99 protein-coding genes and 1 tRNA gene (2 of these 100 cut by a window edge) are annotated in these 115343 nt (G+C 58.9%); 54 read left to right on the plus strand and 46 right to left on the minus strand.

Annotated elements, in window-relative coordinates; genetic code table 11:
• Positions 1–36 carry the start of a DUF2336 domain-containing protein gene (locus AAE029_RS16250; protein ID WP_371073906.1) on the minus strand. The gene continues 1017 nt to the left of window position 1, outside the view, so only the first 36 of its 1053 coding nucleotides appear in the window; it begins with the start codon at positions 34–36; its stop codon lies beyond the left edge, outside the window.
• 296 nt (positions 37–332) lie between these two features.
• Positions 333–569 carry a hypothetical protein gene (locus AAE029_RS16255; protein ID WP_371073907.1) on the minus strand — a complete coding sequence of 79 codons (237 nt, stop codon included), beginning with the start codon at positions 567–569 and terminating at the stop codon, positions 333–335.
• 551 nt (positions 570–1120) lie between these two features.
• On the opposite strand from AAE029_RS16255, the gene AAE029_RS16260 reads away from it, so the two are divergent.
• Positions 1121–1294 (plus strand): hypothetical protein, encoded by a 174-nt coding sequence (locus AAE029_RS16260; RefSeq protein WP_371073908.1) that lies wholly within the window; start codon positions 1121–1123, stop codon positions 1292–1294.
• Between the two features lie 77 nt (positions 1295–1371).
• On the opposite strand, the gene AAE029_RS16265 is transcribed toward AAE029_RS16260, so the two are convergent.
• The 4 genes from AAE029_RS16265 to AAE029_RS16280 form a co-directional block, all read right to left on the minus strand.
• A complete protein-coding gene (locus AAE029_RS16265) occupies positions 1372–1920 on the minus strand; it encodes a DUF1254 domain-containing protein (protein ID WP_371073909.1) in 549 nt (182 codons plus the stop codon).
• Positions 1913–2500 (minus strand): DUF1214 domain-containing protein, encoded by a 588-nt coding sequence (locus AAE029_RS16270; protein ID WP_371073910.1) that lies wholly within the window; start codon positions 2498–2500, stop codon positions 1913–1915. Before AAE029_RS16270 ends, AAE029_RS16265 begins: the two co-directional genes overlap by 8 nt.
• 208 nt (positions 2501–2708) lie before the next feature.
• Positions 2709–3731 carry an acyl-CoA dehydrogenase gene (locus AAE029_RS16275; protein ID WP_371073911.1) on the minus strand — a complete coding sequence of 341 codons (1023 nt, stop codon included), beginning with the start codon at positions 3729–3731 and terminating at the stop codon, positions 2709–2711.
• Positions 3732–4241: 510 nt separating this feature from the next.
• A complete protein-coding gene (locus tag AAE029_RS16280; protein WP_371073912.1) occupies positions 4242–6386 on the minus strand; it encodes a transglycosylase domain-containing protein in 2145 nt (714 codons plus the stop codon).
• A 187-nt stretch (positions 6387–6573) separates the two neighbouring features.
• Between AAE029_RS16280 and AAE029_RS16285 the strand changes: the two genes are divergently transcribed.
• On the plus strand, positions 6574–7041 hold the full coding sequence (locus AAE029_RS16285; protein WP_371073913.1) for a YcgN family cysteine cluster protein: 468 nt from the start codon (positions 6574–6576) through the stop codon (positions 7039–7041).
• Here AAE029_RS16285 and AAE029_RS16290 read toward each other — a convergent pair.
• Both AAE029_RS16290 and AAE029_RS16295 read right to left on the minus strand, forming a co-directional pair.
• Positions 6993–7355, minus strand: coding sequence for an MmcQ/YjbR family DNA-binding protein (locus AAE029_RS16290; protein WP_371073914.1), 363 nt, complete (start codon positions 7353–7355; stop codon positions 6993–6995). The genes AAE029_RS16285 and AAE029_RS16290 overlap by 49 nt on opposite strands.
• 74 nt (positions 7356–7429) lie before the next feature.
• Entirely contained in the window at positions 7430–7891 is a 462-nt protein-coding gene (locus AAE029_RS16295; protein WP_371074155.1) for a cytochrome c, read from the minus strand.
• A gap of 745 nt (positions 7892–8636) precedes the next feature.
• Here AAE029_RS16295 and AAE029_RS16300 point away from each other — a divergent pair.
• Positions 8637–9293 (plus strand): hypothetical protein, encoded by a 657-nt coding sequence (locus AAE029_RS16300; protein ID WP_371073915.1) that lies wholly within the window; start codon positions 8637–8639, stop codon positions 9291–9293.
• Between the two features lie 62 nt (positions 9294–9355).
• Complete coding sequence (locus AAE029_RS16305) at positions 9356–9661, plus strand: Dabb family protein (RefSeq protein ID WP_371074156.1); 306 nt, start codon at positions 9356–9358, stop codon at positions 9659–9661.
• A gap of 111 nt (positions 9662–9772) precedes the next feature.
• Here the strand turns inward: AAE029_RS16305 and AAE029_RS16310 are convergent, their stop codons facing one another.
• A complete protein-coding gene (locus AAE029_RS16310; RefSeq protein WP_371074157.1) occupies positions 9773–10993 on the minus strand; it encodes an MFS transporter in 1221 nt (406 codons plus the stop codon).
• 358 nt (positions 10994–11351) lie between these two features.
• Here AAE029_RS16310 and AAE029_RS16315 point away from each other — a divergent pair, with 358 nt between their 5' ends.
• The 13 genes from AAE029_RS16315 to AAE029_RS16375 all read left to right on the plus strand — a co-directional run bounded on the left by AAE029_RS16315 (position 11352) and on the right by AAE029_RS16375 (position 26378).
• Complete coding sequence (locus AAE029_RS16315) at positions 11352–11597, plus strand: hypothetical protein (RefSeq protein WP_371073916.1); 246 nt, start codon at positions 11352–11354, stop codon at positions 11595–11597.
• A 55-nt stretch (positions 11598–11652) separates the two neighbouring features.
• Positions 11653–12324, plus strand: a complete 672-nt coding sequence (locus AAE029_RS16320; RefSeq protein ID WP_371073917.1) for a response regulator transcription factor — start codon at positions 11653–11655, stop codon at positions 12322–12324.
• The gene (locus tag AAE029_RS16325; protein ID WP_371073918.1) at positions 12314–13714 is read left to right on the plus strand and encodes an ATP-binding protein; all 1401 of its coding nucleotides are present in this window, start codon (positions 12314–12316) and stop codon (positions 13712–13714) included. The genes AAE029_RS16320 and AAE029_RS16325 overlap by 11 nt, the downstream gene beginning before the upstream one ends.
• A gap of 107 nt (positions 13715–13821) precedes the next feature.
• Positions 13822–14250, plus strand: coding sequence for a hypothetical protein (locus AAE029_RS16330; protein ID WP_371073919.1), 429 nt, complete (start codon positions 13822–13824; stop codon positions 14248–14250).
• Between the two features lie 154 nt (positions 14251–14404).
• The gene (ccmI, locus tag AAE029_RS16335) at positions 14405–15544 is read left to right on the plus strand and encodes a c-type cytochrome biogenesis protein CcmI (protein ID WP_371073920.1); all 1140 of its coding nucleotides are present in this window, start codon (positions 14405–14407) and stop codon (positions 15542–15544) included.
• Entirely contained in the window at positions 15541–15990 is a 450-nt protein-coding gene (ccmE, locus tag AAE029_RS16340; RefSeq protein WP_371073921.1) for a cytochrome c maturation protein CcmE, read from the plus strand. The genes ccmI and ccmE overlap by 4 nt, the downstream gene beginning before the upstream one ends.
• Complete coding sequence (locus tag AAE029_RS16345; protein WP_371073922.1) at positions 15987–17975, plus strand: heme lyase CcmF/NrfE family subunit; 1989 nt, start codon at positions 15987–15989, stop codon at positions 17973–17975. The genes ccmE and AAE029_RS16345 overlap by 4 nt, the downstream gene beginning before the upstream one ends.
• A complete protein-coding gene (locus tag AAE029_RS16350; RefSeq protein WP_371073923.1) occupies positions 17972–18427 on the plus strand; it encodes a cytochrome c-type biogenesis protein CcmH in 456 nt (151 codons plus the stop codon). Before AAE029_RS16345 ends, AAE029_RS16350 begins: the two co-directional genes overlap by 4 nt.
• A gap of 149 nt (positions 18428–18576) precedes the next feature.
• Positions 18577–20133 (plus strand): Do family serine endopeptidase, encoded by a 1557-nt coding sequence (locus AAE029_RS16355; protein WP_371073924.1) that lies wholly within the window; start codon positions 18577–18579, stop codon positions 20131–20133.
• A 191-nt stretch (positions 20134–20324) separates the two neighbouring features.
• A complete protein-coding gene (locus tag AAE029_RS16360; protein ID WP_371073925.1) occupies positions 20325–21083 on the plus strand; it encodes a response regulator transcription factor in 759 nt (252 codons plus the stop codon).
• Entirely contained in the window at positions 21080–22483 is a 1404-nt protein-coding gene (locus AAE029_RS16365; RefSeq protein ID WP_371073926.1) for a sensor histidine kinase, read from the plus strand. Before AAE029_RS16360 ends, AAE029_RS16365 begins: the two co-directional genes overlap by 4 nt.
• A gap of 255 nt (positions 22484–22738) precedes the next feature.
• Complete coding sequence (locus AAE029_RS16370) at positions 22739–25708, plus strand: bifunctional [glutamine synthetase] adenylyltransferase/[glutamine synthetase]-adenylyl-L-tyrosine phosphorylase (protein WP_371073927.1); 2970 nt, start codon at positions 22739–22741, stop codon at positions 25706–25708.
• A 178-nt stretch (positions 25709–25886) separates the two neighbouring features.
• Positions 25887–26378, plus strand: coding sequence for a DUF4142 domain-containing protein (locus tag AAE029_RS16375; protein WP_371073928.1), 492 nt, complete (start codon positions 25887–25889; stop codon positions 26376–26378).
• 30 nt (positions 26379–26408) lie between these two features.
• Here the strand turns inward: AAE029_RS16375 and AAE029_RS16380 are convergent, their stop codons facing one another.
• Positions 26409–27530 (minus strand): site-2 protease family protein, encoded by a 1122-nt coding sequence (locus tag AAE029_RS16380; RefSeq protein ID WP_371073929.1) that lies wholly within the window; start codon positions 27528–27530, stop codon positions 26409–26411.
• Positions 27531–27990: 460 nt separating this feature from the next.
• Between AAE029_RS16380 and AAE029_RS16385 the strand changes: the two genes are divergently transcribed.
• Positions 27991–29055, plus strand: a complete 1065-nt coding sequence (locus AAE029_RS16385; RefSeq protein WP_371073930.1) for a glycosyltransferase family 2 protein — start codon at positions 27991–27993, stop codon at positions 29053–29055.
• Between the two features lie 36 nt (positions 29056–29091).
• Here the strand turns inward: AAE029_RS16385 and AAE029_RS16390 are convergent, their stop codons facing one another.
• Both AAE029_RS16390 and pepN read right to left on the minus strand, forming a co-directional pair.
• Positions 29092–31407 carry a PAS domain-containing sensor histidine kinase gene (locus tag AAE029_RS16390; RefSeq protein ID WP_371074158.1) on the minus strand — a complete coding sequence of 772 codons (2316 nt, stop codon included), beginning with the start codon at positions 31405–31407 and terminating at the stop codon, positions 29092–29094.
• A 205-nt stretch (positions 31408–31612) separates the two neighbouring features.
• A complete protein-coding gene (gene pepN / locus AAE029_RS16395) occupies positions 31613–34261 on the minus strand; it encodes an aminopeptidase N (RefSeq protein ID WP_371073931.1) in 2649 nt (882 codons plus the stop codon).
• Between the two features lie 309 nt (positions 34262–34570).
• On the opposite strand from pepN, the gene AAE029_RS16400 reads away from it, so the two are divergent.
• Positions 34571–35500, plus strand: coding sequence for a DMT family transporter (locus AAE029_RS16400; RefSeq protein ID WP_371073932.1), 930 nt, complete (start codon positions 34571–34573; stop codon positions 35498–35500).
• A gap of 125 nt (positions 35501–35625) precedes the next feature.
• On the opposite strand, the gene AAE029_RS16405 is transcribed toward AAE029_RS16400, so the two are convergent.
• Positions 35626–36861: an MFS transporter gene (locus tag AAE029_RS16405; protein WP_371073933.1), complete on the minus strand. Its 1236-nt coding sequence runs from the start codon at positions 36859–36861 to the stop codon at positions 35626–35628.
• A gap of 332 nt (positions 36862–37193) precedes the next feature.
• Between AAE029_RS16405 and AAE029_RS16410 the strand changes: the two genes are divergently transcribed.
• Complete coding sequence (locus AAE029_RS16410; protein ID WP_371073934.1) at positions 37194–38051, plus strand: hypothetical protein; 858 nt, start codon at positions 37194–37196, stop codon at positions 38049–38051.
• A 115-nt stretch (positions 38052–38166) separates the two neighbouring features.
• Here the strand turns inward: AAE029_RS16410 and AAE029_RS16415 are convergent, their stop codons facing one another.
• From AAE029_RS16415 to AAE029_RS16440, 6 genes are all read right to left on the minus strand, one after another.
• Complete coding sequence (locus tag AAE029_RS16415; protein WP_371074159.1) at positions 38167–38358, minus strand: hypothetical protein; 192 nt, start codon at positions 38356–38358, stop codon at positions 38167–38169.
• Positions 38359–38500: 142 nt separating this feature from the next.
• Entirely contained in the window at positions 38501–39376 is an 876-nt protein-coding gene (locus AAE029_RS16420) for a uracil-DNA glycosylase family protein (protein WP_371073935.1), read from the minus strand.
• 68 nt (positions 39377–39444) lie between these two features.
• On the minus strand, positions 39445–40734 hold the full coding sequence (locus tag AAE029_RS16425; RefSeq protein ID WP_371073936.1) for an Hsp70 family protein: 1290 nt from the start codon (positions 40732–40734) through the stop codon (positions 39445–39447).
• A 311-nt stretch (positions 40735–41045) separates the two neighbouring features.
• Complete coding sequence (locus AAE029_RS16430) at positions 41046–44162, minus strand: efflux RND transporter permease subunit (RefSeq protein WP_371073937.1); 3117 nt, start codon at positions 44160–44162, stop codon at positions 41046–41048.
• Positions 44159–45451, minus strand: a complete 1293-nt coding sequence (locus tag AAE029_RS16435; protein WP_371073938.1) for an efflux RND transporter periplasmic adaptor subunit — start codon at positions 45449–45451, stop codon at positions 44159–44161. Before AAE029_RS16435 ends, AAE029_RS16430 begins: the two co-directional genes overlap by 4 nt.
• Positions 45452–45623: 172 nt before the next feature.
• Positions 45624–46412 carry an SDR family oxidoreductase gene (locus AAE029_RS16440; protein WP_371073939.1) on the minus strand — a complete coding sequence of 263 codons (789 nt, stop codon included), beginning with the start codon at positions 46410–46412 and terminating at the stop codon, positions 45624–45626.
• 200 nt (positions 46413–46612) lie between these two features.
• Here AAE029_RS16440 and AAE029_RS16445 point away from each other — a divergent pair, with 200 nt between their 5' ends.
• Entirely contained in the window at positions 46613–48277 is a 1665-nt protein-coding gene (locus AAE029_RS16445; RefSeq protein ID WP_371073940.1) for an electron transfer flavoprotein-ubiquinone oxidoreductase, read from the plus strand.
• Between the two features lie 115 nt (positions 48278–48392).
• Here AAE029_RS16445 and AAE029_RS16450 read toward each other — a convergent pair whose 3' ends face one another.
• The gene (locus AAE029_RS16450; RefSeq protein ID WP_371073941.1) at positions 48393–49295 is read right to left on the minus strand and encodes a DMT family transporter; all 903 of its coding nucleotides are present in this window, start codon (positions 49293–49295) and stop codon (positions 48393–48395) included.
• A 99-nt stretch (positions 49296–49394) separates the two neighbouring features.
• Between AAE029_RS16450 and AAE029_RS16455 the strand changes: the two genes are divergently transcribed.
• Positions 49395–49916: an Lrp/AsnC family transcriptional regulator gene (locus AAE029_RS16455; protein ID WP_371073942.1), complete on the plus strand. Its 522-nt coding sequence runs from the start codon at positions 49395–49397 to the stop codon at positions 49914–49916.
• A 37-nt stretch (positions 49917–49953) separates the two neighbouring features.
• Here the strand turns inward: AAE029_RS16455 and mgtE are convergent, their stop codons facing one another.
• Both mgtE and AAE029_RS16465 read right to left on the minus strand, forming a co-directional pair.
• Positions 49954–51330, minus strand: a complete 1377-nt coding sequence (mgtE, locus tag AAE029_RS16460) for a magnesium transporter (RefSeq protein ID WP_371073943.1) — start codon at positions 51328–51330, stop codon at positions 49954–49956.
• A gap of 306 nt (positions 51331–51636) precedes the next feature.
• Positions 51637–52650, minus strand: coding sequence for a zinc-binding alcohol dehydrogenase family protein (locus AAE029_RS16465; RefSeq protein WP_371073944.1), 1014 nt, complete (start codon positions 52648–52650; stop codon positions 51637–51639).
• 102 nt (positions 52651–52752) lie between these two features.
• On the opposite strand from AAE029_RS16465, the gene AAE029_RS16470 reads away from it, so the two are divergent.
• Positions 52753–53154, plus strand: a complete 402-nt coding sequence (locus AAE029_RS16470; RefSeq protein WP_371073945.1) for a winged helix-turn-helix transcriptional regulator — start codon at positions 52753–52755, stop codon at positions 53152–53154.
• Here AAE029_RS16470 and AAE029_RS16475 read toward each other — a convergent pair.
• Entirely contained in the window at positions 53122–54279 is a 1158-nt protein-coding gene (locus AAE029_RS16475) for an MFS transporter (protein WP_371074160.1), read from the minus strand. The genes AAE029_RS16470 and AAE029_RS16475 overlap by 33 nt on opposite strands.
• A gap of 387 nt (positions 54280–54666) precedes the next feature.
• Between AAE029_RS16475 and AAE029_RS16480 the strand changes: the two genes are divergently transcribed.
• The gene (locus AAE029_RS16480; RefSeq protein ID WP_371073946.1) at positions 54667–55638 is read left to right on the plus strand and encodes a diacylglycerol kinase family protein; all 972 of its coding nucleotides are present in this window, start codon (positions 54667–54669) and stop codon (positions 55636–55638) included.
• Between the two features lie 22 nt (positions 55639–55660).
• Here AAE029_RS16480 and AAE029_RS16485 read toward each other — a convergent pair whose 3' ends face one another.
• Positions 55661–57022, minus strand: a complete 1362-nt coding sequence (locus AAE029_RS16485) for a glutamine synthetase family protein (protein WP_371073947.1) — start codon at positions 57020–57022, stop codon at positions 55661–55663.
• 82 nt (positions 57023–57104) lie between these two features.
• On the opposite strand from AAE029_RS16485, the gene AAE029_RS16490 reads away from it, so the two are divergent.
• From AAE029_RS16490 to AAE029_RS16520, 7 genes are all read left to right on the plus strand, one after another.
• Complete coding sequence (locus tag AAE029_RS16490; RefSeq protein WP_371073948.1) at positions 57105–58478, plus strand: aspartate aminotransferase family protein; 1374 nt, start codon at positions 57105–57107, stop codon at positions 58476–58478.
• Positions 58479–58820: 342 nt separating this feature from the next.
• Positions 58821–60248, plus strand: a complete 1428-nt coding sequence (locus AAE029_RS16495) for a basic amino acid/polyamine antiporter (RefSeq protein WP_371073949.1) — start codon at positions 58821–58823, stop codon at positions 60246–60248.
• A gap of 249 nt (positions 60249–60497) precedes the next feature.
• Complete coding sequence (locus AAE029_RS16500; protein WP_371073950.1) at positions 60498–61931, plus strand: basic amino acid/polyamine antiporter; 1434 nt, start codon at positions 60498–60500, stop codon at positions 61929–61931.
• Between the two features lie 14 nt (positions 61932–61945).
• A complete protein-coding gene (locus AAE029_RS16505) occupies positions 61946–63202 on the plus strand; it encodes an arginine deiminase (RefSeq protein WP_371073951.1) in 1257 nt (418 codons plus the stop codon).
• Between the two features lie 15 nt (positions 63203–63217).
• On the plus strand, positions 63218–63448 hold the full coding sequence (locus tag AAE029_RS16510; RefSeq protein WP_371073952.1) for a DUF308 domain-containing protein: 231 nt from the start codon (positions 63218–63220) through the stop codon (positions 63446–63448).
• 72 nt (positions 63449–63520) lie between these two features.
• Positions 63521–64978: an amidohydrolase family protein gene (locus AAE029_RS16515; RefSeq protein WP_371073953.1), complete on the plus strand. Its 1458-nt coding sequence runs from the start codon at positions 63521–63523 to the stop codon at positions 64976–64978.
• 89 nt (positions 64979–65067) lie between these two features.
• On the plus strand, positions 65068–66120 hold the full coding sequence (locus AAE029_RS16520; RefSeq protein WP_371073954.1) for an AI-2E family transporter: 1053 nt from the start codon (positions 65068–65070) through the stop codon (positions 66118–66120).
• Positions 66121–66217: 97 nt separating this feature from the next.
• On the opposite strand, the gene AAE029_RS16525 is transcribed toward AAE029_RS16520, so the two are convergent.
• Together AAE029_RS16525 and AAE029_RS16530 are read right to left on the minus strand one after the other, a co-directional pair.
• A complete protein-coding gene (locus AAE029_RS16525) occupies positions 66218–67963 on the minus strand; it encodes a metallophosphoesterase (protein ID WP_371073955.1) in 1746 nt (581 codons plus the stop codon).
• A gap of 178 nt (positions 67964–68141) precedes the next feature.
• Complete coding sequence (locus AAE029_RS16530) at positions 68142–68678, minus strand: DUF1269 domain-containing protein (protein WP_371073956.1); 537 nt, start codon at positions 68676–68678, stop codon at positions 68142–68144.
• Positions 68679–69554: 876 nt separating this feature from the next.
• On the opposite strand from AAE029_RS16530, the gene AAE029_RS16535 reads away from it, so the two are divergent.
• From AAE029_RS16535 to AAE029_RS16560, 6 genes are all read left to right on the plus strand, one after another.
• The gene (locus AAE029_RS16535; protein WP_371073957.1) at positions 69555–70484 is read left to right on the plus strand and encodes a helix-turn-helix domain-containing protein; all 930 of its coding nucleotides are present in this window, start codon (positions 69555–69557) and stop codon (positions 70482–70484) included.
• A gap of 147 nt (positions 70485–70631) precedes the next feature.
• A complete protein-coding gene (locus AAE029_RS16540) occupies positions 70632–72263 on the plus strand; it encodes an MFS transporter (RefSeq protein ID WP_371073958.1) in 1632 nt (543 codons plus the stop codon).
• Positions 72264–72283: 20 nt separating this feature from the next.
• Positions 72284–73501, plus strand: a complete 1218-nt coding sequence (locus AAE029_RS16545) for an HlyD family secretion protein (protein WP_371073959.1) — start codon at positions 72284–72286, stop codon at positions 73499–73501.
• A gap of 114 nt (positions 73502–73615) precedes the next feature.
• The gene (locus AAE029_RS16550; RefSeq protein ID WP_371073960.1) at positions 73616–74095 is read left to right on the plus strand and encodes a YqhA family protein; all 480 of its coding nucleotides are present in this window, start codon (positions 73616–73618) and stop codon (positions 74093–74095) included.
• 424 nt (positions 74096–74519) lie between these two features.
• Positions 74520–75713, plus strand: a complete 1194-nt coding sequence (locus tag AAE029_RS16555) for an efflux RND transporter periplasmic adaptor subunit (RefSeq protein ID WP_371073961.1) — start codon at positions 74520–74522, stop codon at positions 75711–75713.
• Positions 75710–78862: an efflux RND transporter permease subunit gene (locus AAE029_RS16560; RefSeq protein ID WP_371073962.1), complete on the plus strand. Its 3153-nt coding sequence runs from the start codon at positions 75710–75712 to the stop codon at positions 78860–78862. The genes AAE029_RS16555 and AAE029_RS16560 overlap by 4 nt, the downstream gene beginning before the upstream one ends.
• A gap of 26 nt (positions 78863–78888) precedes the next feature.
• Here the strand turns inward: AAE029_RS16560 and AAE029_RS16565 are convergent, their stop codons facing one another.
• Both AAE029_RS16565 and AAE029_RS16570 read right to left on the minus strand, forming a co-directional pair.
• Positions 78889–80352, minus strand: coding sequence for an ArnT family glycosyltransferase (locus AAE029_RS16565; protein ID WP_371073963.1), 1464 nt, complete (start codon positions 80350–80352; stop codon positions 78889–78891).
• Between the two features lie 34 nt (positions 80353–80386).
• A complete protein-coding gene (locus AAE029_RS16570) occupies positions 80387–81397 on the minus strand; it encodes a glycosyltransferase family 2 protein (protein ID WP_371073964.1) in 1011 nt (336 codons plus the stop codon).
• Between the two features lie 87 nt (positions 81398–81484).
• On the opposite strand from AAE029_RS16570, the gene AAE029_RS16575 reads away from it, so the two are divergent.
• Positions 81485–82444, plus strand: a complete 960-nt coding sequence (locus AAE029_RS16575; RefSeq protein WP_371073965.1) for a lysylphosphatidylglycerol synthase domain-containing protein — start codon at positions 81485–81487, stop codon at positions 82442–82444.
• Positions 82445–82458: 14 nt separating this feature from the next.
• On the opposite strand, the gene AAE029_RS16580 is transcribed toward AAE029_RS16575, so the two are convergent.
• Entirely contained in the window at positions 82459–83961 is a 1503-nt protein-coding gene (locus tag AAE029_RS16580; RefSeq protein ID WP_371073966.1) for an AMP nucleosidase, read from the minus strand.
• A 165-nt stretch (positions 83962–84126) separates the two neighbouring features.
• Here AAE029_RS16580 and AAE029_RS16585 point away from each other — a divergent pair, with 165 nt between their 5' ends.
• Complete coding sequence (locus AAE029_RS16585) at positions 84127–84639, plus strand: DUF2937 family protein (RefSeq protein ID WP_371073967.1); 513 nt, start codon at positions 84127–84129, stop codon at positions 84637–84639.
• 10 nt (positions 84640–84649) lie between these two features.
• Here AAE029_RS16585 and AAE029_RS16590 read toward each other — a convergent pair whose 3' ends face one another.
• Both AAE029_RS16590 and AAE029_RS16595 read right to left on the minus strand, forming a co-directional pair.
• Entirely contained in the window at positions 84650–84844 is a 195-nt protein-coding gene (locus tag AAE029_RS16590; RefSeq protein WP_371073968.1) for a hypothetical protein, read from the minus strand.
• A 193-nt stretch (positions 84845–85037) separates the two neighbouring features.
• A complete protein-coding gene (locus tag AAE029_RS16595; protein ID WP_371073969.1) occupies positions 85038–85376 on the minus strand; it encodes a DUF2147 domain-containing protein in 339 nt (112 codons plus the stop codon).
• A 442-nt stretch (positions 85377–85818) separates the two neighbouring features.
• On the opposite strand from AAE029_RS16595, the gene AAE029_RS16600 reads away from it, so the two are divergent.
• Positions 85819–86085 carry a sel1 repeat family protein gene (locus tag AAE029_RS16600; protein WP_371073970.1) on the plus strand — a complete coding sequence of 89 codons (267 nt, stop codon included), beginning with the start codon at positions 85819–85821 and terminating at the stop codon, positions 86083–86085.
• 194 nt (positions 86086–86279) lie between these two features.
• Here the strand turns inward: AAE029_RS16600 and AAE029_RS16605 are convergent, their stop codons facing one another.
• Both AAE029_RS16605 and AAE029_RS16610 read right to left on the minus strand, forming a co-directional pair.
• Complete coding sequence (locus AAE029_RS16605) at positions 86280–87392, minus strand: pyridoxal phosphate-dependent aminotransferase (protein ID WP_371073971.1); 1113 nt, start codon at positions 87390–87392, stop codon at positions 86280–86282.
• A gap of 98 nt (positions 87393–87490) precedes the next feature.
• Positions 87491–87883, minus strand: a complete 393-nt coding sequence (locus AAE029_RS16610) for a PilZ domain-containing protein (RefSeq protein WP_371073972.1) — start codon at positions 87881–87883, stop codon at positions 87491–87493.
• Between the two features lie 311 nt (positions 87884–88194).
• Between AAE029_RS16610 and AAE029_RS16615 the strand changes: the two genes are divergently transcribed.
• Positions 88195–88641 carry a host attachment protein gene (locus tag AAE029_RS16615; protein ID WP_371073973.1) on the plus strand — a complete coding sequence of 149 codons (447 nt, stop codon included), beginning with the start codon at positions 88195–88197 and terminating at the stop codon, positions 88639–88641.
• A gap of 119 nt (positions 88642–88760) precedes the next feature.
• Here the strand turns inward: AAE029_RS16615 and AAE029_RS16620 are convergent, their stop codons facing one another.
• Positions 88761–89636, minus strand: coding sequence for a LysR family transcriptional regulator (locus AAE029_RS16620; RefSeq protein ID WP_371073974.1), 876 nt, complete (start codon positions 89634–89636; stop codon positions 88761–88763).
• Between the two features lie 89 nt (positions 89637–89725).
• On the opposite strand from AAE029_RS16620, the gene AAE029_RS16625 reads away from it, so the two are divergent.
• Positions 89726–89959: a hypothetical protein gene (locus tag AAE029_RS16625; protein WP_371073975.1), complete on the plus strand. Its 234-nt coding sequence runs from the start codon at positions 89726–89728 to the stop codon at positions 89957–89959.
• On the opposite strand, the gene AAE029_RS16630 is transcribed toward AAE029_RS16625, so the two are convergent.
• The 9 genes from AAE029_RS16630 to AAE029_RS16670 form a co-directional block, all read right to left on the minus strand.
• Positions 89930–90268: a hypothetical protein gene (locus tag AAE029_RS16630; RefSeq protein ID WP_371074161.1), complete on the minus strand. Its 339-nt coding sequence runs from the start codon at positions 90266–90268 to the stop codon at positions 89930–89932. The genes AAE029_RS16625 and AAE029_RS16630 overlap by 30 nt on opposite strands.
• Positions 90269–90445: 177 nt before the next feature.
• Positions 90446–91669 (minus strand): acyl-CoA dehydrogenase, encoded by a 1224-nt coding sequence (locus AAE029_RS16635; protein ID WP_371073976.1) that lies wholly within the window; start codon positions 91667–91669, stop codon positions 90446–90448.
• A gap of 168 nt (positions 91670–91837) precedes the next feature.
• Positions 91838–92128, minus strand: coding sequence for a MoaD/ThiS family protein (locus tag AAE029_RS16640; RefSeq protein ID WP_371073977.1), 291 nt, complete (start codon positions 92126–92128; stop codon positions 91838–91840).
• A gap of 10 nt (positions 92129–92138) precedes the next feature.
• Complete coding sequence (locus tag AAE029_RS16645) at positions 92139–93221, minus strand: WD40/YVTN/BNR-like repeat-containing protein (protein WP_371073978.1); 1083 nt, start codon at positions 93219–93221, stop codon at positions 92139–92141.
• Between the two features lie 197 nt (positions 93222–93418).
• Positions 93419–94216, minus strand: a complete 798-nt coding sequence (gene iolB, locus AAE029_RS16650; RefSeq protein ID WP_371073979.1) for a 5-deoxy-glucuronate isomerase — start codon at positions 94214–94216, stop codon at positions 93419–93421.
• 155 nt (positions 94217–94371) lie between these two features.
• Complete coding sequence (gene iolE / locus AAE029_RS16655; RefSeq protein WP_371073980.1) at positions 94372–95271, minus strand: myo-inosose-2 dehydratase; 900 nt, start codon at positions 95269–95271, stop codon at positions 94372–94374.
• Positions 95272–95291: 20 nt separating this feature from the next.
• Positions 95292–97136 carry a 3D-(3,5/4)-trihydroxycyclohexane-1,2-dione acylhydrolase (decyclizing) gene (iolD, locus tag AAE029_RS16660; RefSeq protein WP_371073981.1) on the minus strand — a complete coding sequence of 615 codons (1845 nt, stop codon included), beginning with the start codon at positions 97134–97136 and terminating at the stop codon, positions 95292–95294.
• Positions 97137–97152: 16 nt separating this feature from the next.
• Positions 97153–99090 (minus strand): 5-dehydro-2-deoxygluconokinase, encoded by a 1938-nt coding sequence (gene iolC, locus AAE029_RS16665; protein ID WP_371073982.1) that lies wholly within the window; start codon positions 99088–99090, stop codon positions 97153–97155.
• A gap of 167 nt (positions 99091–99257) precedes the next feature.
• Entirely contained in the window at positions 99258–100133 is an 876-nt protein-coding gene (locus AAE029_RS16670) for a MurR/RpiR family transcriptional regulator (protein ID WP_371073983.1), read from the minus strand.
• 215 nt (positions 100134–100348) lie between these two features.
• On the opposite strand from AAE029_RS16670, the gene AAE029_RS16675 reads away from it, so the two are divergent.
• The 4 genes from AAE029_RS16675 to AAE029_RS16690 all read left to right on the plus strand — a co-directional run bounded on the left by AAE029_RS16675 (position 100349) and on the right by AAE029_RS16690 (position 104690).
• Positions 100349–101467 (plus strand): Gfo/Idh/MocA family protein, encoded by a 1119-nt coding sequence (locus AAE029_RS16675; protein ID WP_371073984.1) that lies wholly within the window; start codon positions 100349–100351, stop codon positions 101465–101467.
• A 107-nt stretch (positions 101468–101574) separates the two neighbouring features.
• Positions 101575–102792 carry an NAD(P)/FAD-dependent oxidoreductase gene (locus AAE029_RS16680; RefSeq protein WP_371073985.1) on the plus strand — a complete coding sequence of 406 codons (1218 nt, stop codon included), beginning with the start codon at positions 101575–101577 and terminating at the stop codon, positions 102790–102792.
• Positions 102793–102977: 185 nt separating this feature from the next.
• A tRNA-Ser gene (locus AAE029_RS16685) sits at positions 102978–103068 on the plus strand.
• 563 nt (positions 103069–103631) lie between these two features.
• Positions 103632–104690, plus strand: a complete 1059-nt coding sequence (locus AAE029_RS16690) for a porin (RefSeq protein ID WP_371073986.1) — start codon at positions 103632–103634, stop codon at positions 104688–104690.
• 99 nt (positions 104691–104789) lie between these two features.
• Here AAE029_RS16690 and AAE029_RS16695 read toward each other — a convergent pair whose 3' ends face one another.
• Together AAE029_RS16695 and AAE029_RS16700 are read right to left on the minus strand one after the other, a co-directional pair.
• Complete coding sequence (locus AAE029_RS16695; protein WP_371073987.1) at positions 104790–105683, minus strand: alpha/beta fold hydrolase; 894 nt, start codon at positions 105681–105683, stop codon at positions 104790–104792.
• Between the two features lie 73 nt (positions 105684–105756).
• Positions 105757–107829: a lytic transglycosylase domain-containing protein gene (locus tag AAE029_RS16700; protein ID WP_371073988.1), complete on the minus strand. Its 2073-nt coding sequence runs from the start codon at positions 107827–107829 to the stop codon at positions 105757–105759.
• 216 nt (positions 107830–108045) lie between these two features.
• Here AAE029_RS16700 and dapA point away from each other — a divergent pair, with 216 nt between their 5' ends.
• Together dapA and smpB are read left to right on the plus strand one after the other, a co-directional pair.
• The gene (dapA, locus tag AAE029_RS16705; protein ID WP_371073989.1) at positions 108046–108930 is read left to right on the plus strand and encodes a 4-hydroxy-tetrahydrodipicolinate synthase; all 885 of its coding nucleotides are present in this window, start codon (positions 108046–108048) and stop codon (positions 108928–108930) included.
• A gap of 146 nt (positions 108931–109076) precedes the next feature.
• The gene (gene smpB, locus AAE029_RS16710) at positions 109077–109556 is read left to right on the plus strand and encodes an SsrA-binding protein SmpB (RefSeq protein WP_371073990.1); all 480 of its coding nucleotides are present in this window, start codon (positions 109077–109079) and stop codon (positions 109554–109556) included.
• A gap of 21 nt (positions 109557–109577) precedes the next feature.
• Here the strand turns inward: smpB and AAE029_RS16715 are convergent, their stop codons facing one another.
• Complete coding sequence (locus AAE029_RS16715; RefSeq protein WP_371073991.1) at positions 109578–110159, minus strand: NYN domain-containing protein; 582 nt, start codon at positions 110157–110159, stop codon at positions 109578–109580.
• A gap of 299 nt (positions 110160–110458) precedes the next feature.
• On the opposite strand from AAE029_RS16715, the gene rpoZ reads away from it, so the two are divergent.
• The 6 genes from rpoZ to lepB form a co-directional block, all read left to right on the plus strand.
• Positions 110459–110863 carry a DNA-directed RNA polymerase subunit omega gene (gene rpoZ / locus AAE029_RS16720; RefSeq protein ID WP_371073992.1) on the plus strand — a complete coding sequence of 135 codons (405 nt, stop codon included), beginning with the start codon at positions 110459–110461 and terminating at the stop codon, positions 110861–110863.
• Between the two features lie 98 nt (positions 110864–110961).
• Positions 110962–113190, plus strand: a complete 2229-nt coding sequence (locus AAE029_RS16725; RefSeq protein ID WP_371073993.1) for a bifunctional (p)ppGpp synthetase/guanosine-3',5'-bis(diphosphate) 3'-pyrophosphohydrolase — start codon at positions 110962–110964, stop codon at positions 113188–113190.
• A 320-nt stretch (positions 113191–113510) separates the two neighbouring features.
• Complete coding sequence (locus tag AAE029_RS16730) at positions 113511–113660, plus strand: DUF3563 domain-containing protein (protein ID WP_371073994.1); 150 nt, start codon at positions 113511–113513, stop codon at positions 113658–113660.
• A gap of 131 nt (positions 113661–113791) precedes the next feature.
• The gene (locus tag AAE029_RS16735) at positions 113792–114361 is read left to right on the plus strand and encodes a DUF2062 domain-containing protein (RefSeq protein ID WP_371073995.1); all 570 of its coding nucleotides are present in this window, start codon (positions 113792–113794) and stop codon (positions 114359–114361) included.
• A 52-nt stretch (positions 114362–114413) separates the two neighbouring features.
• Positions 114414–114818, plus strand: a complete 405-nt coding sequence (gene acpS / locus AAE029_RS16740) for a holo-ACP synthase (protein WP_371073996.1) — start codon at positions 114414–114416, stop codon at positions 114816–114818.
• A 113-nt stretch (positions 114819–114931) separates the two neighbouring features.
• A protein-coding gene (gene lepB / locus AAE029_RS16745) for a signal peptidase I (protein WP_371073997.1) crosses the window boundary here: on the plus strand, positions 114932–115343 show its 5' portion. The gene runs 335 nt beyond the window's last position; 412 of the gene's 747 nt are visible here — the first part of the coding sequence; it begins with the start codon at positions 114932–114934; its stop codon lies beyond the right edge, outside the window.

The raw sequence follows: 115343 nt of genomic DNA on the forward strand, positions 1-115343 counted from the left end.
CACGGGTCCTTCAAGGTCTCGAAACCGGTCGCTCACGTAAACACCCATAAGACGCAAAACAAAGACGGGAACCGGACCGGGATGATGCGCTGGCAGCGATGCATGTGACGGCAGATTGTTCGGCCCTTTCAAATCACAAGGAAAGACCGTCCAATTCGCGCCAATACAGACGCAATGGTCCAATCTGGCTTAAGTAAACGCTAACTCGGCAGGGTTAATGAATAGCTAAAATTCTATTAAAATCCAAATAAAAACTGCGCGTAATACGTGCGCCAGTATTCGGACCACGGGCGAGGCTCATCACCGAATTTGGCCGTTACGCGCGATATCGCCTAAGCGAGCTTCGTGCGGCTGCGGGGAATTTGCAATCCCTTGTGTTTACGCAAAGCTGCAAGCAGCTTCTCGCTCGTATCATGCCCCGATTGATAGAGATCCAGCGCCATCGAGGCCGCGATTTGGGCTTCCGTGCTTTTGATGCTTACTCGCTTTTCAGCACACCACCGATCGAGTGCGCCGCGCAGGATGTCGATGTCTTCCGGATAAAACGGGGAGCTATACCTGAGTGACATCACTTGCCCTCCGACACGCCAAAAGCAATTAATCTCTTGAGCGGGTCATTGCCGTGTCCTTAAAGGATCAGAAAAACATACGCCCATTCGATAAGACCGCAATTAATATTTCCGTGACGCATTTTTGCAACGGTCGCTTACGACAAGGGAGCGAGCGAGCCAGAAATCAGTCAAGAAGGTGATTTTTATTCTCATTTCGGACGCAAGAGCGCTGAAAAATAATAGGCAAGCCCTGAAACTAAATCCGCTCCTGCCGCGTTGAATCGGCGTCACGCGGAATGCGTACAAGAACAGCATCAGCATTAGTAAACTGTTAACTACGGTATGTCTCAATCCCGGCATGAACGGCCGATCTTGGACGGTTCGACCGCCACAAGGTTCATATGGATCAGAGGATCCATGTTATGGCGTTTGGTCAATGTGAATTCCGTGAGAAAGGCGCGAATGCCTCCGGCCCGCAGGTTCGGTCTTGGAGGAGGCGCCGGTCCGCAGAGCGGACAGGGTGAGATTGATCACAGTTCATCCGTCTCGAGCATCCTATGGAGACGAGAATGGAAAACATCATAGAATTAGCGGAAAAGCGCTCAAAGGTGCCGCGCAAGCTGCCGAGTGAGCCCACCGAGGCAAAAATTCTTCTTTTCACAGGTGTTCGCTATGAGCGCCTGGATCGCTTTCCCAGTGCGACTACCACCAAGAACCCAGCCCGCGCCGACAACAAGAAATAACCGCTAATGCATGTCGCGCAAAAGTATGGAGCGGTTTTGCGGCAACGACATGCATAAAAGCAAGTGTTTAAGCGCTCTCAGCGCCCATCATATTCATCGCAGCCGGCTTCCGCGAGGAAGCGGCGCGTCGCATCGTTGAAACTTGCCTGTGGCGCCAACGTGCGCAACACGGCGTAACCTTCGGATCTCTGCATTTCCACGAGAATCGTCTGTTCCAGGGCTTCGGGAAGCGCCTTCCGAAGAGCCGTAAGCTGTATCGGCGTTGCCACCAGAACATCGAGCATGCCACCCACTGACGTGCGATCGTTCATGCTGAAGACTTCATTGGATGCGCTGTCATAGATTGCAAGCGACCAGAAAGGCACATTTCCCTTTGCCGTGAAGCGCATCGGTGCCTCTTCGAGATCGAAGATACAGACAGCAGTCTTCACATAGGGATCGCCGTTCGCAAGACCCGCGGCATCCGGCTTATCCCCCAGAATATAGAACCTGTTCAAGTCTCCTTCGGCCTCGACGCGCGTATTGGCATCGCCGGCGGTGAAATGCGGCAACGAAAGTATGATGATGAGATGTAGCAGTGCCGCCCCGAATATGCCAGTCAGGATCGCGAAGATGATCCTAAACATCGCCGCATCCGATCTTTTCGAGCTTTGGCATGGAGAGATCGATCAAGCCGGAACTTCCGGCAGTCGGGGTGTCGAAGAGCGTCAGGACGAGACGGAATTGTCCTGATGCCGGCAGTGCCAGCCAGTTTCCCGGTTGCGCCTTTGCGGAGAGCACGATCGAAAAGCTGCTGTCGGGATTGCGAAGCACGATCCAGGAATTGAGCGCGGTGGGGCGCCCCTCCGTGGGTGCTATAGGTTCGCCTCTGGCATTCGCGATGTAAAGCGTCCAAAGACGGGCCGGCGGGGTCTGGCCGACAAGGCGGTAGTTGCAGGTCGCCGAAAGCCGCTCGCCGCGATCGTCGACCGCTGCGGAAAAGGCGAGACCTTCGGCGGTGCCATAGAGCAGCTTGCCGGCGCGGGCGCGATGCGACTTGGCGTAGGGGTCTGCCTCAGCTGTCTGGAGTGTTGGAAAGGCTTCCCATGCCCCGAGCCGGATGGCGCCGAAACCTGCCGTCGCATCCAACGCATAGAGCGTGAACAGGATCCCGCCGCCGAAGGCGATGATGAGCGACAGGGCGACGAGAAGGGGAACCCGGAACAATTGGTCTACCTTGCGATAAATCAGACCAAAGGGTTAACACTGATTCTAGCAAGGGGGAAAGGGCGGGGAACCGATGCCCACAGACGCTTAGCTCTGCAGGAAGGCACAGTAATGCGGTCTCGTGGGAGGGCAAACCTGTGTGTTCACCCACCTCTTGATGTTTAGCCGTAACGTCAAAAAGCGCATGGATGCCATGCGCTTTTTTCGATCAATCGTTGCCGTGTGGCTGAAGTAACGGGGCGTTCGGCGTTTTACCGCACAGGATGCGGCCGAAAACCTCTAGGGTCGTGTTTGGGCATATGCCGCCATGCAGGCCAGCAACCCGAACATCGCGCCAGTACTGATTCATCGGATTGGCCGACTGGGCAAAGCCTCCGCCCGACGCTCCGGCGAGCATGTCCACGACCTCCCAGATCAAGCGGCTGGCAAATCCGGCATCCCGCCAGATGCGGGCACGTTGTTCCATCGGCATTGATGTCCCGCTCGCCGTACTCGCTTCGAGATCGTCGAGGCAACGCCTGAGCATCAGTTCGGCGGCATCGATTTTGGCGGATGCCTCTGCGACCTGAAGGTGGGTTACCGCTGCCTCGTCCTGCTTTTCGTAAAAGGTGAATGAGATACTCCGCTGCGACGCCTTGTCGATGAAAAGTTCAAGCGCGCCCTTTGCCATCCCCAGCGCGGGAAATACCAGCTTCGCCGCAAGGAACGGAAGTATCGGGAGCTGATACAAAGGTTCGTTGCGCAGATGATCGGCCGCGAAATTTTCCTGTTGGGTTTTGCTGTGGAACGCAAGGCGTTCATTCGGGACAAACACGTTCTTCACGGCGACACTGGTGCTGCCACTGCCGCGCAGACCGATGGTATCCCAGTCATTGAGCAGTGAGACCTGCGATATGGGTATCAGGGCAGAAGCACGATCGATGATCTGACTGGCTTCATCGATGATCGGAATGCCCAGGATGTCCCACTGCGCATGATAGACGCCGCTGTTGAAGTTCCATATGCCCTCTTCGATCATGACGCCGCCGTTAATGCGCTTTGTCTTTGCCCTGCGGGGCATAAATACAGTAGCCACGCGGGTGTTTTCACCGGGGGCGAATATTTCGTCTGTCACGTGCTTCGGATAGCAGGCCGCCGCCATCCACGTACCGCCGTGGAGTATGGCAAGCGTCCAGGCGACCGAGCCGTCTCCTTGTCCTATTTCTACAACGGCATCCATCAGCGTTCGCAACGAACTCTGCTGGCCGCCATACATTCTGGGCACGGCCATATCAAACAGGCGCGCGTTCTGCAGATCAGCGATCGTGGCACCGGGGAGTTTCCCCAATGCATCCGTTTCCGAGCCGCGGGAGCGCAGCGTGGGAACGAGGGAGGCTGCAGCTGCTACCAGATCCTGGCCGACGATGGTGGAAGCCTGTGTCGCCTTGCTTGCCGTAACGTTCATGAACTCCTCCTGTGGTCAAAAGCAGAGCATTGAACAATCTTGGGAAGGTTGTTCGCCGTCTAGGAGCAGCTAACAGCAATCAGCCGTCACGGTTGTTTCAGCTTCGTGCGGTTTGCTTACGATCGTAACGAATGAGTCAGTCAGCCCCGGCGAAGAGGCTGCGAACCGGAGGAGAACATTCGACGTATCGCGGGCGCGCTCAAAAACGCGCATGGTTCGAAGGCAAGTAAGATCGGCAGGCTGACGTCTCTCCAAAGGCGCTGGAGGAATTCTGCGCAGATTGAAGCGATAGAGGATTTAACGGACGCTCGCTACCTTCTGCGTATCGAGAGGCGTGGCATCCTTCAGCGCCTCGCCGATGCCGCGCAGGATCTTCGTCGACTCGACCGAAAGCGACCGCGGCCGGACGAGTTCCGGCAGTCCTGTCTCCTCCGGTTTCTTCTCTGCGACCGCCTGACCGACCGGTTTTTCCGGCGGGAAGGGATGCTCGATGCCCGGAATGGCCCTGAGCACGATGCCTTGATGAGCATAATCCATGACCCGTTTGAAGGTCATGGCGGGCAGGGTGCCGCCTGTCATTTCATTGGTGGAGGTGTAGTCGTCATTGCCGAACCAGACTGCACAGGTGTAGTTGCCGGTGAAGCCGACAAACCAGGCGTCGCGATAGGCTTGCGTCGTGCCGGTCTTGCCGCCTGTGACAATGCCGTTGTCAAGTGCCGCCCGGCGCGCGGTGCCGACGACCGGGATCTGGGTCAGCATCTGGTTCATGTAGCTGTCCGCCTTTTCGCTGAGCACGCGTTTGGCGGGAGGTTCGTCGCGATCGAAGTCGTAGAGGACGTCGCCGCCATAATCGAGGATCTGGCTGATGCCGTGGCGGCGGGACTGGAAGCCGCCGGTCGGAAAGACCGCAAAGGCCGTTGCCTGATCGAGTACGGTCACTTCCGACGTACCAATCGGAATGGTGACATCGTCGCGGATCGGCGTTTCGATACCCATGGCCTTGGCCATATCCCGGATCGGCTGGATACCGAGCTTTTCCTTTGCAAGCCGCACCGGTATCGTATTGATCGACTGGGCGATCGCAGTCGCCAGCGTGACGCGACCGGCATAGCGGTTCGCATAATTGTGCGGGCTCCAGTTGCCCCAATAGATCGGAGCATCGACAATGGTCGTCTGCGGCGTCATCCCGCTCTCCATTGCGACGGAATAGGTATAGACTTTGAAGGAGGAACCCGGCTGCCGCAGTGCCTTTGTGGCACGGTTGAACTGGCTTTCGCCGTAGTCGCGGCCACCGACCATGGCACGGACGGCGCCGCCGTTCTCGATGATTACCATCGCGCCCTGTTGCGCGTGGTAGCGCTCGCCATATTCGCGCAGCGACGATTCGACGGATTCCTCGGCCGCCTTCTGCAGTCCGGTATCTACGGTCGTGCGCACGATTAGCGAATGCTGCGGGAAACGGGCAGCGACGCGCTGGACCTCATCGAAAGCCCAGTCGAGGAAGTAGTCCGGCGCTTCGGCCTCATTACGGTCAATGACGCTTGCCGGGTTGCGCCGGGCGGCAAGCACCTGGCCTTCGGTCATCAGGCCGCTCTGGACAAGATTGGTCAGCACTTCATTCGCGCGAGCGCGTGCTGCCGGCAGGTTCACATGCGGGGCATATTTCGCAGGCGCCTTGAAGAGGCCCGCAAGCATCGCCGCTTCGGCGAGATTGACATCGGTAATGCTCTTGCCGAAATAGAATTGTGCCGCCGCAGCAGCACCGAAGGTGCCACCGCCCATATAGGTGCGATCTAGATAGAGCCGGAGGATTTCTTTTTTGGAAAGGTTCGCCTCCAGCCAGAAGGCCAGGAAGGCCTCGTTGATCTTTCGCTCTATGGATCGTTCGTTTGAAAGGAAGAGGTTCTTTGCGAGCTGCTGCGTGAGCGTCGAACCGCCCTGAACGACGCCGCCGGCCTGGGCATTGACGGTCAGAGCCCGGAAAAGGCCGATGAAATCGATGCCGAAATGATCAAAAAAACGACGGTCCTCGGTTGCCAGCACCGCCTTGACAAAATAATCGGGCAACTGATCGATCGGTACGGAGTTTTCATGGATAATGCCGCGATGGCCGATGACATTGCCGTAGCGATCGAGGAAGGTAACGGCGAAATCGCCCCGGTTATGCCAGTCCTCCTTGGTTTCCTCGAAGGCGGGGAGGGCAAGTGTGAGCATCAACACGGAGCCGGCGGCCCCAAGTGTCAGGCCCTCGCCGGCGAGCTCGCAGACGATACGCTTCCAGCCGCGCACGCGAAAGCGGCGGAAGAATATGGTGATATCTTCCCAGAGTTCGGCGGTACGGAAGCCGGCGTTCCAGAGGGTGGAATCGATCCAGGAATCGATGCGGAGCAGGAGGTGGCGTTTCCTGCCGGGCGGTTTTTCTGGGGTCACCGGGTCCTGCACGTTCGATCTTCCCGCCTGATGATGCTTGACGCGGCGACTGCCGGAAGCCAGAGCACCACTTGACCGCGCCGTCATCATACCTTGATGACCGGTCATACTGAATAATTGGTTGATTTGCGAAAGAAGAACAAGAGCAATGCATCACGACACGACGATTTCGCAAGTCCCGTGCAAGGATAACAACAGGATGGACGAAACGCCTTTCTGGAAGCGCAAGACGCTGGCCGAGATGGATGCCGAGGAGTGGGAAAGCCTCTGCGATGGCTGCGGTCTCTGTTGTCTCAACAAGATCGAGGAATGGGACACCGGAGACGTCTATTTCACCTCGATACGTTGCAAGCTGCTTGATAGCGATAGCTGCCGCTGTTCGAATTACCACAACCGCCGTGATTTCGTGCCCGATTGTGTGCAACTCACGCCCGAAAACGTGCCGGAGATCGAATGGTTGCCTCCGACCTGTGCTTACCGGCTGGTGGGCGAAGGGCGTGACCTCTATTGGTGGCATCCGCTGGTTTCCGGCGATGCTGAGACTGTGCACGCTGCCGGCATTTCTGCGCGCGGCCGCACTGTCAGCGAGAACGATGTCGATTTGGACGATTTCGAGGACTATGTCGTGGATTGGCCGTTGACCGTGGGCGAGACGCACGAGCCGTGACGCAAATGTTTTGGCGCGGCATTGCGCCATGCGAGTTTGACGAAGTCGACGACGACCTCGTTTGCCGCATCAGGATATAAAAGCCGCGTCCACCCGCGAAGCCCCCAACCGCCCGGCACCGGGCTGAGATGGTCGGGAACGGTCGCTGTCGCCATCTGCTGCTGATCCGGCGTCAGCTTCAGGACGCAGAAGTCCTTCTTGGGTAATGTCAGGAAAATCTTGCCGCGTACGCGAAAATCCCGTGTCCCGAAATGCGCGCTTTCGCTGGTTTCGGGAAGACTGAGCGCAAGTGCGACCAGATCGTCTTCGGTCATAGCCCGACAAGATACCACATGCGCCAGCATGGCAAAGCCTCACATGCTGGCAGGCTGCGGGGACGGCAGACCGTTCAGGGAGCGACCACCGTCAATACTGGAAAATTCGGCTTTTCCTTCGGACCCAGCGGGCCGGGAACCTTGTGACTGACGGGTGGCAGCGACTTGAGATAGGCGGCGATGGCTTTTGCGTCGGCATCCGTCAGATGTGCAAAATCCTTCCAGGGCATGACTTCAGACAGCATCCGGCCATCGGGCCGCGTTCCCTTCGTGATCGCGGTCGCGATTTCGTCGATCGACCATTTCCCGAGGCCGGTTTGATCGTCCGGCGTCAGGTTCGGGCCGACAAAAGTGCCCGGTGGTATGCGGAAACCAACATCCGAGCCGCCGAGATATCGGGATGTATCGGCCTTTCCGAGGAAGTAACCAGGCGTATGACAGTCGCTGCAGCCGCCGATTTGTACGAGATACTTTCCGCGTGCGACCGTGTCATCCGCGGCATACGAGGTCCCCGGCTGAAGCATGGGACAGAGCATAGACAGAAGCACAGTATATCCAAAAATGGATCGCATGAATTTTCCCCCCGCGACAACAGTGGTGAGAAAGTAGCAGGTAAAGCAGGATGCCGACAATTACCGAAGGGGAGTAGGAAGAGTTACTACCAAAAATGAACCGGCGCCGGCTTTGAACATGCTCATGGGCCGGATCGTGGCCCACGAGTTTACAAGAGGCAATTGCTCCTCCTTATCGGAAGGAGCATTCATGCGAACTCGGTCACGACAGTTGCATCGCGCCGTTGAGACTGGCTTCAAAGGCTGTGGTTTCGCGCTGACAGCGCCTTTGGAAGGAAGTAACGGCGGGGCTGAACACGCCCGATTACTGTCTCTGGGGCTGAGGCTGGGGCTGCGGAGGGGTTGGACGCGGCGCCTGAAGCGGTGCGGGCGCCACTTGGCGCCATTCGTTTTCCATACGATCCAAAACGTGCTGGGGGATAGTCGGGGTCTGCATACGATCCTCTCTCACTCAAACGCCAGAGCGGGATGCCGAAAAGTATGCGCGGTTTTCGGGCGACATCCCGCTCCAGCTTTTTGATTTAGAGGCGGATTCAGATTTCAGGTCGATGACCTGAAATCATCCGGCTCTATGGCGACGAAAATTTGAAGCAGGCGGAACGTTTCATATCGTAAAGGAATTGTAAATCAGGCGGTTAAACTATTTAAACGATTTAGTTAATTTTAAACGATTAGTATCCAAAGAAAAATCTCATGGGCTTGAGGTGAAATGGTGGTGCGCGTCGATCGGCAATTCCTTTTCGATACCGTTGGCGAAACTCTCTTCCAAGGCAGCCTAACGGGAGAGCAGGTGGAAGGGATTGCCGCGCTGCTCCATGCTTGGGAGAGATGGCCATGGCGCGACGATGATCGTTGGTTGGCCTACATGCTGGCGACTGTATTTCACGAGACGGCCCATACGATGCAGCCGGTGCGCGAGACGCTTGCGACAGAGGATGACAAGGCGATCGAGATCCTTGAGAGCGCCTTTGCAAATGGCAGGCTCTCCTGGGTGAGAACGCCCTATTGGCGCAAGGACGAGGAGGGCAAGAGCTGGCTGGGGCGTGGCCTCGTGCAACTCACGCACAAACGCAACTACAAGGCAATGAGCGCGGTGACGGGTATCGATCTGGTGGCCGATCCTGATCGGGCTATGGAGATGGATACCGCCGTGACGATACTGATGGAGGGAATGCGACTGGGAAGTTTCACCGGCTACAAGCTCGCCGATTTCTTCGGCGACGACAGGCAGGATTGGGTAAATGCGCGCCGCATTGTCAATGGCACGGACCGTGCGGAGCAGATCGCAGGCTACGGCCTGACGCTTCATTCGGCGATCAGATATGCTGAAAACGCCCGTCCGGGCGGGCCTCGGCGGGTGGGTTGAAGGGGATTACCATGCGTGCTATCGCGGCCCGGTCCGGCAGCACGAACCGAGAGGGGACACGGGTGATCCGTCACATCGTTTTCTTCAGCGCACCGAGAGACCATCTCCAGGCCGTAAGGGCGGGGCTTTCGATCTTGACTGAGATTCCGCATGCGCGCTTGTTGGAGATCGGCACGAACGTCAAGACAGACCAGCTTGGCACAGACGTGGATCTTGTGGTCTATGGGGAATTCGATGACGAGGCCGCGCTTGCCGCCTATAAGGCTCACCCGAACTACGAACGTTCCATTGCTCTTGTACGGCCGCTGCGGGAAATGCGGATCGCGGCGGATTACGACACGGAGACAGCCGCGAGGCAGGCGATTTAATCGCGTGTTTTTGCATTTCTACACATGCCATCGCTATGTGGGAAGGCCACCCGGAATTTTCAGCTAACCCTTTTGGACGGCAAACGGCTTCGCACTTTTCCTGGAATTGCTTTAGATTGCGAACTGCTGTTCGGACGACCGCGCCCGCCGCACCAGCACGCTCAGCATGACGATGAACGCCAACGAGAGCGTGGTGAGTGTGGCGCAGGTGATGACGACGGCCCCGCTGCCCGCGCGATCGAGGATCGCTGTGAAGATGACGGGGGCGATCGCATTGGCGATGTTCTGGGGCGTGGAGAGGCGGGCCGACTGTAAACCATATTCACGGGCGGAAAACAGGGCGAGTGGCATCAGCGCGCGTGCAACAGTCATGACGCCGGAGCCGAAACCATAGAGCAGGATGAAGCCGACAAGCAGCGTCGTGGTTGATCCCACCGCGATCAGAAGTAGGAAACTGGTGAGCATGAGGCCGATACCCATTATGGCGCTCAGGATCGGATTGCCGCGCTTGCCAAGGAGCATATCGAGGAAGCGTGCCGAAACGCCGATGACGCCCCGGGCCGAGCCGAGCTGTAGTGCGAGTGCCGGTGAGGCACCCGCCTGACGAAAGACTTCGAGCAGCGATGGCGAGAGGCCAAAGGTGACGAAGCTCGAAATTGCGGTGGCCGCCGCAATCAGCAGAAAGGCGAGACGACGCGCTTCTGGCGAGAGCGCCACCGGCGGGGTGTCCGCGGCTGGCCCCGTGGTGTGGCTCGCGACCGGTTTAGGCAAGGCAAAGAGGTGTAGCGGCAACCAGATGAAGAGCTGCAATGCGGCACCGATGATGAATGTCATGCGCCAACCGAAAGCTCCGTTGAGAGCGCTGAGGATGGGCCAGAAGATCGTGGCCGACAGACCGGTGAAAAGCATTAGGATCGTGATCGTGCGCTTGCCGTTGAGTCCCTCGCGCTCGATCATGGCGGTATAGGCCGGCGCTGAAAGGCCAAGCGCGCCGCCGACGCCCATCGCGATCCACGCCAGGACATAGAGAACGACACCACCGGCTGCGGCAAGTAACAACAGGCCGATTGCGAAAATGACTGAGGCGGCGGCAAGTACTCGTGCGGCACCATAGTGAGCGAGCCAGCGGCCGGTCACGGGACCTGCGAAGGCGCTGACGAGCATCATGATGGTCAGGGCGGAGAAGATAACTTCGTTCGGCAGACCGAGATCGGGCGCGATGACACGTCCCATCACTCCAAGCATGTCGAAGGTCGTTCCCCAGCCAATGAGTTGGGTTACGGCAAGAACTGTGACCGTCTGCGCCGAGCGCAAGGAAAAGGACTTTGGCATCGGCGCTGAAATAGGGTCGGAAACGAGAGGAAGGCGGGCGATGGACATCGTACCTTCAACCATTCGGCGAAAGCAATAGGGCAACAGCGAGCGGAATTTTCCGGCGCACACTCAGGGCAAGAGCAAGAAGCGCGACGCAAGACCGAGCGGCGGAGAAAGCCAACTGCGATGAGGACCGGGAAAGCCGAAATCCCGCCGTTTTTGATCCCTGTATTCCGGTCGCGGCGTTCGATATCCGACAGGCGACAACAGCCTCGTCGCACGCTCGGCGGGAATAAAATTACAGCCCATTCATTTGCCATTCAGGCTGCTTTGGGTAAATATTCCGGCAAGAATTATCGTTGTGAAAGCATAGCACATGGCATCTCCCTTGAGTGTCGCAGCACTGTCCGCCTTCCTGGCGGTCTCCGCTCCGTCACCGGACTCGCAGACGTTCGTCGTGCGGGTAGCGGGCGATTGCAGCGCAGCCGCGGCTCAGGTGGTGGCTCAGACGGGAGGCCAGCTTCTTTCCGCGCAACCCTCGGGCGATTCATGCATCATTACCGTTCTTGTCCAGGGCAACGGCCAACGGCCGCGTAAAGTGACCGTAAGGGTTCCTATGTAAAAGGGACTGGGCCTCTCGGCCGATGGAACACCATGAACGGGGATAGAGCGCACAGATGCGTATTCTTGTAGTCGAAGATGACCTCAATCTGAACCGCCAACTCAGCGAGACACTGAAGGAGGCCGGCTATGTCGTCGATCAGGCCTTCGATGGGGAGGAAGGCCATTTTCTTGGCGATACCGAACCTTACGATGCCATTATCCTCGACATCGGCTTGCCGGAAATGGACGGAGTCACGGTCCTTGAGAAATGGCGCGGAGCCGGCCGGGTCATGCCGGTCCTCATCCTGACGGCGCGAGATCGTTGGAGCGACAAGGTCGCCGGTATCGATGCCGGCGCCGACGATTATGTCACCAAGCCGTTCCACGTCGAGGAAGTGCTGGCGCGCATCCGGGCGCTGATCCGCCGGGCGGCCGGCCATGCTTCCTCTGAAATCGTCTGCGGGCCTGTCCGCCTCGACACGAAGAGTTCGAAGGCGATGGTCAACGGAAAGACGCTCAAACTCACCTCGCACGAATATCGTCTGCTTGCCTATCTCATGCATCACATGGGGGAGGTGGTTTCCCGTTCCGAGTTGGTCGAGCATATGTATGATCAGGATTTCGATCGTGATTCCAATACGATCGAGGTATTCGTCGGGCGTCTTCGCAAGAAGATGGGTGTCGATATTATCGAAACGGTGCGTGGACTTGGCTATCGTATCCAAGCGCCGACCAATGCTAATTAAGTCGCTTACCGCCCGTGTCTTGCTTCTGACCACGGTCTGGTCGACCGTCGCTCTGGTTGTAATCGGGCTGGTGATTTCGACCCTCTACCGCAAGGGTGCCGAGCGCAGTTTCCAGGATTTGCTGCGTGCCCAGCTCTATAACGTCATCAATTCCGTAACGATCGGCGATCAGGGTGCGCTGGCAGGCAGCCCTCAGCTCGGCGATCTGAGATTTGCGCAGCCGAAGACCGGCTGGTACTGGGTCGTGGAGCCGCTCGGCACCTACACTGCGGCGCCCTTGGTTTCTCCCTCCCTCGGCGCTGCCAATGTACCCGTCCCATCTGTTCTCGAAGCGCCCTTCGACAAGAATTACGAGCGCTTCTACGCCGTGACCGATTCGTTCGGTAATCGCGTACAGGTTGCCGAGACTGAAGTCGTCCTTGATACCGACGGACGTGCCGCCCGCTTCCGGGTTACTGGCAATATCGCCGTCGTCGAGGACGACGTCCGCGCGTTCTCCCATAGTCTCTATCTGGCGCTTGCCGGCTTCGGCGTGGGCAGTCTCATCGTCAACGCGCTTGCGACTCTCTATGGCTTGAAGCCGCTCGACAAAGCGCGCCGGGCCCTGGAGCGGATACGTGCTGGCGAGAGCGAGAAGTTGCAGGGCGAATTTCCACGCGAAATCCTGCCGCTCGCCAACGAGGTCAACGCACTCATCGAGAGCAACCGGCGTATCGTTGAGCGTGCGCGCATGCAGGTCGGCAATCTCGCCCATTCCTTGAAGACACCGATCGCCGTGCTCCTCAACGAGTCCCGCGTGCTGGAGAAGTCGCACGGCGATCTGGTGCGCAACCAGGCGGAAGCGATGCAGGGGCAGGTGCAGTCTTATCTGAACCGTGCACGTATCGCCGCGCAAAGAGAATCAGTGTTCGCGCGCACGGATGCTGAACCCGCGCTTGAAAGGCTTGTCCGTGTGATGCGGCGGCTGAACGTCGACAAGGAATTCGAACTTTCTGTCTCTCCAAACAATCTCGCGGTTGCGATGGAGCAGCAGGATCTCGAGGAAACCGTTGGCAACCTTCTGGAGAATGCGGCGCGATTTGCCGGTAGCAAGGTAAGGGTGGCCGCCAGCGAAGCACCGGAAAATACCAAGGGGGTCGATGCGGCTCGCCGCCACTGGATCGAGCTGGTCGTGGAGGACGATGGCCCTGGGCTTGAGCCTGACCAGATCCGAGAGGCGCTGAAACGCGGTCGCAGGCTCGACGAAAGCAAGCCCGGGACCGGTCTCGGCCTTTCGATCGTCAGCGAAATCACCAATGAATATCAGGGCAGGCTCGAGCTTTCCCGTGGGACGTGGGGCGGGCTCAAGGCGAGCCTGATCCTGCCTGGGGTGACAAAGGATGTTGCGTGAAGAACTGCTTGATGTCACAAAGGGATAGCCTCGTCCCGATGATGACATTCGAAGACCGCAGCCGGCAGCGGCTATAAATTGACAGCGTTACTTTCAGGTTCGATTGAATGAAGATTCATACCTCATGTCTGATTGCTTCTTGCCTTCTCGCCACCGCTGCACTTACGTCCTGTATGACGAGCAAAGTTTCCGCTCCAAGGGGACTCTTTTCCGGGGGCAGGGCTTCAGCCTCGACACCCTATATCAGTGCGCTGCAGGGTGGTATCATCAGCCGTAGCGGCGTCGAGCTTAGCAATAGCGATCGCCAGCGGGCGCTCGAGGCCGAGTATGGCGCGCTGGAGGGTGCACCCGGCGGACAGCCGGTTACCTGGAGCGGACGTGGCGTCAGCGGTAAGGTGATCGCCGCGGCACCCTATCAGGTCGGCTCCCAGAATTGCCGTCAATACACCCATACGGTAACCGCAAACGGCAAGGAAACGGTGGCGCGCGGGGCTGCCTGTCGCAACAATGATGGAAGCTGGTCGCCGCTGACCTGATCCTGCTTTGCGCGCAATTTCAGTGCTGGCGAGCCGAATTGCGTTCGTTCATTGCGTTGCGGATTGCGGCAGGGATTGCGGCCAAACGCCTCAAATCTTCGTCATAGCAGGTTTAACTGTTGGAATGAGGGCCTGCTTAAAGTAATTGGCGTCTATGTTGTTCTGGATTCTCGTGGCTGTATTGACGGCGGGTGTCGCTGCCGTGCTGCTTTACCCCCTTCTGCGCGGAGCAAAGGCGGCGGAGCAGGACCGCGCGGGTGAAGCTGCCGTCTACCGCGACCAGCTGCGAGAGCTGGATCGCGATCTGGCGGATGGCCTGATTTCTGAGGAAGAGACGGAATATGCGCGTGCTGAAATCGGCCGCAGGCTGCTGGCTGCCGCAAACAGCGAGCCTCCGAGCAAAGCCCCGACGGCACGGCATTACCACCTGACAGAAGCCTTCGTCATCGTGGTCTTGCCCGTTATCGGCCTCTGTCTTTACTTGACAACCGGCAGTCCGGGCCTGCCGTCGCAGCCATTGCAGGCGCGCCTGGAAAATCCAGGCAACGACATGGGAATTCTCGTTGCCAAGGCCGAGCGGCATCTCGCGCAAAATCCGGATGACGGCCAGGGCTGGGAGATTCTCGCACCAATCTATTTCAGGACCATGCGCTTGGGCGACGCCGAAACTGCCTATCGCAATGCCATCCGCCTGCTGGGTCCGACCCCGGCACGCCTCAATGGTCTTGCCGAAACGCTGATGGCCGCGAGCGACGGCGTCGTCACCGCGGATGCGCGCGCCGCCCTGGAGCAGTCGCTGAAGCTTGAGCCGAACAATCCTCGCGCGCGCTTCTATCTCGCCCTGGCACTGGAGCAGGACGGTAAGGCTGAAGCGGCGCGTGCGGCCTTCGAAAATCTGGCGAAACAGTCGCCTGTCGATGCGCCGTGGCTGCCGCTCGTCAATCAGCACATTGCCCGCAACGGTGGCGCCCCCGCCGCCGAGGCGAACGCGCAGGCGCCCGCAGGGCCGACAGATGCGGACGTCGCGGCCGCCGAGAACATGACAACCGGCGACCGGCAGCAGATGATCCGCGGCATGGTCGAGAACCTGGACGCCAAACTGACGCAGAATCCCGATAATTTCGAGGGCTGGATGCAGCTTGTTCGCTCCTATGCTGTTCTGAACGACAAGGATCGGGCTGCCGATGCGCTGAAGCGCGGCCTTGCCGCCTTCCCGGCCGACGGGACTAGAGGCAAGCAGCTGCTGGCGCTGGCGCAGGAATTGGGTATTTCGATGGAGAACAGCCAGCAATGACCCGCAAGCAGAAACGCCTTGCCGTGATCGCGGGTGGCATGAGCTTCATCATCGCTGCGGTGCTGCTCGTCATGTTCGCTTTCAGCCAATCGGTCGCCTATTTCTACATGCCGGCGGATCTGGCAAAGACGCCGGTGGCTCCGGATACCCGCATCCGCCTCGGCGGTCTCGTCGGCGAGGGTAGCCTTGTGCGCGGCAACGGCTCGACCGTGGAGTTCGCCGTGACCGACAGCAGCGGTTCCGTGAAGGTCGAGTACACCGGCATCCTGCCGGATCTGTTCCGTGAAGGGCAGGGAGTCGTCACCGAGGGCAAATTCGCACCAGGTGGTGCGCTTTTCATTGCCGACACCGTTCTTGCCAAGCACGACGAGAAATACATGCCGAAGGAAGTGGCCGATCGGCTGAAGGCGCAGGGACTCTGGAACGAGGGGCAGGGGACGCGATGATCATCGAGGTCGGACATTACGCACTCGTACTCGCGCTCGCCACGGCGATCATCGTTTCCGTGCTTCCGGTCATCGGCGCGCGGCGACGGGATCAATCGATGATGGATGTCGCGCTCACGGGCTCGCTCGTCATGTTTGCGCTCGTCGCCTTTTCCTTCGGCGTTCTTACCTATGCGCATGTGGTTTCCGACTTCTCCGTCGAGAATGTCTGGCAGAATTCGCATTCGCTTGTACCGCTAATCTATAAATTCTCCGGGGTCTGGGGCAATCACGAAGGATCGATGATGCTCTGGCTCCTCATCCTGACGCTGTTCAGCGCACTCGTTGCTCTCTTCGGACGTAATCTCCCGGATACGCTGAGGGCGAATGTTCTGTCCGTTCAGGCTTGGATTTCGGTCGCCTTCATCCTCTTCATCCTGCTGACGTCGAATCCTTTCACGCGGCTTGATCCCGCCCCCGCCGAGGGCAAGGACCTCAATCCAGTGCTGCAGGATCTTGGTCTCGCGATCCATCCGCCGCTCCTCTATCTTGGCTACGTCGGCTTCTCGATCAGCTTCTCCTTCGCGGTCGCGGCGCTGATGGAGGGTCGGATCGATGCGGCTTGGGCGCGTTGGGTGCGACCTTGGACGCTTGCCGCCTGGACCTTCCTGACGGCCGGTATCGCGATGGGTTCCTACTGGGCCTATTACGAGCTCGGTTGGGGCGGCTGGTGGTTCTGGGATCCGGTCGAGAACGCCTCCTTCATGCCCTGGCTTGCGGGAACGGCGCTCCTGCACTCAGCACTCGTCATGGAAAAGCGCGAGGCGCTGAAAATCTGGACCGTGCTGCTGGCGATCCTGACCTTCTCGCTGTCGCTGCTCGGCACCTTCCTCGTGCGTTCCGGTGTCCTGACCTCGGTGCACGCCTTCGCCAGCGATCCGAGCCGTGGGGTCTTCATTCTCTGCATCCTGCTGGTCTTCATCGGTGGTGCGCTGTCACTCTTTGCGTTCCGCGCGCCGCTGCTGAACGCTGGCGGACTGTTTGCCCCAATCTCTCGTGAAGGGGCGCTGGTGCTCAACAACCTGATCCTGACGGTCGCCTGCGGTACCGTGCTGACAGGCACGCTCTATCCGCTGCTGCTTGAGACGCTGACGGGCGACAAGATTTCGGTCGGCCCTCCTTTCTTCAACATGACCTTCGGGCTTCTGATGGCGCCGATACTGATCGCCATCCCCTTCGGGCCGCTGCTCGCCTGGAAGCGCGGCGATCTGCTGGGTGCGCTGCAGAGGCTTTATGTGGCCGCCGCCCTGGCTTTTGTTGTTGCCGTCGCCCTCTTCTATATCGAGCATGGCGGCCCGATTCTGGCGATCGCCGGTCTTGCGGCAGGGCTGTTCATCATCTTCGGTGCGGTTGCCGACCTCTGGTACCGTGCCGGGATTGGAAAGGTGACGGGCGATGTCGCATGGCGTCGCCTTAAAGGCTTGCCGCGCTCGGCCTTCGGCACCGCGGTGGCACATGCGGGCTTCGGGGTCACCGTGCTCGGGATCGTGGCGGTCACGACCTTCCAGACCGAGACCGTGATGGAGATGAAACCCGGCATGACGGCGGATGCAGGCGGCTACACGCTGCATTTCGATGGCATGAAGCCTGCTGCCGGTCCCAACTACACCGAGGACCGCGGCCATTTTACCGTCAGCCGCGGCGGCGTCACGGTCGCCGATGTCTGGTCGGCCAAGCGGATCTACACGGTGGGACGCATGCCGACGACGGAAGCGGGTATTTTGACGTTCGGCCTCAGCCAGCTTTATGTTTCGCTCGGCGACGCGATGAGCGATGGCGGCATGGTCGTGCGCATCTGGTGGAAGCCCTATATCCTCTGCATCTGGGGTGGCGCGGTCATTATGATGATCGGCGGCTTCGTCTCGCTCAGTGATCGCCGACTTCGTGTCGGAGCGCCGAGCCGTCGTGCCAGAGTGGCGCGACCGGTGGTGGAGCCTGCGGAATGATGAGGCGTCTGCTTCTCGTCCTTTCCGTTTTGCTGGCTGCCGTTCCGGCGATGGCGGTCAATCCGGATGAGATGTTGGCTGATCCTAAGCTGGAAGCCCGCGCGCGCGCCCTTTCGGCTGAACTTCGCTGCATGGTGTGTCAGAACCAGTCGATCGACGATTCCAACGCCGAGCTTGCCCGCGATCTGCGGCTTCTGGTTCGCCAGCGTATCACCGACGGCGACAGCGACCAGCAGGTCCTCGACTACATCGTTTCCCGTTACGGCGAATTCGTGCTTCTGAAACCGCGCCTCACTGCCGAAACGGCTCTCCTATGGGGGACGCCCATCGTTCTGATCGCCGCCGCCGGCATCGCGGTCATCGCCTTCATCCGCCGTCGCAGGGACAAGCCGACGGGCAGCCGGTTGACGCCGGAGGAGCAGGCGCGTCTGGATGAAGTCCTGAGCAAATAGGCCCTATACCGCGCGTTCCCAACGGATTTGCCTACATTACGAAATTTTCATTCGCTAGACAGTTCGTTGTAACCTCCGGCGTCCTATATCTTCCCCATCAACTGATCGCCGATGGTCGGCTCGACAGTCAGAAGAAAAGAGGAATGAATATGCTGAAGAATTTAAAGGATCGTCTCTCCGGAGGCACCGTGCTGAAGGTGTCGGCGGTCGCCGGCCTTGCCGCGGCAGTTCTTGCCACCGGCCTTCCGGCCGAAGTCAGCCGGTCCTATGCGGAGGCCGTCAAGGTTCAGGCACCGCAGGTTCCAAGCTTCGCTAACGTCGTCGATGCGGTTTCCCCGGCCGTCGTTTCAGTTCGCGTCGAATCCCGCGTCAAGCCGGTCGCGGACAATGATGGTTTCTCCTTCGATTTCAATGGCCGTGGCTTCGACGATTTGCCAGATGATCATCCGCTGAAGCGCTTCTTCCGCGAATTCGGTGGTCAACCGGGCCAGCGGGGTCCGCAGGCGCGGCCGAACACTCCGGACGGAAAGGGGCGCCTGCGTCCGGTGGCCCAGGGCTCGGGCTTTTTCATTTCGGAGGACGGTTACATCGTCACGAACAATCACGTCGTATCTGACGGCGCGGCCTTCGTGGTCGTCACGAATGACGGTACTGAGCTGGATGCCAAGCTCGTCGGCAAGGATCCGCGCACCGACCTCGCCGTTTTGAAAGTCGATCCCAAGGGCCGCAAGTTCACTTATGTCAATTGGGCCGATGACAACGCCGTTCGTGTCGGTGACTGGGTCGTCGCCGTCGGCAACCCCTTCGGCCTCGGTGGTACGGTGACCGCGGGTATCGTTTCGGCTCGCGGCCGCGATATTGGCTCCGGTCCCTATGACGATTACCTGCAGGTCGATGCTGCGGTGAACCGCGGCAATTCGGGCGGTCCGACCTTCAACCTCAACGGTCAGGTCGTCGGCATCAATACCGCGATCTTCTCGCCCTCGGGCGGCAGCGTCGGTATCGCCTTCGCAATTCCCGCGTCGACCGCCAAGGACGTCGTTGCGGACCTGATGAAGGACGGCACCGTATCCCGCGGCTGGCTTGGCGTACAGATCCAGCCGGTGACGAAGGATATCGCGGAATCGCTTGGTCTTTCCGAGCCGAGCGGCGCGCTTGTTGTCTCGCCGCAGGAAGGTTCGCCGGGCCAGAAGGCCGGCATCCGGAATGGCGACGTCGTGACCGCGGTCAATGGCGAGACCGTCAAGGATCCGCGTGATCTGGCCCGCCGTATCGGCGCGATGCAGCCAGGTGCGAAGGTAGAAGTCTCGCTGTGGCGCGACGGCAAGGCGCAGTCCGTGACCGTTGATCTCGGCACCCTGCCGGCCGATCAGGAGCAGGCATCCACCGACGACGATCAGCAGCAGGCTGAGCCCCAGCAGCCGGCGTCCGAAAAGGCGCTCGCCGATCTCGGCATCAAGGTTTCTCCGGCCGAAGACGGCAAGGGCCTGGCAATCACCTCGATCGACCCGGACTCCGATGCTGCGGACAAGGGCCTGAAGGAAGGCGAAAAGATTACCTCCGTCAACAATCAGGAGGTTTCCAGCGCCGATGACGTCGTCAAGGTTCTGAATCAGGCGAAGAAGGATGGCCGCACCCGCGCTCTCTTCCAGATTCAGTCGGAGAATGGCAGCCGCTTCGTCGCTCTTCCGATCAGCCAGGGCTGATTTCTAGTCGAATGACATAGAGCGGGATGCCGAAAAGCGGCGCCGTCTTCGGGCGACATCCCGCTCTAACTTTTTGATGGAGAGAGGGATTCAGATTTCAGGTCGATACGACCTGAATCACCCCCTTTAGGAAGCCGCGCAGGCCGACGGCTTGCGCGGCTCCAGTCGTTGTCGATTCAAGGATGAAAAACATGACGGGCACTGGTCACGATGCTACGAGTGCTGCCGATTCCGGTTGTGCCAATGCACGACCCGGCGCTAATGTTTCGCACATGAAGATTCTTATAATCGAAGACGATCTGGAAGCAGCCGCTTACCTGACCAAGGCGTTCCGCGAGGCGGGCATTGTCGCCGATCACGCTGGTGATGGCGAGAGCGGTCTCTTCATGGGCAGCGAGAACGCCTATGACGTTATTGTCATCGACCGAATGTTGCCACGCCGCGACGGCCTTTCCGTTATCAGTGAATTGCGTCGCAAGGGCGTTCACACCCCTGTGCTGATCCTGTCGGCGCTTGGCCAGGTGGACGACCGGGTAACGGGTCTTCGTGCTGGCGGTGACGATTATCTGCCGAAGCCCTATGCGTTCAGCGAGCTTCTTGCGCGTGTCGAGGTGCTTGGCCGGCGCAAGGGTACGCCGGAGCAGGATGTCATCTACCGTGTCGGCGATCTCGAGCTCGACCGCCTTTCCCATGAGGTGCGTCGTGGTGGCAAGGAAATTCCCCTGCAGCCGCGCGAGTTCCGGCTTCTCGAATATCTGATGAAGAATGCAGGTCAGGTCGTGACCCGCACCATGCTCCTCGAAAATGTCTGGGACTATCACTTCGATCCGCAGACCAATGTCATTGACGTGCATGTCTCCCGCTTGCGTTCCAAGATCGAGAAGGACTTCAGCCAGCCGCTGCTGAAGACGATCCGGGGCGCCGGGTACATGATCAAGGACGAGGGATGAGCCGCTTTAGGGTTCTCTTCAAATCAACCGCAGTCCGCCTCTCGGCCCTTTATATTCTGCTGTTTGCTCTATGCGCGGCCACCCTCGTCTTCTATGTGACGGCAATGTCGGAGCGGTTGCTCAGCGGACAGATTCGCGAGGCCGTTCAGCAGGAAGTCGATCAGGTCAAGCGCGCCTATGACACCGGCGGGATGAATCTCCTGTTGCGGACGATGGAACGGCGCGCGCGCCAGCCAGGCGCCAATCTTTATGTGATCGCCGGTCCCTCGGGCGATCTGCTGGCCGGAAACGTCGCTTCGGTCCAACCGGGTGTCTTTGCCGAGACAGGCTGGACATCCTCTCCCTTTACCTATCAGCGCTACACGGACTCCGGGGTTGAACGACGCCACAGGGCGATCGCCAATGTCTTCATGCTCGACAACGGCCTGCGCATTCTCGTCGGCCGCGACCTCGGCGATCCGGAGCGGTTCCGTGCGCTCGTCCGTCAGGCTCTGATGATTGCGCTCGCCATCATGGGCGTCGGCGCCGTCGTGATCTGGTACGGTATTGGCCGCAATGCCTTGAAACGTATCGATCGCATGTCCGATGCAAGCAAGAAGATCATGGCGGGCGACCTCGCCCAGCGTCTGCCCGTCGGCGGCTCAGGCGACGAGTTCGACCGGATGTCTGCTTCGTTGAACGCGATGCTGGAGCGGATCGAAAAGCTCAACGAAGGCCTGCGACAGGTTTCCGACAACATAGCGCATGACCTGAAGACGCCGTTGACACGGCTCAGAAACAAGGCCGCCGACGCTCTGAATGTCGAGGACGCCGAAGGGCGCCGCGCGTCGCTTGAAGGTATCATCGCCGAATCCGATCAGCTTATTCGCACCTTCAACGCGCTGCTGATGATTTCGCGCGTCGAGGCAGGTTCGGTCGCTGCGGAAATGTCCCCCGTCGATCTTTCCGCCATCGTTGCCGATAGTGTCGAGCTCTACGAACCGCTCGCCGAAGAGGCGGGACTGGCGCTGGTCGCCAAAATCGAGCCGGCGATCGAAATACAGGGCAATCGGGAACTGATTGGGCAGGCGATCTTCAATCTCATCGACAATGCCATCAAATATTCGTCCGACAATCCCGACAAGGCGGAGGTCGCGCTGACATTGTCACGACGGCCGGAGGGCATCTGTCTTTCGGTTGCCGATCATGGTCCTGGCATTCCACCTGAAAAGCATGAGGACGTGATCAAGCGTTTCTATCGGCTGGACGAAAGCCGCAGTAAGCCTGGCACCGGTCTCGGCCTGTCGCTTGTCGAGGCGGTCATGGAATTGCATGGCGGCCGCTTGACACTTTCGCAGACTGATGCCGAATGCGGCCGCGGCCTCACCGTCGACATGATTTTTCCTGTTCAGAAAGGGTAATCGGCGGCCCTGACTGTGCCTGTTCCGCCTATCCTTCGTCTCCTGTCTTGGCCCAGGCGCTTCCTGTGCCTAGTTTAGCGATAAGGTGCCGAATCGTCGGAGGGTTCGGCTGCCAAATCACTGCATGGTTCCTTAAATCGGAACCGATTCAAGGATAGGACCATGCAGCAATTCAAAGCGTTACGGCGACCTTTGTGCGTCCTGGCAAGACGCACGGCGCTGTAAGTGCCGCTTTATCAGGCGGAGGAGTGCCGCATGACAGGAACGTTCAATCCCAGCCTGAAGGATGTGAAGCCGGATCTGCTTCGTCCTCTCAACCAGACGGAACTGAAGTCGGCTCTATCCGATTTGAGGGAGATCGGCCGCGAGCAGCCGGCCGTTGCCGGCCTGCTCGACGGTGAAGGACCGCTCAAGGACTTCATCATCGCCGCCTTCACGCTTTCGCCGCATCTGAGAGAGATCGCCCGTGTCGACCCCGCGATTATGGCGGCGGCGATCGACGAGCCGCTGGAACCGCAGATCGAGCGTCTCGTCCTCGAGGCAAGGCGGGCATGGCAGGCGCAGGACGGGCAGGCGTCGCCTTCGGAGAGCGAGGTGATGAGCCGCCTGCGAATCGTCAAACGCAGGGTCGCTTTTCTGGTGGCGCTCGCCGACCTTTCTCGCATCTTCGATGCCCGGGCCTCCACACGCTCGCTGAGCAAGCTGGCCGACGCGGCGGTTTCTGCTGCCGTGGATTACCTGCTGCTTTCTGGTCATGAGAGCGGGAAGCTGAAGCTCCGGGATCCGGCAAAACCAAGCGAAAGTTCAGGCTTGATCGTTCTCGGCATGGGCAAGCTCGGGGCCGAAGAACTGAATTATTCTTCCGATATCGACCTTGTTGTCTTTTTCGATGAGGCGGCGGGCATCGTACCGGATCCGGCCGATGCGATCGACATTTTCCCGCGCCTCATGCGCCGCCTGGTGCGCATTCTGCAGGAGCGCACGGCGGACGGCTATGTCTTCCGCACCGACCTCAGGCTTCGCCCGGACCCAGGATCGACGCCGCTCGCCATCCCTATCGATGCGGCGATGATCTATTACGAGGGCCGGGGACAGAACTGGGAGCGGGCGGCCTTCATCAAGGCACGACCGGTTGGCGGCGATCTCGAGGCTGGTGCCGCATTCCTGAACGATCTCGTACCCTTCGTCTTTCGCAAATATCTGGATTATGCGGCAATTGCCGATATTCACTCGATCAAACGGCAGATCCATGTCCACAAGGGGCACGGCGAAATCGCCGTCAAGGGCCATAATGTCAAGCTCGGGCGCGGCGGCATCCGCGAAATCGAATTCTTCGTCCAGACGCAGCAGCTGATTGCTGGCGGTCGAATGCCGGCTCTGCGCTCACGCCCGACCGAGGAGACGCTCGACGAACTCACAAAGGCGAAGTGGATCGATGCGCAAACGCGTGACGAATTGACCGCAGCTTATTGGTTCCTGCGTGATGTCGAGCATCGCATCCAGATGGTTCGCGACGAGCAGACCCATCTGTTGCCGGAGAGCGAGGCGGACCTGAAGCGGATCGCTTTCATGTTGGGCTTTGCCGATACGTCGAGCTTTTCCGAGAAACTGGTTTCAATACTGAAGACAGTCGAACGTCGCTATGCGCGTCTGTTCGAGCAGGAGGCGAAGCTTTCCACGGAAGCCGGCAATCTCGTCTTCACGGGGCAGGGCGATGATCCGGACACCCTGAAGACGCTGAAAAAGCTTGGCTTCAGCAGACCCTCCGCGGTTGCCCACGTCATCCGTACCTGGCATTACGGCCGCTACCGTGCGACTCAGTCGGTCGAGGCGCGCGAGCGGCTGACGGAATTGACGCCCGAACTCCTGCGTGTTTTCGGAGAAAGCGCGCGCGCGGACGAGGCGATTCTGCGGTTCGACAATTTCATCTCCGGCCTGCCCGCCGGAATCCAGCTTTTTTCCCTGCTTGGCAACAATCCGGCGCTGCTTTCGCTGGTTGTCAACATCATGTCGTCAGCGCCGCGCCTTGCCGATGTCATCGCCGCCAAGCCGCATGTCTTCGACGGCATGCTTGATCCGGCATTGATGGCGGAGCTTCCGACGCGGGAATATCTGGCCGAGCGGCTTAAAGTCTTTCTCGCGTCTGCCCGCCACTATGAGGAAGTGCTTGACCGCCTGCGGATCTTCGCTTCGGAGCAGCGCTTTCTGATTGGCATCCGCCTGCTGACAGACGCGATAAACGGCGGCATGGCGGCGCGCGCCTTTACCCATCTCGCCGATCTTATCGTCGAGGCGGCGCTGGACGCGGTACTGAAGGAAATCCGCGCGGCACATGGCGACTATCCCGGGGGGCGCGTTGCGGTCCTTGGCATGGGCAAGCTGGCAAGCTTCGAACTGACTGCAGGTTCCGATATCGATCTCATCTTGCTCTATGACTATCAGGATACGGTTGCCGAATCGGTGGGGCCAAAGCCACTCGATGCGCCCCGGTATTTCACGCGCGTCACTCAGCGGCTGATCTCCGCGCTTTCGGCTCCGACGGCCGAAGGCGTGCTCTACGAAGTCGACATGCGTTTGCGGCCCTCCGGCAACAAGGGGCCGGTCGCAACCCGCATTAAAGCCTTCGCAAAGTATCAGCGCGAAGAGGCATGGACCTGGGAACATATGGCGCTCAGCCGTTCGCGGCTCATCTGCGGCGATTCTGGTCTGCAGGCGGAAGCCGCCGGTATCATTGGCGAGGTTCTCGCGGCGAAACGGGACGCCGCAAAGATCGCGCATGATGTCACCGAGATGCGCGACCTCATCGAGAAGGAAAAGCCGCCTGCCGATATATGGGATCTGAAGCTCATTCCCGGTGGCTTGATCGATATCGAATTCATCGCCCAGTTTCTCGCACTGATCGCTCCGACCCGTGATGTCCTTGTCACGACCAATGGTTTGAGCACGCTCGAGACTCTAAAGAGCCTGGGCTCGCAGCTGATGGACGGAAATGATCTCGATCTTTGCCTGGAGGCCCTGCGGCTCTATACCGAGCTGTCGCAGTTCATCCGCCTCTGCATCGAAGGCCGCTTCGATCCGAAGGAGGCGCCGGCGGGCCTGGTGGAACTGGTCTGCGGAGCCGGGGAATGCCCGGATATCAGAACCCTGGAGGCAGAGGTGAAGCGTCTTTCAAAGGCTGTGCGCAAAATATTCCAGACGACCGTCAATGCCTCAAATCTACATTGACGGATCCTGCTTGCTGAGGGCGATGTTCGTACACATGCTGGATCGCCAGTTGCCGTGCCTATTGCCGGTTGCTGGGCGCGGTCATCCGACACCCTGGACGGAATCAATTCACGAACAACATTCATCTGGATAGGTTCGATCAAATGGTGCCGGACCGCTCAAAACATGAGGTGTCGTGATGGGACTTAAACTGATGCTTGCCGGAGCAGTATTGGCAATCGGGTGCTTCGTGGCCGCGTCCGCGATGGCAGAGAGCGACAAGCAGTTTCTGAGTAATGCGATCAAGACCGACAATGCGGAAATCGCGCTTGGTGAGTTGGCTGTTCAGAAGGGAGCGAGTGACGGCGTACGCTCGTTCGGGCAGACTTTGGTGGATGATCACCGCAAGGCGAAAGCCGAGGCCGCCGCTCTCACGGCAGATCTTGAAGCAAAGGTTTCCGGCAATCTGACGGAAGATGCGCAACGAGAGCTTGATAAGTTGAAGGGAATGACCGGACCTGAGTTCGACAAAGAGTTCGTGAGCTTCATGGTGTCGGCTCACGAGAAAGATATTGCTGCGTTCAAGGAAAAGGCAGGCGAAGGCAATAGGCCGGTTCCGGTGCTTGCCGGGAAGGCATTGCCGATGCTGCAGAGGCATCTGGAACTTGCGCAATCCCTGAACGCGCATTGAGCACGTCTGAGTTCGGCGCGATACAGAGCTCTATGGTCCGGCTCTGTTTCCGCGCAAGTGGCCGAAGCGAAAACCGCCCGCCGCGGCGGCGCGAACCATCATCATTTCGCCGATCGTTTCATGGGTCATGAGACCGACGAGGCGATCCATCCCATCCACCACGGCGACGGCAGGCACATTTGTCTGCTGCATCAATTGCAAACTCTCTTCCAGGCGTCTGCGATAGTGAATTTTCGGTATGTCGACGCGCATTGCGTTTACGACCGACGTATTTGGTCCTTTGTCCTTCAGGGCTCTGATCATGTCGTCGCGCGTCAGCAGGCCTTCGAAGCGATCGGAGGAATCGACGACGGGGAACTCGCGTTGGGTAGTTGCAAGCAGTGCCTCGATTGCTTCGTCGATACTCGCGGAACGCTGAAGTCTCGCGAATTCAGTGACCATTACGTCTCCGATCAGAACACTGGTCGATATTTCGCGGATCTGCGCGTTTTGCGCCTCCGCCGCCGCGGCAAGATAGACGAAGATACCGATGAAAATCAGCATCGGATTGTAAAGCAGGCCGAAAAAACCGAAGGCAAAAGCAAGCCCCTGGCCGATCGTGGCTGCGATCTGCGTTGCGCGTGACCAGGTGAGCCGCGAGGCGAGGGCGGCGCGCAGCACCCGGCCTCCATCCATTGGAAAAGCAGGGATCATGTTGAACAGCACGAGGAAGATGTTGACCCCGGCCAATCTGGCCAGAAAACCGGCACGCGGATCCTCGAGCGCCGCCATCTGCGTTAAGCTCGTCGATGCGCCGAGCACGATGAAGATCAAGGCTGCGATCGCCACATTCACCAGCGGACCGGCGATGGCGATCACGAATTCCTGGCCGGGCTTCTCGGGCATGCGTTCGAGGCGGGCCACGCCGCCGATCGGCAGCAGCGTGATGTCCGGTGTCGCGATACCAAAAAACCGCGCTGCGGCAATATGACCAAACTCATGCAGCACGACACAGGCGAAAACGGCTATGATGAAGGCGACGCCTTCCCATGCCGCCGGCACCCCGCCGATCCGATAATGGATCAGCCATATCCAGATCAGCAGCAGCGTGAACGTGATGTGCACACGTACTGCTGTACCTGCAATCGTTCCAATCTTTAACGACCAGCCCATTCGATACCGCCTCGCTGTCGTTCGTTCCGGTACTGCTCCGTATGTAGGAAATCATCTCGCCGACTATCAGTCTTTGAGCGTCATCAAAGTGGTGTATCCAGCAGATATTGCCATATCCGGGCTTCCGGAATCCGGACCGACATCTGGCATCATTTTTCGATTGAGCATGCAGCAATATAGTTGCTTTACAGAGCAATATTTACAGTTAGGCCGTGTGGTTCACAACATCGAGCCTGGGACTTGGGCGGCGCAGGGTCATTCAAAAGCCATAAAACTGGAGAGGCTCGTGACGACGCAGACAGACCAAACATGATTCTCGCCACCCGTTGGTGTCAGCATGTCTGTAGCGGCGGCTTTTTCGGTTTTGAAGCGCCGTGCTGGCCCGAGACGGGTATCAATCGATAAGGACCTGAATGAGAAGGTTCGCCGCGACCAAAGCAGATTTGCGAGGTTTAATGCGATGCATTCCATCCCAGACCGTATTCCAGTTTCCATCGTCATCGTGAACTACAACTATGCGCGCTTCCTGAAGCGCTGCATCGATAGCGCGTTGGAGCAAAGTTACGAGAATGCAGAAGCCATCGTCGTCGACGATGCGTCGACCGATGACACGGCCGACGTTCTTAGCACCTATGGGTCGCGAATTAAGACATGCCTGAGGGAGAGCAACGGCGGGCATGCCGCGGCGCTCAACACCGGTTTTGCCTCGAGCCGGGGCGAGATCGTGCTGTTTCTCGATGCCGATGATTACCTATATCCAAATGCGATATCCGAAGTAGTCGATGCCTGGGAGGCCGGAACTGTCCAGGTGCAGTTCAGATCGCACATCGTCGACGAAGATCTACACGTAAAGGATGTGTTTCCGCCTCCGGAACTATCGTTCGACTCGGGCGATGTCAGGCCGAAGCTGCTACAGAGAGGACGGTATCAGACCAGCGTCACAAGCGGTCTGGCCTTCAAGCGATCGGCTTTGGATGTGATCATGCCGATCCCGGAGAAGGATTTCCGGCAAGGCGCTGATGGCTATCTGATCACCGTGGCGCCTCTCCATGGAAAGGTGACGTCGATTGACGCCTGCCTGGGTGCCTATCGCATCCACGGCACCAATCATTCGGTCTTTGCAGAAAAACTCGGCCAACGCGCACGCTGGCGAGTGGAGCATGATTTTCATCGGCTGGAGGCATTGTCGGATCAGGCAGCTGAGATCGGGTTGATGGTACCACCGGACGTCAATCTCCGTGATCCTGTCCATCTGGAAGAGCGACTGGCATCGCTTTGCGTGGACAGGCAGCGGCACCCCGTGGCCGGCGATTCCAGGCTTGTCCTGGCGACCGCCGGCGCCGTCGCCAGCTTGGAAATGAACGCCTCCTTAAGACGCCGCGCAATGCTGGCGGCATGGTTTCTTTCCGTCGGCGTCCTTCCTCGTCGCATGGCGAAAACGATCTTGTCATGGAAGCTCGTCGCCTCATCGAGGCCCGCCTTCCTGCTGCGCCTTTCAAAGACTATTCGCCATGCCATGGGATAGGTTTTGTGAGCGGCCATGCGAATGCAGGAAGCTTTTTTAGCATTCCTGGTTGGGAATGTGCAGGCGGATCACTGTCCCGACGCCTTCGCGTGAACGGATCTTCATGCCTCCGCCATGCAGGACGGTCAGCGAACGGGAGATGGCGAGCCCGAGGCCCGAGCCCCCCTTGCTCTTGGCATATTGGCTTTGCACCTGTTCGAAGGGCTGACCTATCTTGCTCAGCGCTGCCTTCGGAATGCCGATGCCGGTATCCGCGATCGTGATGATGATGCCGTCCGGGCCGGTGCGGCTGCGCACCGCTATATCGCCGTCCTCATTGGTAAACTTCACGGCATTGGAAAGAAGATTGAGCAGGATCTGCTTCATTGCCCGCCTGTCCGCCATCACCGTTACGCCAGATGAGATGCGCTGCCGGACTATGATATTCTTCTTGGCGGCCGGGATGGCAGTGAAACGCAGGCTTTCCTCGATCAGCGGCGCAAGGTCGATCTTCTCACGGAAGATTTTCATGTGACCAGCCTCGATCTTCGACATGTCGAGGATGTCGCTGATGACGTTCAGAAGGTGCTTGCCGCTGTCATGAATGTCGTTGGCGTATTCGTTATATTTGCTCGATCCGAGCGGACCGAACATCTGGTCCTTCAGAATTTCGGAGAAGCCGAGAATGGCGTTGAGCGGCGTGCGCAGCTCATGCGACATGTTGGCCAGGAATTCCGACTTGGCCTTGTTGGCCGCCTCCGCGCGCTCCTTTTCCGCCTGATAATTGGCGTTGGCGATTGAAAGCTCGGCCTTCTGCCTCTCGAGCGTCTGGCGCGAAGCGGAAAGATCGTTGATCGTCGCCATCAGACGGCGCTCGGAATCGCGTAGACGTTCCTGGTGACGCTTGAGAAGCGTGATGTCGGTGCCGACTGAAACGAGACCGCCGTCGCGGGTGCGCCGCTCGTTGATTTGCAGCCAGCGTTCGTCCGCGAGCTGCACTTCCGTCGTCCGCGAATAGCCGGAGCCGTCCGCCGCCGCGATGCGTCGCTCGATCACTGGCCGTGCGGCTGCCGCATTGACGACATTGCGCTCCGTACCTGGGACCAGCACGTTATCCGGCAGGCCATAGGCCTGCTGGAAATGAGCGTTGCACATGACGAGGCGATCGTTCTTGTCCCACAGGACGAAGGCCTCGGACGTGCATTCGATGGCATCGGCAAGGCGCTGATCCGCCTCTGCATAGCGTTGTGCAAGCCGATGCTGTTCGGTGACGTCCATGGCAATGCCGATCATGTGCATCTGGCCAGAATGCGTCCGGATGACCTGGGCGCGAGCCCGCATCCAGACATAGTGGCCACTGGCATGCCGCATGCGAAAAACCTGATCGATTTGGCTCGCATTGCCTCTCGCGACCAGCCGCGCAAGATCGTAGAGGCCGCTGTCATGGGGATGCATCAGCCGGATGGCATCGCCGAAGGAAAGCATGCGGTCGGAGGCGGGAAGCCCGAGCATGTCGTACATCGAGCGCGACCAGAAGAATTCTCTGCTAGCGAAATCGAAGTCCCACAGGCCGCAGCGCCCACGCGACAGCGCCGTCTCGACGCGCAGATTGGACTCCAGAAAGATCTCGTCCGCATCGCGGGCCCGTTTGACCTGCGTGTAGTAGGCATAGAGGATGACGAGCAGAATGGAGGAAATGCCGGCAAACAGCGTGACGTTCAGCGTCAGTTCTTCGCGCCAGAGCGCGCTGATCTGTTCAAGCGACGTCGCCGATATGATGAAGCCGCCCTTGGTTCCGATGAGCGAGATCGTCACGTAATACGGCGACTCATCGATCCGGGTCTCGATAACGCCGGCCCGATCGCCGAAACGCCTGACGGTGGATACCTCCGGAAAGAATTCGGAAACCGTTTGCCCGACATAGGACGAACCGGCCGCCGAGGAGCCGAACACAGTGCCGTTCGGCTTTACCATCAACACGAAAGCGCCGGTGTCCATCCGGTCCTGCGGCAGGTAGGTTGCAAGACGATTTTCGGCTTCGGTTCGGTTCCCCGTGTCGAAGAGGTCGGCGGCATCCGCGAATGCGGCCGAAGCTGCAGCGGCCGAGAGCGCAGTCGTATGCCGCGCTGCCTCTCCCATGCGATTATGTTCCGAGATCATGCCGAAAAAGTGGGATGCGGCCACGACGAAAAGAAAGGCGAGAATCAGGAGCGGAATGGCGCGCTTGAGGACGGCTTCGGCGCGGCGGAAGTTCCGGGAGGCTTCCGGGCGGGTGCCGCCGCGATCGGACAGATTTCCCTGCCACGCTTTCAGCCTGCTAAAATCGACACGCAGCCGCCCTTCGGCCGCGGTTACCCGCCGCACGTCCGCCATTTCCATATTGTCCCTCGTGTGATTCGCTGCGCCGCTCGCCCGAATCTACCCTAATGAATCATCGGTGATTCGCCTTGTCCAGAGGGGACGGTAAATTTCTGTTAAGTATTTATGAGTCCTGAGTTTTCGCTGTGATTCGCGCGGCTGCCTCGCGCCGGGGGGCGAGACGCGGGACACCTGACTCTACGGAAGGTCGAAGCCGGAATCACCCCTTCAAGGTCCGCTCCACGATGTCGCGTACATCCGTCGAAAGGCCCGCCGCCCGGTCGATTTCCATCAACGCGGAGCGCGCGTGATCGGCACGTGCGGATTCCAGAGAACGCCAAGACCGCATCGAGGTCAGGATGCGGGCAGCAAGCTGCGGATTGCGCTTGTCGACATCAAGGACTTCGCGAGCCAGGAAACGATAGCCTTCCCCGTCCGCCCTGTTGAAGCCGGTGGGATTGGCAAAGGCGAAGGTGCCGACGAGCGCGCGAAAACGGTTTGGATTCGTGCGTTGGAACTGCGGATTTTCCATGAGCCTGATGACCCGATCGAGGGCTCCGGCTCCGGGAATTGCTGCCTGGATCGAGAACCACTTGTCGAGAGCAAGCGCGTTTCCGGAAAAGCGTTTCTCGAACGTCGCGAGAGCCTCGGCCGTCTCGGCGGTTTCCGGGAAACGATGCGCCAGCACGGTCAGCGCATGGCTAAGATCAGTCATGTTGTTGGCGCTGTCGAAGGCTGCCTTGGCGTGTTCGGGAGAATTCTCTGCATGGGAGAGGTAGGTGAGGGCGGCATTGCGCAGTGCCCGCCGGCCCGCATTCTGTGCATCGGGACTGAAGGGGCCAGGCGTCGTCATGGTGTCGTAAAGGCGTGCAAAGGCTTCGCTGCCGGCCTGCGCAAGCTGGGTAAGAATGGACTGGCGCCCGGCATGGATGGCATCCGGATCGTTGTTGCCACCCAGCTCGCGGGCGATATCCGCCTCGCTCGGAAGGGCAAGCGCCTGGGCGCGGAAAGCGGGTTCGAGGGTCTCGTCCACCGCCGCTGCGAGAAGCGCTCCGGCAAAGATGTCGTCACAGTCGATCGGTTTGCCTTCACGGGCGTCTCGCGCAGCCTGAAGCAGGTTCGGAAGCGCCAGGTCCGTCAATGCCTGCCATCGCGCGAAATGATCGCTCTCGTGGCGGGCAATCAGCGCCAGATCGTCCGGACCCTGGCTGAAATGCAGGTTGATCGGTGCCGAGAAGCTGCGGTTCAGCGACACGACAGGACGGGTGGATATGCCCTTGAAAACAACAGTCTGCGTCCGCTTCGTCAGGTGCAGGACGTCCCCTGTAAATTCAGCGCCCTCCACGGACGTGGGCGTGAACTCGGCTCCATTCTCGTTCAGAAGTGCGAGCCTCAACGGGATATGCATCGGCTCCTTGTTCGGCTGGCCGGGCGTGGCCGGAACCATCTGCTCGAGCGACAGCGTGAATGCTTTCGCGCCGGCATCGTAGCTGCCGGAAGCGGTAACCAGAGGCGTTCCAGCCTGATGATACCAAAGCGAGAACTGCGTAAGATCGCGGCCGGCTGCATCCTCGAAACAGCGCACGAAATCCTCGATTGTGACCGCCTGGCCGTCATGGCGGTCGAAATAGAGATCCATGCCTTTCTTGAACATCTCCTTGCCGAGCAGCGTCGCGATCATGCGCGTCACTTCGCTGCCCTTCTCATAGACGGTTGTCGTGTAAAAGTTATTGATTTCGCGATATTTCTCGGGGCGGACCGGATGCGCGAGAGGGCCGCCATCCTCCGGAAACTGCTCCGATTTCAAATGGCGGACTTCGGCGATGCGCTTGACGGGACGCGAGCGCTGATCCGCAGAAAATTCGTGATCGCGATAGACCGTCAGGCCTTCCTTGAGGCAGAGCTGGAACCAGTCACGGCAGGTGATGCGGTTACCGGTCCAGTTGTGGAAATATTCATGCGCGATGATCGCCTCGATGTTGGCGTAGTCGGCGTCCGTGGCGGTTTCGGGATCGGCCAGAACATACTTGTCGTTAAAGATGTTCAGTCCCTTGTTTTCCATCGCCCCCATGTTGAAATCGGAGACGGCGACGATCATGAAGATATCGAGATCATATTCACGGCCGAAAGCCTCTTCATCCCACTTCATTGAGCGTTTCAGCGCGTCCATGGCGTAGGCGGCACGTGGCTCTTTGCCGTGCTCGACATAGATCTTGAGCGCCACCTCGCGGCCGGACATGGTCGTGAACGTATCTTCAACGACGCCGAGATCGCCGGCGACGAGAGCGAAGAGATAGCTCGGTTTCGGATGCGGATCGAACCAGGCGGCGAAATGCTTGCCTTCGCCGTAGCTGGCGCCGCCGAGGAAATTGCCGTTCGAAAGCAATAGCGGGTTGGCCGCCTTGTCGGCGATGATGTTGACCGTGTAGGGAGCAAGAACGTCGGGCCTGTCGGGGAAATAGGTGATGCGTCGGAAGCCCTCCGCCTCGCACTGCGTGCAATAGATGTTGCCGGTGCGGTAAAGACCCATCAGTTGCGTGTTGGCTTCGGGGTTGATGATCGTGGTGATCGTAAGTTCGAAGGGCGTTGCTTCGGGGAGGTCGCGAACAGTCAAGCTGTCGGACGTTGCGGTATACTGTTCGGAGGGCATCTCCGCCTGATCCACAAGCAGTCCTGCCAATGTCAACTCGTCGCCGTCAAGCATGAGGGGGGCCGTGGGATCGGTGCCCTCGCGCCGGTGAAAGATCAGCCGCGCTTCTACCTTCGTTTCCTGTGGATCCAGTTCGAAGGTGAGGTCCACGCGTTCCAGAACGAAGTCGGTGGCCCTGTAGTCTGCCAGATGCACAATCTGGCCGTTGTCTGTTCGCATGGTCTTTCCTGATAGGCTCTGTTTTAGGCAATCCGCGTAAATCAATTGTCGACAAACACAGACCGAAGTTCTGGGGAAATTCATCTGCAGAGTATGCCGTTCATAATTACATTAAATTCTGAACTAAAGTTAAAACAGTTTTTTGCATGCTGCAGTTTGTCGATTATCGTAAAGCGTGTGTTGCACCTCGCAGCCCTTCTCCATCGATTCGGCGCGTTGCCGTTCGTCATTCCCTGCCTTCGAGTAAAAACATGCCTCGCCCTGTCCCTCCTTCGTTCCCGCAACAATCTGCAGCATAGAGTTTCATAGATGGATGCGATTTTGAGAAACCCGATGAAGGGTATTCTTCTCAAGGTGTCGTCGGTTGTTGTTTTCCTGGCGATGCAAACCTGTATCAAGCTCGCCGGCACCGATATCGCCCCTGGGCAGGTGACGTTCTACCGTTCGTTCTTTGCGCTGTTTCCGATCATGGCCTATCTCGCCTATCGGGCGCAATTGCGGACCGCATTCTATACCAATAATCCATTCGGACACCTCAAACGCGGCACGCTCGGAATCCTGTCCATGGGGCTCGGCTTCTACGGGCTTTTGAATCTGCCTTTGCCGGAAGCGATCGCGCTAGGCTATGCCATGCCGCTCTTTGCCGTCGTCTTTGCTGCGGTCTTTCTTGGCGAGACCGTCCGCGTCTATCGCTGGAGCGCGGTCATCATCGGCATCGTCGGCGTCGCGATCATCTCTTGGCCCAAATTGACGCTCTTCCGGGAGGGAGACGTCGAGGCCGAGCAGGCGATCGGCGCTTGCGCGGTTCTCCTTTCGGCCGTGCTCGGAGCGACAGCGATGATCCAGGTCCGCCGTCTTGTCGAGGAGGAAAAAACTGCGACCATCGTCCTCTATTTCTCGATCACGGCTTCGCTCTTTTCGCTGCTGACCCTGCCTTTCGGCTGGGAACTTCTTTCCCTCAAATCGTCAGTCTATCTCATAATTGCCGGTTTTTGCGGCGGGGTGGCACAGATTCTTCTGACCGAGAGCTATCGCCACGCCGACGTCTCGACGATCGCGCCCTTCGAATATACGTCCATCCTTCTCGGAGCGGTCGTCGCCTACGTGATCTTTGGCGACGTGCCGACGCTTTCGATGTTATCCGGCACAGCCATCGTCGTCGCAGCCGGGATTTTCATCATCTATCGCGAGCATCAGCTCGGCCTGGAAAGGCGTGCCGCCCGCAAGGCGGGGACCTAGAGCAATTCCAGGAAAAGTGTGAAACGGTTTTCCGTTCGGATTGCGTAAAAACATGAGCTTAGAGCGGGTCCATGAAAAACTGAACCGCTCCAACACGTCTGACCGGGCTGCGGCAGGCGGCCGCCTTATTGCGATATCGAGCCGGGTCTGTTTGCCGGATCAGTGCCGCTGACCGGCACGGCGATTGCCTGAAAGTCCGTCTTTTCCACGCGTCCTTCGCCTGGCCGGCGCATTCCCATTCGCCAGGCGGCATAGCCGGCGTAGAGTGCAAAGATGATGGCAAGGAACCATAGAAGTCCGTTTGGCCCGGTGACCTGCATCAGCGTGCCGCCCATCAGCGGCCCGGAGACGGTGCCCAATCCGTAAAGGATCATGATGCCGCTTGAGATCGTGACATATTCGGTCGGCGCCGCACGATCATTGGCATGGGCGACGTTGATGGCATAGATCGGGTAAAGCACCGTTCCGACGAAAAAGCCGGCGACATAAAGCGCCAATAGCGTATCGATGCTGAAAAGGGTCATCGCGCCGCAAGCCGCAACCCCGACCATGCCGCACAGGATCATAACGATGCGCCGATCGACCATGTCGGAGATGCGGCCGATCGGCATCTGCGAGACAGCGCCGCCCGCAAGCACGCAGGCAAGCAAGGTCGCCCCCTGGGCGGTATTCATTCCGACGTTCTGGGTGTAGACTCCGCCGAGACTGCCCCAGGTGCCGGAAAGCGCGCCTGATAGCAGCGAGCCGATGAAGGCGATCGGAGAGAGCCGGTAGAGCTTTGGCAGATCGAACTTGGCTTCAGCGATCGGCGTTGGCGACTGTGCGGTCGAGAGCGCCGTCGGCAGCATCGCCAGCGAGAAGACGACCCCGCAGAGAACGAACAGCCAGGCGGTTTTGGGATCGCCCAACGGCACGAGATATTGTCCGCCGATCGAGCCGAGCAGGCAGGTGACCATATAGACCGAGAAGATCGTCGCCCGGTTATCGTTCGTCACACGCTCGTTCAGCCAGCTTTCGATGATCAGGTAGCTGCCCGCAATGCCGAAGCCGCTGACGCAGCGGAAGACCAGCCAGGCGCGCCAATCCACCCAGAGCGCGCAGAGCAGCACGCCGATTGTCAGGAGGGAAATCAGCGCGCCGTAAACGCGCACATGCCCGACCCGTTTGACGAACTTCGGCGTGATGATGCAGGAGATCGTGAAGCCGAATGTATATCCGGTGGCGATGAGGGAGATTGTCATCGTCGTCCAACCCTCCGCTACGGATCGGATAGGCACGACGAAATTCATGAGCCCGTAGCCGACCATCATCAACAGCGTTGACAACATCAGGCTGGCGATTGAGATGAGGCTGGCCAGCATTGGATTTTCCGGATGTTTGCGGTGCAGTGTCCTCTTAGCGAACGAACTGCGACCGATCAATTGCGACAGCGGCGGACGCAAAGCGGGCGCCTTTTTGCCTGTCGCCCTTCCGGTTCGCCTCGCTCAGCCGGAAAGCCGCTATTGAAATTTAGTAGTAAGTTCTTGCTATTTAACGTTTCTCAAAATTGTGATGATAATAAAAATGATTAAGTCTCACATCTAGTCTCATATCTATCAGTCATGCTGTCAGAGGAATCATAGCCGGGAAAGGCTGAGGAGCTTTCCCGGATAGAGGAGAATGCTGATCAGTAAAGCGCCGCGAGGAGGCCTTCATGACGTTCTCGGCGGAGCAACTCGCTCAGAATTCCGATTTTCCCGCCAGCCTCCAGTACCTTGCCCGCGAGCTACGCGGCATGTTCGATGGCGGACCGCGTCTGGCGCGCCTGCTTGCCTCACACCAGCGCTGGCTGCTCACCCAGACCGCCTATGCCCTTCATCTCGAATATGATCCGTCGGATCCGTCATCGGGCCTGACTGCGGTGCGTCTCAGGGAGGCAATCACCAAACACAGGATTGCAAGCCGCAATACGGTGCTCAGTTTCATTGATGAATTGACCACCTATCGGTTTATCAGCCCATCGGCCGAACCTAAGCGACGGCCGCGCCGGTTCGAACCGGCCGAAGTCAGCAGTACCGCGATGGTTGGCTGGCTCTCGGCCAATCTCGCCGCACTCGACCTGCTGGACAATGGCGAACGGGCACGGATTCTTGGCTCCCGACCAGAGATTTTTCGCCTGGCGCAGCCGCGGCTTGCCCGGAACTGTCTCGAAAATGCGGCATGGAGGGAGCCGCCGGAGCGGGTTGCCCTTTTTCTATGGACGGAGGCCGGCGGCCTCGTGGTGGATCATCTTATCTCGAAGCTCGATCTCGCCAGCGCGAATGGCGAGCGCCTTGACGTCGGACAGGTGGATACCCGGACACTGGCGTCGCAGTTCATGATCTCACGCACACATTTGCAGCGTCTCTTTGCAAGGGCAGCGGGAAAGAGCTGTCTGGGCTGGCATGGCGAGCGCCGGAAGACCCATGTCTGGTTATCGCGCGATTTTCTGGATGAATACTGCGCGTGGCAGGCGATCAAATTTTCCCTTGTCGACGAAGCTTTTCATTGGGCGGTATCCGCACTCGAGTGAAGGCGCGAACGCGCAAAATAAACGCCGGGCAGATTGCCCGGCGCCGCCCGTGATGAAAATGTCTTCTGAAAGCCAGAACGACGGAAGAGACCGGATCAACGATCCGTCTGCTTCCTCAGCATTCGCGGAAATCTGCAAAAATCTCTATGGGGCGCGCCGTGCGAGGGCTTGTGCCGGTACCGCGAGCGATCATCTGCTCATTGGCGGCAAAGCCAAGACGATGATAGCCCTGCGTGCTGCGTGCCGGCTCGCTGGCTGTGCGGAGGGTTTCAAACCCACAATGGATAGGACGAAAGCGTGCAATCATGGCCTTGGTTCCTGTATCGAATCCTCCCAAGACACTGTGCTTATATTGCAGTGCAGCATCCATTTTGCAATGCGCCCCAGCGCGCAACTGCCATGCGAAAATCGCATGACTAATTTCATAATTATTTAATGTTGACGCAAATTTAGGCGGAAGCCATTCCGTGAAGACGAAGGCGGAAAGCGAGAAGATCGGCCCAGGCCAGCCGTTTGTTCATTGGCGCGGTGAGCAGTTCCTGCGGATGAAAGCTCGCAAGCGCAGGAACGATCAACCCTCCAGCGGGCACATCCTTCCATTGTCCGCGCAGCCCGTGGATCGTGTCATTTCCCCCGAAGAAGAAACGAGCAGTGAAGTTGCCGAAGAGAAGCATGGCCTTCGGTTCAGCAAGAGCGATCTGACGCTCGATGAAGGGCTTGCAAATCTCGGTTTCCAGGTCGGACGGCATTCGGCTTCCCGGCGGACGCCAAGGAATGACATTGGTGAGCAGGATGCCGTCACGGTTAAGGCCAATGGCGGCAAGCATGCGGTCCAGGAGTTGCCCGGCACGCCCGGCAAAGGGGATGCCTTCGCGATCATCGTCCGCGCTCGGCATCGGGCCTATGACCATGATGCCGCTACCGGCATCGCCGCTGGCGAAAATGGTCGAGCGGGCGCTGTTCTTGAGATTGCACCCGTTGAAGGCCGCAAGCGCCGTCTTGAGTTCGTCGAGCGAACGAGCGCTTTCGGCGGCGAACCGAGCCTGTTCCACAGCCTGATCGTCCGGCACGGTCGGGGCACGTGGCGCCTGTCGTTCGACGGGTGGCGGCGAACGGCGGTCGCTCTCGGCAGACCGGCTCGTCGGTCGGGGTGCTTCGTTTGGCGAGGGGGCTGGCCGTGCTCCCTGTCGTGCCGCCTTCATCGCCTCGAATTCCGCAAATCGGTCGATTGCTTCCTCTTCCAGCAGCCATTCGACGCCGGCATCCGCATGGAAATGCAGAAGGGCGGCCAGTTCTGCAGGGGAGAGGTCTTTGGCGGAAATCATGATCCGACTTTAGCGAATGGTGCGACCGGGGGGAAGGGGAGCGGCAAGCGGTTCCGCCGGTGCTGCCATTACACCGTCCATTGCCCGATATCGTCGCGCTCGCCGATCAAGGCCAATCCATGGGCAATGGAGAGCAGTTCGCCGCCGCTTTCGATGCGGTCATGTTCGAAGCGTTCGGTGAAGATACGGCGGACCGCCGGTACGAACGAGGTGCCGCCTGTCAAAAAGATCTTGTCGATGCTGCCTGCCGGCGTGTTCGTCTTTGCGAGCACCTCGTCGAGCGCACTCTCGATACGGGAGAGGTCCTCGGCGATCCAACGTTCGAAATCGGCACGCGCGATCATCCGCCGCCTGCCCGCGCCGAGCGGAGGAAAGTTGAATTCCGCTTCCTCGGCTGCCGAAAGCGCCATCTTCGTGGCGGAGATCGCCTGATAGAGCGGATAGCCTTCATCGTGTTCGACGAGATCGATGAAGGTTTCCAGTTTCTCCGGCTCCAGACTGGTTCGCACCAGCGTCTTCAGATCTTCGAACTCCTTGGAGGTCTTGAAGATCGAGAGCTGGTTCCAGCGACCGAAACTGGTGTAATAGTTCGACGGGACTTCAAGAATCTTGCCGAAGCTCTTGAAGTGACTCCCTTTGCCGATCTGCGGCGCGACAATGTTGTCGATCATGCGATAGTCGAAGTGATCGCCCGCGACCCCGACACCGGCATGGCCGATCGGTGTGGCGCTAAGCTTACCGCCGCGGGTTTCAAAGCGGATCAGGGAGTAGTCGGTGGTGCCGCCGCCGAAATCCGCCACAAGCACCGTGGCATCGGACTTCAGGTTCTGCGCGAAATAGAAGGCGGCTGCGACAGGCTCGTAAACATAGTGGATTTCCGGAAAGCCGAAGCGCGACAGCGCCTCGTTGTAGCGTGCCATCGCAAGCGCCGGGTCCGGATTGGCGCCTGCGAAATGCACGGGCCGCCCCGCGACGATCCGGCCGATGCCTGACGGCCAGGCCTCGCCGGCATAGGCGCGCAGGCGCCGCACGAATATTTCCATCAGGTCTTCGAACCTGTGGCGTTTGGCAAAGATCAGCGTGCCCTGGAAGAGGGCGCTGGCCGCAAAGGTCTTGATCGATTGCAGGAAGCGACAGTCACCTGGATTGTCGATGAACTGGCGGATGGCGGCATGTCCGGCCTCGACCTTCAGCACGGAGTTGCCGAGAACGGGATCCTTCATGAAGGACAATGCCGTGCGCATGCTGTCGGCGGTTCCCGCCGCACTGGTGAAGGAAACTGAATGGGTTGTCCTGTCGCCGGCGAGCGCCAGAACGGTATTCGTCGTGCCGAAGTCGAAACCCAGCGCCTGAGCCATGCCCGCACCCCTTTCATGCCGTCAATGTTGAGATCGGAGCATGGCTCCAAGCGAAGACGCTACGCGCCGTTATCTACTGCATGTTTCCTTAAATCGGAACCGACTTAAGGATAAAAACATGCAGTAATTCAAAGTGCTGCAGCGTCCTTTGTGCGTCTTAAAAGAAGCGCGGCGCTGTAGGGAAGGTGGGTGATGCCATAGCGGGAGGGCGCTTTCAAGGGGCAAAAGGCCCGAAATCAAAACGGGCGCAACTCAAAGCCTCGCGGGGCCGTGCGTCCTGTATGGCGCACGGCGCCGCAGGCGTCCATATATCACTCCGCGGCGATTGCCGTCGGCACGTCTTCCTGAGACAGGGGCTTTTTCCTGCGGCCGAAGCCATGGAGCCAGGAGTTGAGCCTGTCCATTTCGACGAAGATGACGGGTGTGATGAAGAGCGTCAGCGCCTGTGAGACGAGCAGGCCGCCAACGACGGCGATGCCGAGCGGCTGGCGCAGCTCCGAGCTGGCGCCGGTGCCGAGCGCGATCGGCAGCGCGCCGAGCAAGGCACAGAAGGTCGTCATCATGATCGGACGGAAACGCCGTACGCAGGCTTCGTGGATCGCCTCCGATGTCGAAATGCCTGGCACCGAACGAAGATTTTCCAGCGCCACGTCGATCATCATAATCGCGTTCTTCTTCACGATGCCGATCAGCATCAGGAGGCCGATAAGTGCGATGATCGAGAGGTCGAAGCCCATGACCTTCAGTGCCAGCAAGGCGCCGAGAGCCGCTGCCGGCAGACCTGACAGGATGGTCAGTGGATGGATGAAGCTTTCGTAAAGGACACCGAGCACCACATAGATCGTCAGCACCGCGGCGATGATCAAGAGCGGCGTATTGCCCTGCGACTGCTGGAAGATCTGGGCCGTGCCGCCATAGGACGTGAAGACGTCCGCAGGCATGTTGATGTCTTTCTTGATCTGATCGATTGCGGCCGTTGCGTCGCCTAGCGATTCTCCGGCGGGCAGGTTGAACGACACCGTTGTCGAAACAAGCTGACCCGTCTGGTTGATCGTCACCGGACCGGTGGTGCGCTCAACCCTGGCGAAGTTGGATAGCGGCACGAGGCTGCCATTGGCGGAAGCGACACGAATTTCCTGCAGCTTCTGGTCATCCCATGGCTTGCTCGTATCGTATTCGACAATCACATCGTAGCTATCGCCGGTCGACTGGATCTGAGCCGCCGTGAAGGCGCCGAAGGATTCCTGCAGCGTCGTGCGCAACTGGTCGTCGGTGATACCGTAGGCCGCGGCCTTTTCGGTATCGACGACGATATTGGCCTGAAGCGCATTGTTCTGCGCGTCCGTGGTCACGTCGGTGAAGCGCCGGTCGGCACGCAGCGCATCCTGGATCTTGCCAGCCCAAAGGTTTGTCTGATCAGCCTTCAAAGCCTGGACGACGAGCTGATATTGGCTGGCCGTCTGGCGCCCTCCGAAGCGCAGGCTCTGCTGCGGCGTGATATAAGCCTGGATGCCCGGGATCCTGTTGATGCTCGTGCGCAACTCACGGAGCGTCTGATCGAGCGGCGGACGCTTGTCCTTGTCCTTAAGTTCGACATACATCGTACCGTTGTTCAGGGGGCTGCGGGCGTTGCCACCAACAGTCGACATGACGTGGGCGACCGCCGGGTTCTTCAGGACCACTGCCGCCGCCTGGCTCTGCAGTGCCTCCATGGCCGGATAGGAGATGTCCTGCCGCGCCCGCGTAGTAATGCTGAGACGACCAATGTCCTCCTGCGGGAAGAAGCTCGCCGGCAGCGTCATGAACAGATAGACCGTAAGCCCGACGGAGGCGAGAAAAAGCAGGAATATCGTGGCACGATGGCGCAGACACCAGCCGACCGATCTGTCGTATCCTCTCAAGGTGCGTTCGAAGCCAGCATCAAAAAGACGAACGAGTAGCGGCGGTCTGCTGTGGTTCTCGGAAAGACGAGAGCCCAGCATCGGCGTGACGGTAAGCGAGACAACGGCCGAAGCGATAATCGCGATGGCGACCACCATGCCGAATTCGTTGAAGACACGGCCCACGACACCGCCCATCAGCAGGATCGGGATGAAGACGGCGATGAGTGAGACAGACATCGAAATGATGGTGTAGCTGACCTCGCCGGCACCCTTGATCGCTGCTTCCCTGACTGGCATGCCTTCCTCGACGTGTCGAAGAATGTTCTCCAGCATGACGATCGCGTCGTCGACCACGAGGCCGACCGCCAGCGTCAAACCCAATAGCGAGATGTTGTCGACGCTGTATCCGAGCACGTACATCATGCCGAAAGTCGAAATCAGCGAAAGCGGCACGGCGAGACCCGGGATGATCGTTGCCGTCAGATGGCCGGTGAAGAGATAGATGACAAGCACGACCAGCCCGATCGTCAGCAACAGCGTGAACTTCACATCTGCGATGGCATCGCGGATCGGCTTTGCCGAGTCGTTCATGATGACCGTCTTGACCGAGGGCGGCATTTCCGCGTGGAGCGCAGGGAGTTTTGCGTTGATGGCGTCGACGACGTCGACGGTATTGGCGTCAGGTTGGCGCTGGATCGCGAGCATGATGCCCCGTTTGCCGTCGTACCAGCTGCCCGTATACTGGTTCTCCACACTGTCCTGGACGTTTGCGACTTCGGAGAGATGGATCGGCGCGCCGTTGGGTGTGGCAATGACGAGCGAGCGGAACTCTGCGGCGTTCGTGCGCTGAGTGTCGGCATTGATGGTCATGCTCTGCGCATCATTCTGCAGAGTGCCGACTGGAACCTGGCTGTTGGCTGCGTCGATCGCCTTGTTGACGGTGTCTATGCCGATGCCGCGGGCGAGCAGTTTGTTGGGGTCGACTTCGACACGAACGGCATAGGTCTGGGCGCCGAATACGCTCACCTCGGCGACGCCGGGCAGGGTCGAAAGCGACGGGGAAATAATGTCCTCGGCGATTTCGTCGAGCTTGCTGCGCGGCATCGTGTCGCTCTGAATAGCAAGCAGCATAACCGGGGCGTCGGCGGGGTTGGTCTTGCGGTAGCTCGGCGGCGTCGTCATGTTGTCCGGCAACTGCCGCGTCGCATGCGAAATCGCCGCCTGAACGTCGGCGGCGGCTGCATCGATATTACGGTTGAGATCGAACTGCAGGACGATACTCGTATTGCCGAGCGAGCTCGTCGCGCTGATTTCGCTGATCCCGGGGATCGTTTCGAATTGCTTGATCAACGGCGTGGCGACCGATGTCGCCATGGTCTGTGGTGAGGCGCCGGTCAACTGCGCCGAGACATTGATGGTCGGGAAGTCGACCTGCGGCAGGGCTGCCACCGGCACCAGCTGGTAGCCTGCCAGACCGGCAAGCACGACACCGATCGCAAGCAGCGTGGTAGCGACAGGGCGCTGGATGCAGAAGTTCGGGATCATTGCTGTGCCCCCACCGCGATCGTTTCTGTCTGCTGGTCCGGTGGTTGCTGTTCGGGCTGCCGTTCGGCGGAAGCGACTTTTTGCGGCTTGTCTTCGAACTGCTCGCTGATGTTCTGCTGATCGCTCAATTGCGCCTGGCCCTCGACGACCACGTGGTCGCCCTCCGAAAGGCCCTTGGCGATGGCGGTAAAACCGCCATTCTCGCGCGCCACCGTTACCGGTGTGAGTTGAGCCTTGCCGTCTTTCACGACGAATGAGAAGAAGCCGTCGGGACCTGGGTTGACGGCGACAGTTGGCACGACGATCTGCTGTTGGTTATTGTCGAAGTGAACGACGATATTGACGGACTCCCCCGGCCAAAGCGCGCCTGATGCGTTCTCGAATTTCGCCTTGGCGAGGATCGTACCTGATGCCGGATCGACCGTATTGTCATAGAAGCTGATCTGACCGTGTCTTACCTTGCCTTTGTCGGAATGCGGCACCGTCGAAACGTCAACCGGCCCGACAGCGAGAGCTTGCTTCAACCGCCTGAGATTGGCCTCCTGCAGATGGAATTTCACATAGATCGGATCGTACTTGGCGATCGTGACAATCGCTGATCCGGCGTTGACGAAGGCACCGGGGCTGACGGCAATATCGCCCAGCCTGCCATCGAAGGGGGCGCGGATTTCGGTATGTTCGAGCAAGACCTGATCCGAAGCGAGCGACGCCTTGTCGGCCTCGACGGTGGCGGCAGCCGTGTCTCGCGCCTCACGGGCCTGATCAACCGTCTGCTGCGTGCCGGCATTCTGACGCAGCAGGTCATTGGCACGCGTCAACGCCGTTTCGGCCGCGGCCAATGTCGCCCCGTCGCGCACGATCATTGCCTGGTCCTTCTGAACGGTTGCCTGTGCGGTGCGATCGTCCAGCTTGGCGATAAGGTCGCCGGCTTTGACTGTCGCCCCGTCCTTGCCGGGAATGCTGACGACAAGACCCTGCTCCTGAGCGGCAATCGTCGTGTTGTCGTCGGCATCGGCCCAGCCGGAGGCCGTTACGTCAAGAGGAAGCGTGGTGTTCTGGGCTGCGACGGTTTTCACCATAGTGGGACCGCCGGCACCGCCACGACGCCGATTGTGCTGCCCTTGCCCCTGTTCCTGCCCTTCCGCCTGGGCCTTCTGGCTTCCATTCACTCCGAGTTCGGCGGAAGCCTGCTGAACGAGTGATGAGACGAAGGGAAGCCGATCACGCAATTCCCACGCGGCTATACCCGCGACGACAACAAGCCCCAAAAGGATCCAAAATTTCTTCATAAGAAAACCGGTCGAAAGTTGCGCTTAATTCTGCGGTCATTCAACCATGGCTATTGCGGCGCAAAAAGGACCGAACTGATCACTAAGCGGTTATAATACCTTAAATCTTTGTAATGTACGAAGAGAGCGCGAGACGCCTCGCGCTCTTACTATTTATAGCTGTCGGCGCAGCTCATACCGACCGGGCGGCACCGCCGTCGCAACGCACCATCGAGCCCGTGATGTAGCTTGCAGGCGCGCTGCAGAGAAAAGCGGCAGTGGCCGCGAATTCTTCGACGCGGCCGTAGCGCCCAATCGGTATCCTGGCTTCCTTTTCGGCGCGGATTTCTTCCATGCTTTTGCCCGTGCGTCGGGCGGCGGCAGAATCGAGATTATCCAGCCTGTCGGTCAAGATGCTGCCCGGCAGCAGCAGGTTGGCTGTGATCCCGTAGCTCGCGATCTCGATCGCGAGCGTCTTGCTCCAGCCTGCGAGCGCCGGTCGCATCGTATTGGAAAGCGCCAGGTTATGGATAGGCTCGATGACACCGGAAGAGGCGAGCGTCAGAATTCGGCCCCATCGCTGTTCCTTCATGCCCGGAAGCACCGCATTGGTGAGCGTGATGATCCGCAGCACCATCGAAAAGAAATAGCTTTCCAGCTTCTCCGCCGTCATCTCCTCCGTTGTGCCAGGTGTCGGACCGCCGGTATTATTGACGAGGATGTCGAGTCCGCCGAATTTCTCGTTGACCGCAGCAACGATGGTCGCAACGAAATTTTCCTCTCCCAGATCGGCCCAGACCCAGTCTGCCTTGCCGTTGCCTTCGGCATTGATCGCCGCGCAATTGGCCTCCAGCCGTTCGCCGCTTCGCCCGCACAGAAGCACGTTCGCGCCTTCACGCGCGAGCGCCACGGCGACCCCATGTCCAAGTCCCTTCGAAGAGGCGAGAACGAGGGCGCGTTTTCCTTTGATGCCTAAATCCATGATATCTGCCTCCGATTTTTCATCGATGTATAGGACACGATCGGCTGCAAGGAAAAGCCATTGCGGGACCAAACTTTCGGTCGTAGGTGCATATTGAGGATCGCCTGTCGCATCCCGGCTCGACAATCTTCTCCCGTTTTGACAAAGAGATACCCAAAACTGGGGAATACGGCCGAACGCACGGCCCATCGGAGACAGGAATGACTGACGCAAGCGAATTGCCCGAACGCGAGAGCATGGAATTCGATGTGGTAATCGTAGGGGCGGGACCCGCGGGTCTTGCGGCAGCGATCCGCCTGAAGCAGGTCAATCCGGAGCTTTCCGTGGTCGTGCTCGAAAAGGGTGCGGAAGTCGGCGCGCATATCCTGTCGGGCGCCGTGGTCGATCCCATCGGCATCGACCGGCTGCTGCCGGGCTGGCGCGAGGAGGCGGATCATCCCTTCAAGACCGAAGTGACGGATGATCATTTCCTGTTTTTAGGCCCGGCCGGCTCGATCCGCCTGCCCAACCTGATGATGCCGCCGCTGATGAGCAACCACGGCAATTACATCGTCTCGCTCGGGCTTGTCTGTCGTTGGCTTGCCGCCAAGGCGGAAGAGCTTGGCGTCGAGATCTATCCGGGCTTTGCCGCAACCGAGGTGCTTTACAATGACGCGGGTGCCGTGATCGGAGTTGCGACCGGCGACATGGGCATCGGCAAGGACGGTGAGCCCGGCCCGAACTATACCCGCGGCATGGCGCTGCTTGGCAAATATACCTTGATCGGCGAGGGCGTGCGCGGCTCGCTCGCCAAGCAGCTGATCGCCAAGTTCGACCTTTCGAAGGATCGCGAGCCGCAGAAATTCGGCATCGGTCTAAAGGAACTCTGGGAGGTGAAGCCCGAGAAGCACCGCAAGGGCCTGGTGCAGCACTCCTTCGGCTGGCCGCTTGGAATGTCCACCGGCGGCGGCTCGTTCCTCTATCACCTCGAGGACAATCTCGTCGCCGTCGGTTTCGTCGTGCACCTGAACTACAAGAACCCCTATGTTCATCCCTTCGAGGAATTCCAGCGCTTCAAGACGCATCCTGCAATCCGCGGCACCTTCGAGGGCGGCAAGCGCATCTCCTATGGCGCCCGCGCCATCACCGAGGGTGGCTGGCAGTCGGTGCCGAAACTGTCCTTCCCCGGCGGCGCGCTGATCGGCTGTTCCGCCGGCTTCGTCAACGTGCCGCGCATCAAGGGCAGCCACAACGCGGTGCTATCAGGCATGCTGGCAGCGGAAAAGATCGCCGCCGCCATTGCCGGCGGCCGTGCCAATGACGAACCGGTCGAGATCGAAAACGCCTGGCGCGCGAGCGACATCGGCAAGGACCTGAAGCGGGTGCGCAACGTTAAGCCGCTCTGGTCGAAGTTCGGCACACTCATCGGCATTGCGCTGGGCGGCTTCGACATGTGGACGAACCAGCTCGCGGGTTTCTCCCTATTCGGCACGCTGAAACATGGCAAGACCGATGCGCAGTCGCTCGAACCCGCTTCACAGCACCAGAAGATCGACTATCCGAAGCCGGACGGCGTGCTGACCTTCGACCGTCTCTCCTCGGTCTTCCTGTCGAACACCAATCACGAGGAAGACCAGCCGGTGCATCTGCAGGTCAAGGACATGGCGCTGCAGAAGAGCTCGGAACTCGACGTCTATGCGGGCCCCTCGACCCGCTACTGTCCGGCCGCCGTCTACGAATGGGTGGAAAAGGACGGCAAGCAGACCTTCGTCATCAACGCCCAGAACTGCGTGCACTGCAAGACCTGCGACATCAAGGACCCGAACCAGAACATCAACTGGGTGCCGCCGCAAGGTGGCGAAGGGCCGGTTTACCCGAATATGTAGGTGATCGAGCGTCGTGATGAGCGAGGGGCATGCTGAGAAACTCGGCCTTGCTCCAGGGCGACGTAGCGTCAAGGGCGGAGCGACGCTCTCCGGTCTTTTCGCTGGATTGGATCAATTACTTCCGAGCCAATATTCCTGTCGAAAGAGCGACACCTGCCCCCGTGACCGCGGCAGCGACAAACTCGGCGATGCCGATCTCTTCGCCAAGCAGGAAGCCGCCGCCGAGCGTGGCAAGCACGGGCGTAATGGCGGTGAATGCGGCGGCTTGCGTCCCGCCCAGCGACTGCACGGCAACGCCGTAGGCAACGGTGGCGGCAAGACCGGAGAGCAGCCCCTGGCTCATGACCTGCAGCCCGATTTCCCGAAGGGGCGCCTCCGTCAACGACGTACCGAAGACGAGCGCCAGCCCAATATGGATCAGGAAGGACCAGATGGCGATCAGGGCACTGGCCTGGATGGCGCTGAGCCCCGTACGACGGAAGGCGTGAGTGTAACCCGCCCATAATACGGCGCCCAAAGGCAGCAGCGTAAAGCTGATCCAGGAAACCTCAGAACCGGATAGGCTGCGCACCAGCAGAATGATGACGCCGGCAACGATGGCGGCTAGTCCGAGCCAGCGCGTCAGATCCGGCCGTTCGCGGAAGATGGTGACGCCAATCACAGCTGCGGCCAGCGGCATGGAGCCGCCAAGGAGGATGCTGGCGGATGCGGCGGGAGTCGCATGGATTGCATAGGTAGTCAACTGGAAGAAGACCGCACCGGCGCCTGTGACCATCAGCGCTAGCAGAATCAGAGGCACTCCTTTCGGCCGCAGGCCCGTGCGCAACCAGACTGGCGCGAGCACGAGGGCAGGGATACCATAGCGAATGAGACCGATGTCGACTGTGCCAAGTTGCGTGACCGCGCTGTGTCGGGTCGCCAGGATCCAGGTCGCCCAGATGAGAACGGTGATGACGCCGCCAGCGTAGCCGGCGGCGGCAGATGCGGATCTGCCATTTGAAAATGCCAGGGTGGTCATCTCTCTATCCTTCCTTTTCCGGGCGGATCATCGTCCGTCAGAAGGAAAGAATAGAGCTGAAACTCGGGGCATGTCCTTGCTATCTATGGCGTGAAACTCATGGTAAGAGCAATATTCTGCCAAGATGACCAATGGATCATTCGTAAAATGCCAAATCTGGACAAATTCGATATCGCCATCCTGAAATGCCTTCAGGAGGATGCGCGCGCCACGAATGTCGAGATCGCCGAAAAGGTGAACCTCTCGCCGTCACCGTGTTTGAGACGGATCCGCAATCTTGAAAAGGCAGGCGTGATCCGCAGCTACCGCGCGGATATTGATCGCAAGGAGGTGGGTCTTGGGCTGACGGTTTTTGTCGAGTTCAAGGTTGCGCACCACAGCCGGGAGAATGCCGAAATGCAGCAGAAAGCGTTGCTGTCCATCCCGGAGATCGTCTCCTGCTTTTTGATCTCAGGCACCGCCGACTTCCTGGCCGAAGTCGTCGTGGAGGATCTCGCAGCATACGAAAAGCTGCTGACGGACACGTTACTGACCTTGCCGAATGTGAGCGATATTCGCTCGAATTTCGCAATCCGAACGATGAAGACGGCCGGTCCGCTGAAGCTGCCGGAGGGCAAATAAGAGAAGACGGGACCTCGCAGGCCCCGTCTTAGTGTCATCAAAGAAGAGTGCCGCTGAGAATGAGCAGCGCGACTGAGAAATAAATGATCAGCCCTGTTACGTCGACCAATGTTGCGACGAAGGGTGCCGAGGCACTGGCGGGATCGAGCCGGAGCTTCTGCAGCAGAAACGGCAGCATCGAGCCGCAAAGTGAGCCGAAGGTGACGATGCCGATCAGCGCCGCATAGACCGTGATGCCGATCAGCAGCCAGTGCGCACCGTAGTTATAGAGGCCGAGCTGCTGCCAGATGATCACGCGCACAAGACCGATGGCGCCGAGAATGGTGCCAAGCGTGAGGCCGGCCGGGAGTTCCCGAAGGAGAACGCGCCACCAGTCGGAGAGCTTCAGCTCGCCGAGCGCTAGGGCTCTTATGATCAGCGACGTCGCCTGCGAGCCGGAGTTGCCGCCTGAGCTCATGATTAACGGCACGAAGAGAGTGAGCACGATCGCTTTTTCGAGCTCTCCTTCGAAATATTGCATGGCGCTCGCCGTCAACATCTCACCGATAAAAAGGGCGGCGAGCCAGCCTGCGCGCTTGCGGATCATGCCGGCAAAACTGATCTTCATATACGGCTTGCCCAAGGCTTCCATGCCGCCGAATTTCTGCGCGTCCTCGGTGGTATCGGCGATCATCGTATCGATGACGTCGTCGACGGTGACGATGCCGAGCATCCGGCCGTCCTCGTTGACGACGGGGAGTGCGAGAAGATTATGCCTGCGAATGAGTCTTGCAACTTCCTCCTGCGTCATCAGCGCATCGGCCCTGACGATGCCGTCCCTCTGGGCGACGGAGAGGATGGATGCCCCCGGCTCGCCGGTAATCAGGCGGCGCAGTGTTACGACATTCGTCAGTACGCGCGTGACGGCGTCGAGAACGTAGATGGCATAGACCGTCTCACGTGACCGTTCGACCTGGCGCACATGATCGAGGGTCTGCGCGACAGTCCACGTGTTGGGCACGCTGACGAACTCGGTCGTCATGATGCTGCCTGCCGTGCGCGGCGGATAGCCCATCAGATGCTGGACGGCGAGACAGGTGGTCCGGTCCAGCCTTGCGAAGAGGGCGACGCGCGCGTTGTCATCCATGTCCTGGAAGATATCGGCGACTCGGTCATTGGCAGTGGCGTTCAGCAGCCGTGCCGCATGATCGACCGGCATTTCGGCAACAATGGCCGAAGCATTGTGCAACTCCGGCCGACCGATAATGCGCACCGCTTTTGATTGCGGCAGAGTGGCAAGAATGCCGGCGGCCTCAACGACCCCGAGTGCATTCAGCCGCTCTACGCGCTCGGCGGTCGTGACTGCCCCGAGGGCGTCATTTGTGAAGAAACGGGCGGCATGACCTGCCCGAAGGGGAAAGCTGTTGAAATTCATTTGCTCGCCTTTCCGTCGATCCGCCGTAGCGGCGGATCGTGGCGAGCCGACAGAGGTCGGTCAGTGCACGAACGCCGCTAACGGCAAAGGCAATCGACTACTACTGTCGCTAGGCATCGGTTGATGGCTCCGTTGAAATCCGCGGACGAACAATGTCACCCGCGTGTCATGATACGTGGATCCGAGGAGGGAAAAAGTCAAGTGCCATAACTGCTTACGGCAAGAATGTCGCACCCTCTCCGTGATGGAAAACAGAAAGAGGCCGGGCGGCGACAACCGTCCGGCAAGAAAGGTACCGAAAGGGGCCTAAAATCCGGCCAGTACGACCTTGCCTTTCATCCTTCCGGACTCGACCATGGCATGCGCCTTCTTCAGGTTCGCAGCATTGATCGGCCCCACTGTCTCGGTCAATGTCGTGCGGATCTCACCCTTGTCGACGAGCTCGGCGATCCTGTTGAGGTGCCTGTGCTGCTCTTCGACGTCGGCGGTTTCGAAAAGCGGCCGCGTGAACATCAGTTCCCAATGGGTTGAGACTGCTTTGCGCTTGAAAGGCACGATGTCGAGAACCTTCGGGTCGTCGATCAGCGCGAAGCGACCCTGCGGCGCGATCGCCTCGACGATCGATGCAATGTGATCGTTGGTATTCGTTGTCGAAAAGATGAAACCTGGTGCGCCAATTCCGAGAGTGGCGACTTGCGGCGCGATCGGTTGCGAGTGATCGACGACATGATGGGCGCCAAGGTCCTTCACCCAGGCCTGCGTTTCTGGTCGTGAGGCAGTAGCGATGACCGTGAGGTCCGTCAGCGCGCGAACGAGCTGGATTGCGATGGAGCCAACACCGCCGGCGCCGCCGATGATCAGGATGGCGCGCTGTGCGCCCGGCACCGGATCCTGCACCTTCAACCGGTCGAAGAGAGTTTCATAGGCGGTAAGGGAGGTCAGCGGCAATGCGGCGGCGGCCGCGAAATCGAGGCTTGCCGGCTTCCTGCCGACGATGCGTTCGTCGACCAGATGGAACTCGGAATTGGAGCCCGGCCGGTTGATAGTTCCAGCATAAAAGACTTCATCTCCCGGCTTGAAAAAAGTGACGTCGGAACCGACGGCCTTGATAATACCTGCTGCATCCCAGCCGAGAATCCTGAGCTGGTCGGGTTCGGGGGCAGCGCTGGCGCGCACCTTGACGTCGACCGGATTGACGGAGACCGCCTTGATCTCGACCAGCAGATCGCGGCCTCGGGCTTCAGGGACGGGAAGCTCGACGTCGATCAATGATGTTTCGGCGGAAATGGGTTGCGGGATCTTGTAAGCGACGACGCGCATCGGAAACTCCTGTGTTCGTTGCAGGAGAGCTAGATGCGCACTATGCTCCAACATCGCAAGAATGCACAAATTCTGTACGTAGTACCCAAAAGGATACTGTCGATGTCATTGCCCCGTGCCAAGCTGGTCAAGAATTTTCCCGGATGCCCGGTAGAGGCGACCTTGAGTTTCCTTGATGGAAAATGGAAGGGCGTCATTCTTTTCCATTTGATGGAAGGGACGCTGCGCTTCAACGAATTGCGCCGCAAACTGCCAGCGATAACGCAGCGCATGCTGACCAAACAGCTTCGTGAACTGGAGGACTGTGGTCTCGTCTCCCGCACCGTCTATCCGGTGGTTCCGCCAAGGGTCGATTATGCGTTGACGCCGCTCGGGAAGTCATTGGAACCGGTCATCCGGGCCCTGGCCGCCTGGGGCGAGGAGAATGTCTTCTGCCATGCGGGCAAGCGCGAGGTCCGCTCGCTGAAGGACCTAGTTGTTCCGGCTGCGACGCTCGAGGCGTAGCGACGCGGCAAAGACGAAGAGGCCGAGGATAGATAGCGCTGCGCCCACATAGCCGGTCGCCGCGAAACCAAAGCCCCAGGCGATGACGAGGCCGCCGAGCCAGGCGCCGACCGCGTTGGCGATGTTGAAGGCTGAGTGGTTCGAGGCGGCGGCGAGCGTCTGCGCGTCGGCGGCGACATCCATCAGCCTCGTCTGAAGTGCAGGCCCCGCGGCAAAGCCGCAACCGATGAGGAAGACGCAAAGCCCCAGCATGAACGGATTGGCCGCCGTCAGGGAGAAAGTCGTCAGAACGACCATATTGTAGATCAGCGAGCCGCCGATCGTGCCCATCAGCGACTTGTCGGCAAGCCATGAACCGATGAAATTGCCGGCGTTCATACCGATGCCGAAGAGGATCAGCATGATCGGCACGGCGCTTTCGGAAAGCATGGCGACCTCGGTCGTTGTCGAGGCGATATAGCTGAACATCGCGAACATGCCGCCATATCCGACGGCGGCGATACCGAGCGTCAGCCAAATCTGCGGACGCCGGAAGGCACCGAGTTCCCGCAGCGAACTCGCACCGTCCGCCACCTTATCCTTCGGTACATAGATCCAGATGAGGACAACGGTCAGCAGACCGACCATGCCGACCGTCAAAAACGCCACCTGCCAGTCCAGAGATTGACCGAACAGGGTCGTCAGCGGTGTTCCGAGTAGGGTGGCGACAGTGAGACCTAGCATCACACGGCCGACGGCACGCGCTCGCCGATGTACCGGCACCATTGAGGCTGCGACCAGCGCTGCAACGCCGAAATAGGCACCATGCGGCAAACCGCTGATGAAGCGAAGCAGCGTGAAGGATTCGAAGGTTGGAGCAAGCGCGCTGAGAATGTTGCCGACCGCAAAGACGAGCATCAGGGTCAAAAGCAGCGTGCGGCGCGCCATCTTTGCCGCGATGACAGCGATCACCGGCGCGCCGATCACGACACCGAGCGCATAGGCGCTGATGACGTAGCCTGCTTGCGGTGTCGTGACGGAAAAGGTCTCTGCAACGTTGGGAAGCAGCCCCATGATGGCGAATTCGCCGGTACCGATGCCGAAGCCGCCGACAGCAAGCGCAAGCTGTACAAGGGCCACCGTCATTGGCGCGGGTGCCTCGTCGATCGGCGGCGAATCGAGCGGTTCTGCGACGGCAAGCTGGCTCACGGGAGCTCCTGAAACGGCATATTAAGTGGACAACGGCAAGAGCGGCGGCAGGTGACCGCAGGCCATCGACAAAGAAGAAGGGAAGGAGCGAGATGCTCCCATCGTCTATTTATCCGCCAGCTTTCCCACGCCAGTCGAGTGCATTTTTTGCAGTGCAGTATGGAGCTATGTGCATACGTCCATTGCGATATTGCGGCAGGAAGCGGCAATCCAGCGATCGCGCGACCGATGGATTCCGCTTGAAATCACCCATTCTTGAACCATTTCTGTCCGGGAGCTTTTGCGCCCTATCAACTTCAGCGACAAGGAAAGCGGAACGTTGTTATGAAGCTCATGGGCTTTTTTAATCGCGACGGCGGTACGTTCAGGACGACGGACATGGCCGCCTATGAAAGAAGAGCCGAGTCCGTCTTCCGCGAGGCGGGCCATGATTTCGAGGCGATCGTCTTTTCCGGCACCGAGATCGTACCCGCAATGGAGCGTGCAGCAAGGCGCGACGATATTGACGGCATCGTCGCCGGCGGCGGCGACGGCACTATTGCCGCGGCGGCATCCATCGCCTGGAAGAACGGGGTTGCCCTCGGCGTGATCCCGGCCGGAACGATGAACCTGTTTGCCCGATCCCTGAGGGTGCCGCTTGATATCTGGGAGGCGCTGGAGGTTCTTGCGTTTGGCGAGGTTGACAATGTCGATATCGCGAGCGCCAACGGCAGGCCCTTTATCCATCAATTTTCCGCCGGCCTGCATGCACGCATGGTGCGCTACCGCAATTCCTATAGCTATCGTTCCCGGATCGGCAAGATTCGCGCGAGCACCCGTGCCGCCCTGGGCGTTATCTTCAATCCTCCCGAATTTGAGGTTGAATTCGAAGCGGAGGGCAGGCGGGAGCGGTGCAATGTCTCTGCTATTTCCGTATCCAACAATCCCTTCGGCGAGAACGCACTTCTTTATGCCGACGACCTGCGTAGCGGTGAGCTCGGCTTCTACACGGCAAAACCCCTGCGTCCGCTAGGCGTTGCCCGGCTCGCCTTCGACATGCTCAGAGGAAAATTCCGCGAGAATGCCGATGTAATGGTGATGCATACGCAGGAAGTGAACCTTCATTTCCCCAAGCTGCGCGCAAAGGCGAATTGCGTCATGGACGGCGAGCTTCTGCCGCTGGCGCGTGACGTTGCGCTGAGATTGCACGCTGGAGAGCTGAAAGTGCTCGTTCGGCGGGGACTTGCCGCGCAAATGTCGGAACCTGTAGAGCGTGAGCCGGTTGCCTTGGCAGGCGCTACGCGTTCGCCCAAGTGATACAACTCGAACGCAGGATGCCCTACAGGCGCGGCAGATAGGTTCGGTAGTCGAAATCCGAGACCGTTCTCAGATGGCGGATTGCTTCCTTGTGTTTGGTATCGCCATAGAGCTTCTGGTAGCGATCGCCGAAGATATCGGCGATGGAGGCCGATGCGCGAAACGCTTCGACGGCGGTCAGAAAATCATGCGTCAGGCGCGGCGCGTTGCGAGGGATGTTCACCGGCGTCGTTTCCTCGCCGGGATCGAGATCGGCTTCAATGCCGAGCAGCATTCCGCCGAGAATGGCGGCAAGCAACAAGTAGGGATTTGCGTCGGCCCCAGCGACGCGGTGTTCGATCCTAGCTCCCGGTCCGTCCTGCTCGGGAATGCGCACCGCCGTGCCGCGATGCCCGTAACCCCAGCTCAGATCGACGGGCGCGAACGAGCCGGGCTGAAACCGCCGGTAGGAATTGGCGAAAGGCGCGAAGACGAGTTGCGCCTCCTGCATTGTCCGAAGCAGGCCAGCTGCGACAGATCTTAGCCTTCGTGGCTCACCTCCCGCGGCATCGAGAATGTTTTTGCCCTCGGCATCGACGAGGCTGGCGTGGACATGCAGGCCCGAACCAGCGTGATCCGAATAGGGTTTCGCCATACATGTCGATTTGAGGCCGTGTCGGCGCGCGGCCTGTTCGGCGAGCCGCTTCAGGCAAACACAGTCATCGGCCGCCGCCAGGGCGTCGCCGCGATGCAGAAGATTGATCTCGAATTGGCCCGGCCCGAATTCGGCGGTGGTTGCCTCGGCGGGGAGGTGTTGCGCCTTGGCATATCCCCTGAGCGTTTGCAGGTAGCCGTCGAGAAGGTCGACGGCATCCATGTCATAGAGCTGGAAACCGTTCGGATCGTCGCGATAGTTGAGTGCGGCTGGCGGCGAGGGGATGCCGCGCTCGCGCCAGTCGCCTGCGACGACGTAGAATTCCAGCTCGGTTGCAACGACGGGCGTGAGCCCGATCGCCTTGAAGCGATCAACAACACGAGCGAGGATCGCGCGTGGATCCATGAAGCTCGGCGTCCCATCCAGTTCGTGCATGGTCGCGAGCACCTGGCGTGAGCCAGGCGGTGCCCATGGCATGTCGACAACCGTCCGTTCGTCGGCAAGGCAGGTGCCGTCGGGGTCGCCAATTGTCAGCGACAGTCCGGTCAAATCGTCATTGTCATCGCCCCATATATCGAGCGATTGCGTGGAAAGAGGCAGGCGCACGGCGCCAGACCAGATTTTCTTCTCGGCCTCGAGCGGGATCTGCTTGCCACGCAACCGTCCGTTCATGTCCGCAATCAAGATTTCGATGCGCGGCGGAGCGGAACTGTCGCCCATGTTTCCATCGGTTGTCCTGTTAGCCGCCATGATCTTGAAAATCCCCTCGGACGAGGCCAAGCTCGTAGCCGATCCCGATCAGCCTTTCAATCCGGCGAGGTTTTTGCAAATCATGTCCGATACTTCCCGGCTTTCCAATCTCACCGCCATTGACGCCGCTCATCACCTCCATCCCTTCTCCAACATGAAGAAGCTGAATGACGATGGCAGCCGGGTCATCCAACGCGGCGAGGGCGTCTATATCTTTGATAATCACGGCAGGAGGTATCTCGATGGATTTGCCGGCCTGTGGTGCGTCAATATCGGCTATGGCCGTAAGGAGATCGCCGATGTCGTCGCGCGGCAGATGAACGAACTGCCCTATTACAACACCTTCTTTGGCACCACGACCATGCCGGTGACGCTTCTTGCCGAAAAGGTGACGTCCCATGCCGGACCGCGTTTCAACCATGTCTTTTTCACCAGTTCCGGCTCCGAGGCCAATGATACCTGGTTTCGCATGGCGCGGGTCTATTGGAGCGCGGTCGGGCGGCCGTCGAAGAAGGTCATCATTGCGCGTCGTAATGGCTATCACGGCTCGACGGTCGCAGGCGCGAGCCTTGGCGGCATGAAATACATGCATGAGCAGGGCGATCTGCCTATTCCCGGCATCGTCCATATCGGCCAACCCTATTGGTATGCCGAAGGCGGCGATCTCTCGCCGGCGGAATTCGGTTTGAAAGCCGCTCGCGAACTGGAAGAAAAGATCGATGAGCTCGGCGAAGACAGTGTCGCAGCTTTCGTCGCTGAGCCAGTGCAGGGCGCAGGAGGCGTTATCATTCCGCCGGAGACCTATTGGCCGGAAATCGCCCGCATCTGCAAGGAACGCGACATCTTGCTCGTCTCGGACGAAGTCATCTGCGGTTTCGGGCGCCTCGGCACATGGTTCGGTCATCAGCATTTCGGCGTCGAGCCGGATCTGGCGCCGATCGCCAAGGGCCTGTCGTCAGGCTACCTGCCGATTGGAGGCGTGCTGGTTCGCGATCGAGTGGCCGATGTGCTGATAAACGAGGTTGGCGACTTCAATCATGGCTTCACCTATTCCGGCCATCCGGTCTGTGCGGCCGCCGCGCTCGAAAACCTGCGTATCATCGAGGAAGAAAAGCTGGTCGAGCGTATCCGCGACGATATCGGTCCCTATTTCGCCCGGGCCTGGGCGAGTCTTGCCGATCACGACATGGTCGGCGAGGCTGTCAGCATCGGCCTGATGGGCGGACTGCAGCTCGCGGCCGAAAAGAAGACCCGCGCCCGCTTCGAAAAACCGGATGCAATCGGCGTGATGGTGCGCAACCATTGCCTGGAAAACGGCCTGGTACTGCGGGCGACCGGCGACCGCATGCTCGCCTCGCCGCCGCTGATCATCGCCCACGAGGAGGTCGATCAGATGGTTTCGACGGCTCGCCGCGCGCTTGACGCCGTCTGGCAGGACGTGAAGGCTGGAGCTTAGCTGGCAACGAATTCGGCAGCCACTTTCCCCGGGCTGCACCTGAAGCTCACGAAAGCGCGGCGGAACCGGTTCGCAGGATCTACACTGGAATGACCGGGCCTACACGCTGCACGTGCTTTATTACATCGCCGCCATCTGCATGTTGGCGCCTATGGAGTCCTCTGATGGCTAACTGTGCGTACGGTCGTAGCAGCGGAATGTGTCCGGTCGCCGAAGGAATGGGACCTGAAGCACAGCATTAGGATTCCCTGCCGGTCACAGGGTGACAGGGAAAGGACTAGAATATCAGCGGGCCGGCCTACACCCCGACATTTCCATCAATCCGGTTTCGGTTTGCGCTTCATGGTTTCCGCTTCGGAGCAGAAATTTTCGGTATGGACGCTGATGGCGATGTGCGTCGGCTCGATGGTGGGTGCGGGTATCTTCTCGCTGCCGCAAGCTTTCGGCCGGGTGACGGGGCCATTTGGCGCATTCATCGCCTGGTCGATCGCCGGCGTCGGCATGCTCATGCTGGCCTTCGTGTTCCAGTCGCTCTCGGAGCGTAAGCCCGATCTGGACGCCGGCATCTATGCCTATGCCAAGGCCGGCTTCGGTAACTATCTCGGCTTCCTGTCGGCGCTCGGCTACTGGTCAGCTGCTCTTCTCGGCAACGTGTCCTATTTCGTGCTCATCAAGTCGACGCTCGGCCTCTTCTTTCCGATCTTTGGGGATGGCAACACCGTCATCGCGGTTGCGACCTCGTCGGCTCTCCTCTGGATCGTCCACTTTCTGATCCTCCGCGGCATAAGGGAAGCAGCGGCGCTCAACACCATTGTCACCTTCGCCAAGATCATTCCGATACTCCTGTTCATCGTGCTCGTGTTCTTCGGCTTCAAGGCGGAGATCTTCACCGCCAATTTCTGGGGAGGCGGGGCGACTTTAGGGGATGTCGCAAGTCAGGTTCGCGGCACCATGCTCGTCACCGTCTTTGTATTTGTCGGCATCGAAGGCGCAAGCGTCTATTCGCGCTATGCCCGCAATCGCTCCGATGTCGGTGTGGCGACGCTTCTCGGTTTCCTCGGGGTGCTATGCCTGCTCGTTCTTGTCACAATCCTGTCCTACGGCGTGATGCTGAATACCGATCTCGCCGGACTTCGAAATCCATCGATGGCGGGCGTTCTCGAGGCGGTGGTCGGTCCCTGGGGCGCCTTGTTCGTCAGCGCCGGCCTGATCATTTCCGTGGCGGGCGCCTATCTGTCCTGGGTCCTTCTCGCGGCCGAAATTCTTTTTTCCGCCTCGAAATACGACACGATGCCCCGGTTCCTCTCCCATGAGAACAGGAACGGCGTTCCGTCCAATGCGCTATGGCTCACCAATATCATCGTCCAGATTTTTCTGATCCTGACGCTGTTTGCACAATATGCTTTCCGGCTCGCGCTCGAGCTGACGAGTTCGATGATCCTCATTCCCTATCTCCTGGTCGCCGCCTATGCTTTCAAGCTCGCTTGGACAGGCGAGACTTACGATCGTGATCCCGCCAGCCATCGCGGCGAATTTGTGCGATCGGGGCTCGCGCTCATCTATACAACGTGGCTGATCTTTGCGGCGGGAGGCGCGCACCTTCTGCTGTCCGCCGCCATCTACGGTCCCGGCAGCATCCTCTTTATCATGGCGCGTCGTGAGCAGCGCAAAAGCCTCTTCAGCGCGGCCGAACTGGTCATGTTCGCGATCGCTGCCGTCGGCGCTGTCGTCGCGATATATGCGATCGTTGCCGGTCACATCACCGTTTAGAGCAACAGCGACCCTTTGTTTTACGCAATTCCGGACGGAAAACCGCTTCGCACTTCCCGTGGAATTGCTCCAGCGACGCTGCCCGTAAATGTTTGTGGTTGAATTCCGAAAAATTGGACGCGTGGCCTAGTTGCGGGATTCTATGCCGATCACAGTTGCGGTGAACGGCACTATACTTCGATCGGGGTTCTGCGGATGGTCATCAGGCGTCCCTAAAAAACATGACCTGCTAATTATTTAGAGGACATCATGGCTTCGGATTCCACGCAAAAATTTTCATTGTTCGCGCTGACGGCGATGGTTGTCGGCTCGATGGTGGGTGCGGGCATCTTCTCGCTGCCTCGCACCTTCGGGGCTGCGACCGGTCCGTTTGGCGCGATCATCGCGTGGTGCATCGCCGGCGGCGGCATGTACATGCTCGCCCGCATCTTTCAGGCGCTGGCGGAGCGCAAGCCGGATCTCGACGCCGGCGTCTATGCCTATGCCAAGGCGGGCTTCGGCGACTATCCCGGCTTCCTGTCGGCCTTCGGCTACTGGATCGGCAGCTGCATCGGCAACGTCTCCTATTGGGTGCTGATCAAGTCCACGCTCGGCCGGTTCTTTCCCGTCTTCGGCGACGGCAACACACTTGTTGCAATCGTCGTCGCTTCGATCGGCATCTGGCTGTTCCACTTCATGATCCTCAGGGGCGTGCAACAGGCAGCCTTCATCAACACTGTCGTGACGGTCGCCAAGGTCGTGCCCATCCTCACCTTCATCGTGCTGCTTGCCATCGCCTTCAAGCTGGATTTGTTTCGCGCCAATTTCTGGGGCGGCGAAGGGATGCCGGCAGCTTCGCTTCTGGAGCAGATCCGGGCGACGATGCTGGCGACCGTCTTCGTCTTCATCGGTATCGAGGGAGCGAGCAACTATTCCCGCTATGCACAGACCCGTGCCGACGTGGGTACGGCGACAATTATAGGATTCGTCGGCGTTACCGCGCTTATGGTGTTGGTGACGCTGCTGCCGTACGCCGCCCTGCAGCGTCCCGAGATCGCAGCCATGACGCAGCCTTCGATGGCGGGTGTGCTGGCAGCCGTCGTCGGGCCGTGGGGCGCCGTTTTCATCAGCGCCGGTGTCATCATTTCGGTTTTGGGCGCTTATCTCGCCTGGTCGCTGGTATGTGCGGAAGTCCTCTACGTCGCAGCACGCACGGACGACATGCCCCGCCTCTTCGGCACAGAGAACCAGAACAAGGTTCCGGCTGCAGCACTCTGGCTGACAAACATCATTGTCCAGCTATTCGTGATCAGCACCTACTGGTCTCAGGATGCGTTCGCGCTGATGTTGAACCTGACCAGCGCCATGTCACTGATCCCTTACCTGTTCGTCGCGGCATATGGCTATCTCGTCGCACAGCGTGGCGAGACCTATGAGGTCAGGCCGGAGGAGCGCAGACGCGACCTGATCATCGCCGGCATTGCCGTGATCTATACGATCTTCATGATCATCGCCGGCGGCTTGAAATTCGTCCTTCTATCGGCTCTTCTCTATGCTCCCGGTACGATCCTCTACTTCTGGGCCCGCCGCGAGCAGGGCAAGCAGATCTTCAACACGACCGTCGACTGGGTGATCTTCGCCGCTGCAGTCATTGGCTGCATTGCCGCGATCGTCGGATTGTCCACCGGCTACCTGACAATCTGAAGAGGAGGTAAGGCATGTCTTCTACAAGCTCCACACAACAGGCCTTCGGCGTTCATTCGGAGGTTGGACAGCTACGCAAGGTCATGGTGTGCGCTCCCGGCCGCGCCCATCAGCGTCTGACGCCGACCAATTGCGACGCGCTTCTGTTCGATGACGTGCTGTGGGTCGATAATGCCAAGCGCGACCATTTCGACTTCATGACCAAGATGCGCGACCGCGGCATAGAAGTCCTGGAAATGCATAATCTCCTTGCTCAGACCGTAGCAGTTCCCGAAGCCAAAAAGTGGATTCTCGACAATCAGATCGTGCCGAACCAGATCGGCCTTGGCCTTCTCAACGAGGTTCGCTCCTATCTCGAAGGACTGTCAGATCGTGAACTGGCCGAAACACTGATCGGCGGGTTGTCGACCTACGAATTCCCGGAGGATGTCGGCGGCGAGCAACTGGCGCTGATCCGCGATGCGGCTGGCGTCAACGAATATCTGCTGCCGCCGCTTCCGAACACGCTCTACACGCGTGACACCACCTGCTGGATCTATGGCGGGGTGACGCTCAACGCGCTTTACTGGCCGGCACGCCACGAGGAAACCATCCTCACGAGCTCGATCTACAAGTTCCATCCGGACTTCGCGGGAAAAGTGGACGTCTGGTGGGGTGACCCCACCAAGGATTGGGGCTTGGCCACGTTCGAAGGTGGCGACGTCATGCCAATCGGCAAGGGCAACGTGCTGATCGGCATGAGCGAGCGCACCTCGCGCCAGGCCATCAGTCAGGTGGCCGCGGCGCTGTTCGAAAAGGGAGCGGCGGAGCGCGTCATCGTTGCGGCCATGCCGAAGCTGCGCGCCGCCATGCATCTCGATACGGTATTCACCTTCGCCGACCGCGACTGCGTATTGCTCTATCCGGATATTGTCTACGGCATTGAGGCTTTCTCCTACCGTCCGGACGGCAAGGGCGGCGTCGAGTTCCACCGGGACAAGGGCAGCTTCGTCGATACCGTGCGCGACGCGCTCGGCCTCAAGAAGATGCGCGTCGTCGAAACCGGCGGCAATGCCTACATGCGCGAACGCACGCAATGGGATAGCGGCGCCAACCTCGTCTGCGCTGCCCCGGGCGTTGTCTATGCCTACGACCGCAATACTTACACAAACACATTGCTGCGTAAGGAAGGCATCGAGGTGATCACGATTGTCGGTGCCGAACTCGGTCGTGGGCGCGGAGGCGGCCATTGCATGACATGTCCGATCATCCGTGACACCGTTGATTACTGAGAGGCGGGGGACATCATGGCCAATTCCAGCGGGCTGGTTGAGGCAACCCAATCCAGATGGGCTTGGTTTCTTGGCCTTGGCATCGCACTCATCGTGGGCGGCGGCCTAGCGATCATGCTGCCCGCAATTTCCACGGTCGCCGCGAGCATTGTCCTGGGGCTCGTGCTCGCTGTTGTCGGCGTCCCGCAGATCCTCCAGACCTTCCAGGCGACCGCCTGGGCCGGCTTCCATGCTCATTGCGAATGAAAATTGGCCGATATCGTGAGCCGTCACTGCGGGCCACGACCGATGCGGCTGTTCAAGTGAACGAGGTAAGACATGCTTTCCTGCACATCAGGTGATACGCCGGCAGCGCATATCGGCTGTCTTTGCCATCGGCCCGAAATTAGATCCCTGACCGGGAGGATCAATGGCGATCTATCAAGGCGGGGCTTTGTGGCCGGCATGGCAGCCTCGGTCGCGACGCTCGGATTCGGCAGTCGTGCCAGGGCACAGGCGGCTGGCGCCGCGCCGCCGCCTCCCATCCTGTTCACGAATTTTCGATTGTTTGATGGCAAATCCAGTTCGCTGCAGGATGGATTTCGGCTGCTTGTCGACGGAAGCCAGGTCAAGTCTTTGGTACAGGGCGATCTTGCCGCGCCCGAGGGCGGCCGCACGGTCGATTGCAGCGGTCGTGTGATCATGCCCGGTCTCATCGATGCGCATTGGCATTCCCTGTTCGCCGCCTTGCCGATCCAGGTTCTGATGAGCGCGGATGTCGGCTACATTTTCCTCGCCGCCAGCGCAGAAGCCGAACGCACCCTGATGCGTGGTTTCACCACCATCCGGGATTGCGGCGGGCCGGCATTCGCTCTGAAGCAGGCGATCGATGACGGCCTGACGCCCGGCCCGCGAATCTATCCATCCGGCGCCATGATAACCACCAGCGGCGGGCATGGAGACCTGCGGCCATTGTCGGATTTGCCACGGAGTCTTGGCGGGCCGGTCAGCGTAACGGAACAGATCGGGGGCGGCGCGCTTGCCGACAGTGCTGCGGAGGTGCAGCTCAGAGCGCGCGAGCAACTGCTGCAGGGCGCATCGCAACTTAAGATGGTCGGAGGCGGCGGCGTGTCCTCGCCGCGCAGCCCGCTCGATATGTCGACCTTCAGCGAAAGCGACCTGCGCGCCGCGGTCGAGGTTGCCAGGGACTGGAATACCTACGTGACAGTGCACGCCTATGCATCCAACACTGTCCAGCGGGCGATCGCGGCAGGAGCCGCCTGCATCGAGCATGCGCATCTGATGGACGATGAAACGGCCAGGATGATGGCTGACAAGGGGATCTGGCTCAGCATTCAGCCCTTCCTCGGCGCAGACGATTCCGTGCCGCTGACAGGCCCGAGCCAGGCGAAAATGCAACAGGTGTTCGCCGCTACCGACAGCGCCTATGAGCTTGCCAAAAAACACAGGATCAAGACGGCTTTCGGCTCGGATCTCTTGTTTTCCGGAACGCTGACGGCGCGCCAGGGGACGATGCTTACCCATCTGACGCGATGGTATGGCAATGCCGAAATTCTGACCATGGCAACCGCCACGAATGCAGAACTTCTTGGACTTTCCAGCCTGCGCAATCCCTATCCGGGGAGGATCGGTGTCATAGAAGAGGGCGCGTTCGCCGATCTCCTGCTCGTCGATGGCGATCCGCTTGCAGATATCGCGCTTGTTGCAGACCCTGACAAGAATTTCGTAATGATCATGAAGGACGGCAAGATATACAAGGACAAGATCAGCGCGTAGGATAACGCCTTCCGCCGTCGGGAGACTTTGGGTCGACAATAATTCCGATAAGGCCGGCGATACTATTGCTTCCGTTCCTGTGGCGTTTCATGGATAGATATCGAACTGTTCCTGTGCTCCTCGGCATGATCGCGGCAATCGCGGTCTTTACCGCGCTCTATCTTTCGGCCGTCATCTTTGCCCCGGTCGCCTGCGCGCTGTTCATCATCGCCATCGTATGGCCGATGCAAAGGACGCTTCAATCCCATCTGCCGCAGCTCCTCGCCCTGGCCTTGGTCGTCGGGGTCATCGTCGTGGTGTTTATTCTTTTCGCTTCCGTAGTGGCCTGGGGCTTCGGTCGTATAGCGCGATCACTGATCTCGGACGCTCCACGCTTCCAGATGCTCTACGATCAAGCTGCCCTCTGGCTGGAGGGGCATGGTATTGTCGTCGCAGGCATATGGGCGGAACATTTCAACATGCGCTGGGCTGTGGGAATGCTGCAGGGGCTGACAGCGCGCCTTAATACCATGATTTCCTTCTGGCTCGTGGTGCTCGTCTACGTATTGCTGGGGCTTCTCGAGGTCGCGCCGGTCAGTCGCAAGATCGGTTTGGTGATGACCACGGAAACGGCACGCGTTCTGATCGATGGCTGCAGCCTGACCGCTGCCAAGCTTCGCCGCTATTTGCTGATCAGGACGATCATGAGCATCGCGACTGGCGCGATGGTCTGGGTGCTGGCGCTTGCCTTCGGCCTGCAATTTGCTGCCGAATGGGGCGTCATAGCCTTCACATTGAACTACATACCGTTCATAGGACCCTTCATCGCCACACTGTTGCCGACGCTTTATGCATTGGCGCAATTCGAATCCCTGCAATCGGCGTTGTTCGTCTTCGCGTGCCTCAACGTCATACAGTTCGTGATCGGCAGCTATATCGAGCCGCGTGTGGCGGGGAACGCGCTCGCCGTTTCCCCCTTTGTCGTGCTGCTTTCGGTTTTCCTATGGACCTTTCTGTGGGGGCTGTTCGGCTCCTTTATAGGGGTTCCGATCACGATCGCCGTGTTGACATTCTGCGAGCAATCTCCCGCAACTCGGTGGTTGGCGGACCTGCAGAGCGCCAGTGGATACCGTGCGAAGGAAAAGCGGCGCGAAAGCCTTTAGAGCAATTCCAGGAAAAGTGCGAAGCGGTTTTCCGTCTGGAATTGCGTAAAAACAAAAACTTAGAGCGATCCTGCGTTCTATGAAAAGCTCGAACGCTCTAAGCGGAAAGTTCGGCGCCTGGGACATCGACGCGTTCCGGCGCAAGCATTACGAATGTGCCCTCGCGGTCGATGCCGAGCGTGTGGATATGAAAATAGGTCACGTCCTCGCCGGTGCTTTCCATGACGGGCGAGGGCGCCGAGATGATCCTCAGGTTTCCGCAGTGCCCGATCCAATCGATGTGGCGATGGCCGTGCATGACGACGATCCTGTCGCCCAGCTTTTGCAGTTGCCGCACGAACCACGAGCCGTTGATAAGGGCGGTCCCTATCCGTTCTGAGAAAGCCTTTGAGAGGCTCGGATACTCGATGAGGTGGTGGTGAAGCGCCACGATCCATGAGGCGCGGGGAAACTGCTTCGTCACGCCCTTGATCGCCTGGGCCTGCTCGGACGAAATCAATCCGAGCGCGTTCGTGAAGGAGAAATGTGTCTGCGCAGTGGAATCGAGCAGGATGATACCGAGACTGTCCTCCCCATCCGGCGGAAGGATCATCGGAAATGCCTCCGCCCATACGCGCGACAACCTCGTCGTCAACCGAATGCCTCCAACATCGGCGAAGGCTGCAATATCGGGGCGGCATGGTGCCAGCGCCTGCGTGAGCGTTGTACCCAGTCCGCCGTTCGTGTGGTCGGCGACATGCACTTTGTCGCCTTGCACAGCGACCATTCCCGACAGCGCCCGCATTTCGCGAAGCCGCCTGCCGGCGCTGATCGGCAGATCCAGCCGGGCCGGATTGGCCCGATCCACGACATTGATATCGTGGTTGCCGGGCAGCAGGAGCGTTTTCTTCGCCAATGCCGGGAAGGTCGACAGCGTCGCGGAAAACTCTGCCCATTCCGACGATCGTCCGGCATCGGTGATGTCGCCAGTAATCAGAATGTGATCCAGCGGAGAATCACTGTCGATCGTTGCGAGCCTGGTGAAGAGTTGCCCCAGCCGGTCATTGCCTCGCGGGCCGGATCGGCCGCTTTCGATTCGAAAACCGTAGCGCTCCCCGACGATATGGATGTCCGAGAGATGTGCAATCCGCCACCTGCGTACGAGCTGCGACGGCTCGCCGAAGCCGGAAAAATCCTGCGGCTGGTCCATGGTGGCGTCAGCGATTCCCCAGACCAGTGCGGCCCCGGCGCAGTAGCCGCCCAGAATGATTGCCGCATTAGCGAGCGTGGGAACGACAAGCGAAAGGGGGGGTGTGAGATCGGAGATCTGGCCGGTCCAGCGTGAATAGGGCCAGGCGATGGCAACGACCGCCAATGAGAGCAGGCAAAGAAGCACGCCGGCGCCGGCAGCACTGGCTGCGCGCAGGCGGGAGCGACGCTTTTCGTTCAGCCGGTACTCGAACAACCCCTCCAGCAGGTGGCGCACACCTTCGCGGAACAACGCATAGCCCGGCTGCACGGCGAGCGAGTTCAGCGACCAGAAACCCTGTTCGGCGGCGCGATGCAGCGTCCGTCCGCCGAGCCAGCCGATCGCAGCCACGATCACGAGAACCATGAAGGGCCATATGCCGCTGAATGAACTTGCCAGGCTGCGTGAAAATTTCGCGAGCCAGGCCGTTCCGACGAGCGGAGCAAGCCCCAGCAACAGGGCCGGCAGGGCGATCAGCAGGATCCAGACCAGGATGAGTTTGGGGAGGCTGATCTCTGCCAGCAGGCTGCCGGCCAAGGCCAGAAGCGAGCGACGCTTGGTGCTGGAGGCGTCCGCTTCCACGTCTCCAAGCTTGGGATCAATCAGCGGAGCCATCAAATAAATGCCTGAATGGATTGTGCCACAGAAAGATCACGACCAGGCAAGGCATTCCCGGTCCGTCTGCTCCAAACGCGTCCTGATTTGCGGTCCGCAACACCAGCCAACTTCCGGATAACGTCATCCGGAAGATTCAACTCTGATCAGGGCCGTGAGGGGATGCGAAACCTTTTCGTCAGGTCGTTGGTGTCACACCCGCGTCATCCTGCGCCGCGTCACTCTGCGCGGCAGCGCTCTGCAGCGCATTACGCAGGGACAGTTCCTTGCTCTCGTCGAGCGATGTCTTCAGCACGACGCCTCCATATCCCTGGATCTCCTTCAAGACCTTGTCCTCAGTCATTTCCCTGATGAGCAGGAACAGGGCACCGTTGCCGGGCTGAAGATTTGCGGCCAAGTCTTTCATGAAGGCGTCCTCTATGCCCACATCCGTCAAGGCGCCGCCGATTGCACCCGAAGCGGCGCCAATGGCTGCACCCAGGATCGGGTTCAGGAACAATACCCCAATGAGCAGGCCCCAGAACCCGCCGGAGACAGCCCCGGTCGCGGTGGTGTTCAAGAGCTGGTTGAGCTTGATTTTCCCGGAATCGGTCTTGGTGGCGATGACGGCATCGCCAAGCTGGATGACATACTCCTTCTGCAATTCGAGAAGCCGCTGACGAACTTCTTCGGCCTTGGATTCTGTGGGATAAACGATGACGATCAGAGTTGACATGTACACTCCCGCCGAAAGGATAGCGTTAAATCGAAGACATTGTACGTTTCCATCCTGCCGAAGAAATTAGTGAAGAATCCCGCGACTGTGCGTATTGTCTCTATTTCAGAAGCCTGCCCGGCGGGTCGGGGAGCTGGCTGGCCATCCACTTCCTATGCTCATGCAAGGGATATACGCTGTCCAACCCTGGCCGATTTGAAGCTCGTTCAATTGAGCCTGAGCGTTTGTTTGATCGTGGAGCGGTTGCAAATTTTGATATCTATGACAGCGCGAGCCATGGTCCGAAATACAACACATTGCAGCCGCGATAGCCAAGCTGATGCTGGTGATGCCGGTATGCGCTGTACGAGCCGGACGCGAAGAAAAGCTCTCACCATCAGTTAATTTACTGGAGGTAATTCTGGACAGCTTCAGTAACAATGCCAAACTTGGCGGGAAGAGTCACGAACACACGGGGTGGTTGACAATGACCGAGGATACATTACTATCTATCTGCCGTAGCGTTAGTTGGGATAGGAGCGCCGGCGATTTCTCATTGCCACACCACCTGAACGCCAACAAGCTAGTGGAAACCGGCAAAATGCATTGAATTATGCAGGTTTACAGATATGGCATGGTGCCACGTGGTATGTCGATATATTACGTGGGCAGTAAAGAAGAAATGCTGATTATTGTATGACTAATACTGTGGATGTGTGAACAACTTCGTAAGCGCTAGCGCTTGGGAGTACTTCCATGAACAATATATCCCGGTTGAAGGTTACTGACAAAAATCAACTTAAGAGTGGCAGGTTGTCGTGCTCGATAGATTTTACGACCATCGGCTTTCCTCCCCTAGATCAGTTCGAGGTTTTCCGCGCCGCTCATGAGGGCGTCATGGATCTTTATCTTGCCAGAAGCGAGGACGCTTCATTTCCCGCGCGTCAAACGGCTTGGGATCTTGGAAAGCTGATCTTCACACGCACCAAGCTTCCGGGAAAAGGATATGCTTATCGCTGGCGGCATGTGCGCAAGGCAACCCTTGATCACTGGTATCTGGCGTTACCGTTTCATTCCTCCAAGCGGGGCGACTCGCAGGTGCAGCGTGCGGCCATGCCGGAACTGCACTGTCTGGCAAGGCCTTTCGAAGCCGAGATGGAGGAGGACGGCGTTCTCACCCTCTTCATACCCCGTGACTTGTTCGGTTCGACCTCGGCACTCGATCATATGCTGGACGCCGAGTCGAGCGGCGGCCTGGGAGTCATGCTGGCAGACTACCTGCTGCTTCTAAACCGATCGCTGCCGGAACTGCGGGTAACGGAGCTCCCTTACGTGGTTGAGGCCACCCGATGCCTCATCGCGGCCTGTGTGGCGCCGTCGCCAGATCGGCTGGCCGAGGCTCAGAGCCCAATTGGCTCGATATTGATAGAGCGGGCGCGGCGGCTGATCAGCTGCAGACTTGCGGAGGCCAACCTGACGCCTGACATGCTATGTGCAGCGCTCGGTGTGTCCCGTTCCCGCCTTTACAGACTTTTTGAGCCATTTGGCGGCATTTCTGCCTATATCCGACGCCAACGCCTGCTGCGAACACGCGACGCGTTGTCCGATACGTCCGACAGGCGACCGATAGCCCGCATAGCGGAGGAGTGGGGGTTCTTCGACGCCTCGGCATACAGCCGCACGTTCAGGCATGAGTTCGGCATATCACCCAAGGAAGCGCGGGAAGCGGCATGGGACGGCTACGGCTATCTGATTGGAAAGGATAGACCGCATCCCTCCGAACATGTGCAAAGCCTTGGTCATTTGTTGCGTGGTCTTTCCGCCTGATGCTGCATGCCACCGAATGTCCTATGGCTCCTGTTCAGGATGGCAACCGATCGGACATTGCGGGGTCGTCAGGTTCATTCATAGTGTTCATCCCGGAACTCCTGTATTGTCAGGCATATCCGGCAACAGGATGACTGGTGTCTCAAGATGCCGCGCTATCTGGAACCAATCCCGAACTGGACGTCCGATGAGCGGCCGCGAATGGCCGGTTCACCTTCCACGCCGTATCACACGCCAGCGGTGAGAGGAGCCTACGCGCTTGTGGGGGTGCTGGTCGGCATAACCGGCGGGCTCGGCAATGGCATGGTGCTGGCAAACCTTCCGCAGATCCAGGGCGAACTGGGGCTTACGCCGATCGAGGGCGCATGGTTGCCTGCCGCCTGGGTGATGGTCAATGTCTCGTCCAACCTGATCCTTTTTAAATGCCGTCAGCAGTTCGGGATTAGGCGGTTTGCCGAACTCGGCCTGGTGACATACGTCCTGGTCACCGCACTTCAGCTTGTGGTTTACAGCTATCCAATGGCACTATTCGCCCGCGCAGTTACCGGGTTTGCATCGGCGCCCATCAGCGCGCTTGCCAACTTCTATATCATGCAGGCCTTTCCGAAGGCCAAGCTTGGATCGGGAATGTGCATAGGCCTTGGCGTCGGCCAGCTTGCTACACCTCTCGCATGGATGCTCTCGGCACCGCTCCTCAATATAGGCGAATGGCATGTGCTGTTTGTTTTCGAGCTCGGTCTCGGCCTCTGTGCACTTGCCGCCGTCGTCATTTTGAAATTGCCGCCCGGTATCCGGATAAAGGTGTTCGAGCCTCTCGACATCTTGAGTTTCGCGCTGATTGCCCCGGGCCTGGCGCTCATTGCCGCCGTTCTCGCGCAAGGACGCGTTCAATGGTGGCCGGATCAGCCCTGGATGGCACATGCGTTGATTGGATCTCTGGTGCTGCTTCTCTGTGCGTTCTTTCTCGAGCATCACAGAGAGCGGCCGCTGATACGCACGCGCTGGCTGGGAGCACCAGGCACGATACGTTTCACAATGGGCGCCCTGGGCATCCGGCTGCTTCTGTCGGAGCAAACCTATGCGGCGACCGGGCTGATGCGCACATTGGGAATGGGACCGGATCAACTTCAGCCGCTCTATACGGTTATCTTTATCGGAACGCTGACGGGCACCGTCATCTCAGCTCTACTCTTCGGACCCAAGAGGATCCTGCCTCTGATCTCCGGCTCCATCTGCTTAATCATTATCGGCGGGCTGATGGATCGGCATGCGACAAGCCTCACGCGACCTCACGACCTTTATGTCAGTCAATTCATCGTATCCTGTGCCGCGGGAATGTTTATCGGACCGCTTCTTCTTTTTGGCGTCAATCGCGCCCTTGCCCAGGGCGCGGACCACATGGTTACCTTTATCGTGCTGTTCTCGATCACCCAAGGAATCGGGGGGTTGGCGGGGCCCGCGCTTTTTGGGACTTTCCAGCAGTATCGCGAGCGGGAATATTCTGCGCTGATCGCCGCGCAGGTCCAACGAACGGATCCGGCCGTAGCACTGCGGCTGACACTCCAGTCGCAAGTCTATTCCCATGTGGTCACCGACCCCGCGCTCATAAATGCTCTTGGCGTTTCTGCTCTCTCTCAAATCGCCACGCGCGAGGCCAACGTGCGGGCATACAACGATGTCGTTGTCCTGAATACGGCGCTGGCGGTCGTTTTCCTCGCCTGGACCATCATACGCACCTTTGTCCTCGCGCGAGCCGCGGCAACGCCAGCCGCCGCCTGAACCGAAGGAGTATCCTTGAGATGCAGGATCCCGAACAGCGTGCTTCCGAAGAGCGACCGGCAGCAACGACGGAGACGCCCCGCGGCGCGCCGGTGGGCCTGGATCCGTCACCCGATGGCGGAAGAACGCCGGACAGGCCCGGAGCGACGCAACGCTCGGGCGCCGGCGAGCCGGAAGAGGCCCTCGATGCTCCGCCGAAGAAGTTGAAACCGAAGCCTTCGACCGTCGCTGCGATGCTTATCGTCGGCCTGGTGGGCATCGTCCTCATCCTTTACGCATGGCGCCTGTGGCCTTTCTCATCGAGCATCGTGACGACGGACAACAGTTTTGTCCGCGGCCAGATCACCGTTCTGGCTTCGCAGGTTAGCGGCTATGTCGTTGACGTGACGGCACGCGATTTTCAAAGGGTCCGTGCTGGTGATCTGCTCGTCAGGATAGATGACAGAACTTACAAGCAGCAGCTCGAGCTGGCTCAAGCCCAGCGCGATCAGGCGATCGCAAACCTGGCCAACGTGGATCAGACGACTGCGCAGAACCGCGCGGAGATCGTTTCGCGCCAGGCGGATCTCCTGCAGGCTAAGGCTGAGCTGCAGCGCGCAAAGGCGGATGCCAATCGCGTGGAGGCGCTGGGCCGTCAGGGAATTACGCCCCAAGCCCAGGCCGAGCAATCGCAGGCGACGTTGAGAGCCGCGGAAGCGGGAGTGAAGCGCGCGGAAGCTTCCATCGCGATCGCCCAGCAGACGCTGACATCAACAGAGGTTTCCAAACAGGGACTTCAGGCGGCTTTGCGAATGGCAGAAGCGCAGGTCAACGTCGCCAGCATCAATCTGTCGAATACGGTGATTACCGCTCCGAGAAACGGTCAAGTCAGCGAGGCTTCGGTGCGTCTCGGACAGTTTGTCACGGCTGGGTCGCAATTGATGTTTCTCGTGCCGCCGGACGTATGGGTCGTGGCGAACTTCAAGGAGACTCAGACGAACGACATTCGTATCGGTCAGCCTGCCTCCTTCACCGTCGATGCCCTCAATCGCGCACGATTGACCGGCAAGGTGGAAGAACTGTCGCCCGCGACGGGATCGGAATTCAGCATATTGCGGCCGGATAACGCCACTGGAAATTTCACGAAAGTCGTTCAGCGATTACCGGTTCGCATCGCCATCGATCACGATCAGCCCCTGGCCGAAAGATTGCGACCTGGAATGTCTGTGGTCACCCGCGTCGACACCACGGAGCGATAACGACGACTTCTTGTGTGACTGGTCGACTGGCTTCGGTCTGACCCAAAGATGCCGCTCGTTTGAAAGTCGGGGAAATTCGCGGTAGCGTTGTGCAATCTAGCGCGGGGAGTGCAAGTGATCTTCTTATTCCTGGGCATTCGCTACATCATGCTTGTTGCGACTATCGGAGTCCTTTGTGGCGCCGTCCTGGTCTTTTGGGAGGGCCTTCTTACGCTCCGCAACGCTGTTTCCTTCGTTGGGACCGAATATGATGCTTCTGTCATCGCTGCGGTGCTGAGCTCGACCGACAAGTTCCTGTTCGGCATCGTTCTTATCATCTTCGCCTACGCGATTACCTTCGGCTTTGTCCTGGACATATCGCCCGAAACGCGGCGAAAAGTCCCGAAATGGATGATCCTGGACACCGTCGCTGAGCTGAAGAATCTCTTCTTTCAGGTGATAATTCTCTACCTCGTTGTGCATTTCGCCACGGTCGTTGCTGAAACCGACGGCATGTTGGACTGGAATGGTCTGGTGCTGCCGGGAGGTGTCGTCCTGTTGGCCGCCGCCATGAAGCTGGTTGCAAGCTCCTCCAATGAAGGCGGCTCGGAATGAACTGCAGGCGCAGCCGTAATCGAACAGCGTTTGCAGCTCCCCTGCGCCTAAACGAAACAATTCCGGCCTTTTATTAGCTTGTTGTTAAATTGACCGGCGACAGTGATCTATTTTCCTTGCTGCGCGATACGACTTTCGGATACAACTTTCTGTCAACGGTATAGCCGATTTGGATTTTCCGGCTTGTGATTGCACACCGAAGCATCTTCTCATTCGAAAGTGGAATATAAAGGGAGGCTGGTAAGGACTCGGGAAGCCTAAGCCGAAGGTGGATATCGCTGGTCGCTCTGCCATTCGGTCTGGTCTTGGTGGCGTGGACGCTGTGCGTTCCCGGTCGCTGGAGGAAAAGGGCCGAACCAGCCTTCCGTTAGAAAAGACCGCATGTGCGGGACGATTTATAGAACTGAATGCGCGGAGCAGCTTCATGTTCATCACGACCTTCGTCAATGCACCGCAACGCTTCATCGTGATCATGCTCATGGCGCTGCTCTATGCCGTCGCCGGAACAGCGATCGCCCAAAGTCCGCCGATCGTGAGCGTTATCAAAGTACCCCTTCAAGAGATTTCGCCTGGCGACGAGTTCGTGGGGCGTGTGGAAGCCCTGAATACGCTGGATATCCGCACGCGTGTCGAGGGTTTCATTGACGCACGTTTGTTCGACGAAGGACAGATGGTCAGTCAGGGCCAGGATCTGTTCAGCATCGAGAAAGCAGCCTATGAAATTGCGCTGAAGGATGCTCAGGCGACACTCGCGAGCGCTCAGGTGACGTTGGCTGATGCGGAGCGGCAGCTGCAACGCAATCAGGCCCTCCGACAGGCCCAGACCACGTCGCAGGCCACGCTGGAGGCATCGCAGACGGCCCGCGATACGGCAAAGGCGGCGGTGACATCCGCCGAAGCGAAGGTTTCTCAGGCCGAACTCAACCTTGAATATACGCGCATAAAGTCCCCGATTTCCGGCCGCATCGGCCGCGCCAATTTTGCGGTCGGCAGTCTCGTCAGCCCTTCGTCGGACCCTCTTGCGCGCGTGGTGCAGATAGATCCGATCCGCGTTGTTTTCTCCGTTAGCGACCGCACCGTACTGGATATTCGGCAAGCTGCAGGGGGACTTAGCAAGGAGCAACTCGCAAAGCGCTTCGTGCCAACGCTGCGCCTGTCAAACGGGCAGCAATACGATCCCGCAGGAGAGATCGAATTCTTTGGCAACGAGGTTGATCCGCAGACCGGAACGATCCCGATCCGCGCACTCTTCTCCAATCCTCAGGCCCTCCTGATTCCAGGACAGTTCGTCACCGTCATCATCCGGGAGATCGGGGCAAAGCGCTATCCCGTGGTTCCGCTGGGTGCAGTGGAACAGGATCGGGAGGGGCGATTCGTGCTCATACTCGACAAAGATAGCCGTGCGACTATCCGGCGAATCCAGGTGTCAACTCAGGCAGAACAGAACTGGGTCGTCGATCAAGGTCTGGATGGGGGGGAAACACTGATCGTGGGAGGCCTTCACAGTGTATCGCCGGGAACGATCGTGCAGGCGGTTGAGGTCGGAGGGGCGGCGCCTGCCGGGGAAGTCGGTATCGCACAGCCTTCGGGCGCGTCCTCGGGGTCGGCGAAGCCATGAATTTTTCATCGCACTTCATCGACAAGCCCCGGTTCGCAACGGTTATCGCAGTCGTGATGACAATTGCGGGTGCCTTGGCACTTTTTCAAATTCCGGTCGCTCAGTTTCCTCAGATCACCCCGCCCGAAGTTCAGGTCACCGCCAGCTATCCTGGTGCCAATGCGAACGTCATCACCGAAAGTGTCGGAGCTCCGATCGAGGATCAGGTCAACGGCGTCGAGGACATGATCTACATGTCTTCCTCGAGCACGAACAACGGCACATATACTTTAACGGTCACGTTCCGGATCGGCACCGATCCCGCGATTGCACAGGTAAACGTCCAGAATCGCGTTGCGCTGGCCACCCCCCGCCTCCCCACCGCCGTCGCGCAGACAGGTGTCTCAGTCAGGAGCCGTTCGTCGAACATGCTCATGGGCGTGGCAATATATTCACCAAGGGGCACGCGGGACGATACCTTCATAAGTAATTATGCGTCCATCAACATCCGCGACGCCGTCGCACGCGTGCCCGGTGTCGGAGAGGCCACGATCTTTGGGCCGATATACAGCATGCGCATATGGATGAACCCGGACCGCATGCAGGCGCTCGGCGTGACGGCTGCGGACCTTGCATCCGCAATCCAGGCTCAGAACGCTCAGGCCTCCGCCGGATTGCTTGGCTCTCCTCCGACGACTGTCGGCCAACAGATGCAGCTCACAGTTATGGCGCAAGGACGCCTCGCAAGTGCGGAAGAGTTTGGAAACATAGTGGTCCGCACCAACGCCGATGGGGCGATCGTTCATCTCCGCGATGTCGCTCGAGTGGAACTCGGTGCGCAGTCATACGACACGAATTCCACATTCAACGGCCAGCCGAGCGCGACCATGATCCTCTACCAGTCTCCGGATGCGAACGCACTCGCTGTCGCGACGGCGGTGCGCTCGGAGCTTCAACTCCTCTCGAAGCAGTTTCCGGATGATGTCGCTTACACCGTGGTCCTCGACACAACATCTTTCGTGACGGAAACTATCCGCGAGATCATGATCACCCTTGCGATCACTTTCGCTCTCGTCGTCGCGGTGACATATCTCTTTCTTCAGGACTGGCGCGCCACTGTCATTCCGACACTCACCATTCCTGTCTCGCTTATCGGCGGATTTGCGGTGCTCTATCTGGTCGGTTACTCGGCCAACACGATAACGTTGTTCGCGATCGTGCTCGCAATCAGTCTCGTCGTCGATGACGCGATCATCGTCGTCGAGAATGTCCAGCGCGTCATGAGCGACGAAGGACTTGACGTCAACGCCGCCACGCGCCGCACCATGCAACAAGTAACCGGTCCGATCGTTGCAACCACTCTTGTGCTCGCAGCACTCTTCGTGCCGGTCGCATTTCTGGCTGGCATCACAGGGCAACTGTACCGACAGTTCGCGGTGACCATCCTTGTGACAATCACGTTTTCCACGATCAACGCGTTGACTTTGAGTCCGGCACTTTGCGTGATGATGCTTCGACCACCACGAGATAGCCGCTCCGCCTTGTTCCGCCGCTTCAATCGCGGGCTGGACATCTCCCGTAAGTGGTATCTCAACATGTTCGGTCGTCTCTCGCGCCGGCTCGTTGTCTCGTCGGTCATTGTGGTCGCAGTCCTCGCGGGCGTCTACGGCCTCATCCGTACGCTTCCGACAGGTTTTGTCCCGCCTGAAGACCAGGGCTACATGTTCGTTAACGTGCAACTGCCGAATGCTGCGTCGCTCGACCGCACTCAACAGGTTATCGAGACGGTCGTAGGCGTTCTGCAGCAGACGCCTGGTGTTGCGAATTCCATTGGTATTGCCGGAAACAGCATGGTGGGCGGCAGCGGCTCCAACGCCGGCATGGTCATCTCCGTGCTCAAACCATGGGGAGAACGGAGAACTGCCGCCGAAAACATCGACGGCATCCTGGCCCACCTCCGCGGTGAATTCGCGCGTATTCCAACTGCGACGATCGTCGCGTTCAATCCACCTGCCATTCCGGGCCTGGGAACGACAGGCGGATTCGATTTTCGGCTTCAGGCGAGAAGCGGGCAGAGCCAAACCGATCTTGCCGAGGTGATGCGGGGATTGATTGTCAAAGCCAATCAATCCCCAAGTCTCACGGGGGTGTTCAGCACGTTTTCAGCGGATGTACCACAGGTTTTTCTCAACATTGACCGACGTCGTGCCGAGATTTTCGGCGTGACACCGTCAGCAATCTTCAGCACGATGCAAGCGCATCTGGGGTCTTCCTATATCGATGACTTCAACATCTTCTCACGTGTCTTCCAGGTGCGCATCCAGGACGAGCCGCAGTTCCGCAGCCGCATCGAAGACATAAAGCGGCTCCGGGTTCGCAGTTCGAACGGCGAGCTGGTGCCTCTTCAATCGATGGTCACGATCTCCACGATCTACGGTCCTAACGAGATCAGTCGCTACAACTTGTTTCCTGCAGCTTCGATCAACGGTCAGGCCGCCGCGGGGAGCAGTACCGGCCAGGCGCTGGCGGCGATGGAAACGCTGGCGAATGATAATCTTCCCGCCGGGTTCGGGTTTGAATGGACCGGACTTGCCCTTCAGGAGCGGGAAGCAGGAAACCAGACAGTAGTCGTTCTCGTGATGGGGGTTGTCTTCACTTACCTGTTTCTTGTGGCTCAGTATGAGAGCTGGAGTGTCCCTGTGGCGGTGATGCTGTCCGTTTCCGTCGCGGTGCTGGGGGCGCTCGCCGCGCTGATGCTCACCGGCATCGACATGAACATCTATGCGCAGATCGGCCTGATCCTGCTGATCGGCCTCGCAGCCAAGAACGCAATTCTTATCGTGGAGTTTGCGAAGGAACGTCGTGAGGAGGGAATGAGCATCCGCGAGGCCGCGACTGCGGGAACGCAGCAACGTTTCCGGCCTGTTCTTATGACCGCAGCCGCTTCGATCCTGGGCGTTATTCCGCTCGTGGTTGCCACCGGCGCGGGCGCGGGAAGCCGCAGATCGATCGGAACCACCGTATTCGGAGGCTTGGCAATCGGCACGATTGTCGGCCTTCTTTTGATCCCGGTGCTTTATGTGCTCGTGCAGACCATCCGGGAAAAGCTGAAATCTCGCCTGTTCAGCAGTGAAGCGAGCTCCAAGGCGGATGATCGAAGCTTATCCTGAGCTCTTCTGCACGGGCCAAAGCCGACTTAAGGATATACCCACGCGTATGCGAACTGGTACATGTCGCCTGGACGACCGTAGATATAGGGCACGCTGACGACGCGTGTTTCGGGCGTGAGATGTCGCCCGGCCTTTCCATCTAGCCACGCCTGGAGCGCGTCCGGGAAGCCGGATGGAGGGCCTCCCTTGCCATCGCGCCAGACGAAAACAATGGGGTGGCGCGAATCCCACTGATAAGCCGGCTGAAAATCCTCGTAGCTGAGCGAGATCACAGGCACGTTCGGCATCTGCAGCCGCATGTTGCCGTCAAGGTGCGGATCCTGTCCGACGATGACGGCCGGGCTGCCGCCGATGCCCTCGCTGAGCTCTTTGGCGAAGGCTTCATAGGGAATGTTGAGCCTCTGATAGTCGCCAATCCAAGGCCCCCAGACCGCACGCGTGGCCAGAATAAGAAGAACGATTGCCATGATCGCGGCACTCACCGGAACCCCGACGCGCAACGCCCTGCGAGGATCAACGTCGGCCGCATCGAGTTTCATGCAGAGATAGAGCGGCAGAATAATGAGAAGTGGGGTCAGCCACCGATCTCTTACGCTCTCGGCTCCCGCAAAAAGAATGAGCAGGACAATCGCACCGATTTCGAGGATCAGCATGCGCTCGACAATGGGGGTCCATCGGTTGGATGCGCGCAGCGCTGGCCATAGGGATTTTCCGAACATGAGGATGAAGATAAAGGCGGTGAGGCCCGCAAAGCCAAGTATCGCCGTCAGCAGCGACAGAAAGCCTGAAGAAATCTGGGCTGACAGACCGTCGCTTCCCGATCCGGTCATCTTGTCGAATGTCTTGCCAGTGGCAAGGCTCATATGGTCGACGAACCACGTCGCATGGGGAAGGATGATGGCAATGGAGATCGCCGCCGTCAGAGCCAGGCGCCAGTCGAACAGCCGCTTGCGCATTTCTGCGTCGAACAGGACGGCGAGGAGAGCCGATGCGGGCAGCAGAGCAAAGTTGTACTTCGAAATGAGCCCGAACCCGACTGCCATGCCGGTGATCGAGTAGGAAACGGCGCTCGGCGCCTTCAGCGTCCGAAAGAAGCCGTAGAGAAACAGCGAAGAAGCAAAGATCGTCGCGACCGTATGGCTCAAGTCCCGCTGCGCCTCGAACGCGATCTGCGGAATCGTCAGGAGCGCCAGTGTGGCGACCGTCGCAAGGTCACGGCCTTTCAGTGTGAGACGGGCTGCCAGCCAATAAAACAGATAGGAGAGGAACAGGAGCGTGCATTTGAGAATAGACAGCGAAAACAGCGAGACGCCGAAGAGCGACGTCACACCGTATTGAAGCCAGTTGTAAAAGGGCGGTTGCGAGTTATAGCCGGCGGCAAGCCATTGCGACAGCAGGATCTGCTCCGCCTCGTCCAGCTCCAGCGCGTTCGGTATCATCAGCCGGACGGCGAAATGGAGCAGGAAATAGCCCGCTAAGATCAGGATCAACAGTTCCGGGCGCCGTTGAAGGAGCCCCGACACATCAGTCCTTTCGGGCAAATATCGTTCGGACGATATAGTTCGGCGAGGCATCATCGCGATAGTAGGTCCTTGCGATCATCTCCGCCAGAATACCTGTCGTAATCAGCTGGACGGAGGAGAGGAAAAGCATCACACCGACCATCAGCATCGGGCGTGTGCCGATGTCGTTGCCCATAATGAATTTGTCAATGAAAAGGTAGGCAAGGATGATGGCGGAGAGGGCACCGAGCCCGAGGCCGAGCGAACCGAAGAAATGCCCGGGACGCGCCTTGTAGCGCATGAAGAACATCACCGACAGCAGATCGAGGATGACCCGGAAGGTGCGCGAAATGCCGTATTTCGACTGGCCGTGCTGGCGGGCATGATGTGTGACGACCATCTCGCCGATGCGTGAGCTCGGCACGACGCCGGCCACCCAGGCAGGAATGAAGCGGTGCATTTCGCCCATCAGCTTGACCTGCTTAATGATCGAACCGCGATAGATTTTCAGGCTGCAGCCGTAATCATGCAGCTTCACTCCGGTAATCCGACCGATGAGGTAGTTGGCGCACCAGGAGGGGATCTTGCGTAGGAGAAGGCCGTCCTGCCGGTTCTTCCGCCAGCCTACGAGGAGATCGAGCTGACGCCGCTCGAGTTCGGCCACCATTGCCGGGATATCCTTCGGGTCGTTCTGCAGATCGCCGTCCATGGTAGCGATCAGTCGCCCCGAGGCGGTGTCGATACCGGCCTGCATGGCGGCGGTCTGGCCGAAATTGCGCTGCAGTTCGACGATCTTCAACGAGAGTCCGTCGCGGTCGATTTCTTGACGAGCATTTGCCAGCGTGCCGTCCGTGCTTCCATCGTCCACCAGGATCAGTTCCCAGGAGCTTTCATAACCTGCCATGGCGGAGCATATCCGCTCGACGAGCGGGCCGATGCTATCCTCCTCGTTGAACACGGGGACGACGAGTGAAAGCTCAGGCACTGGCGCGGCGCTGCTTTGCTCGCGAATGGACTCTGCCGTTGTCTGCAACTCTTCTTTCTCCTAAAAGGCCGGATGGCCGGTCGCACCCGGCAGCAAAAACCTCGACCTGTCAAGCCACTGCGGGAAGCCTACTACATGAAGACTCCGATTGTTGCCAGCCGACAATCCTGGTTTATGCGAAACCGCATGACCGCACTGACGCTGGCAATCCTCGCCGCCTACGCGATCTTCGTGCAATGGCTGTGGGGCTGGCCGGTGATCGTCGGGCGGTGGGCGGAGGTCGGAGTTCTGCCTATCTTGGGCGCCCTGACGCTGCTGACCAGCACCTATTTTCTCAGAACCTGGCGCATTTACGACTATTTTCCGCGGGAGACGGCGGGGCGCTTTGCCGCTTTATTCCGAGTCACTCAGATTCACAACCTGCTCAATATCATGCTGCCGTTTCGAGCCGGCGAGACAAGTTTTCCGGTCCTTATGCGCAGCGAATTCGGCATTCCGCTGGCGCGCGGCACGTCCGCTCTGCTGGTGATGCGCCTTCTCGATCTGCACGCGCTGCTGGCAGCAGCAGGTGTGGGCCTTGCGTTGGGTTCGGCGACGCCTGTCCTTGCCTGGATGCTCTGGCTCGTTTTTCTACTCCTGCCTGTCGCAGCCTTTGCCGCCCGCCGATACCTGCTGCGGATTGGAGCGAAAGCATTGCCCAGGAGGGCACAGGGCTTCGTCCATGAAGTCGAGCGCGGCCTGCCGGTGAACGGAGTGGCCTTCGCCCGCGCCTGGCTCATGACCGTCGTCAACTGGATGGTCAAGGTCGCGGTTATTGCCTGGGCACTGGGTCTGATGGGCGTTTATCCATTGCAGGCAAGCTTCGGTGGCGCGCTCGGCGGCGAATTGTCCTCGGTTCTGCCAATGCATGCCCCCGGGGGTGTGGGCACCTATCCGGCGGGGATCACCGCGGGCGCACTCGCGTTTGGCGCGCCGAACGCAAGGCCTGCGCTTGACGCGCTCGCGCAGATAAGCGTCAACACGCATCTGATCATCGTCGTTTCAGCTCTGACCGGCGCGGCACTGGCGCTGCTTGTCTCGAGGAAGCGCAGCTAGATCGACGCCGCCGACTATTGGAAGGCCGTTTCGAAGAAGCTTCGAAGCTTGCGCGAATGCAGCGCTTCCGGAGGCATGGCGGCAAGCTTCTGAATGGCGCGGATGCCGATCTGCAGATGCTGGTTCACCTGCGTCCGATAGAAGGCAGACGCCATGCCCGGCAGCTTCAATTCGCCATGCAGGGGCTTGTCGGAAACGCAGAGCAGGGTGCCGTAGGGCACGCGGAAGCGGAACCCGTTGGCGGCGATCGTCGCTGATTCCATGTCGAGAGCGATCGCACGCGCCTGTGACAGGCGCTTGACCGGCCCGCGCTGGTCGCGCAGTTCCCAGTTGCGGTTGTCGATCGTGCCGACGGTACCCGTGCGCATGATCCGTTTCAGCTCGAATCCCTCATAGCCGGTGATCTCCGCGACCGCCGCTTCGAGCGCCACCTGCACTTCGGCAAGCGCCGGGATCGGTACCCAGACCGGCAGGTCGTCGTCCAGCACATGGTCCTCGCGCATATAGGCGTGCGCCAATACATAGTCTCCGAGCCTCTGGCTGTTGCGCAAGCCCGCGCAGTGGCCGAGCATCAGCCACGCATGCGGGCGCAGCACCGCGACGTGGTCCGTGATCGTCTTGGCATTAGAAGGACCGACGCCGATATTGATCATCGTGATCCCGGCATGCCCCTTTTTCTTCAGATGGTAGGCCGGCATCTGCGGCAGCTTTGCGATAATCGCGTCCGTCGCCGGCCGACGGGATCCTGCCTCGGTAATGATATTGCCGGGCTCGACGAAGGCGGTATAGCCTTCGCCGCCTCTTGCCATCAGGTCGCGCGCCCAGGCACAGAATTCGTCGATATAAAACTGGTAGTTGGTGAACAGCACGAAATTCTGGAAGTGCTGGGCACTCGTTGCCGTGTAGTGGGAGAGGCGGGCAAGCGAATAGTCGATGCGTTGTGCCGTAAAGGGCGCGAGCGGCGACGGCTCGCCTGGCGGCGGAATATATTCGCCGTTGGCGATTTCATCATCTGTGGTGTTGAGATCCGGCGTGTCGAAGAGGTCGCGCAACGGTACGTCCAGGAAGGTCGAGGCCGACGCCTCGACATGCGCGCCTTCCCCGAAAGCGAAATGCAATGGGATAGGCGTTGCCGATTCAGACACCATTACAGGAACATGATGGCTTCGCATCAAGAGATCGAGCTGCTGCCTGAGATAGTGCCGGAAGAGCCGCGGGCGGGTAATCGTCGTCGTGTAGACGCCCGGAGCAGTGACATGACCGTAGGAAAGCCGCGAGTCGATGTGACCGAAGCTGGTCGTCTCGATACTGACCTGCGGATAATAGGCACGATAGCGCGAAGTGATCGGCTCGCCCTGGGCAAGCCGCGTGAAGTTGTCGATGAGAAAGCTTGTATTGCGCTCGTAAAGCGCAGTCAGGACATCCACGGCTTCGGCCGGATCGTCGAAGCTTCTCGGCTCGAAAGATTCGGGAAGCGATACCTCGAAGGGCGACATAAGAGAGATTCTTTTGTTCATGATGTATTATAGAGCGTTGTTTTTAACAAGCAAACGACGCGTCGACCGCGATTTTCCAGTTATCAAGGCATTTTCTGATGTACGACATGCCAACTTTGGTGAAACCATTGGGCGTCTCCTCAGTTGAAGCAATGTTGTTTTGGCCGACGGCGGGAGCCAACTGGTATGGGCTATACAGCAAGGGCAACCGGTGTTGTGATGGCGTTGCTTGGCGCTCTCACATTCTCCCAGGCGCCGGAATTCAGCCAGCAATATCGCCAACGGCTCGGTGGCGCGCTTGATGAACTGCGCGTCATAATATCCGATTTCGATGACGAAGCGCGTCGCTACAATCTCGATCGAGATCAAGCCTTGGCGCTTTACGATTCGTCGCGCGAGGATTTTATCCGCGCACGCGGAAGTTCGATGCGATCGACCTTTGCGAGATATAGGCGTTTGTCGGATCAACTTTCGCGGTTATCGGGAACACCACCCTTATGGCGGCCAATTGTCGTTTTCTCCGAACCCGATGCCATGATCGTAAAGAATGCCTGGAAGGATTTCGCTCCCGCCGTTCCGGTTACTGTCTCCGGCTTCGCCTGGGGTGCCGCTGGTGCCTTGTCGCTGAGCGCGATTGCCGGTCTCATCACTTTGCCCGGACGTCGCCATAAACGCGCAACCTTGAAAAAGGCAGCCTGATTGAACGACGCTACGAGCGCAGCAGGGCCATTGGCCCGATCATGCAGTATGCGCCGTTTGCCTGAAGGCACGTGTATCTCGCCCCGAGACGCGACTGCATGCCGCCTCCGCCACTGTAAACAACCACTGCTGAAAACGTGAATGCAAAAATTGCTGCACATAGCATAATGATGGTGAAGCGTCTCATCAGGATAACCGTGTCCATTTCTATCGCCTCGATATTGCCCTATCGTGCACTTGCTTTTGCCACACGACGGCTGAACGGGCGGTGAGGGGGCGGTTCATCGATTGTTCAGCTTGCAACCCTGCAAGATGCTATCTCGCTCGCGTCCCCGAGATCGGAAAGGTTCTTCTCGTTCTGTCAGAGCGATAGAGCGTCCAATTGGACACGTGCCGTTCTACAGGCGCGTCCAGGTCTGCGTTCTGCAGAACACCTTTTGCGCGCATCCCTGCATTTTGAGGTAGTCGCCTGAAACATTTCCAGACCCGCTATAGGTCTTGTTGGCGGCGGGATCGACGATCAGGCCAGTGTAGCGGCCGGCCTTGCCCTGCAGCGTGCCGATCTTCTTGCCGGCATATCTGCCGGTTTTCAATGTTATGCAATAGCCGCCTTTGCAGGGACCGATCACCGCGGTATCACCATTTGCCGTTCTCCAGTTCCCGACGATCGCTTCGTCCGCCTGCGCCAAGGTGGCGATGAGCGCGATGGCACAGCCAATGGTGAAGGTGCGGATCATCTCTGCCTCCGATGATGCTCTGAGCCCGGTTGTGAAAGCTTATCCTCTACGGCCGCAAAGATAAATCTGTCGCAACCGAAACCTCTGCATTTCCTGCCACATAGGTCGGAGAGAATTTGCAGGCGTTGCTTCCTGAGCTGTTTTCAGGGTTAACAAAGCGTTGAAATCCAAATCTGAATAATCCGTAAAACTTGAGGAAAAGTCCTTAATTCGCAAGGCATCCGATGCTTAACAAAATCCCAAGTTTACCAAGCATTTGGACTTTGTTTGTCTCAAATTAATCATGCATTTTAAGCGCTTTTTGAAAGCCGTTTGGCATAGTGAACCCATCAAACGAGCGGGGCGAACCCGCCGGACCTGAAGGATCGAAAGCCGCGATAGACGGACGGATCCGGAAGGAAAAACAGGGATAAGTCACAACAGGCTAACAGGGATAAAACCGATGGCACGCTTCGAAATGCAGAATGCTGAAATGGCCACCATGGGTGGCGAAAACAACGCCGATGTCTTCTGTGAAATGGGTTTGATATATGCGACCGGCCGCGGCTGTGTCGTCGACCTCGTCGCTGCCCATAAGTGGTTGAACATCGCCGCGATCAAGGGCTGTGACCGCGCCGCCGAACTCAGGGCCGACGTTGCCGCCACGATGAACAAGATGGAGCTCGCAGCAGCGCTGCGCGCCGCACGCGAATGGATGACTATGCACTGAGGACAGTGCGCATCCGAACCTGAAGCACCGCGCGTCGAACTGGATACGCAAAGGACTCTCGTTCAGTTTGAATCGGTGCATCACTGGATACGATAGCCTCGGGGGAAACTGGCGGATGGACGGGACCGTGCCAGATGAAGCGAACCGCGACCGGCAGATACAAGGCTGGCGCGGTTCTTTCACGTGTCTAAAATTTAGCCGATGGCTTTCAGCACCCGGGGCAGCGCCTCCGCAAAGAGCGCCATATCACTCTCCGGACCTGTGCTGACGCGGATGCAGCGGTTGAGGGGCGCGACACCCGGCATACGGATGAAAACGCCGTGCTCCATCAGTCCGTCGACGATGGCACGGGCATAGCTGCCATCCCGGCCGCAGTCGATCGCGACGAAATTCGTCGCCGACGGAAGCGGTAGAAGGCCGTTATCGCGGGCGATCGTGCTGATCCGTTCCCGTGAGGCATGGATGTTACCGATGACTTCTCCGAGATAGGCCTGATCCTTCAACGCCGCCAGTGCTCCCACGGTGGCAAGTCTGTTCATACCGAAATGATTGCGGATCTTGTCGAAGGCTTGCACCGTCTCCGCTGCGCCGATGACATAGCCGACGCGGGCGCCCGCCATGCCATAAACTTTGGAGAAGGTGCGTGTGCGCATCACGTTTGGCAGATCGATCAGCGCTTCGACTGCGGGAACGGAATTGGCAGGCCCGGTTTCGCTATAGGCCTCGTCCAGGATCAATAGGCAATCTTCCGGGACGGCGCGCGCGAAGGCGACGACTTTTTTGGCATCCCACCAGCTCCCCATTGGATTGTCCGGATTGGCGAAATAAACGAGCGGCGCTTTTTCACGCCTGACCGCATCGAGCAGCCCTTCCGGATCTTCGTGGTCGTCCACATAGGGGACGGTCACGAGCCGGCCTCCATGACCGGCGACATGGAAATTGAAGGTCGGATAACCGCCGAAAGACGTGACCACCGGCGTTCCCGTCCCGGCGATCATTCGCACGATCATCCCCAGCAAACCATCGATGCCTTCTCCGACCGCGATATTGCCGTGGCTGATGCCGAGATGGGCTGCGAGCGCTTCCTTCAAGGCGAAATTTTCCGGGTCGTTGTATTTCCAGATGTCGCCCGCCTGTTCCCGCATCGCGGCGACGACGGACGGCGCAGGGCCGAAGCCGTTCTCGTTGGCGCCGATGCGCGCCTTGACCGCAAGGCCGCGTTGACGTTCGATGGCTTCAGGACCGACAAAAGGCACGGTGGAGGGAAGGGCGCTGATCAGCGGCGTGAAGCGCGGAAAGGGAGGCATTCTGGAGCGTTTTCCTGACACGAGGCGAATTGTTGCCCAGAATAAGCGCGAATCATGCCAAGGCAATAGCCGAAATGGCTATCAAGGCGGCATCCCGTTTATATCGGACGAGGGCCTGAGCGTGCCGCAATGGCTTCGGTGTTTCCGATCATGAAGTCGGCGCGAACGATCTTGCTCAGGGTCTCAGGGTCGATCTTGTTGATGAATTTGACGCCCACCCGCGTACCGTTACGGAACACTTCCGCACAGCCGATCCGATAGGCCAGGCCAAGAATGCTGAGATAGTAGTGAAGGGGCAGACCCGCGGTGGTCGACACGATGAAGCCGGCGCCACCTTGAGAGATATCGACGATCTCGCAGCTTCGCATCGATATTCCCGTCAGGCACGGTCGCACGGCAATGATGCGTGCCGGCCTTTGAACGTAGAATTGTTCCCATCGCTGCTCATAGACTTCGGACTTGACGGTAGCCAGATGTGTCGCGCGGAGCATTGCAGTTCCCCGGGTTTGTTTCATCCAAATTCATTTCGGACTTAGGCAGCTGAAGCCTCACACGAATCTTTTGCACATTCGTCAAATACAACCGTACAATTTTAACGATCTCGCAATTTGCGTCCTATCGGCACAAAAGGAAATCATGCAAATGCCCCACCAAGGGACATTGTTGACCGATCGTCTTTTCCAGGTGATTTGAGGCGTGGGTTCGCCCCGAATACGATTCCACTTTCTCGAACTCTTTCAATTCCGGAGCGTTTTACCTTTGCAGATGGGACGCGCTCATCAAGAAAGGACGAGGAAACAAAATGGTCCATATCAAGGTGCCTTGGGAATCCTGGGTTGTCGTTTGCGACGGAGCAAAGGCATTAATCCTGCAGAATGCCGGCGATGCTGAGATCCTGAATTTGCAGGTGCAAGAAACATTTGCGCATCCGGATGAGGCAGACCGGGACCTTGGAGCCGATAAGCCTGGCCGCTCGCATCAGCCGGATGGCATCGGCGGTAGCGCCGTTGAGGAAACCAGCTGGCACGATCAGGCGGAAGAGGATTTCCTAAAGGAGGTCGCCGCCAAAGTCGATGGGCTCGTCCACGACAAGAATGCCCGACAGATCGTTTTGGTCGCGCCGCCGAAAGCGCTTGGAACGCTACGGCCCAATCTGAGCGCTGATGCGCAAGCGGTGATCACTGCGGAAGTGCCAAAGGACTTGACCAATTTGCCCGTTGATCAGATCGAGCGTCATCTGGCCGCGTAGAGAGTTCAAGAATGCGCAAAGGACGCTCTAATTCTTTGATTGCAGAGATCTTCCTGCGTTGGGATGCGCCCTGACGCAGGATACTTTGGTGCAGTTTGGAAAAAGCGCGCCGAGTTTTACTATCGTGCCGCGGAACGATCCGCACCACCTGCAAAAAGCCGCTCATGCTGGCGAAATAGCGCCGCTAGACGATCTATCACCGTGCGAACTTCGGGACGCTGACGTTCGTCGTCATGGGCGACGATCCACAGATCATGGGTCAATTCGGGAATAATGGGCCCGGCACGCGTCAGCGCCGGATCGCTGTCGCCAATAAAGCAGGGCAGCACGCCGCGACCGGCGCCACCGCGAATAAAATGGAACAGCATGTGTGGCGTGTTGGTCCAGCTGGTGATCCAATAATCCGGATGTTCGAAGGTCCACTTATCGGCAGGCGTCATGGCGATATCGGTCCCAAGCGAAATCCAGTTGCAATTGCGATCGTCGAAACTTGCCGCCTGGTAGGCGGCATGGGCAACGCGGACAGATCGGCGGATTGCAATATTGCCGGTATCGGGTCTCAGATGGGAGATGGCGACGTGCGCTTCCCGGTAGATGAAACCGACACCCGCGTCGCAAGCCTTGTAACACATGCGAAAGGCATCTTTTGGCGTCCAGACGGCGGTGAGATTGTCGGCAATGAAGCGCAGCGTCCAGTTACCGCCGGCGGTTGAAACGATCGGCAGCGTCAGTACGTCGCCACGCCAATCGGCAATGGATTGTGCCACCTCGTGCATGGCGCGCACCCGTTCCAAAAGAACCTTGCCGTCGGCCTCGAGCAGGTAACCGGTCGGTCCCCGACTGAAAAGAGCCCTGCCGGTCGCACGCTCAAGCGCCAGCATTCGGCGGCCGATCGTCGGCGCGCTGATGCCCGTCCGTTGGGCGGCTCCTGAAAGACCGCCCGCGGTTGCCACATGGAAGAAGAGTTGCAGGTCGTTCCAGTTCGCGTCTTTCATGGATGAAAACCCCCTTTCTTCCGCGCGTCTACACTTCGGCTGCGGAAAGACTTAGCTCCATTTCATCACTAATAATTGGAGGACAGGGGATGCATCTCAACTGGGTTATTCTCTGGGAAGAGATCAGGAAAGCAAATGGTCGGAGGCGGCATGATCCGTTGGCCGACCCTCTCGATCGCCCGGAATGGTGCGGCCTGCTGTGGGTGCTGCCGCTGTTCTCGCTGGTCAACTATCGGAAGTCATCGCGGAAAAAAGCGAAAAGCAAGAAGGACTGGGATAAGCGCCGGTATGGCTTATTGCCCCATCTCGAAGCTCAGCCGTAGGACATGGTGCAGGAATTCCTGATTGATCAGCATATTGAAGCTGACGGTCACCGTTCCTTCCTCGCGCTTGACGAGCGTGCATCCGATCTCGTCACGAATGCCGAGGATTTCCAGGAAGAAATGGTCCGGCACGTCCAGACCAGGGGTGACTTCGAGGACCGCACCGGCGAGCGTAATCGTGCGGATCAGGCAACGGATCTGCGTTTTCGTGCTGAGGTGATGGCCGACAAGGATGATCTTGCCGGGTCGATCGATACCGAACTCCCGATAGGCGGGTTCGGAGCCGGCATTTTCAGCCGAGAGGTGCATCTGAAAGGCCATGGAAGCCTCCGGTGGTTTCTACGGTCCCAGAGTAGATCAGGAAAGTTTCCAAGGGCTGAATTCGATCGTTAAAACATGAATGTTCTGCGCAAAAAGGTCGCACGATCCATGCTTTTTGAGCGGAGGGCCGGCCGCATCCGGTCGATGCGGCCTTTCCCTTGTGCCCTATTGGAACGCCTGAATTCCCGTCTGAGCACGGCCGAGGATCAGCGCATGGATATCATGCGTGCCCTCATAGGTATTGACCGCCTCCAGATTCATGACGTGCCGGATGACGCCATATTCGTCTGAAACGCCGTTGCCGCCATGCATGTCGCGGGAGTTGCGGGCGATATCCAACGCCTTGCCGCAATTATTGCGCTTCATCAGCGAGATGAGTTCTGCCGGCGCTCGATGCTCGTCGAAGAGGCGTCCGAGGCGCAGGCAGCCCTGAAGCCCGAGCGCGATTTCGGTCTCCATGTCGGCAAGCTTTTTTTGGATGAGCTGGTTGGCGGCGAGCGGTTTGCCGAACTGCTGACGGTCGAGCGTATATTGACGCGCGGCGTGCCAGCAGAATTCCGCCGCTCCCATCGCCCCCCAGGCGATCCCGTATCGGGCGCGATTGAGGCAGCCGAATGGGCCTGCGAGACCAGAGACATGCGGCAGCAGGTTTTCCTCCGGAACGAACACGTCCTGCATCTGGATCATGCCGGTGACGGAGGCCCGCAGTGAGAATTTCCCTTCGATCTTCGGCGTCTCCAGGCCTTTCATGCCGCGTTCAAGGATGAAACCCTTGATTTTGTCGTCATGGGCGTCGGACTTTGCCCAGACGATGGCGACATCGGCGATCGGCGAATTGGTGATCCAGTTCTTGGCGCCCGAAATGCTGTAGCCGCCGTCGACCTTCCTGGCGCGCGTGATCATCGAGGACGGGTCGGAGCCGTGATCCGGCTCGGTCAGGCCGAAGCAGCCGACCCATTCACCGCTTGCGAGCTTCGGCAAATATCGGCTCCGCTGTTCGTCGGTGCCATAGGCGAAGATCGGGTGCATGACGAGTGACGATTGCACCGACATGGCCGAACGATAGCCCGAATCGACACGCTCCACCTCGCGAGCAACCAGGCCGTAGGAGACGTAATTGGCACCGACGCCGCCGAATTCTTCCGGAATCGTCGGGCCGAGCAGGCCGAGCTCACCCATCTCCGTCATGATCTCGCGATGGAAGATCTCATGACGGTTGGCTTCCAGCACGCGCCCAGCCAGCCGGTCCTGACAATAGGCGCGGGCGGTGTCGCGGATCATTCGCTCCTCTTCGGTCAACTGATCTTCCAGCAGGAACGGATCCTCCCAAACAAAAGGCGCCATCTTCGCGCGAGCCTGTTCCGGAGTGGCGGGGTGATGATCGGTCATTCTGGTTCCCTGGTATCGCGTTTCTATCCAATGGGAATTGCTACATCAGCAATCTCAAAGGGAAAAGGGCGGAGGCTCCGCATTAGCCCGAAAATAGGTCGCGATTTTCTGAATCATACGACGCTTCAAAATGATCGCCGCGTGCTGTGAGGGACGCGGCGCGCTCGACTAACCACCGCTGATCGCCGTCAGAACGAAGACCTCGACACCCGGGGCAAGTTGTGTCTTGAGCGTCGCACGCTCGCCGTCCACAAAGATATTGATGTGCTTGCGCACAGACGGCCGGGAATCACGGATGCGATCTCCCATGCCGGGCCAACGTTCATCGAGCGCATCGATCATTTCTGCGACGGTCGCAACATTCAGATCCAGCCGCCTGACCGATCCCGGAAAGAGGTCGGTCAGGACAGCGGGGAGGCGAACTCGAACCGGAATATTCATCCGTCTCTGTGTGTCCATGGTGACGAGCCTAACTTTGGAGCACCATCGTCTCGACCGAATAGACCGGTGGCAGATGCTGGGCAATGCGGTTCCAACTGTCGCCTTCGTCGGCGCTGGCATAAAGCTCGCCCGAACTCGTGCCGAAATAGACGCCGGCCGGTTCCATGCTGTCAGTGGCGAGAGCCTGCCTCAATACGTTGAAATAGACATCCTCCTGTGGCAGGCCGTTGCGCAGATCCTGCCAGGATTTGCCCGCATCGCGCGTGCGCCAGACGGCAGCCTTTGCTTCCGGCACGAACCGCCCGCCAATGTCGCTGTTGAGAGGTAGGAGATAGAGAGTGTCCGGATCGCGCGGATGGGCCGCCGCCGGGAAGCCGAAGCTGGAAGGAAGACCTTCCTCGATGCTTTCCCATGTCTTGGCGCCATCGTCGCAGCGGTACATGCCGCAATGGTTCTGTTGATAGAGCCGATCCGGCCTGCCTGCCGCCATCACGATGCAATGCACGCATTGTCCGAATTCGGGATAGTTCTGCCCCTCGGGCAGAAAATCGGCGCGCGTTCCGCGGTTGCGAGTTTCCCAGGTCTTGCCGCCGTCGGCCGTGTGGAATACCCCGGCGGCGGAAATACCAATCCAAATTTGGTTCGGGTCGTCTGGATGCGGGATCAGCGAATGCAGGATCAGACCGCCGCCGCCCGGAACCCAATGCTCGCGACTGGGATGCTGCTGCAGTCCCTCCACATGTTCGAAGGACTGGCCGCCATTGCCGCTCTGAAACAGTCCTGCCGGCTCGACACCCACATGCAGCTTGTCATGCGCGACCGCCAGCGACCAGACCGCCTTGATCGGCGTCTCACCGCTCGCATAAGTCAGGCCATCACTGGAATGGGTCCAGCTCTCTCCGAGATCGGCGCTCTGCCAGACGGCTGCACCGAACCACTCGTTGCCGCCCCCAGCATAGATTTTTCCCGTCGTCGCATCGCCAACGACGTGATTGATCGGCCACGTCGCGCAATAGGGACCTTTGAGCTTCCAGTCGGCGCGACCCGCATCGCTTTCAAGGATAAAGGCACCCTTCTTGGTGCCCAGCAACAATAAAATCTTCTTCGCCATTCCAGTCTCCCATTCTGAAATTGGTTGCCGTCACGACATAATGACGAACCGATTTCTTCAGAGCCGACATGGCGCCGTACGATTCGAGGAATTTTTTTTAGAACCCTAGCCGTGACTGCCAACGGCGCAGACAGCAGATGGCTATCTGCTCCGCATGCAGTCCGATCTTGCCACAGATGCAGCAGGATGTAGAGCGGCTATACTTTTAACAGCCATTCGTGCTCGGGCGCATTGTGGAACTTCCAGATGCGCTTCGGCCCCGCCATGACATTGAGATAATAGAGGTCATAGCCGTGACAGGCGGCGCAAGGATGATAGCCCTTCGGCACCAGCGTCACGTCGCCATCCTCGAGAACCATGACCTCGTCCAGCGACCGATCGTCGGTATAGACCCGCTGGAAGCCGAAGCCCTGTGGAGGGTTGAGGCGATGGTAATAGGTCTCCTCCAGAAAGCTTTCGTTCGGCAGATCGTCCCTATCGTGCTTGTGCGGCGGATAGGAGGACGTGTGGCCGCCTGGCGTTATCACCTCGACGACGAGCAGCGAATGGGCCGCACCGTCGTCTTCGGGCATGATATTGTTGACGTAGCGCACATTCGTGCCCTTACCGCGCGTGACCGGCGGATGCGTTCCGGGCGGGATGGCACGGGCCTCGTATGTGCCTCCGCCAGGGGCCGAGCAGACGGCCAGTTCGAGATCGGTCTCTGCGGTTACGGACCACGCGGACTCTGCCGGGATGTAGAGCGCATGCGGCGCGCCGTCGAACGGACTCATCCGTTCGCCGAGGGTGCCAAAATCCTTCATCCCCGCTTTTGCCTTGCCCTTGCCGCTGACCCACACAAGGCAGACCTCCCGATTGCCGGTCTCACCCGAGGCGGTTTCGCCCGGCTTCAGACGGTGAAGGTCGAAACCGACATAGGTCCAACCGGCATTTTCCGGCGTGACATGGGTGACGCGGCCATGGGTTCCGGTCGGCTTGACCTTGAGGTTCGGCATGGATCAGTTCCTCCTTAACGGCATCTAATGCATGTCGCGCAAAAGTGTGCAGCGGTTTTGCGGCGACGACATGCATAAAAACAAAAGCCTAAAGCCTGTCGCGTGAGTCTGTTTTCACGCGACGGACTCTAGGGACAGGCGGCCGAAGCTTGCGCTCAGCTCTTGTCCAGCCCGGCCTCCTTGGCGAAGGCTCTGAGCGCCTTCAGCCCCATCGACTGATATTCGAACGGGTTGCGCACGAGCGGATCCTGCTCCGCCTCAATCACCAGCCAGCCCTGGTAGCCATGCTCGGCGGCAATCTTCAGCACCGGCAGGAAGTCGACGCCGCCCTCCGGGTCGCCCGGCACGGTGAAGACGCCACGGCGCACGCCCTCCAGGAACGAAAGGCGGTCGCCCTCGACCTGCTTGCGGATCGCCGGACGCACATTCTTTGCATGGATATGGCGAACGCGGTGCATGTATTTTTTCGCGACCTCCGCCGGATCGCTGCCGCCAAACCAGGCATGGCCAGTATCGAGCAGCAGCTTTGTGGTCGGTCCGGTATTGGCCATCAGCCTGTCGATCTCTTCACCGGTCTGTACGACCGTTCCCATATGGTGATGGTAGACGAGATCGATGCCCTGATCGGCGCAATATTGAGCGATCGCCTCGACGTCGGCACCGAACTTCTTCCACTGGTCCTCGGCCAGGTTGGGCTTGTCGGCCAGCGCCTTGTCATCGTCACCATGAATCGCATTCGACGTCTCGCAGACGATGCAGACCTTGCAGCCATTGTGCTTCAACAGATCGAGATGCGGCTGGATCGCCTTCTTCTCGTCCTCAACGCTGTGGACCAGAAGGTTGAGCGAGTGCCAGCCCGAGACAAAGACGAGCTTGTGGGCGGCCAGCGTGCGCTTCAGTTCCTCCGGATCAGTCGGCATCTTGTGGCCCTTTTCGATGCCGTCGAAGCCGATCTTTTCGCAGTCGCTAAGGCAGTCCTCCAGCGAAAGATGCGCGCCGATCGTGCGGTCGTCGTCATTGCTCCAGGCGATGGGATTGGTCCCGTAGCGGATCATTCTTGTCTCCGAATATGATTTCAGCGTTGATGCTTGCGCGCTTCGACATAGGCCGCACGCGCCTTGTTGACCTGTTCGCGCGGGCTCACCTCCGGCACGGCGACATCCCACCAGTGACCACCTGCTGTTGTGGTTATCAGCGGATCGGTGTCGATAACGAAGACCGAGGTGCGATCGTTGGTTCTCGATTTCTCAATAGCCTGCTCCAGTTCCGCGATCGAGGAGACCTTCACGGCGATGGCGCCCATGCTTTCGGCATGTGCGCGGAAATCGATTTCAGGCATGATCTCATGGCGCGCGTCCTTCAGGAGATTGTTGAAGTTGGCGCCGCCGGTCTCCATCTGCAGGCGATTGATGCAGCCGAAGCCGCGATTGTCGAGCACGACGATATTGAGCTTCAGGCCGAGCATGACGGACGTCGCGAGTTCGGAGTTCAGCATCATGTAGGAGCCGTCGCCGACCATGATAACAACGTCTTTTTCCGGCCGTGCCATCTTCGCGCCGAGGCCGCCGGCAATCTCGTAACCCATGCAGGAAAAGCCGTATTCCATATGATAGCTGCCAGGCGCTGTCGCTGGCCAGAGCTTGTGCAACTCACCGGGCAGGCCGCCGGCCGCACAAAGCAGAATCGTGTTTTCGCCTCCAATAGAGCGTGTGACGGCGCCAATCACCTGAGCGTCGGAAGGTAACGCCGCATTGGTTGTCGCCATCGCCTTGGCGGCGGCCTCCATCCAGGTTTTTTTCTCGCGCGTCGCCTTCTCGGCAAGGGCTGCGGGCGCTTTCCATCCGGCCAGTCCCGCCGAGAGCGCCTTCAATCCTTCGCGGGCATCTGCCACCACTGGATGGCTGTCGTGTTTGAGCGCATCATAGGCGGCGATGTTAAGGCCGATCATGGAGAACTTGTCATTCTTGAAGAGCGCCCATGACCCGGTGGTAAAGTCCTGGAAGCGCGTGCCGACTGCGATGACGAGATCTGCTTCTTCGGCGATCGCATTCGCGGCGGAGGTTCCGGTCACACCGACGGAGCCGAGTGCCAGCGGATGTGTTTCGTCTATCGCCGATTTGCCGGCCTGGGTAACGACAATAGGAATGCCGTGCGTTTCGGCAAATGACGTCAATTCCTTCGTCGCCTGGGAATAGAGAACGCCGCCGCCCGCGACGATCACCGGCCGTTCGGATTTGCGAATGAGCGCAATTGCGCTGGCCAATTCATCGGCATCCGGCTGTGGGCGGCGTTGCGTCCAGACATGCTCTGCAAAGAAGCTTTCGGGATAGTCGAAAGCTTCGGTCTGAACATCCTGGCAGAGCGAAAGCGTCACCGGGCCACAATCGAGCGGATCGGTCAAAACCTGCATGGCGCGCCTTAGAGCGGCCATGATCTGCTCCGGTCGGGTAATCCGGTCGAAGTAGCGCGAGACAGGGCGAAAGGCGTCGTTTGCCGAAACCGTGCCGTCGCCGAAATCCTCGATCTGCTGCAGCACCGGGTCCGGCGCACGGTTTGCAAAGACGTCTCCAGGCAGGAAAAGCACGGGAATGCGGTTTACATGAGCGACACCGGCTGCCGTTATCATATTGAGCGCGCCGGGACCAATCGAAGTCGTGCAGGCCATGAAGCGCTGGCGGAAGCTCGCTTTCGCATAGGCGATCGCGGCATGCGCCATGCCCTGTTCATTGTGGGCGCGCCACGTCGGCAATTCGCCCCGCACCTGGTAGAGAGCCTCGCCCATGCCGGCGACGTTGCCGTGGCCGAAGATCGCCCATACGCCGCCGAAGATCGGCACCTTCCTACCGTCGATCACGGTCATCTGCTTTTTGAGGAAATGCGCAACTGCCTGCGCCATCGTCAGTCGGATCGTCTTGCCCATGGGGCGCCTCCCAAACTTATCGTGTCAGACCGCGTGTTCTGAGCCACGCCTCGGTCAATTGCCGGAAGCGACCGGCCATGTCGGTGATCGCTTCCTCGTCGTTCATGCCGCCCGACATCCAGGCGCGCGCCGCATCTGCGAAGATCGTGCGTCCAACGGCAAAACCCTTGACGGTCGGTGCCGCGAGCGTCGCCTCGAAGCTGCGTATCAAATCCGCCGCGGGCGCCTCGAGCCCGAGCAATACGATACCGCGGCACCATGGATCATTTTTGGCAATGACGGCATCGATCTTCCTCCAGGCGGCGCTCGAAGCCTGTGGTTCCAGCTTCCACCAGTCGGGTTTTATCCCGAGCGCGTAAAGCTCTTCGAGTGCTGTCGCGATCGTATCATCGGAGAGCGGGCCGTTCTTGCCCGCAATGATCTCGATCAAAAGTTCGCGCCCGACCTTTCGTGCGGCTTCGAAGAGCGTGCGCAGCTTTTCCTGCTGCTCCGTCTTCAGCTCCGCCGGATCGTCGGGGTGGTAGAAGCATAGACACTTTATGCAATGGCCAAGCGGCCATTCGACGAGCTGCGACCCGATATCCTGGCTGAATTCGAAGCGCAGCGGCTTCGATCCCGGCAGTTCTACCGGCCGCCCGATCCAGGAGAAGTTTTTGGTTGCCGCATCGAAGAAGGCATCGCGCCCGAATCGCTCGTCGATCAGCATGCCGTAGCCCTCACGTCCATCGGCGACACGGGCGGCGGACTGGACGGCAAGCCGCTTGAAAGCGGAGATGCGATCGTGCCCGACACCGAGTTCGTCCGCAACGCTGACGAGCTGGGAGCGGTGGTCGATGGCGAGCGCCATCAAAAGCGGGATTTCGCCGCGCCGGGTCGACGCCCAATGGAAATGATTGATCGCCTCATCCTTGCGCAGCGCCCGCTGCTTGCTGCCGGTCTTCAGAAAGAAGTCGAGTTCCGCCCATGTCGGATATTCCGGCGAGCAGAGCAGGCGCGAGACCGCGAAGGCACCGCAGGCATTGGCCCATGTCGCGCAGGTTTTTAGAGGCTCGTTTTTGAGCCAACCGCGCAGAAAGCCGGACATGAAGGCGTCACCCGCACCCAGCACGTTGAAGACTTCGATCGGAAAGCCCTGGCCGATGATGCCGGCCTCGAGGTCGTCCGAGATCGGTCCATCATAGACGATGCAACCCATGGCGCCACGCTTGAGCACGATGGTCGCCGGCGAGAGACGGCGAATCTCCTTGAGTGCGCCGAGCACATCGTCGGCGCCTGAGGCGATCAGAATTTCCTCTTCCGTACCGACGATCAGGTCGCAGTCAGGCAATGTCTCCTTCATCTTCGAGGAGACGCGGTCGGATTTCACATAACGCTCGAAACCTTCGGCATGGCCGGCAAGGCCCCAAAGATTGGGCCTGTAGTCGATATCGAAGATCACCTTCCGGCCATTCGCCTTGGCGATCCGGATCGCCTTGCGTTGCGCCGCCTCGGTATTCGGTCGGGAGAAATGCGTGCCTGAGACGAGCACCGCACGCGACGAAATGATAAAGCTTTCGTCGATATCGCTTTCCTCCAGCGCCATATCGGCGCAGTCCGAGCGATAGAAGATCATCGGCGAAACGCCTTCGGCCTCGACGGCAAGCAGCACAAGCGCCGTCAGGCGATCCTTGTCGGTGACGATACCGCTCGTCGCCACACCCTCGCGTGCTGATTGTTCGCGGATGAAGCGGCCCATCTGCTCGTCGCCGACACGGGTGATAAGGCCCGATTTGAGCCCGAGCCGCGCAGTGCCGATCGCGATATTGGCAGGGCAGCCGCCAACTGATTTGGCAAAAGAGGCGATATCCTCGAGTCGCGAACCGATCTGCTGACCATAAAGATCGACGGAGGAACGGCCGATGGTGATCACATCAAGTGTGGGTTCCGGCAGCGCGCCAGTATTCGCTTGTGTCATGATGTCCTCCCGTCGCCGCATGATCTGTCCCGGAAAAACCGGAATCGGTCTTCGAGGACAATGCGCATTCAAAAGCGTTACTTGTTGCAAGCGCAACGGGCATCTCAAACGCCCGCTTGTTTTCCATAATGAAACATTGGTTCCGAGATTTTGTCAATTCGGAATGTTTATTCCATTTTTGCTTTCGAGGATTTTGTTGATGCCCATTTGCGCCGTCGCTCGGCTATGGCGACCGGGAAAGCCATAATGAGCGCCATTGAGGCGGAGAGTGAGCGAAAGCCCGCGAAATCGGCCTCAGCCACTTCGAACCAGTGGGTTGCGCAGGCCGCAAGCGGCGAAAAGGCCGAATCGGTAATGGCGATCACCGGGATGCCCCGATCCGAAAGCTCCTGTGCCTGCGTCAGACTTTCCGCGGCATAAGGTGAGAAGCTGGCGGCGATCGCTGCGTCCCTCGGCGTGGCGAATTGCACCAGCTCCGGATCGACGCCGTTTGGCGAGGCAACGATCTGATGACGGATCTTCAACTTGGAAAAGGCGTAGGTCATATGCGCCGTCAGGGGATAGGAGCGCCGCTTGGCGATCAGATAGATGGTATCGGCTGCGGCAAGGATGTCGACCGACTTGGCAAAAGCCTCGGTTTCGACCGTGGCGGCCAGCCTGCTGATCGACTGGCTCGCGGCCGACAAAAAGCCGGATAGGATGCTCGCATCCTCGTCTTCGGCTCCAGACTGTTCGAGCGTGACCAGCCGCTCCTCATAGCTCATCGTCCGGTCGCGGAGTCTTTCGCGGAAGATGCTCTGCAGATCGGAGAAGCCCTCATAGCCAAGATGGTGCGCCAGCCGGACCAGCGTCGAGGGTTGAACTTCGGATGCCGCCGCGATGCTTGCCGTTGTGCCGAACGCGATCTCGTCGGGATTGTTGAGAGCAAAGGCTGCCACCTGCGCAAGTCGCTTGGGCATCGCGCTCTTGCGCTCGATAATCGTGCTGCGCAGGCTCTCGAAATCGCGCGGAACCTTCGTGCGGGCGTTGATGTCGTTATCCATGGCCGGCCTTTTGCTATGCCATTGAATGAAACAAATATTCCGTATTCCGCAACCATAACCGATTTCAAAATACGAACCTAGATTTTTTTAATGTTTATACATTTCAATTACTTGCTTTGAAATCGGTCAAGTGTCGGATCTGCGAGGTATTACGTTCGTTTGTCAAAATGGTCTAAATATTCCAAAAATTTTGCGCTATTCGAGGAGGAGATGCGATGAAGCCGCTTGGCGTAGGATTGATTGGAACTGGCTACATGGGAAAGTGCCATGCGCTGGCGTGGAATGCGGTAAAGACCGTATTCGGCGATGTCGAGCGGCCGCGTCTGGTGCATCTTGCGGAAGCCGATGCCGGTCTTGCGAGGGTGCGCGCTTCCGAGTTCGGTTTCGAGAAGGCGACGGCGGATTGGCGCGAGCTTGTTGCGGATCCGGATGTCGATGTCGTTTCCGTCACGACGCCAAACCAGTTTCATGCCGAGATGGCGATCGCGGCGCTCGAGTCCGGCAAGCATGTCTGGTGTGAAAAGCCGATGGCGCCCGCCCTGGCCGATGCCGAGCGCATGCTGCAGGCGGCTGAAGCGTCCGATAGGGTGGCCGTGCTTGGCTACAACTATATCCAGAACCCGGTCATGCGTCATATCAAGGTTCTGATCGGCGAGGGCGCGATCGGGAAGGTCAATCATGTCCGCGTCGAGATGGACGAGGACTTCATGGCCGATCCGGACGCCTTCTTCTATTGGAAGAGTGAACTTTCGGCGGGCTATGGAGCGCTCGACGACTTCGCGGTGCATCCGCTGTCGCTGCTCTGGTTCCTGTTCGGCCATGTCGAGGCCGTCGTCACCGATATGGTGAAGCCCTACCTCGATCGTCCTATGAAGGACGGGGGGCAGCGCCGCCCCGTCGAGAATCATGACGGCGCGAATGTGCTGATGCGGCTCCAAGGCGGAATTTCCGCCGTGCTGATGGCGAATCGTGCGGCCTGGGGGCGCAAGGGTCGGATTGCTTTGCAGATCTTCGGATCGAAGGGGGCGATCACCTATGATCAGGAGCGGATGAATGAGTTCGAGCTCTATCAGGCTGAAGGGCGGGGGACGGAGCAGGGCTTCCGCAAGATCCTGGCGGCCCCCGCCCATCAGCCCTACGACCGCTTCATTCCCGCGCCTGGCCATGGCCTCGGCTTCAACGATCTGAAGATCATCGAATGCCACGAACTGATCCGAGCGATTTCCGGCGAACCTGCCTCGCTCGTCACCTTTGACGATGGGCTGCGGATCGAGAAGTCCGTCCATGCCATGGCGCGATCCTTTCATGAACGTCGTTGGATCGAGATCGGCTGATCGTGATCCGCTTTCGGTTGACGCGATGACGGGCAGGCGTTACCCCTGCCGTTGACTAAGGCGGCACGCTTGCGGGCGGCTGTCTCTGATCGATCGGGAGCAAAGTCGTGACAGACAGACTGGTCATCATCGGCGCGGGGCAGGCGGGTTTCGCGCTTGCAGCGAAACTTCGGGCGCTCAAGGATACACGGCCGATCACCCTTATCGGTGCGGAGGAAAGCCTTCCCTATCAGCGCCCACCACTGACCAAGAAATACCTCCTTGGCGAAATGAGCTTCGACAGGCTGCTCTTCCGCCCGGAACACTGGTATGCGGACAACGATGTCGAGATCCGGCTGTCGACCTGGGCAGAGGAGATCAACCGCGGCAAGAAGCAGGTCGTCATGCAGGACGGCTCGGTTCTCGACTATGGCACGCTGGCGCTTGCGACCGGTTCGATGCCACGCCGATTGCCTCCTTCGATCGGTGGCGATCTCGAAGGCGTCTATGTCGCCCGCGACAAGCGCGATGCCGACCTGCTGTCGGCCGAAATGCGTGCCGGGCGCCGCGTTCTCGTCATCGGCGGCGGGTATATCGGCCTTGAAGTGGCTTCCGTTGCGCGTCATCGCGGTCTTGAGGTGACGCTCATCGAGATGGCCGACCGTATCCTCCAGCGTGTCGCGGCCAGGGAGACCGCTGATATCATGCGGGCCATTCATCGGGACCATGACGTCGTGATTCGGGAAAAGACCGGGCTCAAGCATTTGATCGGCAAGAACGGCCGCGTCGTCGGGGCGGAGCTTTCGGATGGTTCTGCCATCGACATCGATTTCGTCATTGTCGGCATTGGTGTCGCGCCGAACGATCAGCTTGCCAAGGAGGCGGGGCTGAACGTCGCCAATGGAATCGTCGTCGACGAGTTCACCCGCACGTCTGATCCTTCGATCCACGCAGTGGGGGATTGTGCCGATTTGCCCTGGAAGGGCGGGCGAATCCGCCTCGAATCGGTACAGCACGCGGTTGATCAGGCAGAGGCTGCTGCCGCCATCATCGCCGGCAACAGCGAGCCTTACGATCCCAAGCCCTGGTTCTGGTCGGATCAATATGACGTGAAGCTGCAGATCGCTGGCTTCAACGATGGTTATGACGAGACCCTGCTGAGAACGGGCGGGCGCGAGGGCGCCTATTCCATCTGGTATTTCGAGAAGGGCGAGTTCATCGCCGTCGACGCCATCAACGACGCCAAGGCTTACGTCACTGGCAAGAAGCTTCTGGAAACGGGAATCAATCCGGATCGTGACGTCCTCGCCGATCCTTCCGCTGACCTGAAGCAATTGCTGGCATAGGGCAATGCTCCTCAGGAGCGGATCGCGATTCGACCGTCGCCGATTTCGTGCCGTCTATGCCAGTGCGTATCAGAAGCGTTCGGCCTTTTCCCGTAAGAACCTGCTCCTATATATGGAGGGGAAATTCTAATTGCGGCGAAAAAAGCCTTGCATTCTCAGGCTCGTCAACTTAGTTAGGCCGCACCGGAGAGGTGGCCGAGTGGTCGAAGGCGCTCCCCTGCTAAGGGAGTATACGTCAAAAGCGTATCGAGGGTTCGAATCCCTTCTTCTCCGCCATCCTTCTTCTTCCGCCGATTTTATGTATCCAGTCCTTTGTCGACGATATGACAACGGAGCGCCATGCTGCGTGTCGCGCGAAATATGCGCGAATCTCGATAAGAGAATCACCGACCTGGAATTGTGCAAAAATAAGCAGGAAAACTTGCCCGCCACTGATTGGTGTGGCGCGAAGGCATGACCGAGAAGCCCAATCGCTTTACTTAGTTTCACAGCGGAATGCCGGAATCACGGCTAGGAAACGGCCGCGAACAAGGCCGCCACAGGTGTGTATTTTTCCTTTAAGTCCCAGCAGATAAAGAATTTTCTTAATGAAGTATAAATAAGTTGCGCCAGCGCATGGGGAGCTTGTGTCCTTTCGGCAACAGCCTTTCGGGAAGGCTCTGGCAAATGCCTCGTCCAAGCAAGTTGGCGATTGCGTGACGGCTTCCGTCTTGTATTTTCAACCTCGGAAGCGAGGGCGGTTGATCGTCCGACTTCTTGAAACACGGGGATGGGGCAGGGAACGCTGTCCGACAGTGAAAAATCCCAGACCCGATCGAAACTTTGAATTGGAGGTCACTATGAACATCAAGAGCCTTCTTCTCGGCTCTGCTGCTGCTCTCGCAGTAGTTTCCGGTGCTCAGGCTGCCGACGCTATTGTCGCCGCTGAACCGGAACCGGTCGAATATGTTCGCGTCTGCGATGCATACGGCACCGGCTATTTCTACATCCCGGGCACGGAAACCTGCCTGTTGATCGACGGTTACGTCCGCTTCCAGACCGACTTCGGTCATGAAGTTGGCTCTACCTTCGCTTCCGGCCGTCATGGCTCTGACTGGGATGCCTTCACCCGCGCTCAGCTGCAGTTCACGACCAAGAGCGACACCGAGTACGGCACTCTGACCGGCCTCATCGCTCTGCGTACGAACGCCGACAGCCCGAACAATGACGGCGACCGTGGTTCCGGCCGCAACACGTTCATCGACGTTGCCTATATCGACATTGCCGGCTTCCGCGTCGGTTACCAGTACAGCTGGTGGGATGACGATCTGAGCGGCGAAACGGACGTTCTCTCGAGCAACGAAACCAACCACAACTCCATTCGTTACCAGTACGAAGGCGGCAACTGGGCAGCCGGCGTCTCGGTTGACGAACTGCAGGGCAGCACCGCAGAATTCTCCGATGACAACCAGGCGGTCGGCGTTGCAGCTCAGGTTTCTGCTACCTTCGGCGGCGTCAATGCATACCTGCTCGGTGGCTATGACACCGACACCGAAAACGGCGCGGTCCGCGGTATCGTCACCGCTGACATCGGCCCGGGTACATTCGGCATCGCTGGTCTGTGGGCAAGCGGCTCGAACGCTTACTACGAAGAATCCGAGTGGGCAGTTGCCGTTCAGTACGCTGTCAAGGCGACGGACAAGTTCACCATCACCCCCGGCTTCCAGTACTTCGGCAGCTACGGCCTTGTTGATCAGGACGACTTCTCTGACGACGACGCCTGGACCGCTGGTGTAACGCTCGACTACCAGATCGCAGAAAACCTGTCTTCGAAGATCAGCGTTCAGTACTTCGACTCGGACGCACCTGGCCAGGACGAACAGTGGACCGGCTTCTTCCGTCTGCAGCGCGCATTCTAATCTGATCTGACCTCGGTCAATCAGGAAGCCCGGCTTTCGAGCCGGGCTTTTGTTTTTGTTGGGCAATGATCAGGATTGAAATAGACGGGAAGTCCGCTCTTATACCGACGACAGAAATGTTCGGATCCGCTCCGGAATGTTGCTTAGATGAAGAATCGGCGCGTGTCCTTGCATGGAAACGGTCAATGCCGTCATTCGTGGGTGACGCCTTTTCATCTCTTCCAGCGTCTCAACTGAGAGCAGAGTGGTATTTTCACCGCGAATGACCATCAACGGCACCGGGGCTAATCCTTCGAATTGCGGCCAGAGATCTGGTCCCAACTTCTCCATGTCCAGCGAACGCATCTGTTCGGCGATGGCCGGATCGAAGTCGGCCACGATGCTGCCGTCGGCTTCTCGATAGAGAGACTGCGCCATATCGTGCCAATCCTCCTCGACCAGTGCAGTGAAGCTGGCGCCATGGATCTCTTTCAATATATCGACGGCATCCTTCCAATTCTGTGGAGGCCGGCTGCGGCTCAAATAGTCCCTGATCTGCTCGAGGCCCCGGCGTTCGAGTGCAGGACCGACATCGTTCAGAATCACGGCGCCGAGAAGTTCCGATCGGGTCGCCGCAAGCATATGCAGGATAAGCCCGCCACGCGAAGTGCCGATGAAGGCCGCTCTGGAAATGCCAAGTGCGGAGCAGAGGGAAAGCACGTCATTTGCTTCCACCAGGAGATTGTAATGGCTTCGGTCGGAATCCCATTGCGACAGGCCGCGTCCGCGATAGTCGAGCGCTATGACTCGGCGCGGTGAGGAGGCATCCTGTGACAGGATCAGCGCCAATTGGTGAAAATCGCGCGAATTGCGTGTCAAACCCGGAAGGCAGAGAAGGGGAAGCCGGTCGCGGGTTGCAGGATTGTCGCCGCCGTAATCCCGGGCATGAAGCCGCAATCCGTCCGAGGCGTCGAAGTCGAATGGCCGGAAGCCGTAATCGTCATTGCTGTCCATTGCCGTTCCCCTCAGTCTTGCCGAAGAACAGTAGCGTTGTTTTCCGCAAATGGACAAGCTTCTGTGTGGCCGCTTATTGCTCCCGACCGTAGACGAGGTCGCGCTCGATATCGGTTTTTTGACCGAGGCGGGCCTTGTAGACTTGATAGTTTTCCATCACGCGCTGCACATAATTGCGCGTCTCCGGGAAGGGAATGCGCTCAATCCAGTCCACCACCTCATCGATCGGCTTGTCGCGCGGATCGCCATAGCGGCTGATCCACTCCGGGACCCGCTTCGGTCCGGCATTGTAGGCGATAAAAGTGAGAATATAGGAGCCGCCGAAAGCATCGATCTGCTCTCCGAGATAATGCGCGCCAAGCGTCGCATTATAACCTGCATCGCTCGTCAGTCTGTCGGGCGAATAGGCAATATCGTGCCGCTTTGCCACGGCCTTCGCCGTTCCCGGCAGCAATTGCAGCAATCCGCGCGCATTTGCGGCCGACACGGCAGCCGGATCGAAAGCGCTCTCCTGGCGCGCGATGGCATAGGCCAGAGCTTTTCCTGATCCGGAAATATTGGCGCTTGCCGGGATGACGCCGGTCGGGAAGGCAAGTGCCGCGACGTCGATCCCCCGGCCATAGGCGATCTTGCCGACCTGTAGCGAAATATGATGATTGCCAGATTTTTCTGCCTGCGCCGTTAGGATCGCCAGTTCACCCGGGCTCTGCATCTGCTCGGCAAGCCCGCGGTAGAGGCTGTCGGCGCGCCAGCGATGTCCTGCAGCTTCCAGACGCGCAATTGCCTGCACGGCTTCGCGTGACTGGAAGCGCTGGCGGTCTTCAGCCGTCGGCGCCGGATAGGAAACGTTCAACGTCTTGACCCCTAGACGCTCGGCTGCGAGCTGCCCGTAGAATGTGCTCGGCAGTGCCGCAGCTTTCGCATAGAACTCGGAGGCTTTGCCCGGACCGCCGGCCTCGGCAGCGCGTCCAAGCCAATACCAGGCACGTGAAACTGAAAGCGGCCCCTTCGATACCTGCAGAATCTTGCGGAAATGGGTTTCCGCGGTCGCAGGATCCTGCAGGCCGCGCAGGGCATACCATCCGGCATGAAACTCGGCTTCAACGATATCTGACGGATTTTCCGCGACATGGTTGGCGACAACGCGATAGGCAGTCTTGAACTGGCCCTGGTCGACGAGGCCGCGGCTGACGATCCTTTGCTCGTCCCACCATTGTCCCGAATTGATGAGCTCGTTTCGATCCTTCGGCATCTGCTGAAGCAGTTTCGCCGCCTCGACGTACTTATCCTGACGCCGCAGATATTCTATGCGGGCGAAGAGATAGCCCGGATCAGTGCTCCATTTCGCATTCGCGGCGTTGAGCAGCGCGCCAGCGTTGCCAGCCTGCTTCAGCACCGCGCTCCAGCCGGTATAAAGGGACTGGGCCTGGCCGAGATCACCAAAGCGTTTTGCTTGCGCGATGCGGTTGCGATAGAGGAGATACTCCATTCGCGCCTTGTGGTCCGCGGGGCTCAGCAGGCCGGAAAATTCCGCAAGGATCTTATCTTCCAGCCCGGTGTCTAGCGTTTCGCTGCGCCAGACCTTGCGCATTATCTTTGCGGCCTGCGAGGCCGCGCCCGTTGCAGAAAGCGCCCGGCTGAGAACGATTGCGCCTTCAGGGGTCTCCGGCAAGCTGTTGCCGAAAGCAGACAGAACTGCAGAAGAGGATGGATTTTCGTCGTAAAGCGCCCGTTCGGAATTAGCGCGCAGCCGAGACAGCCCCGGCCAGCCTTTTAGTTCGCTCGACGCGGCGGCGATTTCGACGGAAGGGATGCCCTTCAGGCCTGAAACGGCGATAGCCCAGGTCAGGATATGACGGTCGAGGGTGCCCTGTTCCATGCCGTTTCGGATCGCGAGCGCCCTTTGTGGGTCCTTGTTGGATAGTGCATCCAGTCCCACTTTGAGATCCGTATTGACCGGAGCAATGACTGAACTGCGTGGAATAGCGCCTGTTATAATGGGCTGCGGCATTGCTGCCGTTGGCACGAAGCCAAGCGGCTTTACGCTCGGGACGGGGACGTTCTCACCGGGAAGGGGCGACGCGACACTGCTCCACGCAGCGGCGGTGAGGCCGAGGGCGGACAGGATCATGACTGGACGCTTCATCCGGATTACTCGCAACGAAAACTGGCCCCGTCATTTGGCAAGAGGCATATTAATGAAGCCTTACCGAAGCCGGTAAAATTCATTCACATTTGCTATCGGAATTTGCCCTAAACCGATCTTTGCGCGCTTGTCGCAGCGAAATCGCCGCTCTATGGTGCGCAACTTATAATCATGGAATGCGACCGAAGCAAGAACGCCCGGTCCGGAGGAATATGCATGTTCAAGGGATCCATTCCCGCCCTCGTTACTCCTTTCACTGATGGCGGCCTGGTTGATGAAGCCTCTTTTGCCACGCACGTCGATTGGCAGATCAAGGAAGGCAGCAGTGGGCTCGTTCCCGTCGGCACAACAGGTGAATCGCCAACCCTTTCCCATGACGAGCATAAGCGGGTTGTCGAACTCTGTATCGAAGTCGCGGCGAAGCGCGTCCCAGTGATGGCCGGTGCCGGATCCAACAATACGCGCGAAGCGATCGAACTTGCGCAGCACGCTGAGAAAGTGGGCGCAGACGCCGTTCTTGTGGTTACGCCCTATTACAACAAGCCGACGCAGAAGGGTCTTTTCGCCCATTTTTCGGCGATCGCGGAAGCAATCAAGCTACCGATCTTCATCTATAATATTCCGGGCCGTTCTGTCGTCGATATGTCGCCGGAAACCATGGGCGCACTTGCAAAGGCTCATTCCAACATTGTCGGCGTCAAGGATGCGACCGGCAAGATTGAGCGCGTCTCCGAGCAGCGCATCGCCTGCGGCAGAGACTTCAGGCAGCTGTCCGGCGAGGATGCGACCGCTCTTGGCTTCAACGCCCATGGTGGCCTTGGTTGCATCTCGGTTACGGCAAATGTTGCGCCGCGTCTCTGTGCCGAGCTTCAAGCTGCCACGCTTTCCGGCGATTACGCAAAGGCGCTCGACTATCAGGATCGGCTGATGCCGCTGCACAAGGCGATCTTCTTGGAGCCGGGTCTTTGCGGCGCGAAATACGGGCTTTACCGGTTGGGCCGCATGAGCCGGAATGTCCGCTCACCGCTTCTCTCCACCCTGGAACCCGGCACGGAGGCCGCAATCGACGCGGCGATGCGCCATGCCGGCATTCTGAACTGACGTCCCCTGAAAGAGGCTACTGTCTTTTTTACTTGCCTCACTGCGATTGCCGCACCTCTTCACAGCGAAGTCTCGTTCCCTTACATAAGCGGATCGGGTGCGCCCTTCTGTTGAGAGGGCAGAGGCAAAGGAACGGAATTCGAATTATGGCCCCCAAAGGCAGCCAGCGCGTCGTGAACAAGATCGTTGCGGAAAACCGCAAGGCGCGCTTCAACTACGAGATCATCGATACGTACGAGGCCGGACTTGTACTGAAGGGGACCGAGGTCAAGTCGCTGCGCGAGGGAAAGGCCAATATCGCCGAGTCCTACGCATCGGACGAGGACGGCGAGATCTGGTTGATCAATTCCTATCTTCCCGAATATCTGCAGGCCAACCGTTTCAATCATGAGCCGCGCCGCCGTCGCAAGCTGCTTCTTTCCGGTCGTGAAATCAGCCGTCTGCGCGCTGCGGTCAACAGGGAAGGCATGACGCTGATCCCGATGAAGATCTATTTCAACGACCGCGGCCGCGCCAAGTTGGAACTGGCCCTCGCAAAGGGCAAGAAAATCCATGACAAACGCGAGTCGGAAAAGGAACGCGACTGGAACCGGCAGAAGAACCGTCTTCTCAAGGACAATGGTTGAGTGAAGCTTGCCGAGTAAGGCCTACTCTTCGAAATCGCTGGCCGGTGCCGTTTCAGCCGGGCGGGGAGGCCTTTCGGAAGGATCGCGGCCGATCTCGTTTCGCAACGAGAGAAGATCGATGAAATGGTCGGCCTGGCGGCGGAGATCGTCGGCAATCATTGGCGGCTGCGTTGCCATTGTGGAGATGACGGAAACCTTCCGCCCCTTTCTCTGCAGCGCCTCGACGAGAGTCGTGAAGTCTCCGTCTCCGGAAAAAATCACAAGGTGATCGACGGTTTCGGACTGCTCCATGGCATCGATGGCAAGCTCGATATCCATATTGCCTTTGATTTTCCTCCGGCCCATGGAATCGGTGAACTCCTTGGCGGGCTTCGTGATGACCTTGTAGCCGTTATAATCCAGCCAGTCGATTAGGGGCCGGATCGATGAATATTCCTGGTCTTCGATCAGAGCTGTATAGTAATAGGCGCGCAGGAGATATCCGCGCTTCTGGAACGCCTTCAGCAGCTTTCGATAGTCGATGTCGAAGCCAAGACTCTTGGATGCTGCATATAGATTAGCGCCGTCTATGAAGAGTGCAATTTTTTCGCGTGGGTCGAACATCAGTCGTTATATCCATAATTGTTTAAGCTCAATCGCTTCCGTAAACGTGATTTAAAACAATACGTTGCACATCAGCGCAGAATAATTCTCGTACTTTATGAATTATTCATATAAGAAAGATTTAGGGCACGACTCGTCATATTCCAAGCAACCCTAGATAGAAATCGCGAATTGTTGAGATAATTTTAGTCTAATGTCCAGGGCGCAAGCCGGCCACGGATAAGGAAAAACTTGAATTTGCCGTCTTTTGATTGTATCGGGCGTGCTAATCCCTCGATAATGACCGTAAAGGACAGGCAATGGCCCGTGTCACAGTAGAAGATTGCATTGACAAAGTTGAGAACCGCTTCGAGCTGGTTCTGCTTGCCAGCCATCGCGCCCGGCTGATTTCCCAGGGAGCGTCCATCACCATCGACCGCGACAACGACAAGAACCCCGTCGTCGCTCTTCGTGAAATTGCGGATGAAACGCTTTCTCCCGACGATCTGAAGGAAGACCTTATTCACTCTCTTCAGAAGCATGTTGAGGTGGACGAGCCGGAGCCCGATCCGGCCTCGCTCATCGCGTCCGGTGCGGCGGCTACCGTGGACAATGTGGAAGAGGACGATCAGCCGGAAACCATCACCTTCGACCAGATGTCGGAGGAAGAGCTTTTGGCAGGTATCGAAGGCCTTGTGCCACCGGAGAAGAGCGACGATTACTAATCGTCAATCTTGTACCTGTATTGCTAAGGCATATTATTGCCTAACGTGTGCGCCAGTCGCTGGGTTGGCGCGCATTTATTTTTTCGGAGTAGCTTTGGATGATGCGGCAATACGAGCTCGTTGAGCGCGTTCAAAAATACAAGCCCGACGCCAATGAAGCTCTCCTTAATAAGGCCTATGTCTACGCGATGCAGAAGCATGGGCAGCAAAAGCGCGCCAGCGGCGACCCCTATATCTCCCACCCGCTCGAAGTGGCCGCCATTCTGACCGACATGCATCTGGATGAGTCAACGATTGCGGTCGCGCTGCTGCACGATACGATCGAGGATACGACCGCCACGCGTGCGGAGATCGACGAACTCTTCGGTGAGGATATCGGACGTCTCGTCGAGGGTCTGACGAAGATCAAGAAGCTCGATCTCGTCACAAAGAAGGCCAAGCAGGCGGAAAACATGCGCAAGCTGCTGCTGGCGATTTCCGACGACGTGCGTGTCCTCCTGGTCAAGCTGGCCGATCGCCTCCACAACATGCGCACCCTCGAGCACATGTCGCCGGAAAAGCGCGCCCGCATTTCGGAAGAAACCATGGATATCTATGCGCCGCTTGCCGGCCGCATGGGCATGCAGGACATGCGCGAGGAACTCGAGGAGCTTTCCTTCCGACACATCAATCCGGAAGCCTACGACACGGTCACCAAGCGCCTTGAAGATCTTGCCAAGCGCAATGAAGGCCTGGTCAAGAAGATCGAGACGGAACTGCGCGACCTGCTGGTCGCCAATGGCCTCACAAACGCCGTTGCCAAGGGAAGGCTGAAGAAGCCCTACTCGGTCTTCCGTAAGATGCAGTCGAAATCGCTGTCTTTCGAACAGCTTTCGGATGTCTACGGTTTCCGTATCATCGTGGAGAATATTCCCGCCTGTTACCGTGCGCTCGGGCTCGTGCATACGCGCTGGCGTGTCGTACCTGGCCGCTTCAAGGACTATATCTCGACGCCGAAGCAGAATGACTATCGCTCGCTGCACACCACGATCATCGGGCCGTCGAGCCAGCGTATCGAGCTGCAGATCCGCACCAAGCGCATGCATGAAATTGCGGAATACGGCATCGCCGCGCATTCGCTCTACAAGGACAATGCCACCACGGCCGATGGCGATATCCTGTCACGCGAATCCAATGCCTATTCCTGGCTTCGCCACACGATCGAGGCGCTTGCCGAAGGCGACAGTCCCGAAGAGTTCCTGGAACATACGAAACTCGAACTGTTTCAGGATCAGGTGTTCTGCTTCACGCCGAAGGGCAAGCTCATCGCCCTGCCGCGAGGGGCGACCCCGATCGATTTCGCCTATGCAGTCCACACCAATATCGGTGACACGACCGTCGGAGCGAAGATCAATGGCCGCATTATGCCGCTTGTCACGCGCCTGAACAATGGCGACGAAGTCGAGATTATCCGCTCCGGCGTGCAGGTGCCACCTGCGGCCTGGGAGGAGATCGTCGTGACGGGCAAGGCCCGCGCCGCAATCCGCCGGGCCACGCGGATGGCGATCCGCAAGCAATATGCCGGCCTCGGCCACCGCATTCTGGAGCGGACCTTCGAACGCGCCGGCAAGGTCTTTTCCCGTGATGCGATGAAGCCCGCACTGCATCGGCTGGGCCAGAAGGATGTCGAGGATGCCATTGCAGCGGTCGGCCGCGGCGAAATGTCTTCGCTCGACGTTCTGCGTGCCGTCTATCCTGACCATCAGGACGAACGCGTCACCGTCAAGCCGAGCGGTGACGACGGCTGGTTCAATGTCCGCAGCGCCTCCGGCATGATCTTCAAGATACCGGGCAAGTCCAAGACTGATCCCGATTCCAGAACGGAAGACTATGGCGTTGAGACGCTGCCGATCCGTGGGCTTTCGGGCGATGTCGAAGTGCGTTTCTCCTCGACGGGCGCCGTACCCGGCGACCGCATTGTCGGCATCATGGAAAAAGGCAAGGGGATCACGATATATCCAATCCAGTCGCCGTCACTACAGCGTTTCGATGACCAGCCGAACCGCTGGATCGATGTCAGATGGGATCTTGACGAGGCCAATAAATCACGCTTCATGGCGCGGATTCTGATCAACGCGCTGAACGAGCCGGGCACGCTTGCGAAGGTTGCTCAGACCGTTGCGGGGCTGGACGTCAACATTCGTGTTCTGAATACGGTCCGAGTCGCGGCTGATTTCACTGAGATGGCGCTTGACGTTGAAGTCTGGGATTTGCGGCAGCTCAACCAGCTGCTCGCGCAGATCAAGGATCTCGATTGCATAGCGACCGTAAAGCGCCTCTACGAATAGCTCGTATGTTTCTGGTGCATGGCTCCTTAAATCGGAACCGATCTAGGAATAAAAGCGTGCAGCCTTTCAAAATCTTATGAGTCCTTGTGCGTCTTGGGACCTGTGGCGCTGTAGGCTTTCGAGCTGTTCGAGCAGGCGAACCCCATCTGCGATATAGAGGCTGCATAATTTATGATCGTTTTATGACTGTACTTGCCCTGCATTAAGCAGAGACATGCAGGAAATGCATGACTGCCTCTATATTAGAGCGTTGGTAATTAGTCGCTGCAGAACCTATTTTCACCTCGTCAACGAAACGAAGAAAAGTTGAGGCAAGGATAATGTTCACTCCTATCAAGAAAATAGCTCGCGCGCTGCGCGCTCCGACTATCGAAGAACGTGAAATCGCGTATCTGAACGGCTCGCACGATCGTATCGATCTTGAATATCGTCAGCGTCAGGTCGATCGCGGTCTCTTTCGTACCCGTTAATAGTTGGTTTATACTTTGGTAAGCAGGATGCGTGCAAATCTGCTTGCCTCTGAACGAGCCGATGGAAATCGACTCGTCAACAATGGCCTGTCGCTCTTGCAATGGCATGTCTCGTTGCACTAGATAGGTCCATGTTGTTTCGCCGCCGAAAACCTGCAGGATTTCGCGAGAAGCTGCGGGAGCTTGTATGGCCTCGCAAGGGGTTCTTGCGGTCGCTCAGATATCTCCAAAAACGCATCGTTCGCCTGAGGGCATCACCTCATGCCATCGCGGCCGGGGTAGCGGTGGGTGCCTGCGTATCCTGGACCCCATTTATTGGCTTTCATTTCATCATGGCCTTCGTTCTGGCCTATTTCGTCGCTGGAAATCTCGTTGCTGCGGCGCTCGGTTGCGCGGCCTTCGGCAATCCTCTCACCTATCCATTCATTTGGGGATTGACATGGGAGGTGGGGCAGTTGCTGCTTGGCGGCAGCGGGAACAGGACGCACGGCATCGATCTGCCTGCGCTGTTCGAAAAGCTCGATCTCTCGCAATTGTGGGGTCCTATACTCGAGCCCATGCTGATCGGCGCGATCCCATTTGCGCTTTTCACCGGCGTGATCGTCTACGTGATCCTGTTCTACGCAATAAATCGGTTTCAGGTGAGCAGGCGTGCCCGCCGGCGTCCTGGCAAAGCGCTGGAAAGCGCGCCGACCGTATGACGTCCGGGATGACCTGCGCCATTCGCCTGTCAATCGTGGAAGGGGCTGATCGATGATCATTGGCATCGGCAGCGATCTTATCGACATTCGCCGCGTTGAAAAATCGATCGAGCGCTTCGGAGAACGGTTCACGCATCGCTGTTTCACGGAGATAGAGCGGGCGAAATCCGATCGGCGCAAGAATCGCGCCGCCTCCTATGCGAAGAGATTCGCCGCCAAGGAAGCCTGTTCGAAGGCGCTCGGCACGGGGCTTGCGCAAGGCGTGTTCTGGAAAGACATGGGAGTCGTCAATCTGCCGAGCGGAAAGCCGACAATGCATCTGACCGGCGGCGCGGCGGTCAGGCTGCGGGCCATTCTGCCGCAGGGGTACAAGGCTGCCATTCATTTGACAATAACGGATGATTACCCGCTGGCTCAAGCCTTTGTGATCATCGAAGCGTTGTCAGAAGGCGGCTGATCGCGCCCTTGTGGCGCTTTTAATGTTGGCGCCATTGCCGCCGCCCTATGAAGCGGCTAGAGACATTCCAATACCGATTGCGCCGGTGGGGTGCAAAAAAGGAAAAAGACGACGTGTCCGAGCAAGTCGAAAAAAAACAGAATGCCCTTTGGGAAAACATCAAGGTCATCATTCAGGCGCTGCTTCTGGCGATGGTCATCCGAACGGTATTCTTCCAGCCCTTCACCATTCCCTCCGGCTCGATGATGCCGACCCTGCTGGTCGGCGACTACATCTTCGTCAATAAATACATCTACGGCTATTCCAGATATTCGCTGCCTTTTTCGCCGAATCTCTTCAGTGGCCGTATCTTGGCTTTTAGCGAGCCAAAGCGCGGCGATGTTGTCGTCTTCCGCTTCCCGCCAAATCCCGATGTCGATTACATCAAGCGGTTGGTCGGTCTCCCGGGCGATCATATCCAGGTGCGTGACGGCGTCCTCTACATCAACGGTACGGCGGTTCCTCGTCAGCCTGATGGCTTCTTTA

The organism is Sinorhizobium sp. CB7 (assembly GCF_041357635.1).
Classification (GTDB): domain Bacteria; phylum Pseudomonadota; class Alphaproteobacteria; order Rhizobiales; family Rhizobiaceae; genus Rhizobium.

Coding starts and splice junctions, on each gene's coding strand:
- AAE029_RS16255 (WP_371073907.1), bottom strand. CDS start 569: ATGTCACTCAGGTATAGCTCCCCGTTTTATCCGGAAGACATCGACATC.
- AAE029_RS16260 (WP_371073908.1), top strand. CDS start 1,121: ATGGAAAACATCATAGAATTAGCGGAAAAGCGCTCAAAGGTGCCGCGC.
- AAE029_RS16265 (WP_371073909.1), bottom strand. CDS start 1,920: ATGTTTAGGATCATCTTCGCGATCCTGACTGGCATATTCGGGGCGGCA.
- AAE029_RS16285 (WP_371073913.1), top strand. CDS start 6,574: ATGGACGAAACGCCTTTCTGGAAGCGCAAGACGCTGGCCGAGATGGAT.
- AAE029_RS16290 (WP_371073914.1), bottom strand. CDS start 7,355: ATGACCGAAGACGATCTGGTCGCACTTGCGCTCAGTCTTCCCGAAACC.
- AAE029_RS16295 (WP_371074155.1), bottom strand. CDS start 7,891: ATGCTCTGTCCCATGCTTCAGCCGGGGACCTCGTATGCCGCGGATGAC.
- AAE029_RS16300 (WP_371073915.1), top strand. CDS start 8,637: ATGGTGGTGCGCGTCGATCGGCAATTCCTTTTCGATACCGTTGGCGAA.
- AAE029_RS16310 (WP_371074157.1), bottom strand. CDS start 10,993: ATGCCAAAGTCCTTTTCCTTGCGCTCGGCGCAGACGGTCACAGTTCTT.
- AAE029_RS16315 (WP_371073916.1), top strand. CDS start 11,352: ATGGCATCTCCCTTGAGTGTCGCAGCACTGTCCGCCTTCCTGGCGGTC.
- AAE029_RS16320 (WP_371073917.1), top strand. CDS start 11,653: ATGCGTATTCTTGTAGTCGAAGATGACCTCAATCTGAACCGCCAACTC.
- AAE029_RS16325 (WP_371073918.1), top strand. CDS start 12,314: ATGCTAATTAAGTCGCTTACCGCCCGTGTCTTGCTTCTGACCACGGTC.
- AAE029_RS16330 (WP_371073919.1), top strand. CDS start 13,822: ATGAAGATTCATACCTCATGTCTGATTGCTTCTTGCCTTCTCGCCACC.
- ccmI (WP_371073920.1), top strand. CDS start 14,405: ATGTTGTTCTGGATTCTCGTGGCTGTATTGACGGCGGGTGTCGCTGCC.
- ccmE (WP_371073921.1), top strand. CDS start 15,541: ATGACCCGCAAGCAGAAACGCCTTGCCGTGATCGCGGGTGGCATGAGC.
- AAE029_RS16345 (WP_371073922.1), top strand. CDS start 15,987: ATGATCATCGAGGTCGGACATTACGCACTCGTACTCGCGCTCGCCACG.
- AAE029_RS16350 (WP_371073923.1), top strand. CDS start 17,972: ATGATGAGGCGTCTGCTTCTCGTCCTTTCCGTTTTGCTGGCTGCCGTT.
- AAE029_RS16355 (WP_371073924.1), top strand. CDS start 18,577: ATGCTGAAGAATTTAAAGGATCGTCTCTCCGGAGGCACCGTGCTGAAG.
- AAE029_RS16360 (WP_371073925.1), top strand. CDS start 20,325: ATGACGGGCACTGGTCACGATGCTACGAGTGCTGCCGATTCCGGTTGT.
- AAE029_RS16365 (WP_371073926.1), top strand. CDS start 21,080: ATGAGCCGCTTTAGGGTTCTCTTCAAATCAACCGCAGTCCGCCTCTCG.
- AAE029_RS16370 (WP_371073927.1), top strand. CDS start 22,739: ATGACAGGAACGTTCAATCCCAGCCTGAAGGATGTGAAGCCGGATCTG.
- AAE029_RS16375 (WP_371073928.1), top strand. CDS start 25,887: ATGGGACTTAAACTGATGCTTGCCGGAGCAGTATTGGCAATCGGGTGC.
- AAE029_RS16380 (WP_371073929.1), bottom strand. CDS start 27,530: ATGGGCTGGTCGTTAAAGATTGGAACGATTGCAGGTACAGCAGTACGT.
- AAE029_RS16385 (WP_371073930.1), top strand. CDS start 27,991: ATGCATTCCATCCCAGACCGTATTCCAGTTTCCATCGTCATCGTGAAC.
- AAE029_RS16390 (WP_371074158.1), bottom strand. CDS start 31,407: ATGGCGGACGTGCGGCGGGTAACCGCGGCCGAAGGGCGGCTGCGTGTC.
- pepN (WP_371073931.1), bottom strand. CDS start 34,261: ATGCGAACAGACAACGGCCAGATTGTGCATCTGGCAGACTACAGGGCC.
- AAE029_RS16400 (WP_371073932.1), top strand. CDS start 34,571: ATGGATGCGATTTTGAGAAACCCGATGAAGGGTATTCTTCTCAAGGTG.
- AAE029_RS16405 (WP_371073933.1), bottom strand. CDS start 36,861: ATGCTGGCCAGCCTCATCTCAATCGCCAGCCTGATGTTGTCAACGCTG.
- AAE029_RS16410 (WP_371073934.1), top strand. CDS start 37,194: ATGACGTTCTCGGCGGAGCAACTCGCTCAGAATTCCGATTTTCCCGCC.
- AAE029_RS16415 (WP_371074159.1), bottom strand. CDS start 38,358: ATGATTGCACGCTTTCGTCCTATCCATTGTGGGTTTGAAACCCTCCGC.
- AAE029_RS16420 (WP_371073935.1), bottom strand. CDS start 39,376: ATGATTTCCGCCAAAGACCTCTCCCCTGCAGAACTGGCCGCCCTTCTG.
- AAE029_RS16425 (WP_371073936.1), bottom strand. CDS start 40,734: ATGGCTCAGGCGCTGGGTTTCGACTTCGGCACGACGAATACCGTTCTG.
- AAE029_RS16430 (WP_371073937.1), bottom strand. CDS start 44,162: ATGATCCCGAACTTCTGCATCCAGCGCCCTGTCGCTACCACGCTGCTT.
- AAE029_RS16435 (WP_371073938.1), bottom strand. CDS start 45,451: ATGAAGAAATTTTGGATCCTTTTGGGGCTTGTTGTCGTCGCGGGTATA.
- AAE029_RS16440 (WP_371073939.1), bottom strand. CDS start 46,412: ATGGATTTAGGCATCAAAGGAAAACGCGCCCTCGTTCTCGCCTCTTCG.
- AAE029_RS16445 (WP_371073940.1), top strand. CDS start 46,613: ATGACTGACGCAAGCGAATTGCCCGAACGCGAGAGCATGGAATTCGAT.
- AAE029_RS16450 (WP_371073941.1), bottom strand. CDS start 49,295: ATGACCACCCTGGCATTTTCAAATGGCAGATCCGCATCTGCCGCCGCC.
- AAE029_RS16455 (WP_371073942.1), top strand. CDS start 49,395: ATGGTAAGAGCAATATTCTGCCAAGATGACCAATGGATCATTCGTAAA.
- mgtE (WP_371073943.1), bottom strand. CDS start 51,330: ATGAATTTCAACAGCTTTCCCCTTCGGGCAGGTCATGCCGCCCGTTTC.
- AAE029_RS16465 (WP_371073944.1), bottom strand. CDS start 52,650: ATGCGCGTCGTCGCTTACAAGATCCCGCAACCCATTTCCGCCGAAACA.
- AAE029_RS16470 (WP_371073945.1), top strand. CDS start 52,753: ATGTCATTGCCCCGTGCCAAGCTGGTCAAGAATTTTCCCGGATGCCCG.
- AAE029_RS16475 (WP_371074160.1), bottom strand. CDS start 54,279: ATGACGGTGGCCCTTGTACAGCTTGCGCTTGCTGTCGGCGGCTTCGGC.
- AAE029_RS16480 (WP_371073946.1), top strand. CDS start 54,667: ATGAAGCTCATGGGCTTTTTTAATCGCGACGGCGGTACGTTCAGGACG.
- AAE029_RS16485 (WP_371073947.1), bottom strand. CDS start 57,022: ATGGCGGCTAACAGGACAACCGATGGAAACATGGGCGACAGTTCCGCT.
- AAE029_RS16490 (WP_371073948.1), top strand. CDS start 57,105: ATGTCCGATACTTCCCGGCTTTCCAATCTCACCGCCATTGACGCCGCT.
- AAE029_RS16495 (WP_371073949.1), top strand. CDS start 58,821: ATGGTTTCCGCTTCGGAGCAGAAATTTTCGGTATGGACGCTGATGGCG.
- AAE029_RS16500 (WP_371073950.1), top strand. CDS start 60,498: ATGGCTTCGGATTCCACGCAAAAATTTTCATTGTTCGCGCTGACGGCG.
- AAE029_RS16505 (WP_371073951.1), top strand. CDS start 61,946: ATGTCTTCTACAAGCTCCACACAACAGGCCTTCGGCGTTCATTCGGAG.
- AAE029_RS16510 (WP_371073952.1), top strand. CDS start 63,218: ATGGCCAATTCCAGCGGGCTGGTTGAGGCAACCCAATCCAGATGGGCT.
- AAE029_RS16515 (WP_371073953.1), top strand. CDS start 63,521: ATGCTTTCCTGCACATCAGGTGATACGCCGGCAGCGCATATCGGCTGT.
- AAE029_RS16520 (WP_371073954.1), top strand. CDS start 65,068: ATGGATAGATATCGAACTGTTCCTGTGCTCCTCGGCATGATCGCGGCA.
- AAE029_RS16525 (WP_371073955.1), bottom strand. CDS start 67,963: ATGGCTCCGCTGATTGATCCCAAGCTTGGAGACGTGGAAGCGGACGCC.
- AAE029_RS16530 (WP_371073956.1), bottom strand. CDS start 68,678: ATGTCAACTCTGATCGTCATCGTTTATCCCACAGAATCCAAGGCCGAA.
- AAE029_RS16535 (WP_371073957.1), top strand. CDS start 69,555: ATGGATCTTTATCTTGCCAGAAGCGAGGACGCTTCATTTCCCGCGCGT.
- AAE029_RS16540 (WP_371073958.1), top strand. CDS start 70,632: ATGCCGCGCTATCTGGAACCAATCCCGAACTGGACGTCCGATGAGCGG.
- AAE029_RS16545 (WP_371073959.1), top strand. CDS start 72,284: ATGCAGGATCCCGAACAGCGTGCTTCCGAAGAGCGACCGGCAGCAACG.
- AAE029_RS16555 (WP_371073961.1), top strand. CDS start 74,520: ATGTTCATCACGACCTTCGTCAATGCACCGCAACGCTTCATCGTGATC.
- AAE029_RS16560 (WP_371073962.1), top strand. CDS start 75,710: ATGAATTTTTCATCGCACTTCATCGACAAGCCCCGGTTCGCAACGGTT.
- AAE029_RS16575 (WP_371073965.1), top strand. CDS start 81,485: ATGAAGACTCCGATTGTTGCCAGCCGACAATCCTGGTTTATGCGAAAC.
- AAE029_RS16580 (WP_371073966.1), bottom strand. CDS start 83,961: ATGAACAAAAGAATCTCTCTTATGTCGCCCTTCGAGGTATCGCTTCCC.
- AAE029_RS16585 (WP_371073967.1), top strand. CDS start 84,127: ATGGGCTATACAGCAAGGGCAACCGGTGTTGTGATGGCGTTGCTTGGC.
- AAE029_RS16590 (WP_371073968.1), bottom strand. CDS start 84,844: ATGGACACGGTTATCCTGATGAGACGCTTCACCATCATTATGCTATGT.
- AAE029_RS16595 (WP_371073969.1), bottom strand. CDS start 85,376: ATGATCCGCACCTTCACCATTGGCTGTGCCATCGCGCTCATCGCCACC.
- AAE029_RS16600 (WP_371073970.1), top strand. CDS start 85,819: ATGGCACGCTTCGAAATGCAGAATGCTGAAATGGCCACCATGGGTGGC.
- AAE029_RS16605 (WP_371073971.1), bottom strand. CDS start 87,392: ATGCCTCCCTTTCCGCGCTTCACGCCGCTGATCAGCGCCCTTCCCTCC.
- AAE029_RS16610 (WP_371073972.1), bottom strand. CDS start 87,883: ATGCTCCGCGCGACACATCTGGCTACCGTCAAGTCCGAAGTCTATGAG.
- AAE029_RS16615 (WP_371073973.1), top strand. CDS start 88,195: ATGGTCCATATCAAGGTGCCTTGGGAATCCTGGGTTGTCGTTTGCGAC.
- AAE029_RS16620 (WP_371073974.1), bottom strand. CDS start 89,636: ATGAAAGACGCGAACTGGAACGACCTGCAACTCTTCTTCCATGTGGCA.
- AAE029_RS16625 (WP_371073975.1), top strand. CDS start 89,726: ATGCATCTCAACTGGGTTATTCTCTGGGAAGAGATCAGGAAAGCAAAT.
- AAE029_RS16630 (WP_371074161.1), bottom strand. CDS start 90,268: ATGCACCTCTCGGCTGAAAATGCCGGCTCCGAACCCGCCTATCGGGAG.
- AAE029_RS16635 (WP_371073976.1), bottom strand. CDS start 91,669: ATGACCGATCATCACCCCGCCACTCCGGAACAGGCTCGCGCGAAGATG.
- AAE029_RS16640 (WP_371073977.1), bottom strand. CDS start 92,128: ATGGACACACAGAGACGGATGAATATTCCGGTTCGAGTTCGCCTCCCC.
- AAE029_RS16645 (WP_371073978.1), bottom strand. CDS start 93,221: ATGGCGAAGAAGATTTTATTGTTGCTGGGCACCAAGAAGGGTGCCTTT.
- iolB (WP_371073979.1), bottom strand. CDS start 94,216: ATGCCGAACCTCAAGGTCAAGCCGACCGGAACCCATGGCCGCGTCACC.
- iolE (WP_371073980.1), bottom strand. CDS start 95,271: ATGATCCGCTACGGGACCAATCCCATCGCCTGGAGCAATGACGACGAC.
- iolD (WP_371073981.1), bottom strand. CDS start 97,136: ATGGGCAAGACGATCCGACTGACGATGGCGCAGGCAGTTGCGCATTTC.
- iolC (WP_371073982.1), bottom strand. CDS start 99,090: ATGACACAAGCGAATACTGGCGCGCTGCCGGAACCCACACTTGATGTG.
- AAE029_RS16670 (WP_371073983.1), bottom strand. CDS start 100,133: ATGGATAACGACATCAACGCCCGCACGAAGGTTCCGCGCGATTTCGAG.
- AAE029_RS16675 (WP_371073984.1), top strand. CDS start 100,349: ATGAAGCCGCTTGGCGTAGGATTGATTGGAACTGGCTACATGGGAAAG.
- AAE029_RS16690 (WP_371073986.1), top strand. CDS start 103,632: ATGAACATCAAGAGCCTTCTTCTCGGCTCTGCTGCTGCTCTCGCAGTA.
- AAE029_RS16695 (WP_371073987.1), bottom strand. CDS start 105,683: ATGGACAGCAATGACGATTACGGCTTCCGGCCATTCGACTTCGACGCC.
- AAE029_RS16700 (WP_371073988.1), bottom strand. CDS start 107,829: ATGAAGCGTCCAGTCATGATCCTGTCCGCCCTCGGCCTCACCGCCGCT.
- dapA (WP_371073989.1), top strand. CDS start 108,046: ATGTTCAAGGGATCCATTCCCGCCCTCGTTACTCCTTTCACTGATGGC.
- smpB (WP_371073990.1), top strand. CDS start 109,077: ATGGCCCCCAAAGGCAGCCAGCGCGTCGTGAACAAGATCGTTGCGGAA.
- AAE029_RS16715 (WP_371073991.1), bottom strand. CDS start 110,159: ATGTTCGACCCACGCGAAAAAATTGCACTCTTCATAGACGGCGCTAAT.
- rpoZ (WP_371073992.1), top strand. CDS start 110,459: ATGGCCCGTGTCACAGTAGAAGATTGCATTGACAAAGTTGAGAACCGC.
- AAE029_RS16725 (WP_371073993.1), top strand. CDS start 110,962: ATGATGCGGCAATACGAGCTCGTTGAGCGCGTTCAAAAATACAAGCCC.
- AAE029_RS16730 (WP_371073994.1), top strand. CDS start 113,511: ATGTTCACTCCTATCAAGAAAATAGCTCGCGCGCTGCGCGCTCCGACT.
- AAE029_RS16735 (WP_371073995.1), top strand. CDS start 113,792: ATGTTGTTTCGCCGCCGAAAACCTGCAGGATTTCGCGAGAAGCTGCGG.
- acpS (WP_371073996.1), top strand. CDS start 114,414: ATGATCATTGGCATCGGCAGCGATCTTATCGACATTCGCCGCGTTGAA.